Annotated in this window: 103 protein-coding genes, 2 tRNA genes and 4 pseudogenes (1 of these 109 cut by a window edge); 88 read left to right on the forward strand and 21 right to left on the reverse strand. The window is 42.3% G+C overall.

From position 1 onward, the window contains the following. Positions 1–125, reverse strand: the start of a protein-coding gene (locus ACERC6_RS03190; protein ID WP_373628675.1) for a ShlB/FhaC/HecB family hemolysin secretion/activation protein. 1,906 nt of this gene lie to the left of the window's left edge; only the first 125 of its 2,031 coding nucleotides appear in the window; its start codon is at positions 123–125; its stop codon lies beyond the left edge, outside the window. Positions 126–253: 128 nt separating this feature from the next. On the opposite strand from ACERC6_RS03190, the gene ACERC6_RS03195 reads away from it, so the two are divergent. The 18 genes and pseudogenes from ACERC6_RS03195 (at position 254) to ACERC6_RS03280 (ending at position 17,038) form a co-directional block, all read left to right on the forward strand. Further along, positions 254–4,666, forward strand: coding sequence for a DUF637 domain-containing protein (locus ACERC6_RS03195; RefSeq protein WP_373630501.1), 4,413 nt, complete (start codon positions 254–256; stop codon positions 4,664–4,666). Between the two features lie 24 nt (positions 4,667–4,690). After that, a complete protein-coding gene (locus ACERC6_RS03200) occupies positions 4,691–5,143 on the forward strand; it encodes a hypothetical protein (protein WP_373628672.1) in 453 nt (150 codons plus the stop codon). Further along, positions 5,140–5,601, forward strand: coding sequence for a hypothetical protein (locus tag ACERC6_RS03205; protein WP_373628671.1), 462 nt, complete (start codon positions 5,140–5,142; stop codon positions 5,599–5,601). Before ACERC6_RS03200 ends, ACERC6_RS03205 begins: the two co-directional genes overlap by 4 nt. Before the next feature lie 355 nt (positions 5,602–5,956). After that, positions 5,957–6,490 (forward strand): hypothetical protein, encoded by a 534-nt coding sequence (locus ACERC6_RS03210; RefSeq protein WP_373628953.1) that lies wholly within the window; start codon positions 5,957–5,959, stop codon positions 6,488–6,490. Then, a complete protein-coding gene (locus tag ACERC6_RS03215) occupies positions 6,487–6,927 on the forward strand; it encodes a hypothetical protein (RefSeq protein ID WP_373630502.1) in 441 nt (146 codons plus the stop codon). The genes ACERC6_RS03210 and ACERC6_RS03215 overlap by 4 nt, the downstream gene beginning before the upstream one ends. Before the next feature lie 175 nt (positions 6,928–7,102). Further along, entirely contained in the window at positions 7,103–7,537 is a 435-nt protein-coding gene (locus tag ACERC6_RS03220) for a hypothetical protein (protein ID WP_373628527.1), read from the forward strand. Positions 7,538–7,685: 148 nt separating this feature from the next. After that, positions 7,686–8,399 carry a hypothetical protein gene (locus ACERC6_RS03225; protein ID WP_373628528.1) on the forward strand — a complete coding sequence of 238 codons (714 nt, stop codon included), beginning with the start codon at positions 7,686–7,688 and terminating at the stop codon, positions 8,397–8,399. Between the two features lie 6 nt (positions 8,400–8,405). Continuing rightward, positions 8,406–8,777, forward strand: coding sequence for a hypothetical protein (locus ACERC6_RS03230; protein WP_373628529.1), 372 nt, complete (start codon positions 8,406–8,408; stop codon positions 8,775–8,777). Between the two features lie 102 nt (positions 8,778–8,879). Further along, on the forward strand, positions 8,880–9,383 hold the full coding sequence (locus tag ACERC6_RS03235) for a VENN motif pre-toxin domain-containing protein (protein ID WP_373628530.1): 504 nt from the start codon (positions 8,880–8,882) through the stop codon (positions 9,381–9,383). A 12-nt stretch (positions 9,384–9,395) separates the two neighbouring features. After that, complete coding sequence (locus ACERC6_RS03240) at positions 9,396–9,884, forward strand: hypothetical protein (RefSeq protein WP_373628531.1); 489 nt, start codon at positions 9,396–9,398, stop codon at positions 9,882–9,884. After that, positions 9,871–10,437: a hypothetical protein gene (locus ACERC6_RS03245; protein WP_373628532.1), complete on the forward strand. Its 567-nt coding sequence runs from the start codon at positions 9,871–9,873 to the stop codon at positions 10,435–10,437. Before ACERC6_RS03240 ends, ACERC6_RS03245 begins: the two co-directional genes overlap by 14 nt. A 354-nt stretch (positions 10,438–10,791) precedes the next feature. Then, positions 10,792–11,418 (forward strand): hypothetical protein, encoded by a 627-nt coding sequence (locus ACERC6_RS03250; RefSeq protein ID WP_373630503.1) that lies wholly within the window; start codon positions 10,792–10,794, stop codon positions 11,416–11,418. Positions 11,419–11,421: 3 nt separating this feature from the next. After that, positions 11,422–11,943 (forward strand): hypothetical protein, encoded by a 522-nt coding sequence (locus tag ACERC6_RS03255; protein WP_373628533.1) that lies wholly within the window; start codon positions 11,422–11,424, stop codon positions 11,941–11,943. 76 nt (positions 11,944–12,019) lie between these two features. After that, positions 12,020–12,145 (forward strand): annotated as a pseudogene (locus ACERC6_RS03260) (hypothetical protein); the annotation flags it as partial. A gap of 530 nt (positions 12,146–12,675) precedes the next feature. Next, complete coding sequence (locus tag ACERC6_RS03265) at positions 12,676–13,836, forward strand: M20 aminoacylase family protein (RefSeq protein ID WP_284672908.1); 1,161 nt, start codon at positions 12,676–12,678, stop codon at positions 13,834–13,836. 43 nt (positions 13,837–13,879) lie between these two features. After that, positions 13,880–15,178, forward strand: coding sequence for a DUF3100 domain-containing protein (locus ACERC6_RS03270; RefSeq protein WP_284672907.1), 1,299 nt, complete (start codon positions 13,880–13,882; stop codon positions 15,176–15,178). A gap of 204 nt (positions 15,179–15,382) precedes the next feature. Then, complete coding sequence (locus ACERC6_RS03275) at positions 15,383–16,204, forward strand: enoyl-ACP reductase (protein WP_373628534.1); 822 nt, start codon at positions 15,383–15,385, stop codon at positions 16,202–16,204. A 126-nt stretch (positions 16,205–16,330) separates the two neighbouring features. After that, on the forward strand, positions 16,331–17,038 hold the full coding sequence (locus ACERC6_RS03280; protein WP_284672905.1) for a YoaK family protein: 708 nt from the start codon (positions 16,331–16,333) through the stop codon (positions 17,036–17,038). A gap of 70 nt (positions 17,039–17,108) precedes the next feature. On the opposite strand, the gene ACERC6_RS03285 is transcribed toward ACERC6_RS03280, so the two are convergent. Both ACERC6_RS03285 and lipB read right to left on the reverse strand, forming a co-directional pair. Continuing rightward, a complete protein-coding gene (locus ACERC6_RS03285; protein WP_284672904.1) occupies positions 17,109–17,645 on the reverse strand; it encodes an inorganic diphosphatase in 537 nt (178 codons plus the stop codon). Between the two features lie 62 nt (positions 17,646–17,707). Continuing rightward, positions 17,708–18,430 (reverse strand): lipoyl(octanoyl) transferase LipB, encoded by a 723-nt coding sequence (lipB, locus tag ACERC6_RS03290; protein WP_373628536.1) that lies wholly within the window; start codon positions 18,428–18,430, stop codon positions 17,708–17,710. 277 nt (positions 18,431–18,707) lie between these two features. Between lipB and pncB the strand changes: the two genes are divergently transcribed. Further along, positions 18,708–19,913 carry a nicotinate phosphoribosyltransferase gene (gene pncB, locus ACERC6_RS03295; RefSeq protein ID WP_373628537.1) on the forward strand — a complete coding sequence of 402 codons (1,206 nt, stop codon included), beginning with the start codon at positions 18,708–18,710 and terminating at the stop codon, positions 19,911–19,913. An 86-nt stretch (positions 19,914–19,999) separates the two neighbouring features. Here pncB and xseB read toward each other — a convergent pair whose 3' ends face one another. Then, entirely contained in the window at positions 20,000–20,212 is a 213-nt protein-coding gene (xseB, locus tag ACERC6_RS03300; protein WP_284672901.1) for an exodeoxyribonuclease VII small subunit, read from the reverse strand. Positions 20,213–20,463: 251 nt separating this feature from the next. Here xseB and ACERC6_RS03305 point away from each other — a divergent pair, with 251 nt between their 5' ends. The 14 genes from ACERC6_RS03305 (at position 20,464) to ACERC6_RS03370 (ending at position 35,275) form a co-directional block, all read left to right on the forward strand. Further along, a complete protein-coding gene (locus ACERC6_RS03305) occupies positions 20,464–21,909 on the forward strand; it encodes a DASS family sodium-coupled anion symporter (protein ID WP_373628539.1) in 1,446 nt (481 codons plus the stop codon). Positions 21,910–22,260: 351 nt separating this feature from the next. Continuing rightward, entirely contained in the window at positions 22,261–22,986 is a 726-nt protein-coding gene (gene pyrH, locus ACERC6_RS03310; protein WP_373628540.1) for a UMP kinase, read from the forward strand. A gap of 59 nt (positions 22,987–23,045) precedes the next feature. Next, on the forward strand, positions 23,046–23,600 hold the full coding sequence (frr, locus tag ACERC6_RS03315) for a ribosome recycling factor (RefSeq protein WP_284672898.1): 555 nt from the start codon (positions 23,046–23,048) through the stop codon (positions 23,598–23,600). A 158-nt stretch (positions 23,601–23,758) separates the two neighbouring features. Then, positions 23,759–24,538 carry a polyprenyl diphosphate synthase gene (gene uppS / locus ACERC6_RS03320; protein ID WP_284672897.1) on the forward strand — a complete coding sequence of 260 codons (780 nt, stop codon included), beginning with the start codon at positions 23,759–23,761 and terminating at the stop codon, positions 24,536–24,538. Continuing rightward, positions 24,523–25,362: a phosphatidate cytidylyltransferase gene (locus ACERC6_RS03325; RefSeq protein ID WP_284672896.1), complete on the forward strand. Its 840-nt coding sequence runs from the start codon at positions 24,523–24,525 to the stop codon at positions 25,360–25,362. Before uppS ends, ACERC6_RS03325 begins: the two co-directional genes overlap by 16 nt. 76 nt (positions 25,363–25,438) lie before the next feature. Continuing rightward, a complete protein-coding gene (locus tag ACERC6_RS03330) occupies positions 25,439–25,645 on the forward strand; it encodes a hypothetical protein (RefSeq protein ID WP_373628541.1) in 207 nt (68 codons plus the stop codon). 5 nt (positions 25,646–25,650) lie between these two features. After that, positions 25,651–26,865, forward strand: a complete 1,215-nt coding sequence (gene dxr / locus ACERC6_RS03335) for a 1-deoxy-D-xylulose-5-phosphate reductoisomerase (RefSeq protein WP_373628600.1) — start codon at positions 25,651–25,653, stop codon at positions 26,863–26,865. Between the two features lie 30 nt (positions 26,866–26,895). Further along, on the forward strand, positions 26,896–28,260 hold the full coding sequence (rseP, locus tag ACERC6_RS03340; RefSeq protein WP_373628601.1) for an RIP metalloprotease RseP: 1,365 nt from the start codon (positions 26,896–26,898) through the stop codon (positions 28,258–28,260). A gap of 229 nt (positions 28,261–28,489) precedes the next feature. Beyond that, on the forward strand, positions 28,490–30,907 hold the full coding sequence (gene bamA, locus ACERC6_RS03345; RefSeq protein ID WP_373628542.1) for an outer membrane protein assembly factor BamA: 2,418 nt from the start codon (positions 28,490–28,492) through the stop codon (positions 30,905–30,907). Continuing rightward, positions 30,907–31,926 (forward strand): UDP-3-O-(3-hydroxymyristoyl)glucosamine N-acyltransferase, encoded by a 1,020-nt coding sequence (gene lpxD, locus ACERC6_RS03350; protein WP_373628543.1) that lies wholly within the window; start codon positions 30,907–30,909, stop codon positions 31,924–31,926. Before bamA ends, lpxD begins: the two co-directional genes overlap by 1 nt. A gap of 75 nt (positions 31,927–32,001) precedes the next feature. Further along, entirely contained in the window at positions 32,002–32,526 is a 525-nt protein-coding gene (fabZ, locus tag ACERC6_RS03355; RefSeq protein ID WP_373628544.1) for a 3-hydroxyacyl-ACP dehydratase FabZ, read from the forward strand. A gap of 137 nt (positions 32,527–32,663) precedes the next feature. After that, the gene (lpxA, locus tag ACERC6_RS03360) at positions 32,664–33,437 is read left to right on the forward strand and encodes an acyl-ACP--UDP-N-acetylglucosamine O-acyltransferase (protein WP_373628545.1); all 774 of its coding nucleotides are present in this window, start codon (positions 32,664–32,666) and stop codon (positions 33,435–33,437) included. A gap of 211 nt (positions 33,438–33,648) precedes the next feature. After that, the gene (locus tag ACERC6_RS03365) at positions 33,649–35,157 is read left to right on the forward strand and encodes a sodium-dependent transporter (protein WP_373628546.1); all 1,509 of its coding nucleotides are present in this window, start codon (positions 33,649–33,651) and stop codon (positions 35,155–35,157) included. After that, on the forward strand, positions 35,150–35,275 hold the full coding sequence (locus ACERC6_RS03370; protein WP_284672889.1) for a methionine/alanine import family NSS transporter small subunit: 126 nt from the start codon (positions 35,150–35,152) through the stop codon (positions 35,273–35,275). Before ACERC6_RS03365 ends, ACERC6_RS03370 begins: the two co-directional genes overlap by 8 nt. 103 nt (positions 35,276–35,378) lie before the next feature. On the opposite strand, the gene tgt is transcribed toward ACERC6_RS03370, so the two are convergent. After that, positions 35,379–36,512: a tRNA guanosine(34) transglycosylase Tgt gene (gene tgt, locus ACERC6_RS03375; RefSeq protein ID WP_373628547.1), complete on the reverse strand. Its 1,134-nt coding sequence runs from the start codon at positions 36,510–36,512 to the stop codon at positions 35,379–35,381. A 114-nt stretch (positions 36,513–36,626) separates the two neighbouring features. Further along, entirely contained in the window at positions 36,627–37,691 is a 1,065-nt protein-coding gene (gene queA, locus ACERC6_RS03380; RefSeq protein WP_373628548.1) for a tRNA preQ1(34) S-adenosylmethionine ribosyltransferase-isomerase QueA, read from the reverse strand. A 308-nt stretch (positions 37,692–37,999) separates the two neighbouring features. Between queA and ACERC6_RS03385 the strand changes: the two genes are divergently transcribed. The 3 genes from ACERC6_RS03385 (at position 38,000) to dacB (ending at position 41,813) form a co-directional block, all read left to right on the forward strand. Then, the gene (locus ACERC6_RS03385; protein WP_373628549.1) at positions 38,000–39,202 is read left to right on the forward strand and encodes a P-loop NTPase; all 1,203 of its coding nucleotides are present in this window, start codon (positions 38,000–38,002) and stop codon (positions 39,200–39,202) included. Positions 39,203–39,357: 155 nt separating this feature from the next. Further along, positions 39,358–39,927, forward strand: a complete 570-nt coding sequence (gene dcd, locus ACERC6_RS03390) for a dCTP deaminase (RefSeq protein WP_284672885.1) — start codon at positions 39,358–39,360, stop codon at positions 39,925–39,927. Positions 39,928–40,244: 317 nt separating this feature from the next. Then, on the forward strand, positions 40,245–41,813 hold the full coding sequence (gene dacB / locus ACERC6_RS03395; RefSeq protein ID WP_373628550.1) for a D-alanyl-D-alanine carboxypeptidase/D-alanyl-D-alanine-endopeptidase: 1,569 nt from the start codon (positions 40,245–40,247) through the stop codon (positions 41,811–41,813). A gap of 69 nt (positions 41,814–41,882) precedes the next feature. Here the strand turns inward: dacB and ACERC6_RS03400 are convergent, their stop codons facing one another. After that, positions 41,883–42,755: an inner membrane protein YpjD gene (locus ACERC6_RS03400; RefSeq protein ID WP_373628552.1), complete on the reverse strand. Its 873-nt coding sequence runs from the start codon at positions 42,753–42,755 to the stop codon at positions 41,883–41,885. Between the two features lie 69 nt (positions 42,756–42,824). On the opposite strand from ACERC6_RS03400, the gene ffh reads away from it, so the two are divergent. The 12 genes from ffh (at position 42,825) to radA (ending at position 53,502) form a co-directional block, all read left to right on the forward strand. Further along, positions 42,825–44,366 (forward strand): signal recognition particle protein, encoded by a 1,542-nt coding sequence (gene ffh / locus ACERC6_RS03405; protein ID WP_373628553.1) that lies wholly within the window; start codon positions 42,825–42,827, stop codon positions 44,364–44,366. Positions 44,367–44,519: 153 nt separating this feature from the next. Beyond that, entirely contained in the window at positions 44,520–45,188 is a 669-nt protein-coding gene (tsaB, locus tag ACERC6_RS03410) for a tRNA (adenosine(37)-N6)-threonylcarbamoyltransferase complex dimerization subunit type 1 TsaB (protein WP_373628554.1), read from the forward strand. 103 nt (positions 45,189–45,291) lie between these two features. Continuing rightward, on the forward strand, positions 45,292–46,134 hold the full coding sequence (locus ACERC6_RS03415) for an undecaprenyl-diphosphate phosphatase (protein WP_373628555.1): 843 nt from the start codon (positions 45,292–45,294) through the stop codon (positions 46,132–46,134). An 8-nt stretch (positions 46,135–46,142) separates the two neighbouring features. Next, entirely contained in the window at positions 46,143–46,955 is an 813-nt protein-coding gene (locus ACERC6_RS03420) for a class I SAM-dependent methyltransferase (RefSeq protein WP_373628556.1), read from the forward strand. 23 nt (positions 46,956–46,978) lie between these two features. After that, the gene (locus ACERC6_RS03425) at positions 46,979–47,248 is read left to right on the forward strand and encodes a hypothetical protein (protein WP_373628557.1); all 270 of its coding nucleotides are present in this window, start codon (positions 46,979–46,981) and stop codon (positions 47,246–47,248) included. Further along, positions 47,245–48,120 (forward strand): 4-hydroxybenzoate octaprenyltransferase, encoded by an 876-nt coding sequence (gene ubiA, locus ACERC6_RS03430; protein ID WP_373628558.1) that lies wholly within the window; start codon positions 47,245–47,247, stop codon positions 48,118–48,120. The genes ACERC6_RS03425 and ubiA overlap by 4 nt, the downstream gene beginning before the upstream one ends. 256 nt (positions 48,121–48,376) lie before the next feature. Then, on the forward strand, positions 48,377–49,384 hold the full coding sequence (locus tag ACERC6_RS03435; RefSeq protein WP_373628602.1) for an SIS domain-containing protein: 1,008 nt from the start codon (positions 48,377–48,379) through the stop codon (positions 49,382–49,384). Beyond that, positions 49,384–49,926, forward strand: a complete 543-nt coding sequence (locus ACERC6_RS03440) for a KdsC family phosphatase (RefSeq protein ID WP_373628559.1) — start codon at positions 49,384–49,386, stop codon at positions 49,924–49,926. The genes ACERC6_RS03435 and ACERC6_RS03440 overlap by 1 nt, the downstream gene beginning before the upstream one ends. Positions 49,927–49,988: 62 nt before the next feature. Beyond that, a complete protein-coding gene (gene lptC, locus ACERC6_RS03445; RefSeq protein ID WP_284672875.1) occupies positions 49,989–50,546 on the forward strand; it encodes an LPS export ABC transporter periplasmic protein LptC in 558 nt (185 codons plus the stop codon). Between the two features lie 131 nt (positions 50,547–50,677). Continuing rightward, positions 50,678–51,211 carry a lipopolysaccharide transport periplasmic protein LptA gene (lptA, locus tag ACERC6_RS03450; protein WP_284672874.1) on the forward strand — a complete coding sequence of 178 codons (534 nt, stop codon included), beginning with the start codon at positions 50,678–50,680 and terminating at the stop codon, positions 51,209–51,211. Between the two features lie 74 nt (positions 51,212–51,285). Then, positions 51,286–52,017, forward strand: coding sequence for an LPS export ABC transporter ATP-binding protein (gene lptB / locus ACERC6_RS03455; RefSeq protein WP_373628560.1), 732 nt, complete (start codon positions 51,286–51,288; stop codon positions 52,015–52,017). A 69-nt stretch (positions 52,018–52,086) separates the two neighbouring features. Beyond that, positions 52,087–53,502: a DNA repair protein RadA gene (gene radA, locus ACERC6_RS03460; protein WP_284672872.1), complete on the forward strand. Its 1,416-nt coding sequence runs from the start codon at positions 52,087–52,089 to the stop codon at positions 53,500–53,502. A 134-nt stretch (positions 53,503–53,636) separates the two neighbouring features. Here the strand turns inward: radA and ACERC6_RS03465 are convergent, their stop codons facing one another. Continuing rightward, entirely contained in the window at positions 53,637–54,218 is a 582-nt protein-coding gene (locus ACERC6_RS03465; RefSeq protein WP_373628561.1) for a septal ring lytic transglycosylase RlpA family protein, read from the reverse strand. Between the two features lie 809 nt (positions 54,219–55,027). Here ACERC6_RS03465 and ACERC6_RS03470 point away from each other — a divergent pair. Beyond that, positions 55,028–55,864: a D-Ala-D-Ala carboxypeptidase family metallohydrolase gene (locus ACERC6_RS03470; protein ID WP_373628562.1), complete on the forward strand. Its 837-nt coding sequence runs from the start codon at positions 55,028–55,030 to the stop codon at positions 55,862–55,864. Next, on the forward strand, positions 55,864–56,556 hold the full coding sequence (locus tag ACERC6_RS03475; RefSeq protein ID WP_373628563.1) for a hypothetical protein: 693 nt from the start codon (positions 55,864–55,866) through the stop codon (positions 56,554–56,556). The genes ACERC6_RS03470 and ACERC6_RS03475 overlap by 1 nt, the downstream gene beginning before the upstream one ends. Before the next feature lie 119 nt (positions 56,557–56,675). Here the strand turns inward: ACERC6_RS03475 and ACERC6_RS03480 are convergent. After that, positions 56,676–56,762: transfer RNA gene (locus ACERC6_RS03480), tRNA-Leu, on the reverse strand. Between the two features lie 61 nt (positions 56,763–56,823). Next, positions 56,824–56,897 (reverse strand) — tRNA-Cys (locus tag ACERC6_RS03485). A gap of 484 nt (positions 56,898–57,381) precedes the next feature. Between ACERC6_RS03485 and ACERC6_RS03490 the strand changes: the two genes are divergently transcribed. The 3 genes from ACERC6_RS03490 to ACERC6_RS03500 are packed head-to-tail and all read left to right on the forward strand — an operon-like array spanning position 57,382 to position 63,557. Beyond that, positions 57,382–58,797, forward strand: a complete 1,416-nt coding sequence (locus ACERC6_RS03490) for an efflux RND transporter periplasmic adaptor subunit (RefSeq protein ID WP_373628564.1) — start codon at positions 57,382–57,384, stop codon at positions 58,795–58,797. Between the two features lie 8 nt (positions 58,798–58,805). Further along, positions 58,806–61,940 carry an efflux RND transporter permease subunit gene (locus ACERC6_RS03495; protein WP_373628565.1) on the forward strand — a complete coding sequence of 1,045 codons (3,135 nt, stop codon included), beginning with the start codon at positions 58,806–58,808 and terminating at the stop codon, positions 61,938–61,940. Positions 61,941–61,958: 18 nt separating this feature from the next. After that, positions 61,959–63,557: an efflux transporter outer membrane subunit gene (locus ACERC6_RS03500; protein ID WP_373628566.1), complete on the forward strand. Its 1,599-nt coding sequence runs from the start codon at positions 61,959–61,961 to the stop codon at positions 63,555–63,557. 117 nt (positions 63,558–63,674) lie between these two features. On the opposite strand, the gene ACERC6_RS03505 is transcribed toward ACERC6_RS03500, so the two are convergent. Next, positions 63,675–64,127 (reverse strand): threonine/serine exporter family protein, encoded by a 453-nt coding sequence (locus ACERC6_RS03505; protein WP_284672866.1) that lies wholly within the window; start codon positions 64,125–64,127, stop codon positions 63,675–63,677. Further along, positions 64,127–64,966 carry a threonine/serine exporter ThrE family protein gene (locus ACERC6_RS03510; RefSeq protein WP_373628567.1) on the reverse strand — a complete coding sequence of 280 codons (840 nt, stop codon included), beginning with the start codon at positions 64,964–64,966 and terminating at the stop codon, positions 64,127–64,129. Before ACERC6_RS03510 ends, ACERC6_RS03505 begins: the two co-directional genes overlap by 1 nt. A 213-nt stretch (positions 64,967–65,179) precedes the next feature. Between ACERC6_RS03510 and ACERC6_RS03515 the strand changes: the two genes are divergently transcribed. The 5 genes from ACERC6_RS03515 to ACERC6_RS03535 all read left to right on the forward strand — a co-directional run bounded on the left by ACERC6_RS03515 (position 65,180) and on the right by ACERC6_RS03535 (position 70,235). Then, positions 65,180–66,112: a branched-chain amino acid transaminase gene (locus ACERC6_RS03515; protein ID WP_373628568.1), complete on the forward strand. Its 933-nt coding sequence runs from the start codon at positions 65,180–65,182 to the stop codon at positions 66,110–66,112. A 130-nt stretch (positions 66,113–66,242) separates the two neighbouring features. After that, on the forward strand, positions 66,243–67,493 hold the full coding sequence (locus ACERC6_RS03520; RefSeq protein WP_284672863.1) for an O-succinylhomoserine sulfhydrylase: 1,251 nt from the start codon (positions 66,243–66,245) through the stop codon (positions 67,491–67,493). A 72-nt stretch (positions 67,494–67,565) separates the two neighbouring features. Next, positions 67,566–68,459 (forward strand): tetratricopeptide repeat protein, encoded by an 894-nt coding sequence (locus ACERC6_RS03525; protein WP_373628569.1) that lies wholly within the window; start codon positions 67,566–67,568, stop codon positions 68,457–68,459. A gap of 239 nt (positions 68,460–68,698) precedes the next feature. After that, entirely contained in the window at positions 68,699–69,829 is a 1,131-nt protein-coding gene (nrdB, locus tag ACERC6_RS03530) for a class Ia ribonucleoside-diphosphate reductase subunit beta (RefSeq protein WP_373628570.1), read from the forward strand. A gap of 70 nt (positions 69,830–69,899) precedes the next feature. Continuing rightward, positions 69,900–70,235 (forward strand): 2Fe-2S iron-sulfur cluster-binding protein, encoded by a 336-nt coding sequence (locus ACERC6_RS03535; RefSeq protein WP_373628571.1) that lies wholly within the window; start codon positions 69,900–69,902, stop codon positions 70,233–70,235. A 162-nt stretch (positions 70,236–70,397) separates the two neighbouring features. On the opposite strand, the gene ppk2 is transcribed toward ACERC6_RS03535, so the two are convergent. The 6 genes from ppk2 to ACERC6_RS03565 form a co-directional block, all read right to left on the reverse strand. After that, a complete protein-coding gene (gene ppk2 / locus ACERC6_RS03540; protein ID WP_284672859.1) occupies positions 70,398–71,432 on the reverse strand; it encodes a polyphosphate kinase 2 in 1,035 nt (344 codons plus the stop codon). 150 nt (positions 71,433–71,582) lie between these two features. Next, the gene (locus tag ACERC6_RS03545; protein WP_373628572.1) at positions 71,583–72,950 is read right to left on the reverse strand and encodes an ABC1 kinase family protein; all 1,368 of its coding nucleotides are present in this window, start codon (positions 72,948–72,950) and stop codon (positions 71,583–71,585) included. Between the two features lie 155 nt (positions 72,951–73,105). Then, the gene (purD, locus tag ACERC6_RS03550; protein WP_373628573.1) at positions 73,106–74,377 is read right to left on the reverse strand and encodes a phosphoribosylamine--glycine ligase; all 1,272 of its coding nucleotides are present in this window, start codon (positions 74,375–74,377) and stop codon (positions 73,106–73,108) included. Between the two features lie 270 nt (positions 74,378–74,647). Further along, on the reverse strand, positions 74,648–75,313 hold the full coding sequence (locus tag ACERC6_RS03555) for a fumarylacetoacetate hydrolase family protein (protein WP_284672856.1): 666 nt from the start codon (positions 75,311–75,313) through the stop codon (positions 74,648–74,650). Between the two features lie 59 nt (positions 75,314–75,372). Continuing rightward, a complete protein-coding gene (locus ACERC6_RS03560; protein WP_284672855.1) occupies positions 75,373–76,377 on the reverse strand; it encodes an alpha/beta fold hydrolase in 1,005 nt (334 codons plus the stop codon). Continuing rightward, complete coding sequence (locus ACERC6_RS03565; RefSeq protein WP_284672854.1) at positions 76,377–76,541, reverse strand: rubredoxin; 165 nt, start codon at positions 76,539–76,541, stop codon at positions 76,377–76,379. Before ACERC6_RS03565 ends, ACERC6_RS03560 begins: the two co-directional genes overlap by 1 nt. 236 nt (positions 76,542–76,777) lie before the next feature. Here ACERC6_RS03565 and uvrB point away from each other — a divergent pair, with 236 nt between their 5' ends. The 5 genes from uvrB to ACERC6_RS03590 all read left to right on the forward strand — a co-directional run bounded on the left by uvrB (position 76,778) and on the right by ACERC6_RS03590 (position 83,892). Continuing rightward, positions 76,778–78,904, forward strand: coding sequence for an excinuclease ABC subunit UvrB (gene uvrB, locus ACERC6_RS03570; RefSeq protein ID WP_373628574.1), 2,127 nt, complete (start codon positions 76,778–76,780; stop codon positions 78,902–78,904). Between the two features lie 380 nt (positions 78,905–79,284). After that, entirely contained in the window at positions 79,285–79,905 is a 621-nt protein-coding gene (locus ACERC6_RS03575) for an OmpW family protein (RefSeq protein ID WP_373628575.1), read from the forward strand. A 222-nt stretch (positions 79,906–80,127) separates the two neighbouring features. Continuing rightward, positions 80,128–80,718, forward strand: coding sequence for a uracil-DNA glycosylase family protein (locus ACERC6_RS03580; protein ID WP_284672851.1), 591 nt, complete (start codon positions 80,128–80,130; stop codon positions 80,716–80,718). Between the two features lie 186 nt (positions 80,719–80,904). Beyond that, on the forward strand, positions 80,905–82,473 hold the full coding sequence (gene gpmI, locus ACERC6_RS03585; protein WP_373628576.1) for a 2,3-bisphosphoglycerate-independent phosphoglycerate mutase: 1,569 nt from the start codon (positions 80,905–80,907) through the stop codon (positions 82,471–82,473). 18 nt (positions 82,474–82,491) lie between these two features. Continuing rightward, positions 82,492–83,892 (forward strand): S41 family peptidase, encoded by a 1,401-nt coding sequence (locus ACERC6_RS03590; protein WP_284672849.1) that lies wholly within the window; start codon positions 82,492–82,494, stop codon positions 83,890–83,892. 118 nt (positions 83,893–84,010) lie between these two features. Here ACERC6_RS03590 and xseA read toward each other — a convergent pair whose 3' ends face one another. Continuing rightward, positions 84,011–85,528, reverse strand: a complete 1,518-nt coding sequence (gene xseA, locus ACERC6_RS03595) for an exodeoxyribonuclease VII large subunit (protein WP_373628577.1) — start codon at positions 85,526–85,528, stop codon at positions 84,011–84,013. A 309-nt stretch (positions 85,529–85,837) separates the two neighbouring features. Here xseA and ACERC6_RS03600 point away from each other — a divergent pair, with 309 nt between their 5' ends. The 3 genes from ACERC6_RS03600 (at position 85,838) to ACERC6_RS03610 (ending at position 93,491) form a co-directional block, all read left to right on the forward strand. Further along, entirely contained in the window at positions 85,838–90,244 is a 4,407-nt protein-coding gene (locus tag ACERC6_RS03600; RefSeq protein ID WP_373628578.1) for an NAD-glutamate dehydrogenase, read from the forward strand. Between the two features lie 196 nt (positions 90,245–90,440). After that, positions 90,441–92,324: a tRNA uridine-5-carboxymethylaminomethyl(34) synthesis enzyme MnmG gene (gene mnmG / locus ACERC6_RS03605; protein WP_373628579.1), complete on the forward strand. Its 1,884-nt coding sequence runs from the start codon at positions 90,441–90,443 to the stop codon at positions 92,322–92,324. Between the two features lie 213 nt (positions 92,325–92,537). Next, complete coding sequence (locus ACERC6_RS03610) at positions 92,538–93,491, forward strand: AEC family transporter (protein WP_373628603.1); 954 nt, start codon at positions 92,538–92,540, stop codon at positions 93,489–93,491. Positions 93,492–93,594: 103 nt separating this feature from the next. On the opposite strand, the gene ACERC6_RS03615 is transcribed toward ACERC6_RS03610, so the two are convergent. Next, on the reverse strand, positions 93,595–94,740 hold the full coding sequence (locus tag ACERC6_RS03615) for a JmjC domain-containing protein (RefSeq protein WP_373628580.1): 1,146 nt from the start codon (positions 94,738–94,740) through the stop codon (positions 93,595–93,597). Positions 94,741–94,919: 179 nt separating this feature from the next. Between ACERC6_RS03615 and prmB the strand changes: the two genes are divergently transcribed. The 7 genes and pseudogenes from prmB to ACERC6_RS03650 all read left to right on the forward strand — a co-directional run. Further along, positions 94,920–96,035 carry a 50S ribosomal protein L3 N(5)-glutamine methyltransferase gene (gene prmB / locus ACERC6_RS03620; protein WP_373628581.1) on the forward strand — a complete coding sequence of 372 codons (1,116 nt, stop codon included), beginning with the start codon at positions 94,920–94,922 and terminating at the stop codon, positions 96,033–96,035. A gap of 159 nt (positions 96,036–96,194) precedes the next feature. Beyond that, a complete protein-coding gene (aroC, locus tag ACERC6_RS03625; protein WP_284672841.1) occupies positions 96,195–97,283 on the forward strand; it encodes a chorismate synthase in 1,089 nt (362 codons plus the stop codon). A gap of 14 nt (positions 97,284–97,297) precedes the next feature. Continuing rightward, positions 97,298–97,849, forward strand: coding sequence for a hypothetical protein (locus ACERC6_RS03630; RefSeq protein ID WP_373628582.1), 552 nt, complete (start codon positions 97,298–97,300; stop codon positions 97,847–97,849). Positions 97,850–97,883: 34 nt separating this feature from the next. Beyond that, a complete protein-coding gene (locus ACERC6_RS03635) occupies positions 97,884–98,336 on the forward strand; it encodes an aminoacyl-tRNA deacylase (RefSeq protein WP_373628583.1) in 453 nt (150 codons plus the stop codon). A 69-nt stretch (positions 98,337–98,405) separates the two neighbouring features. Continuing rightward, entirely contained in the window at positions 98,406–98,990 is a 585-nt protein-coding gene (locus tag ACERC6_RS03640) for a hypothetical protein (protein ID WP_373628584.1), read from the forward strand. Between the two features lie 195 nt (positions 98,991–99,185). Then, entirely contained in the window at positions 99,186–99,362 is a 177-nt protein-coding gene (locus ACERC6_RS03645) for a hypothetical protein (protein WP_373628585.1), read from the forward strand. Positions 99,363–99,383: 21 nt separating this feature from the next. Next, positions 99,384–99,785: pseudogene (locus ACERC6_RS03650) on the forward strand (phage minor tail protein L); the annotation flags it as partial. A 2-nt stretch (positions 99,786–99,787) separates the two neighbouring features. Here ACERC6_RS03650 and ACERC6_RS03655 read toward each other — a convergent pair. Next, positions 99,788–99,991 (reverse strand): hypothetical protein, encoded by a 204-nt coding sequence (locus tag ACERC6_RS03655; RefSeq protein ID WP_249100407.1) that lies wholly within the window; start codon positions 99,989–99,991, stop codon positions 99,788–99,790. A 487-nt stretch (positions 99,992–100,478) separates the two neighbouring features. On the opposite strand from ACERC6_RS03655, the gene ACERC6_RS03660 reads away from it, so the two are divergent. The 15 genes and pseudogenes from ACERC6_RS03660 to ACERC6_RS03730 all read left to right on the forward strand — a co-directional run bounded on the left by ACERC6_RS03660 (position 100,479) and on the right by ACERC6_RS03730 (position 110,154). Further along, the gene (locus tag ACERC6_RS03660) at positions 100,479–100,994 is read left to right on the forward strand and encodes a hypothetical protein (RefSeq protein ID WP_373628586.1); all 516 of its coding nucleotides are present in this window, start codon (positions 100,479–100,481) and stop codon (positions 100,992–100,994) included. After that, positions 100,963–101,316 carry an HNH endonuclease gene (locus ACERC6_RS03665; protein WP_373628587.1) on the forward strand — a complete coding sequence of 118 codons (354 nt, stop codon included), beginning with the start codon at positions 100,963–100,965 and terminating at the stop codon, positions 101,314–101,316. Before ACERC6_RS03660 ends, ACERC6_RS03665 begins: the two co-directional genes overlap by 32 nt. An 86-nt stretch (positions 101,317–101,402) precedes the next feature. Next, positions 101,403–101,885, forward strand: coding sequence for a phage terminase small subunit P27 family (locus ACERC6_RS03670; RefSeq protein WP_373628588.1), 483 nt, complete (start codon positions 101,403–101,405; stop codon positions 101,883–101,885). An 88-nt stretch (positions 101,886–101,973) separates the two neighbouring features. Beyond that, a complete protein-coding gene (locus tag ACERC6_RS03675; RefSeq protein ID WP_373628589.1) occupies positions 101,974–102,762 on the forward strand; it encodes a terminase large subunit domain-containing protein in 789 nt (262 codons plus the stop codon). Further along, positions 102,717–103,598: a terminase TerL endonuclease subunit gene (locus tag ACERC6_RS03680; RefSeq protein WP_373628590.1), complete on the forward strand. Its 882-nt coding sequence runs from the start codon at positions 102,717–102,719 to the stop codon at positions 103,596–103,598. The genes ACERC6_RS03675 and ACERC6_RS03680 overlap by 46 nt, the downstream gene beginning before the upstream one ends. Before the next feature lie 7 nt (positions 103,599–103,605). Then, positions 103,606–104,832, forward strand: a complete 1,227-nt coding sequence (locus ACERC6_RS03685) for a phage portal protein (protein ID WP_284672829.1) — start codon at positions 103,606–103,608, stop codon at positions 104,830–104,832. Continuing rightward, positions 104,807–105,378: pseudogene (locus tag ACERC6_RS03690) on the forward strand (HK97 family phage prohead protease). The gene ACERC6_RS03685 and the pseudogene ACERC6_RS03690 overlap by 26 nt, the downstream one beginning before the upstream one ends. A gap of 44 nt (positions 105,379–105,422) precedes the next feature. Next, positions 105,423–106,604: pseudogene (locus tag ACERC6_RS03695) on the forward strand (phage major capsid protein). 80 nt (positions 106,605–106,684) lie between these two features. Beyond that, positions 106,685–106,891, forward strand: a complete 207-nt coding sequence (locus ACERC6_RS03700; RefSeq protein WP_373628592.1) for a head-tail connector protein — start codon at positions 106,685–106,687, stop codon at positions 106,889–106,891. A gap of 90 nt (positions 106,892–106,981) precedes the next feature. Further along, positions 106,982–107,305, forward strand: a complete 324-nt coding sequence (locus ACERC6_RS03705) for a phage head closure protein (protein WP_373628593.1) — start codon at positions 106,982–106,984, stop codon at positions 107,303–107,305. Then, the gene (locus ACERC6_RS03710; protein WP_373628595.1) at positions 107,302–107,769 is read left to right on the forward strand and encodes an HK97-gp10 family putative phage morphogenesis protein; all 468 of its coding nucleotides are present in this window, start codon (positions 107,302–107,304) and stop codon (positions 107,767–107,769) included. Before ACERC6_RS03705 ends, ACERC6_RS03710 begins: the two co-directional genes overlap by 4 nt. Before the next feature lie 77 nt (positions 107,770–107,846). After that, positions 107,847–108,008 (forward strand): hypothetical protein, encoded by a 162-nt coding sequence (locus ACERC6_RS03715; RefSeq protein WP_284672826.1) that lies wholly within the window; start codon positions 107,847–107,849, stop codon positions 108,006–108,008. Then, positions 107,999–108,382: a type II toxin-antitoxin system death-on-curing family toxin gene (locus tag ACERC6_RS03720; RefSeq protein WP_373628605.1), complete on the forward strand. Its 384-nt coding sequence runs from the start codon at positions 107,999–108,001 to the stop codon at positions 108,380–108,382. The genes ACERC6_RS03715 and ACERC6_RS03720 overlap by 10 nt, the downstream gene beginning before the upstream one ends. Before the next feature lie 680 nt (positions 108,383–109,062). Further along, a complete protein-coding gene (locus tag ACERC6_RS03725) occupies positions 109,063–109,851 on the forward strand; it encodes a KilA-N domain-containing protein (RefSeq protein WP_373628596.1) in 789 nt (262 codons plus the stop codon). Between the two features lie 18 nt (positions 109,852–109,869). Then, positions 109,870–110,154 (forward strand): hypothetical protein, encoded by a 285-nt coding sequence (locus ACERC6_RS03730; RefSeq protein ID WP_373628597.1) that lies wholly within the window; start codon positions 109,870–109,872, stop codon positions 110,152–110,154. Positions 110,155–110,376: the final 222 nt, after the last annotated feature.

A 110,376-nucleotide genomic window follows, 5' to 3' on the forward strand; every position in this document is an offset into this window, starting at 1 on the left:
TGACGCCGATCATCAGTGAGTGTGAAGATGCCTGATTTGATAACAGGAGTCTGTGCCCAGATGATATTGAATTGTGTTGCATGGATTGCTGTAAAAATGGTAAGTGCAAGGCTGGTTAATCGCATGGGTTGTTAATGCTCAGTTTGTTCAAGATGATACTAAATAGTTATAATAACATAAAATCAATTTGCAATCTTACAGTAGTTTGTCTATACTTTACAAAAAACACTTACAATCTACAAATGGATTTTGTATGCCATCTTCTGCCAAATTCTTTACCCACTCATCGCTATACACAAGCATCTTAATCGCTCTATCAGTAAGCAACACCGCCTTTGCCAACATCACCACAGACCCCAAAGCCCCCACCACACAAAAACCCATCATTGCAGTTGCTAAAAACACCAATCAACAAAACATACCGGTTATCCAAATCCAAACCCCTAATCATGGTATTTCTCATAATAAATACACACAGTTTGATGTCAGCACATCAGGGGCTATTTTGAATAACTCAAGACACACGACCCATACTCAGCTAGCAGGTGTGGTGAATGCCAATCCTTTTTTGCGACAAGGCGAGGCTCATACTATCATCAATGAAGTGCGTAGCAATAAACCCAGTCAATTAAGTGGGGTGATTGAGGTGGCAGGACAAAAAGCCAATCTTGTCATTGCCAATCCCTCGGGCATCAATGTTGCCGGTGCTGGCTTTATCAATGTTCATAAAGCTACTCTCTCGACAGGACGCCTACAAAGCGAGCAAGGACAAATCACTCATGCCATCACCGAAGGGGTAATCCAAATACAAACTCCTAAGGGTGTCAGCCATACCGATGTTGGCTTAGGTGGTGCCAATAAAAATGCCGATCTGGTCAATCTATACAGTAAAACTGCCAGCATCAATGCACACATTCAAGCAGAACACGCCATTACTGTGGTGACAGGAGCCAACCACATTTCAAACACCGGTCAGACAACCCCCACACACCGTGAGACAAACAACAACCCACAAAACACCTCCGCCACCATTGCCATCGATGTCAAAGCCTTAGGTGGTATGTCTGCAGGCAGCATCACTCTGATTGGCACAGATCAAGGTTTTGGTGTCAATCAAGCCGGTCGTCTAAATGCCAACAATCACATCATCATTACCGCTGATGGTAAAATCACTCACACAGGTCACAGTCGTGCTAATCAGGGAGTAGAGCTGGATGCCAAACAAATCAGCATTGACCGAGGATTCATTGACACCAACGGCAGTCTTTTACTTACCGCCAAACAAAAGCTTGCGACTGATGGTAGTACCCTAACGGCTAGCAGAAACATTCAAGCGGTGGTTACTGGCGATGGGACAACCCATCAACAATCATCAGCTGTATTTAAAAACACCACATTGACCGCCACAAACATCACCACCGCCAATCTTGCAGGCATCTTAACGCATCAAGACACCATCTTAAACGCCACAGGCAACATCAGTAGTTTTGCCCAGCATGATCAACGCTTAGACAATACCACAATGACGAGTGGTCAAAACAGCCAAATCCAAACCAATCATGACCTATCCATCAGCAACACTAGTATCAACACCAAACAACATATGGCGATTTATGCCAAAGGCAATCAAACAACCAACAACAGTTTATTAAATGCCAAAGGAGTGTTCAGTAATATCACTGATGGTCGTCATGCCATCAGTGGTGATGTCAGCCATACTGGCGGTGCGGTATTATTGCATAGCGATGACTTGGTTGTTCAAGATGATGGTCAATTAACCACTCGTGCCATAGGCAATACTTTGCTAGCGGACAATGACAGCATTAAGCAGCTTAATGGAGATTTATCCATCCAAACCAATCGGACACTCAATATCTCACCACAACATCACAGTATTCAAGCTGTAGGGGATTTATCTTTAAGAGCTGTTGCAGGAGATCTTCATCTGCAGGGGCAAGGTGGCAATCTGGGTAGTGGGTCGCAGCAAACACTTCGTTTGGATGCTACTTTGGGAGGTATTGAGCTTCAAGGTCAAAACATCCACCTGCAAGGCAGCAATCTTCATGCCAATCAAGACATTGGTTTATATGCCACCCAAGGTCATATTGTTATTGATGGCGTTAAAAACACCCTAAGTAATCAACAAGCAGCTTATGCCTTAGATTATGCTAAAAAACAGCTTGATGATACCAAGGCTAAGCTTGATGCCTTAAAAAAGCAGCCTAAATACATCGCTTATCATCAAGAAAAAGCCAGATTGGAGAACTTGAATGTACGGTATGAACAAGCAAAAATACCACCTGCTTTGCTTGATGAACCAGAACAGACCGTGACACTCCTAATGCCATCTCCACCCCGATTCGTATCATCATCAAACCCTCATCTCGTCGCTCCGATGATGGTCTATGACCCACCAGAGCGTGTCGTCATGCGTATACCAAACCCCAACAGACGCTCTAGACGATCTACCCCCGTCCTTGACCCAGAGTTACTAGATTTTGATCCAAAAAAAGCGTTCCAGCAGCTACGCCAAAACCACAAAGAGGTGATTGAACAAGAACAAAGCCTCACCAACCAGCAAGAACGCCTGGCATCTCGTGTGAGTTTCTTAACTCAAGCCGTCTTTGGTTATGAGCACAGCACCGCTTCACTCAATAGCAAGACAGGCGACATCACTTTGGCGGCCTCTTCGGATATTTTATTAAGCGGTGCTAGTCTTGATGCCAAAGCAGGTGATATCCATCTGTCTGCTCAAGGCATGATGCCAAATGCTTATACCAAAACTAAGTCAGACACCACCCAAACCCTAAACGGCAGTATTGTCTTAGATGGATTGCAAAATTACTATGAGAGAGGGCGTGAGAATAGCGATCATCATCGCATTCTTGCCTTTAGTACACCAACCAAGCTCACTGCTGGTAAAAACATACACTTATATGCTACCCACCAAAGTCCTAACACCCACCTTGTCATTCAAGGCGGTCAGCTACAAGCAGCACAAGACATCAACATCAATGCCAACCATGCTGTGTTATTAGATGCTGGTTTGGACTATGAATATGGCTATGACAAAAACACTCACCGACATGGCAAATGGTATAAGCGTAAATACACCACCACCATCTCAAGCAATGAATGGAAAGATGTCGCCCCTACCACACTCACCGCCTACCACATTCGTCTAAAGACGCATGGATCAAACCGTAAAAACAACCTTGCCTTGTATGGCACTAAGATGCACACCACAGGTGGAGACATCTCATTATGGTCATCAGGCAACATCGCTTTATACGCTGTGAATAGCACGCACAGTAATGAGTACAACAGTCATACCAAAAAAAGGTTTTTAGGTATTCGTTATAATGACACACACAAGCAAGGCAAAAAATACCTAAAGACCGCATTGCCTGCCACATTAACTGCCAATTACATCGGCAGTCATTCACAAGGCGACACCACTCTTGAAGGAACGCAGTTTAATTACTTATCAGGGGCAAGTATTACCGCAAACGGTCGCCTGTCACTGTTGTCTGCTACCAGTGAGTTGCAAGAACGCCACCAAAAAGACAGCAACTGGGTATTATGGCAAAGCCTCTCTGATCAAGGTCAAATCAAAGAAAGTGCAATCTTACCAAGCTTCACTGGCATTACCAAGCCTGTGCTTGATGCTAAAGGCGGTATCCATGTACAAATCCCCACCACAGAACAAGATGCTCAACAACACACCCTAAAAGCACAAATTCTACAGCTTGCCACACAGCCTCAATACAGCTATCTGACAGACTTAGTCCACCGAGAAGACATCGATTGGCAACACATCATTCTCACCCAAGAAGACTGGGACTATAAGCAACAAGGACTCACACCAGCAGGGGCGGCGATTGTTACCATCGCCCTTAGTGCAGCAACAGGGGATTTTAGTGGCAGCATCGCCACTGCTGCAACAACCGCCTTTCAAAGCCAAACCATCGGTGCCATGGCCAGTGCCGCCTTTAATACCCTAACCACCAAAGCCACCATCAGTCTAATTAATAACCAAGGCAACATCAAAGCCACCTTAAAAGAGCTTGGTTCTAAAGACAGCGTCAAGCAGCTCGCCTTCGCCTTAGCCAGTGCTGGCATGAGTCATAAGATTGACAAAGCTCTAAAGATAAAAAATACAGACATCACACAAACCACCCTTAATCAAAGAACCATCAAAGCCATCGCTGATGGCACCAGCAAAAGCCTATTAGAATCTGCCATCTATGGCACAAGCCTTGAAGAGAGTCTAAAAAACAACCTAAAAGCACAGCTGACCACAGTTGCCACCCAAGAAGTATTCAAAGGTCCTGTCAAAGACTTAGACGGCGACACCTTAAGTGAAAACCTCTCCCACAAACTTGCCGCTGCCCTCACAGGCTGCCTATCCGCTAAAGCCTCTGGTAATGATTGCAATGCAGGTATGATTGGTGCTACCATAGCAGAAACATGGGCAGACTACCAAGTCGATGACCCAAACAACCTAACCCAAACCCAAAAAAACACCCTCATCCACCAAGCCAAACTGTTAGCCGCCATCACCGCCGCTTATGCTGGGGAAGATGTCAACACAGCAGCAAGCATGGCAGAGGAGGCGGTGAGGTGGAATGCTTTTAATTCTGTACAACAAGGTAAGACACCCTAAGCGAATCAGAAAAAAGCAAACCAGATGTCTAAAGATATTAGTAGTAATAGAAATGCTGGATGGAGATTTCTAAGAAGCAAAAGGCAAGCTGATCTCTTATATCAACTAAATACCAACAAAGATTTGGAAGTTCAAGTTGATGTTAATGATTTAGATGAATTAAAAATAACTGGAAATTCGTGGGAAACTCTACCTGATGGTCGACAGAAAATTGTTGTCAGACCAACCACTTATAATGTATGGGCGGTCACAGGAAGTCTGTCATTGGTAAGAAGAACCGACGGAACCTATGGTGTATTTAATGATACCTATGATTTCGAAATGCATAATTCGGGCATTTTAGCAATCCCTAGAAACATTGAAACGACCATAGGTTCCCCAAATTGTGCAGCGACGAGTGGATGTACGGCGTATCAAATTAAATTCAATGGTAATTTTGATAAAAATAAAATAACAAATCTTAAGGATTTTCAATGAGAAAAATTATAGTGTTTTTTATATTTTTTCTGTTAATTGGTGCCATAATTATTTATTCTTATAAGCAAATCTTTTTTTTAAGAGAGATTCAGCTTAATGGCGATTATTATGTCATCGAGATGGATAATACATTTTTTGAGTACCTATCGTTGAAGAATGAAAAAGTAGTTGGAGCAATTATAAACCGCACAGAGTATAACAACATCCACTTGATAATTTATACTGAAGGCAAAATATGCGATGAATCACAGGGGAGTATGTTTGAGTACTTTCCAAATGATATCATGTATGCTGTTTTGGATAATACTGGAAATTTACTGGCGTTTAATAATATAGAGGACTATCACTCTTACATAGCCTTAAAAAATTTAAAGATTGGAAATTTACATATTAACATCAAGGATTTGTTTAAAATAGAACAGGCAAACAAAGCGGCTAGAGAGTTGGGCTGTCTTTAATAAATGACAACAGTGGAAATTTATCATTCATCAAAGATTGAATTGCTGAATAATACTAGGCATCACAAAGATAATATTTGTATTTGGCTAAAGTTAGTCTAAATGGACTAAGTCCACTCTTGTATCTGCTACCAAGAATTGCAAAGATGAGATACGGGTTGAATTTGGAATGAGAAAAAACCATGTTCAGCAAAAAGAAAAGTTTTTTGTTAGGGTGTCTTGGGCTGTTGATAACGAATGCCGCAAATACTGGTGGGGTGGTAAAAACCCTCGTGCATTACAGCAAAAGCCATAATCTAAACCCTTATCCATCACCGCCGCCTATGCCGAAGAAGATGTCAACACAGCAGCAAGCATGGCAGAGGAGGCGGTGAGGTGGAATGGGTTAATTCAGGGTGGCGGTGTTCTTGGTTTAAGTATTGACGAGAAAACAAGACGGATGTTTAGAGGTGTAAAAAAAGAAATATTTAGCGAAGGTTCAGCGATTGCTACCTTTGGAGATATGATAATCGCAAATGTATCTGGATCAATCTACGGATACACTGTAGTTGTTAACGCTAAAAATGGCAATGTGTATGCTACTGATATGTTTGAAATTTCAGCGTCATCATCTATACTTACTGGAGTGGCCACCTCAATTAATTTTGGCAATGTAATTGGCGGAACTTATTCGGCTGCTAAATTGGATGAAATTATTAAGGGATCATCTTTTAATATGCAAGCATGTTATGCTGCCTGTGCTGGTATATCAAAAACTAGAAAAAATACTATCATCACCTATGGTATGGGCACCCCTCAGGTTGGCATGTCTGGTGGGTCGTTAAAATACACTGGTTTGAGGCTTTCACAATCTGAGATTAAAAAATTGATCTTAAAGAGGGGTGTATGATGACTATCAAAGGATATCTGCACATCGTCATCGCTGGTGCTTTTATGTTTTATGCGATAACCGAAATTAAGCATTTTTACCAATCAAAACCTCATCATTATCGCAATCGCCAGCACTTGCTTGAAATTCAATTTCCACAATTGATGAATCAAATCACGCACGAACTACCACAGCCTGATCGACAGTGGCAGATCGACCGACAGGGTGGGGCCGTGGTGCTTATGTATTACTATTATAGACCCACTGAACACACCATGCAAATAATTCATCAAAATATAAAAAACAACCAATGGGTTCTAACCAAACAGAACTCAACCGAAACACTGTATTGTAAAGAAGATATTGCTTTATCATTTGGCACTAACACCACATCAGAAAACATTCCTTATGTATATTTAGATTTATCATGGCAATCAAGGCATTCTGAGTGTCTGTGATAAATAGCCAATCTTGCAGGATGTGTTAACTCACTTTGCCATTAAACAGGCTATTCAGCTGCCAAAGCCAGCAATCAGTTATGGCTATCAACTGGGTATCAAAAAAATAGAATGCAATATAAGTCATCCAACCCCCTTGAAGTGTGAAGGTAAATAATTGCAGGATTTTAATTAAATGGGTTTTGTTAAATATGAATGGCATGAAGTCATGAAAAAAATATATTTTGCCATAAAACTCTCTGTATTATTAAGCTTTGCTTTCGTTGCATACATCACCATCGTCTTACTGTCGTATGAAAGTTATTATTACTGCAATGAGAAAGGCTGCTTAACTTTTGTTGAAACACAAAAGGGCAGGGATATGGTTATTAAGGTTTATGACAAAAGAATTTATAGTAGGTTGCAGATGAAAAACGCTCCTTACATCGAACTTTATCCTGAATACCTTGCTTATTTTGAAGAAAGCGACACGGGGTTATTTATTGTGCGTAGTAGTGCTTATCCACAAGTTACAAAAGGCAAGATGAGTAATGTACAATTCGTCATTTCTGAGTATGAATGTTGCGGAACTTTATATAGCGACTTAAGCTTCTATATGATCGTATTTTGAACTTTGAATTATACCAATTAAAGCTAAAAAACTACCATAAACCTATATAAAAGAAAAGTAAAAAAACACCCTCATCCACCAAGCCAAACTCCTAGCTGCCATCACCGCCGCAAGCATGGCAGAGGAGGCGGTGAGGTGGAATGGGCTTTTGGTTATTGAGAATGATGCCAAAGATCCCAAAGCATCTAGTGACAGAATCATTGCTGAGAGAATGGCTTTTTGTCAAGACCCCTCTAATGATTGCCAAAAGTTCTATAAAGATGTTTTAAGTATTGCCGAATGGGTTGTGCCAACTTCAAAAGAAGAAGTTGTCATCAGCGTTGTTTCAGCAGGTTTTGGTAAGTTTGCTATTAAGATTCTTGATAAAGTCAGTGGTAAGGCAGTTAAAACAATTGATGGCTTTCAAACAAAAGCGGAGGCAGAAAAAGCGATACACGAGGCAAAGAGTGTTGCAAAAGGTGTTACCAATCCCAAAAATACCACATCATCAGTCGTATATATTGCAAGAGATCAAGAAGTTAGGGAGTTGTTTACAGCAGCAAATTCTAGAGCAGGCATTAGAATTGGTAATCGCACACTGTTGCCAGAACCAAACAGTCAAGGGCTGACAAGAGTATTTAATGGTGCTAGTGATGCTGAGGTTAAGCAATATTTTACAGAGTTGACGGGTAAGCCTTTGCCAAATCCTACAGAAATAGTAGGCAAAGGGGTTGTGTATTCTGTAACGGCAACTGATGGCAAAAAATACAATTTAAGAAATTTTGCAAGTTCAAGCAATATTACAGGCCCTGCTTGGACAATTGATATTCCGAAAGGCGTGGCCAATCCAAACAAAGCAACCGAAATCAAATTTATAAGGTGATTAAATATGGTTACACTAACCGAAGAAGATGAAAGACAAATGTTTGATGATGCCAAAAACCTATGGCTGTCAGCTTTATTTTATAATATTTCAGGTTACTACCCTAATATTTCTTTTGAACAACAAAAAGAAATATTTTTTCTACTGATTAAAGATGGACTAGATGATGCAATTATTAAATTTATACCACCAAATCATCTTTGGTATGAAGGATATGATATTTGGGATATATCATCAGATGAAATTGTTGCCTATCTTAAGGATAATTTCCCTAAAGATGCTACTGACGAACTTGATGAAGATGTTAATTTGTATTTTTATATCACAGCTCCGGCTGTCCTATGGCGTCAAGATGATGGTAATTATTACGGTAGTTGAATTCTTAGTAAGATAAGGTAATGATATGATAAACTGACTTTACCCTGTCACCTCACAGGCTGTCTGTCTGCCAAAGCCTCTGGTAATGATTGCAATGCAGGTATGATTGGTGCTACCATAGCAGAAACATGGGCAGACTACCAAGTCGATGACCCAAACAACCTAACCCAAACCCAAAAAAACACCCTCATCCACCAAGCCAAACTGTTAGCCGCCATCACCGCCGCTTATGCTGGGGAAGATGTCAACACAGCAGCAAGCATGGCAGAGGAGGCGGTGAGGTGGAATGGGCTGTCTCGAAGAATTTTAGGTTTTGGTAAAGATGAAGATTTAAAATTTCGGGAAGAGTACAAAATACATTGTGGTCAAAACCACAACCAAGCCAGCTGTCAAAACATTTTATCTAAATGGAAAAATATTAGTTATAAGAATAATGCTGGTTTATCAAATGCACAAATCATTGATTGGGAAAACAGGATTGATGGCATTTATAATAACCACGCTTCCCAGTGTGGCACTGACGATGCAAATTGTCAAAGAGTATTAAGAACTGCCAGAGATTATTACGCCATCTCTTATGGTGGCGATGAGATGTTCTTGCAGTAGATGGAAATAATCATGCATACTTATTTGCATGGCAGTTGGGATGCGATCAAGAATAAAGGCATTCCCTATATCGTTGCTGGCATGGCAGGTGTTGCGGATCTGGGGAGACTTGGGGTGCAAGGTCAAGGTAGAAAAATAGCTGGAAGTAATGATATCGATCGAACTGGCAATACAAGCTCTATTAATCGATCTCCGAGATTTCAAGGTGTCAGTCAAGCAACATTAACCAGAATTGATAAAATCTTGGAAACTTCACAAAATACATCTAAAGGTAGCGGTGTAACCAACTATACCCAGAAATCAGGACGGAGTAGAGATTTAGACTTTGCCTGGCTTAGTACTAATGGAACGGTCATTACTCAAAATAACAGAGTGACAGTAGTTCGGTTAAATGATGGCACGAAATTAATAAAGAGACCAAGTAGTACAGGTCCTATGACAATAGAGATACAAAAATCAAATGGTGATAAAGTTATGGAGATTAGATATGACACACCTTGATCATCCTTGGATTAATCATGATGACCCATTGAGGGATTGTTATGGAACAATAAATATTGCCACAATTCATAACATTGTTGATGCATTTCCAAAATTTCATCAGAAAGAGCAACTATTAAAAGATTTTACAGGGTATTACTATTTTGTAGATTTCTGCCAATACAATCAGTATCCAAACTTTGATTTGCTGCATTTATTATTCAATTCAATTCACCATAAAAATGAGTTATTTTGCTATCCTTGGGATTACTACGATTCAAAAAAAATTATTTTTGAGTATGATCCACCAATGATGATAAAGACTTATTTTGATATTAGTGTCTTGCAGCATATTTCTTCCTCTTTTATTCAGATGCAAAATGGATCTTATGCCTTAATGGATAAATGTAAAAATTTTTATTCAGTGATATTTGATGGGTATTACGCTATTTTTTTGATCAAAAAAACATTAATAAGCAACCCTGAACATTTCGATAAAAACTGGCATTTGGCAGAAAATAACCTAGATAAAATAACATATTTAAATTTCAAAAATATGTTCGAGTTGCACTAGAATAATCCTCATATTATTCAAACTCACGGACTGAGTTGGCGATAACACAACTCAGCTATGCCACTCATTGAATTTTTTGGTTTTATAAGCGTAGTTCAGAACATAGACTCACAGGCTGTCTGTCTGCCAAAGCCTCTGGTAATGATTGCAATGCAGGTATGATTGGTGCTACCATAGCAGAAACATGGGCAGACTACCAAGTCGATGACCCAAACAACCTAACCCAAACCCAAAAAAACACCCTCATCCACCAAGCCAAACTGTTAGCTGCCATCACCGCCGCNCCACCAAGCCAAACTGTTAGCTGCCATCACCGCCGCCTATGCCGAAGAAGATGTCAACACAGCAGCAAGCATGGCAGAGGAGGCGGTGAGGTGGAATAGCACTGCACAAGTTGCACTTATTACCGAGTGGGATGAGATTAATCACCCGGATTATCCAAAAGAAATGCTCGAAGCAATAAAGCGGATACCTGACAATATAGCTGCCATTCATAATTATTACAATGATATGACTATTGCAAGTTTTAGTGTTGGTGCGATAAGCTACACGGCGATCATGAATAACAAAAATGGTAATGTATGGATTTCTGGTGTGGAAAAAATAAACAATAATGGAAAATTTGATTATAAGCCCGTTCCAGAGATAGGCATCAATTTAAACATTAAAGAGCTTGCAAAGTCAATTAATTCATCTAATGGAAAAATTACTAGACCTCAAGGATTTGCCATCTCTGTGAATTTCGGAAGTGTTGTAGGTAAAAATATGTCGTCAGAACAAATTGATAATGTCATCAAAGGCAGTTCTGTTGGCATACAAGTATGTCATATTGGTTGTGGGGGCATGATAAGAACACAAGGTAGGCAAACTGTCATAACATACGGACTTGGAACATCACAGGTTAGTCTTAATGGTGGTAATATGGTAAAACTCACCAAAGAGAGAAAGCAAGATTTTTTAAAAATAATTAGGATGCAGTAAACCATGATATTAAATTCTAATAAGATTACAAAATATTTCAATATAACTGTATTGGCAGCTGTTTGGATATTCATTTTTTACTTGTACAGATTACAAATATTTTCTTATGACACAGGCATGCCACACCCAGATAATGACAGACCATCAATGAATGAAATTGAAGGCTTGATAGCACCAGTCGTAGAAGGCCTACCAAAAGAACGCAGAGTAGCACATTACAACAAAAAAGGGGTTGTCTCTATGCATATTTCCTATGAAAATATAGGCTTGCAACAAAAGTCGATGATTTTAAAAAATATAGAGAACCAGCAGAAATGGCAATGGATTGAAAATAATAAAAATGACTCAGTTTATTGCTATAATCAGTTTTCTCTAACTGTATATGAATACGGTAAATATCGTGATGACATAGACTTTTTATCCGTTTCCGTCGGGTGGTCTGATGACAGCATTTGTCGCAAGCACTACTATCGCCAACTTCTTTCGAGTAAGTCAAGTCTTGTGGATAGTGGTGCATTGGAGTAGCACAATAGACTTACCTTATATTTAATAATCTATCAGTAAGATGAAGAGACCATAACTAACAGCTCAAACCCAAAAAGACACCCTCATCCACCAAGCCAAACTGTTAGCCGCCATCACCGCCGTCTATGCCGAAGAAGATGTCAACACAGCAGCAAGCATGGCAGAGGAGGCGGTGAGGTGGAATGGGTTAAAGGGTAAGTAAATAAAGGATTACTGTGATTGATATAATCAGTGCTACTCTGATTGAGGTAATACTAAAAAGCATAGCTTTTGAACAAGATTTAAGAGAAGGGGTGATGAATATGTTGATGAACTGAGAATGAGAAGGTGGGTATTCATCAAAGGGCTACTGATGTTTTAAAATTAATTGAGCTAGGTGGCATTGAAACGAGTGTAAATGCTGATGGTAAATATGGATTGAAGTGAGCTTGTATCCAATAAAAACAACAAACCAGAAATGAAAACTAAGGCGAAATGTTGCTTGTGAAATGTTTTGGTGAATGCTATAATTGCATGGTTGGGGGGGGTAGCTTGGTTATATCATCAGTTTTGCTATCAATGACTTTATCGAGTTTTACAACATGAGATTATTATAGGAACTACCTTAACCAAAAAGGATGCGGATATATCGGGTTTGATGTCTCTTATGTTGTTACTTGGAATGTCGGGATGAGATATTTGGCTGCAACACACAATAAGGTTAAACTTTATATAAATGTGTAAGGTGGTTGTATGAATATCCTAAATAATATTACTAGTCAGGCTATTAAATGGAGACGATACCTGCATCAAAATCCAGAGCTGGGATTTGAGGAACATAATACCTCGGCTGTAGTGGCAGATATCTTGTCGGATTGTGGTGTCAAGGTTTATACAGGCTTGGGTGGCACAGGTGTGGTTGGTGTACTAACTAAGGGGGATAGTGGTCGTAGTATCGGTATTCGTGCTGATATGGATGCTTTGCCTATGCAAGAGTTGAATGACTTCGATCATGTATCGCAGCAGGCTGGAAAAATGCATGCCTGTGGCCATGACGGACATACTGCTATTTTACTTGGTGCAGCAAAGTATTTAGCGGAGCATGGTATCTTTAATGGCACGGTGTATTTCATCTTTCAGCCTGCTGAGGAGAATTTGGGTGGAGGTCTTGCTATGGTAAGCGAGGGTTTATTTGATAATTTTGCCATTGACGAGATTTATGGGTTGCATAATTGGCCAGGTAGGTCTCTTGGCGATATTTGTGTTAATGATGGTGCGATGATGGCATCTTTTGATATTTTTGACATCACGCTGCAGGGTGTAGGTACGCATGCTGCTATGCCAGAAAATGGCAAGGACCCTATCTTGGCGGCAGCCCAATTCATTGCCATTATTCAATCTATTGTTTCACGAGAGATATCCCCTTTAGATCCAGCTGTACTAAGCATCACGCAAATCTCAGGGGGAGATACCTACAATATCATTCCAGAATGTGTTACATTAAAAGGGACGGTTCGATCCTTTAATGAATATACTCGTTTAAAAATCAAACATCGCTTATGTGAATGTGTGGACAAGTTGTCTATTTTGTACGGAGTTAAAGGGAATATCAATTACCAAGAGCGTTATCCTGCAACCATTAATGATGCTAGTTGTGCCGCTCATGTTAGGGAGATTGCACGCTGTATATTTGGTGCGGACAAGGTAATAGATAATGTGCCACCAACTATGGCATCGGAGGATTTTTCTTTTATGTTGAATGCTAAAAAAGGTGCCTATATTTGGTTGGGTGTGGATGAACCAAATAGGCCCTCCGTTCCCTTACACAACCCCTATTATGATTTTAATGACAATGCAGTAGGTGTTGGTATAAAACTATGGGTAGGTTTGGTGGAGCAAACTCTAAAAATGTAGACTGTAGAGCTTTTTAAATATTTGATAACCAAAGGACTGTATTGTGAATCTTTCATTAAAAAACCTGCTTGATTGGCGACTGCATTTGATTGTGATTTCTTTAGCTTGTGTTTCTGAGTATATTGGTATTGTGAAGTTTGATATCGGTATCGGTACTATAATATTACTACCACTATTATATGCTTTTTTAATGGCAATATTTTTTAACAAAAACATTATTGGTATTGCGGGGCGAGTACTGGGTGATCAAAGTAATGCGGTAGCAAGCCAATGGATTTTAATTTGTCTTATGCCTTTTATTGCTAAGTTTGCCGTAGGTATCGGCCCCAAAGTCAATGAAATTATTGCTGCAGGACCCGCTCTTTTATTGCAGGAAATTGGCAATGTGGCGACGGTTTTATTTGCCTTGCCCATAGCTGTATTGGCGTTTGGTATGGGACGTGAAGCTATTGGGGCAACACATTCCATCGCAAGAGAGCCAAATATTGCCTTAATAGCGGACAGATTTGGTTTAAAGACTCCTGAGGGAATTGGTGTAATGGGCGTATATGTTATGGGTACGCTGTTTGGAGCGATTTATTTTTCGTTGATGGCAGGTGTGATAGCATCATGGGGTGTATTTGATGTGCGAGCATTGGCGATGGCCTGTGGTGTGGGGTCTGGTAGTATGATGGGAGCTTGTTCAACTGCGTTGGCTGAATTACTGCCTGAACACAAAGAGGATATCATTGCCTTTGCTGCCAGTAGTAATCTACTAACTTATGCAACTGGATTGTTTGTTTCAGTGTTTGTGGCGTTACCTTTTGCTGAATGGCTGTACAAGGTGATTGCAAAATTTAGAAAAACCCATGTGCTAAATGCTGAACATATTAATGATTGTGTGAGTATGGACGATGGTGAGGAGATTAAGGTTGCTACATCTGTACTCATTCAATCCCTTGCTTTTATTTGTGTGTTATTGCTCGTTGTAAATTGGGTTGGTACGAACAATGACCTATTTGTTGCCCTGCCTGGCATGATGATTTTGTTTGCGTGCTGTGTAGTAGGCATACTTATCAAAAAAGTAATTCCGCTGGGCGTACCAAGTATTGCATGGGTATCTATTGTGGCGATTCTTGTTGCTTTGCCAGCCATGCCAATGGCAGATTATGTCATAGCAGCTACTGATAAACTTGGATTACTGCCACTCATTACCCCTACGCTTGCTTATGCAGGGATTGCTATTTCTCAATCTGAAGTAGCCCTGTTTAAGAAATCTGGTGTTAAAATCGCTATTATTGCTTTATTGACCTTTACAGGTACTTATCTTGGTTCGGTTGCTATCGCAGACTGGATGTTGTAAATGTCTGAGTAGTTATAAACTATTGGAATGTTTATTTTTGATTTGGTATTAAAAAAGCTGCCGCCCTAATAAGATTGAGCTTGCTTTTATACCCCAACACCATAAAAAAGTTTACATTTGTACTAAATTTTAGCCATTTCTTTAAAATCATGCTATAATTTATAAAGATTATCAAAACTTTTACCATAACTGTTAGGGGTGATTATGCTATTAAAGGGTCAGCGTTTTGTTGTAACAGGTATCGCAAGCAAGCTATCTATCGCTTGGGCGATTGCTGAAAGTCTGCACCGTGAGGGTGCGGATCTAATTTTTACTTATCCTAATGATAAGATTAAAAAGCGTGTTGAGATGGCAGCAGAAGTATTCAGTGCGACAGCAGTCATTGAGTGTGATGTGGCATCTGATGAATCTATCCGTGCTTGCTTTGATAAGATTACCAAAATTTGGGGTCAGGGCGAAGATGGGGGTGTAAATGGTATTGTACACGCCATTGGCTTTGCTCCTGCTGACCAGCTAGATGGTGATTTTACCACAGCGACCACTCGTGAAGGCTCGAGCATCGCTCATGACATCTCAAGTTATAGCTTTGTGGCTCTAGCCAAGGCAGGGCGTGAGCTATTGACGGCTCGCAAAGGCTCGCTACTCACCCTAACTTACGAAGGTAGTATTTCTGTATTACCAAATTATAATGTGATGGGTATGGCAAAGGCAAGCCTTGAGGCGTCAGTGCGTTATCTTGCTAGCTCATTAGGTGCTCAAGGCATCCGTGTTAATGCCATCAGTGCTGGTCCAATTCGCACATTGGCAGCAAGCGGTATTAAATCATTTCGCCGTATGCTCGATGTCAGTGAAAAAATCGCTCCACTGCAACGCAATGTCAGTCAGCAAGAGGTGGGTAATGCCGCACTATTTTTATTGTCGCCTTGGGCAAGTGGCATAACAGGTGAAATCTTATTTGTGGACGCAGGTTTTAATACAGTTGCCATTAGCGAGCAAATCATGGCGATGACAGGTGATGATGAATAAATCATTTCACTGAATTGACCATTTTTTTGGTAATGATAAAAGCACAAGACCAATGATGAGTTTTGTGCTTTTATTTTTATTAAAAAATGATTAAAATGATACATTGTTTTTGTTGTTACTGTTTTAATGATGGATAAAATTCCAAGTTGGGTACTCTGTGGTGCGGTGGTGCTGGCGTTTTGTGCAGGGGTACTAAACACCACTGCACTCATGGGCTTTACGCACATTTCGGCATCGCATGTGACGGGTAATGTCAGTGCTTTGGCGGTGGCAGCTTTGTCTGCCGATTGGCCAAACATGAAGCTGTTTTTGATTTCAATTGCGTCATTTTGGGCAGGCTCTGTACTAAGCGGTTTTATCGTTGGTGGTAGTGAGTTGCACATCAATCGTAACTATGGTTTGGCAATGTACCTTGAGGTTGCTTTGTTGGCATTAAGTTTGGCATTGTACATGAATGACAGTGATTTTGGACAAATGATGATTGCAATGGCGTGCGGATTACAAAATTCTATGGTAACAACCTATCATGGCACGGTAATTCGCACCACACATCTGACCGGTACGACTTCAGATTTGGGGGCGATGGTCGGTCATTGGCTGGCTGATCGCAAGGTAAAGTTTAGCCGAGTGATTGTGCTAAGTGCCTTGTGGTGGAGTTTTGTTGTGGGTGGTTTTATGGCGGTGGTGCTGTATCGTAAGGTTGGGTATTTTTCTATGCTACTACCGATGGTCATTATCTTTGTGGCAGCGGTGAGCTATCGGCATATGGAAAAGTGGTACGACTGTGTGATGGTTTATCTAACAAGAGTGTTTCAATCAAAAAACAACCCCTAAATACAGCCAATAAAAATAGTCCAAAAGTGGACTATTTTTATATGCATCATCAATGAGTGATGATTATTTTTTATTGAGTACTGTCTATCCAGCGTTTTTGACTTTCTTTAATGACCGCTTTGGCTTCATCAATACCAAAGAAACCTTCCACTTTAGTAGTGCCAGCTTTTTTTAGGTCCTTGTAGTGGTTAAAATGGAATTCTAGCTGTTTGATGAGTTGGTTTGGTAGGTCTTCTAGGCTGTTATAAGCGTTGCCGTTGTTGCGGTCGTCTGCTGGTACAACAATAATTTTGTCGTCCACTTCGCCATCATCAACGAATTTCATCACACCAATGACTTTAGCCTTTAAGAAAATACCAGTTGTTAATGGTTGTTCGGTTAAAATCAGTGCGTCTAACTCATCTCCGTCTTCATCTAAGGTTTGCGGAATAAAACCATAATTGCAAGGTTTGGCAAAGGAAATGGGCTCAACACGGTCAAGCTCAAAGCAGGCTAATTCACGGTTCCACTCGATTTTGTGGTTAGAGCCTGTTGGGATTTCCACCACGACATTGATTTTGCCACCATCAACATCGCCTGCGTCTAGAATTTTGTTAAAATCTACCATTGATATTCTCCAATTGGGTTTACTAAGTGAAAAGTAATATAAAAAACGAAGCCATTGTAATATTAAATGGCTCTAAGTGCAATCTCGCCTTCATGCCTTTTTTGTAGATTGTGTATGAATTTGAGAATAAGTTCGTGCGTTTGATTACTGTTAAATTGACCAAACTGCTCAAGTTTAACCATCGTCATGCCAGCATAGCCACAAGGATTGATGGCATTAAAGGCGGATAAATCGTTTGTTAGGTTGATGGCGATGCCATGATAGCTGTGTCCGTGCTTAATTTTAAAGCCCAAACTTGCGATTTTACCTAACATATCGCCATTAGAATTATAAATATATACTCCAGGAGCATCTCGTCTGGCACGAGCAACCAGAGCATTGGGCAGATAGTCGTTGACGATGTCTTCAATGGCTTGTTCGGCATGACTGACCAAATCTCGCACGCTAAAGCCAATGGCGTGCAAATCCCACAAGAAATAGACGGTAAGCTGACCTGTTCCATGCCAAGTTACCTGACCGCCACGGTCGGTATGAATGATGGGTGTGCCGTTATCATAAAGAATGTGTTCTTTTTTGCCTGCCTGCCCAAGTGTATAGACATCATCATGTTCCACCAGCCACAGTTCATCACAGATAGGCGTGCTTTGTTTTTTGGCATCAATCTTCACAAGGGTTCGCTCAAGCATTGCTGTATGTATGTCGGTATACTCGGTGTTGGATAGGGTTTTGATTAGAAATTCAGGGACTTCTGGTGGCGAAAAATCGTTAAGTTTAAGACTGGTCATTATTTTTTTCCGATGCACTACCAATTTTATTATTATAGCACAAAAGAGCAAAATGATGGATAAAACCATGATTTAAACCATCGCAAGGACTTAATAAATCCAACTTTGGATTAAAAAATGGGCTGAAGAAAGTGCCAATATACACAAAGATTGATGCAGTGCTTGAAAAGTTTGGTAAATTTCTGTAAGATTTTATGCAACTATCTCAAAAATAAGACGACTTTTTGGTGAAAATGGGGTATGATGAATCATTTTCTTTCATTATTTTATAACACTCATGAAGCCAATTATCACCTCTTTACTGGATAATGACTTATACAAATTCACCATGCTTCAAGCAATGCTGCATCAGTTCCCTCAGACGCATGGTGTATATCAGTTCCGCTGTCGTAATAATGACGATACAGCCTATCCTGTGGCAGACATTAAAGACGACCTAGAAGCTCAGCTTGATGCATTATGCGAATTAAAATTCAAGCAAGATGAATTGGATTATCTTAGAGATTTACGCTTTATCAAGCCTGATTTTGTTGATTATCTAGAATTATTTCAATTAAAACGCCGTTTTATCACAGTGTCTACTGATGATGATAATCATCTGCATATTAAGATAGAAGGGGCGATGATTCAAGCGATGTTCTTTGAGATTTTTGTGCTATCGATTGTTAATGAGCTGTATTATCAAAGACTTGATAATGAACATGTTCGAAACGAAGGACAAAGACGCCTTGATGAAAAAGTGAGCATGATTAAACATTATGAAATGTTGCAACGCTCAGACATACACAATCCTGAATTTGCCGTGGTGGATTTTGGCACAAGACGGCGTTATTCAAAGGAGTGGCAATACCATGTGGTTCGTACGCTTGCCAAAGCTTCTCCGAGTATTTTTAAAGGCACTTCCAATGTGTACCTTGCCAAAGAGCTGAACCTAACCCCAATCGGTACGATGGCTCATGAATTCATGCAGGCATTTCAAGCCTTAGATGTTCGCCTGCGAGACAGTCAAAAGGCGGCACTTGAGTCGTGGGTGCGTGAGTATCGAGGGGATTTGGGCATTGCTTTAACTGATGTGGTGGGCATGGATGCGTTCTTGCGTGATTTTGATTTGTATTTTGCTAAGCTGTTTGATGGGCTGCGTCATGATTCAGGCGATCCGTATGAATGGGGTGATAAGGCGATTGCTCATTACGAAAGTCTAAAAATTGACCCAAAAACCAAAACTTTAACTTTTAGTGATGGACTGACACTACAAAAAGCGTGGGAGCTTCACGAGTATTTTAAAACTCGCATTAAGACAGGTTTTGGTATCGGCACTAATCTGACCAATGACATGGGTCTAACCCAGCTTAATATCGTGTTAAAACTTGTTGAGTGTAACGGTCAGCCTGTCGCCAAGCTCTCTGATAGCCCTGGCAAAACAATGATTGATGATGATACTTATTTGGCGTATCTAAAGAAAGTTTTTGGTGTGCAGTCATAAACCCAACCATCAATCTATAATCTTAAAAACCCTAGCAAGTGGTCTGCTTTGCTAGGGTTTTTTGATGAGTTGGGCGGTTAAAGGAGCTATTCGTCTGCAATACCTAGCTCATCATCAAAGGCTTGTGCTAATGCTTGCTCTACCGCCTGTATTCGCTCTTGACAGACTTTATAGGCGACAATGGATTCTTCTATGGTGGTTATTAGATTGTCGATGTCTAGCTCATCTGCCTGCTCAAGGTTTTTGGCATTGGTCTTTAGGGTTTGATAAGCGTCTTTAAAAGTAGTTGGGCTTGTCATGGGTTGCTCTGCTGTTCGCTGTTCGTTAAATGGTTATTGTAAAGGATATTGTATGATTTGTTAAGAGTTGGTTTTGCGAAAATAACGCAAGTTGTGGTAAATTCTTTTGCTAATTATAAACGGTGTGTTATTATGTTGTTGATAAGTGTCTTTGTCATGACAGTCATATTGCATGATGACAAAGATGGTAAACAAAGCCATAGATGTGCCGGCAATAGTGTGTCTGTGGCCATTTTCCAAAGGTGTATTCTATGGTTCAATCAACCCAAGAAAAAGAGACCGATTTTTCTCTTAGAACAGATTATCAGCACAATGATGACCAAACTCCGCCATCAGGTGCGGTGCGTCCTGATGTGGTCAAAGGGCTTGTTATTACTGTGATTGCGGCAATCATCGCTTATTTTTCAGCAACCAGCTGGCTACCTTTTGAGCCTTTGACAAACAAGGGCTTAGGGCTTGCCATCTTTGTTGGTATTCTTTGGTTGACTGAAGCCATTCACATCACAGCAACAGCAATTTTGGTTCCGCTTTTGGCATTGTTTATAGGCATTCCAGAGTTTGATACCAAAGCGGCTTTAATCAGTTTTGCTGATCCGATTATTTTTGTGTTTTTTGGTGGTTTTGCTTTAGCAGCAGCCCTTCATGTGCAGAAGCTGGACCGTAAGATTGCTTTTAGTATTGTAAACTTAGCTCAGGGTCATCTAGGCTGGGCGATTACATTGATTTTTGCTGCCACTGGTCTTTTGTCTATGTGGATTAGTAATACTGCCACAGCAGCAATGATGCTACCTTTGGCGATTGGTTTATTAAGCCATGTTGATGCTAAAAAAGATAGAAATACCTTTATTTTTGTACTTTTGGGCATTGCTTATTCAGCATCTATCGGCGGTATCGGTACTTTTATTGGCTCACCACCAAATGGCATCGCTGCCAAAGAATTAGGTCTGGATTTTATTGGCTGGATGAAATTTGGCTTGCCTGTGATGATGGTTATGCTACCAGTGCTACTTGTTGCCATGTATTTTGTTCTTCGCCCAAATTTAAGTCAAAAGGTCAGCATGGAACATGAAGACATTCCTTGGACGACATCTCGGATTTTGACGATTGTTGTATTTTTAATTACCGCAGTGTGCTGGATTTTTGGTAAACAACTTGGCACTGCTTTTGGCTTTAAATCACCTGATACCGTGATTGCACTATTTGCAGCTGTGGCGGTATTGATGTTGGGTTTGGTGAATTGGAAACAGGTATCTGACAACACCGACTGGGGCGTACTCATGCTGTTTGGTGGTGGTATTGCTTTGTCTAATATTATGAAAAATACAGGTGCTTCAGCGGCATTGGCGGAGCAGATTTCAGGTGTGTTAGCGGGTGCTCCCGCCTTGGTGGTTATTTTGGTGGTGGCTACATTCATCATTTTTTTGACAGAGTTTACCAGCAATACTGCATCAGCTGCACTGCTTGTGCCATTATTTGCACCGATTGGTGCAGTACTTGGATTGCCCAAAGAGGTGTTGGTGATGGTGATTGGCATTGGTGCATCATGTGCCTTTATGATGCCTGTTGCAACACCGCCGAATGCCATTGTCATGGGTACAGGTCATGTTAAGCAGGGCGATATGATGAAGGTTGGGTTTATATTAAACCTTGTTGCGGTCGTCATTGTTACCGTTATGGCATATCTACTTTGGATGTAACTTTTTGTTTATCAGTTGTTTTGAACAAAAAACACTCTGTAGCAGGAGTGTTTTTTGTTTTATTATTGGGTAGTGTTTTTAGATGGTGGTATGATTTGTGCAGTCAAGTGGGTTCATTTGCACTTAAAAGTGTTCAAGTGTGCTAGCAAAATGCCGTTCAGTGATTGATGGATTTGTCAGGTTGACTTTTAAGATGGTCAGTTTAATGACGGTCTGTTCATTGTTTGTGAAAGAAAATTATCAAATCCAATAAAAAATGTGATAAAATTATAAAAATTTATCCATGACTTTTAAGAGACAGACATTCTTGTCTTATTCATGCTAAATCAATATTCATCAAGGTTGGTTGTTATGTCTGATAAAAATCCAAAGTTTTCTCGTATTCTATTAAAGCTCTCTGGCGAAGCGTTGGCGGGCGGTCGTGATATGGGTATTGATGCTGATATTCTTGATAAGATGAGCCTTTCTATCGCTCATTTGCGTGGCTTGGGTGTGCAAGTGGGCATCGTTGTTGGTGGCGGTAACTTGTATCGTGGTAGCACCCTACAAAAACAAGGCTTGGTTGGTCGTGTTACAGGCGACCAAATGGGTATGTTGGCTACCGTGATGAATGGTCTTGCCATGCGTGATGCTTTAGTGCGTCGTAATATCAAGACACGCTTGATGTCAGCCCTAACCATCTCAACGATTGGTGAGCCGTATTCTAGTCGTGAGGCGATTCGCCATCTTAATAATGGTGAGGTGTGTATCTTCGTTGCTGGTACAGGCAATCCATTTTTTACCACCGATACGGCTGCTTGCTTGCGTGGTATTGAGATTGAAGCAGGTCTTATCCTAAAGGCGACCAAAGTTGATGGTGTATATGACAAAGATCCAAGCATTCATGAGGACGCTGTAAAATATGACAGCTTGTCTTTTGATGAGGTGCTTGAAAGAAAACTTGGTGTGATGGATTTGACTGCTATTGCTTTATGTCGTGAACATAATGTGCCATTGCAAGTCTTTGATATGAATAAATCAAACGCACTGTTAAATGTGGTGATGGGCGAAAAAGAAGGTACTCGTGTCTATCACTGATTGGTTGTATAAATAACTTTTTAGGTTTTACTTATTTGAGTAATAATTAAGGAATATATATGATTAACGATATTAAAAAAGACGGCGAAAGCCGTATGCAAAAATCACTAGAAGCACTAGAGAATGCCTTTGCTAAGTTGCGTACAGGTCGTGCTCACCCTGGTGTATTATCAGGTGTGATGGTTAGCTACTATGGCTCTGATATGCCATTAAACCAAGTTGCTAGCATCAATGTTGAAGACAGTCGCACGCTATTGGTGCAGCCATTTGATCGCTCTATGGTGCAGGCAGTGGATAAGGCGATTCGTGAGGCGGATTTGGGTCTAAACCCAATGACTGCTGATGTGATTCGTGTACCAATGCCTGCTTTAACTGAAGAAACTCGCCGTGATATGCAAAAAATCGCTCGTGCTGATGCTGAGTCGGCTCGTGTGTCAGTGCGTAATATCCGCCGTGATATGCTTGGCGACATAAAAAATTTGGTCAAAGATAAAGAAATCTCAGAAGATGATGAGCGTCGTGCTGCTGACGACATTCAAAAACTTACCGATGAGTTCATTAAAACCATTGATGCTCGCCTGTCAAAAAAAGAAAACGAACTGATGGAAGTGTGATTGTTCGGTCATGCCCTAGACTGGCTTTATTCTGATGAATAGACTTTAGGTCAAAAAAAGACTTACGCAAGTTTCAAAATTTGAGTAATTTTGAGATTATGTTGTAAGTCTTTGTTATTATTAAGTTTTTGATAATTTTTCTCGAAGATTAAGACATTATGACAAACACCGCTTTGCCACCACTTGCCACCATACCAAAGCACATTGCCATCATCATGGACGGTAATAATCGCTATGGCAAATCTCATCAGCTTGCCACAGGACAAGGGCATATCAAGGGTAAAGATGCACTTGATCCCATTGTTGAGCATTGCTTGGCTCGTGGTGTGCAAGTCTTAACGGTGTTTGCTTTTTCATCGGAAAACTGGGCAAGACCAAAAGACGAAGTGGATTTGCTGATGAATCTATTGACAACAACCATTCATGAGCAGATGCCTAGAATGCACAAATACCGCATTCGTTTAAGATTTATTGGCGACCGCACACAACTTAGAGATGACCTACAGAGACTTATGGCAGATGCGGAGCGTCAAACGGCTCATTTTGAAGCGATGACATTGGTGATTGCCATTAGCTATGGTGGTCGTTGGGATATTACCCATGCCACCAAAGAACTCGTTAAAGAAGCGATGATGGGAGAGATAAGTGCTGATGATATTGATGAGGTGAGTTTGGCACGCCATATTCAGTTGTCGGATTGCCCGCCTGTAGATATGCTGATTCGCACAGGCGGTGATTATCGCATTTCTAATTTTCTATTGTGGCAGGCTGCTTATGCGGAGCTGTTTTTTACACCAACGCTATGGCCGGAGTTTGAGCCACAGGAACTAGACGAGATGATGGCGATGTTTGCAGGTCGTGAACGCCGTTTTGGTAAAACCAGTGAACAAATCCAGAGTCAAACTAATATGGAGTATTCATCATGTGGCAACGCATAAGAACCGCCATCGTACTGGTCATCATTGTTGGCTTTGCACTGTTTGCAAGCTCTATGCCTATTTTTGTCCTTCCGCTACTAGCGGTGGGGGTGGTTATCGCTTCGCATGAATGGACAAAACTGATGCCTAAGTGGAATAAGCCCATCTTGTTTGTCCTGATTACGCTCATCATTACCATCATCTCTATATTTTTTCCAAAAACATGGGTGTTTTGGTGGTCAGCATCACTTGTTATTTGGGCGATGGCATTGTTGTGGGTTAAGCAGTATCCCAATAAAGAAAAGTGGTATGGTCGCCGTTTGGTGTACATGGGTGGTGTGATTTTGACGGCTGCTATTACCGCCATGTATGGGCTGTGGCAGATGTCGCCTTGGTGGCTGATGTATGTCTTTTTGTTGGTTTGGTGTGCTGATAGCGGTGCATATTTTGTTGGTCGCAAACTGGGTAAGACCAAACTTTCTCCTAATGTCTCGCCCAACAAATCGGTTGAGGGACTTGTCGGTGGTCTATTGACTGCAGGCGTGGTGGCTGCGGTCGTAGGTTATTATTTGCAGTTGTCTGGGGTGGCGTTGTTTTGGTTTTTGGCACTATCGGCATTGACGGTGGGAGCGAGCGTATTGGGTGATTTGTTTGAGTCCATGCTTAAACGCCGTGCAGGTATTAAGGATTCGGGCAGTATTTTACCTGGTCATGGCGGTGTGCTTGACCGCATTGATTCGTTATTATCTGCCACACCTATCTTTGCGTTGGGGTTTTGGCTGTTACTTGAAATGGGTATTTTTACAAAAGTATGGATAAAAATGAATTTGGCAAATCTGCTGTAGATTTCATGATGATTGGGTTAAATCATCTGAATATTGAGCGACTTTTGTGCCGAATGGATTTTAGGGTTGGTATGTGATGAAATTTTTAGTTATTTTTGTTGGCAGCTTGTTTTTGAGTGCTTGTGCCAGTCATTTGGCGGTAGAAGAACCTACCCAACAGTCTTTTGATAAACATTGTCAAAGACAATTTGCCACACCCAGTCTTGATGACGCTGACTACCAACAAAAAATCAGTGAGTATCACACCAATACCAGTCTTTGCCAAACAATGAACTCTTTTTAATGACAATGAAGCATTCTGTTTTAAACATTAGCCTGCTCGGAGCGACAGGTTCTATTGGTGATAGCACCCTTGATGTCATCGAACAGCATCAAGGGGATTATCATTTATTTGCCGTCTCTGGATTTGCTAATTGGCAAAAGTTGCTTGAGATTTGTGTGAGATTTAACCCCAAATTTGCAGTGGTTGGCGATGAATTTTTTGTGCAATTTCAAGACGAGCTTGATAAGCTGTCATTAAGAACCACTGCCTTACCACAAAGTCTGAGATTAGATTGGATTGCCAGTCATGATGATGTAGATGTGGTTGTGTGTGCCATCGTTGGTGGGGCAGGGCTTTCATCGACCTTATCTGCTGTGCAAGCGGGCAAAAAAGTCTTGCTCGCCAATAAAGAAAGTCTGGTGATGGCAGGTGATTTGGTCATGAATACCGCCAAGCAGACTGGGGCTGTCATCCTGCCTATTGATAGTGAGCATAATGCAATTTTTCAGTGCTTACCACAGGCGGTGCAAACTGATAAGTCATTGCTCAATCATGATAATTTTGGTATAAAAAAACTATGGCTGACGGCAAGCGGTGGGGCATTTTTGCATAAATCTTATGAAGAGATGCAATCGGCAAGCATAACAGATGCGGTCAATCATCCTAACTGGTCTATGGGTTCAAAAATCACGGTAGATTCTAATACGATGATGAATAAAGGGCTTGAATTCATTGAAGCCTGCCATCTATTTGGTGTGGGTGTAGATGATGTAGAGGTCGCCATTCATCCACAGAGCATCGTCCATTCTATGGTGGAATATGTAGACGGTTCGTGGCTAGCACAAATGGGCAATCCAGACATGAGAGTGCCTATTGGTTATGCTTTGGCGTATCCTAACCGCCTTACAACAGGTACTAAGCCACTTAATCTTTTTGATATGGCAAAACTAGAATTTATTGCTCCTGATGAGAAAAAATTTGCCTGTCTGGCACTTGCCAAAAAAGCGATGAAGCTAGGAAATGGGGCGTGTATTGTACTAAATGCCAGTAATGAAGTGGCGGTGAATGCGTTTTTGCATGGTAAAATACGCCTGACCGATATTGCTGTATTGGTTGAAAAATGTCTGGACAATCCGCTATTTCATAACATTTTAAGTAAATCTTATGATGATTTGGCGGATATTTTAGCACTTGATGAGCAGGTGAGAGTGACCGCTTGGGCATTACTACAAGAATTTTAGAAATTAAAGAGCTAAAGATTGATTATGGCTATGAATGGATTATTGATGTTTTTGGCGGCGGTCTGTGTGCTTGGACCGCTTGTGGCATTGCATGAATGGGGTCATTATATCGTTGCACGATTGTGCGGGGTGAAGGTTTTGACCTACTCTATTGGCTTTGGACCCAAACTGTTTGGCTGGACGAGTAAAAAATCTGGCATTGATTATCGTATTTCTGCCATTCCTTTGGGTGGGTATGTCAAAATGCTTGATGAGCGAGAGGTTGAGGTGGTGCAACACGAGCGACATTTAGCCTTTAATAATCAACATCCATTAAAGAAAATTGCCATCGTAGCAGCAGGTCCTTTGATGAATTTTATCATTGCCATCGGATTGTTTTTTGTGCTGTTCATGCAGCCGTCCGAACAGCTAAACACTCGCATTGGCAAGGTGCTAGATGGAACGCCAGCTGCAGGTGTATTGTCGGTTGGAGAAAAAATCACAGGCATTGATGGTAGGTCCATCAATACTTGGGAAGAGCTAAATTATGCCTTAGCACATCGCATGGGCGAGACGGGCAGTCTTGAGGTTGTGGTTGAACAGGGCGGTAAATTTTCACAAAAGATGGTGCCAATCACGACATTCATGCAAGGTGAGCAACAAGGTCAAGATGCCATTTCAAGCCTTGGGGTATTGCCTTATCAGCCTGTGATAGAGCCTGTGTTGTCGGAGGTTGTGCCTGATGGTGCAGCAGCCTTGATGGGGCTAAAGGTGGGTGATAGAGTTACTGCCATTAATGACACGCCCATCAAAAATTGGATAGACGCCACGCCCATCATCCGCCAAAATCCTGAAAAAATGTTGGATTTTCACATCATAAGAGACGGTCAGCTGATGGTGGTTAAGGTTATGCCAAAAGGCATTAAACAGCGTAATCAGGTGGTTGGTCAAATTGGCGTTAGAGTGAGTCATCAAGGAATAATGTCCATTCCTGCAGAGTATCGCATGATGGTGGAGTATAGCCCAGCACAGGCAATCGCTAAAGCATTCACCAAGACTTATGATTTATCAGCAATGACCGTTGACGCCATTGGCAAGATGATTACAGGGCTGATAGGCATTGAGAATATCTCAGGTCCTATTACTATCGCTGAAGTGTCAAAGACGAGTTTTGAGATTGGTTGGGAGCAAGTATTATCGACCGCCGCCATCATTAGTTTATCTCTTGCTGTGATGAACCTGCTACCCATCCCTGTGCTTGATGGCGGTCATTTGGTATTTTATACCTATGAATTGATTCGTGGCAAGCCAATGAGTGAGTCGGTTCAAGTGATTGGATTGCGTTTGGGTATGTCCTTACTGCTGTGTTTCATGTTGCTTGCAATCAGTAACGATATCATGCGATTGTTTGGCTAATGGCTCAAAATTTAACAATTTAACCATTTATTTTAAAAAAATTGCCAAAAATTGCGAATAAATCTCTTTTGGGGCTTGCCAAAATCGCTTTTTTGGCTTAATTTAGCACGGTTAATGTTGTGTCTTTCTGCTCATTGCTTCTTTTGGATTATTTTTCAATTTGGGCGATGATATGGATATGGCACACATCTTTAAAATTGATAATAATTGTGGATATGATTTTATGTGTATGCCTAAGTTTTCAGGTTTTGTAACTACTTCAATTTCTACCGCCATCATCATGGCGATGACAACATCTGCCCACGCACAGGCCTTTATTGCTAATGATATTGCGATCAATGGTTTACAGCGTGTTACCATTGAAAGTTTACAAACAACCTTGCCCATTCGCTTGGGTCAAAGCGTGAGCGAGGAACAGCTTGCTCAGAGTATCCGTGCATTGTATGCAACAGGGCACTTTTCAAATGTGCAAGCTGAAGTTAAAGACGGTGGGGTGTTGTTTCATGTAACAGAACGACCTGTGATTGCAGAAATTAACTTTAAGGATAATAAACTCATTCCAAAGCAAGGTCTTGAAGAAGGCTTAAAAATGGCAGGTCTGACCGTTGGGGGTGTGCTAAAGCAATCCACTGTAAATGCCATTGAAAATGAGCTAAAAAACCAGTATATCTCGCAAGGCTACTACAACAGCGACATTAAGGTTAATCAAACCGAACTAGATGGCAACCGAGTTAAGCTAGATGTTGAGTTCATTGAAGGTAAGGCGGCAAAAGTTGTTGATGTCAATATTATTGGCAATAAATATTTTAGCGATGAAGACATCAAAGATGAGCTGACTTTAAAAGATAGAGTGATAAACCCGCTTTCAAAAGCCAACCGTTATAGTCAGGAGCGATTAAATGCCAGCCTTGAAGCTTTGCAGGTAAAATACCTAAATAAAGGCTTTGTGCGTTTTAAGGTAGAAAATTCTAGCCTATCCATTGATGAAGAAAAGGATAAGGTATTTGTTGAGATTGCCGTTAGTGAGGGCGAGAGATATAATTTTGGTAAGACGCAATTTTTGGGTGATGTTACCTATGAGATTGATGAACTACAAAAGTTCGTAAACTTTCAAGAGGGCGACAATTATTCACAAGCCAAACTTGACGAGGTTACCACCAAGCTTGCTGGTAAATTCGGTGATGATGGCTATTATTATGCCCAAATTCGCCCAATTACACGAATCAATGATGAGACTCGCACGGTAGATATTGATTATTATATTGATCCTGTACGCCCTGTGTATGTACGCCGTATTAACTTTGCAGGTAACTCAAAGACCAAAGATGAAGTGCTACGCCGTGAAATGCGTCAGCTAGAAGGGGCATTGGCATCAAACTCTCAAATTCAGCTGTCTCGTATACGCCTAATGCGTACAGGTTTCTTTAAAGATGTGCAGGCTGAAGTTATCCCTGTCCCAAACACTCCTGACCAAGTGGACATCAGATTTACTGTACAAGAACAGCCATCGGGTTCATCAACCATCGCTGCAGGTTATAGTCAGTCTGGTGGTTTGACTTTCCAGTTGGAATTATCGCAGTCAAACTTTATGGGTACTGGTAATCGTGTTAATACATCATTTTCTCGTTCAGAGACTCGTGATGTGTATAACTTTGGTATGACCAATCCATTCTTTACTGAAAATGGTGTTTCACAAAGTGTGAATGCTTACTATCGTAAAACCAAGTATGACAATAGGAGTATCAGTAATTATGTGCTAGATTCCTATGGCGGTACGCTAAGTTATGGTTATCCTATCAATGAAAATCAGCGTATTAGTGCAGGTTTTAATATTGATAATACCAAGATTCAAGGTGGTCGTGGCATGGCGGTTAGCAATGTCAAGCGATTACTTGAAGATGGCGGTAAAATTACGATATTTGATGGGAATAAAGCAGGCTTTAGCCATAATTACACCTCGTATAATGCCACATTGGGCTGGAGCTATTCAAGTTTGGATAAACCAGTGTTCCCAACTAAGGGTATGAGCCATAATGTTGATCTTACCTTAGGCTTTGGCGATAAGACATATCAAAAAGCCGTGTACACTGGTAATATTTATTATCCTTTATGGAAGGGTAGTATCCTGCGTGGCTACACCAGACTGGGCTATGGCAATGACTTGCCATTTTATGAAAACTTCTATGCAGGTGGTTATGGCTCGGTGCGTGGCTATAATGCTTCAAGTTTAGGTCCTCGTTCACAAAGATATGATGTTGCCAGTCAGCAGGAGCGACATCGATTGGGGGAAAATGTCGGTGGTAATGCCTTGGCTACCTTTGGTGCAGAACTGATTTTACCATTACCATTTAAAGGTGATTGGGTTGACCAAGTCCGTCCTGTACTATTCTTTGAAGGCGGTCAAGTGTTTGATACCACAGGTATGGATAAGCAAAAAGTGAATCTAAAGCAAATCACCAATGGTAATGCCCAATCAACAAGCTACACTGTGCTAGAGCAGGATAAAGAGCTTCGCTATAGTGCAGGTATTGGTGCAACATGGTACACGCCAATTGGACCATTATCTATCAGCTATTCAAGGCCGATTAACAGCAAAGCTAATGATGAGACTGAAAAAGTCCAATTCCAAATCGGTAGCGTGTTCTGATGGCAACGCTCCTACAGCTGATTGAAGTGATTGAAAAAGTACAGCCTGTTTTAAACAAGGCTGTACTTGGCATATCTGACACCCAAAAAACTGTACTGCGTGTGGCGAATTTATCAGATGCCGATGCTGATGCTGTGGCATTCATCGCTCACACCAAGTATGGCGATGACTTGATGAGTAGCCAAGCAGGTGTCATCATTGCAAGCGAGTCGTTCACGCAATCCATTCCTAATACAGCGGTCGCCATCATCGTCAAAGATGCGTACTTGGCATATGCTTGTGTTAGTCCACTATTTGCTTATGAGCCCAAACAGGTATCAAACATACACCCAACCGCCATTATCTCACCAACAGCCGTGCTGGCAGAGGGTGTGAGTATCGGTGCTTATAGCGTGATTGGTGAAAATGCACAGATTGGGGCGAACTCTGTCATTGGGTCAAATGTAACGATTGATGATTTTGCGGTGCTTGGGGAGCGTTGTCAGATTTCTTTTCATGTCAGCATCGCTCATCACAGTCAGCTTGGTGATGAAGTAAGCATTCATGCCCATGCTAGTATTGGGGCAGAAGGCTTTGGTTTTGCCCCAAATCCGACCAAAGAGGGGCTTCGTTGGCAGCGTATCGCACAGTTGGGGCGAGTGGTCATTGGTAGCCGAGTGCGTATTGGTAGCAATACCTGTATTGACCGTGGGGCGGTTGGTGATACGGTCATTGGTAATGATGTCATTATTGATAATCTGGTGCAGATTGCCCATAATGTGCATATTGGCGATGGCACAGCGATTGCTGCAAAAGTTGGCATTGCAGGCAGTACGCATATTGGTCGTCATTGCATCATTGGCGGGGCAGCTGGCATCACAGGGCATATCACGATTGCTGATGGAGTTACCATTACCGCCATGACAATGGTAACCAACCATATCAAAGAAGCAGGTAGCTACTCATCAGGTACAATCGCCATGCCGACAGCCAAATGGCGTCGTGCCACCATCAAGTTTCGTCAGTCTGGTGAAAAATAATCAAAAGCCTGTTTGGATTTATTTTATAAAATATAAATAAAGTACTATTTACTGTTCTTATACTAAGGATACACCATGTCAAATACCACCATCGATATTGATCTACTCACCCAAGAGGATTTGGACGCACTAAATGAGCGAGGGGTTACCTTGCCTTTAAAATACGACCAAATCAAGCACTATCTGCCACATCGTTATCCGTTCATGCTAATTGACCGTGTAACTGCTTGCTCGCCTAATCATTGGATTACTGGCTACAAGAACATTACAATCAATGAAGAGCTGTTCAATGGGCATTTTCCTGACAATCCCATCATGCCAGGCGTACTGATGGTTGAAGCGATGGCTCAGTTGTCGGGTATTTTGGGTTTTATTAGTGCAGGTCAGACTTCTAAAAGTGGCTACTTGTATCTGTTTGCAGGTGTGGATAAGGTACGCTTTAAAAAGATGGTTAGTACAGGCGATACTTTGGTGATTCGTTCAAAGGCGACCAGAAGTGTGCGTGATATTTACAAGTTTGAGTGTACTGCTCATGTTGATGGTGAGTTGGCGTGTAGTGCTGAGATTATGATTGCTCGTCAAAAAGTTGCTGATTTGTGATTGATGAATGTAGTGAGATGTATTAAACTAGGTAATAAATTTCAAGCTAAGACTTGGTTGGTTATACTAAATAGTATGACAATCATGTTAACTATAAAAATCATGGATAATACCATGTGGGAGTTTTTGGGGTAGGTATGAGCATTCACCCAACCGCCATCATTGATGAATTCGCCATCATTGATGAAACAGCTGTTATTGGTCCTTATTGTATTGTTGGTAAGAATAGTAAAATTGGTGCACACACGATACTAAAAAATCATGTCATTGTGGGTGAGAATACCACGATTGGTGAGCATAATGAGATTTATCAGTTTGCTAGTATTGGTGAAAATCCGCAAGATTTAAAATATGCAGGCGAGACGACTTATCTGGAAATCGGAGATTATAATTGTATCAGAGAGTCTTGCACCTTTCATCGTGGTACGGTTCAAGATCGTGGCTTAACTAAGATTGGTAGCCATAATCTATTTATGGTCAATACGCACATCGCTCATGATTGTGTGGTGGGTGATCATAATGTGCTTGCTAATAATGTTGGTGTGGCAGGGCATAGCCATATTGGTCATTATGTGATTATCGGTGGTCAGTCAGGTATCCATCAGTTTTGCCGTATCGATGATTATAGTATGATTGGTGGTGCAAGTCTCGTCTTAAAAGATGTGGCGGCATTTACGATGGTTTTGGGCAATCCTGCTAAGACGCATGGCATCAATAAAGAGGGTATGCGTAGAAAAGGCTGGAGTGCCGAGACGATTAAAATACTAGACGATGCTTATCGGGTGGTATTTCGCTCCGGTCTGATTCGTGGGCAGGCATTAGATGAATTACAAAAGCTGGTCGTTCATGAACCTAAGGTTCAGCTGTTCATCAACTCTCTACAAAATAGTCAGCGAGGCTTAACTCGCTAATTTAATCCGTTAATACAAAAACCCATAACTTTTAGCTAGGGGTTTTTGTATTTTATTTTATTTGACTTTTGTTTATTAATAAATCAAACTATTATAGCAACAATACTGCAAGATATATTTGTAAGGTTGTTAATTAATAGGTAAGTAATCAGTGATCGTTGGGCTGATTGTGCCATGACGATGAAAAATGATAAACAGATAAGGAGAGTTTATGTCTGTGCAACGAGAAAGTTGGTCGGCACGCTCTGGATTTATTTTGGCTGCCATTGGTTCGGCAGTCGGCCTAGGGAATATTTGGCGTTTTCCGTATGTTTCTTATGAAAATGGCGGTGGTGCGTTTTTTATTCCGTATTTGATTGCCTTAGCGACAGCAGGTTTCCCACTATTGTTTTTGGATTATGTGGTTGGGCAAAAGTACCGTGGTGCACCGCCAACCGCTTATGGACGCATGGTAAAATCTGCCGAAGGCGTGGGTTGGTGGCAAGTATTGGTCTGCTCTGTCATTGGTATTTATTATGCTAGCGTGCTTAGCTGGGCAGGTCAATATACCCTGTACTCATTTAGCCAAGCGTGGGGCGAAGATACAGAAAGTTTCTTTTTTGATCACTATCTACAAAACGGCTCAGGGTTAGATTTTACCTTTGTGCCAAGCCTATTCATTGGCGTTGTGGTGGTGTGGGCAATTGTGCTATTCATCATGTATGGTGGTATCAGAAAAGGCGTTGAGCTGGTTAATAAGATTTTTATTCCATTGCTTGTTGTTATGTTTGCCATTATGGTGATTCAAGCGGTGCGTCTGCCAGGTGCAGTTGAGGGTCTTAATACCTTCTTTACACCAAACTGGGCGGCGATGGCAAACCCAAAAGTATGGCTTGCGGCTTATGGTCATGTGTTCTTTTCAATGTCTATCGGCTTTGGTATTATGGTAACTTACTCATCATACCTAAAAAAGAACGCCAACCTGACAGGTTCTGGACTGATGGTTGGTTTTGCCAACTCATCATTTGAAATCTTAGCGGGTATTGGTATTTTCTCGGTGCTTGGCTTTATGGCGACGGCATCAGGCAAGCCTGTGGCAGAAGTTGTCTCTGGCGGTATTGGCTTGGCTTTCGTGGCTTTCCCAAAAATCATCTCAAGCATGGGTGATGCTGGCACGATTATCGGCGTGTTGTTCTTTGCTTCGCTATTTGTAGCAGGTCTGACCTCGATGGCAAGTATCATTCAAGTGCCAATCTCTGCGGTTGAAGATAAATTTGGTTGGTCGCACAAAAAAGCCGTTACCATCGTTGGTGGCATTTCGGCAATCATTTCTATTGTACTGTTTTCAACTAAGACGGCGATTACCTTTGTTGATATCATCGATCATTTTGCCAATAATATTGGCGTGGTGTTTGGTGCGATTTTGTCAATCATCTGGGTAACTTGGCTAAACCGTGGTTTGCTTGATAAACTTATCCGCCATATCAATGGTATTTCAAGTGTCAAAGTGGGTGTAGGTTGGTCGTTTGTATTAACTGTAATTACGCCAATCTCCTTGATTGCTGCGTTGGTACTTAGCCTAAAATCACTACTGACCGAAGGTTATGATAGCTATGACTTCATCACGCAACTTATCTTTGGTTGGGGTGTGGTAGCAATCTTTGCTATCGGAGCAATGTTACTAACAAAAGCTCGTGGACATAGTTCTCATGGCGAACAAAAGGGGGGTTATTATGAATAGCACAGCTTTAATTATCATGATAATAGCATTGGCTGCTATTTGGGGTGGCTTGATTTTATCCGCCATCCATTTGATAAAAAACCCTGATATTGATATGGATGAAGTACCAAGTGAGTAATTTGCCAAATTGGTGAGTGGCTCACTCAGTTAAAAAACACACGCTTTATTGGGCGTGTGTTTTTATTTGGTTTTAAGAAGTTGAGTTTGCCGATGTTTTGTAATCAGCTAAGCTCTAATGCAGGCACTTCCAACCCTTGTTTGGTATAAAATTGTGCCACAAATACCCCAAAACGGTCTTCTTCAATACTGGCTCTAATGCCTGCCATGAGATTTTGATAAAAGCGTAGGTTGTGAATGGTGTTTAATTGAGCAGATAGCATTTCATTGCATTTGTGCAGATGATGTAAATAGGCACGGCTAAAATTCTGGCAAGTATAGCAGTCGCATTCACTATCTAAGGGTGATGTGTCATGACGATGGACAGCATTTTTGATTTTTATCGCCCCTGTTGATGTGAACAGATGACCGTTTCTTGCGTTGCGAGTTGGCATGACACAGTCAAACATATCCACACCACGACGCACCGCCTCAATAATATCAACAGGAGTGCCTACGCCCATCAAGTAGCGTGGCTTATCAGACGGCATAAGATTGGGTAGATAATTGAGTACGCCCATCATTTCATCTTTTGGTTCGCCCACCGAAAGACCGCCAATGGCATAGCCATCAAAAGGCATCTTTAACAGTCCTGATAGCGATTTTTCACGCAAATCTTGATACATAGAACCTTGAACGATGCCAAACAGAGCATTTTTATTGCCTAGCTTTTGATGTTCATCAATGCACCGTTGCCCCCAGCGAAGTGAAAGCTCTAAAGATTTATCTGCCTCAAGATGGGTGGCAGGGTAAGGTGTGCATTCATCGAACTGCATGACGATATCGGAGTTTAGCGATTTTTGGATTTGCATTGAAATCTCAGGCGACAAAAATACTTTAGCTCCGTCAATCGGCGAGCGAAAATACACGCCTTCCTCTTTGATTTTACGCATTGCTCCAAGACTAAATACCTGAAAACCACCAGAATCCGTCAAAATTGGTTTATCCCAACCGATAAAGTCATGCAGTCCGCCAAACTGATCAATAACAGCAGTGGTAGGGCGAAGCCATAGATGAAAGGTATTGCCCAAAATGATGTCTGCACCGATGGCATGGATGTCTTTAGGTAGCATCCCTTTGACAGTGCCATAAGTTCCCACAGGCATAAAAGCAGGGGTCTGTACTTGTCCGTGTGCTAAATGAACCGTGCCTCTTCTGGCACGAGTGGTAGAGCAGGTGTTATGTAGAGTAAATTTCATATGATTGGTCTTAATTGGTAATGTGGGTGAATTTTTTAACAGTGCTATTTTTACAAGGTTATTTTGATAAAGTCATCATAATAAAAACCTGTTATTTTGCCTATCGGTCTTGTGTTAGTTTTTATCCAGTAACATTGCATCGCCATAGCTAAAAAAGCGATAACGCTCACTGATGGCATGAGCATAAGCTTGTTTGATGTTGTCAGTGCCAGCAAAGGCAGACACAAGCATCAGCAGGGTGGATTTGGGTAGGTGAAAATTGGTAATCAATCTATCCACCACACCAAAGTGATAAGGTGGATAAATAAAAATTTGTGTATCACCACTAAACTCAGTCAGTTTGCCATCTACACGATGTAGATGGGCGGTCTCTAGCGTACGAGCAACGGTCGTGCCTGCAGCGATGATTTTCCCACCATTTGACTTGGTTTCATTGATTTGATTGGCGGTTGCTTGTGGCAAGTGAGCGTATTCAGCGTGCATGATATGCTCTGATAGATTCTCTGCTTTAACAGGAGTAAAAGTACCTGCACCAACTTGAAGCGTTACAAAGGCAATCTTAACACCTTTATTTTTTAATTCATTTAGCACTTTTTCATCAAAATGTAGGCTTGCGGTTGGTGCAGCAACACTGGCCTCTTTGGCAGGGTCATAAAATACCGTTTGATAACGAGTGTCATCATCTTGGTCGGCTTTGCGTTCAAAATAAGGCGGAATAGGCATCTGCCCATAGCGTTCTAAGTCTGGTAAAATCGGTGCATCAAATTGCAAGATGAATAAGTTTTTGTCTCGTCCACACATGGTGGCTGTTATGTTGCCGTCCGCCAAACTAACTGTCTGCCCAAGTTTTAGGGCACGACTAGAGCGAACATGACAGTGAGCGATGCGTTGCTCATGATTGGTGATGCGTTCAATAAGCACCTCCACCGCACCACCTGTATCCTTAATGCCAAATAGCCGAGCCTTCATCACTTTAGTGTCGTTTAACACAAGCAAGTCGCCTTTATTTAATAGGCTGGGCAAATCGGTGAATGCCAAATCCGTGCGTCTGTTGCCTTGCACATGAAGCAGGCGAGAAGCTGAACGCATAGCGAGCGGATAACGAGCGATGAGTTCGTCAGGTAAATGGTAATCAAAATCGGCGGTCAGTAGTGGCGTGGTCATGAGTTTTGTTTTCATAAAAAGCCTATTCTATCAAATTTTTGGCAAAAATTGGATGTTCTGCTGATTTTTTCTTATAAAATTAAACGATATCTTTGTTGGGCTGTTCGTAAATCGCTTAGATGGTTTCAGTCATGCTTGTTTGGATGTTTTATATGGCGACATAGACCAAAGCTTAGGGCTGATGGGTTATTTGGTTGATTTTGATAAAAGCAATGTATGACCTAATAAAATCATGCTACAATAAAGTAAGTCTATCATATGGCGGTTTTGCCAAAAACATACGCTAACTAACATTGATACCAATCCATAACCAATAAGATACCATGTTTAATCCCTTTAAAAAGAAAACAACCATCAGCATGACTGATATTAATAAAGTGATGAGTGAATTTACTTTATATGAGCAGTCGTTGGCGACTTATATAGATGGTCATGAGCTAAGTGGCGATACACTAAACCTAACCCTAAAAGTGCATAAAAATGCCAACCAAGCCGAGCTTGAAAAGGTGTATCACGACCTAAGGAGCAGACTGCATCTAATTGGTGTTGGGGAGGTGAATCTTAATGTTGTTTTGTCTGATAAAGTTGCCCCAACTGGCACAAAAATAGATATCAGTGGTCAGCAAAAGACGGGTGTGCAGAATTTTAATCCCAATAACAGTGTTCAAGATGGCAGTGATGCCATGTCAGAGCAATCTACACCCACCAAATCCGTCTCTAGGCAGTCTGATATCGCTGTGCATCCACGCATTCGCCATATCATTGTTGTGGCATCTGGCAAGGGGGGTGTGGGTAAATCTACCACCACTGTGAATATCGCCCTTGCTTTACAGAAGCTTGGTAAGAGAGTAGGTATCTTAGATGCCGACATCTATGGGCCATCTGTGCCTGATATGCTTGGTGTGGTAGGGGTAAAACCTGCTGTTGAAAACGATCAATTTGTACCAATAGATGCTCATGGGCTTGCTATGCTCTCTATTGGTAGCTTGCTAGAGAGTGATAATACCCCAGTGGCATGGCGTGGCATCAAGGCGACAGGTGCTTTGATGCAACTATACAATCAGACTAACTGGCCACATCTTGACTATCTGGTTATTGATATGCCGCCTGGTACGGGCGATATTCAGTTAACCCTTGCTCAGCGTATTCCGATTACAGGAGCGGTGATTGTTACTACGCCACAGCACATCGCTTTACTTGATGCTCAAAAAGGCATGGAAATGTTTTTTAAGACTGATATCCCTGTTATTGGTGTGGTGGAGAATATGGCACTACACACTTGCACGAATTGTGGTCATGTAGATGCTATTTTTGGGGAAAATGGCGGCAAGGGTCTAGCCAAGCGTTATCAAGTGCCATTATTGGGACAGCTTCCGCTTGCCACAGGCATCCGTGAGAATATGGATAAAGGCAGTCCAAGCGTGCTATTGGGTGATGACTTTTCGGTGTATTATGAGCATATCGCTAACAATATTGATGGTCAAATTGGTAAGTTTGATAAAGGAGAAAGTGGGCGGATATTTTAATTGGCTTGATAAAAAGTCTAATGCAATATCGGTACTTTAAATTGCCTAAGTCATCATTATCCTTTATAATGCAAAAATTTTTAGTAGCGTATTGTTTGTGGTTTTAGCCATAAGGCAAAGAATTTTACAATAAATATTTTAAGTGAGAAATCATTATGTCCATCAAGTCAGACCGCTGGATTCGTCAAATGGCGACAGAGCATCAGATGATTGCTCCGTTTGAGCCAAACCAAATCCGCCATAATGAACAAGGCGATAAAATCGTCAGTTACGGCACATCAAGCTATGGCTATGATGTTCGCTGTGCCAATGAGTTTAAGGTGTTTACTAATGTGCATTCCGCCATTGTTGACCCTAAAAACTTTGATGAAAAAAGTTTTATTGATATTGTCGGTGATGAATGTATCATTCCGCCAAACTCATTTGCATTGGCTCGTACGGTAGAGTATTTTAAGATTCCACGAGATGTGCTGACCATCTGTTTGGGCAAATCTACTTATGCACGCTGTGGAATCATCGTTAATGTTACACCCTTAGAGCCTGAATGGGAAGGTCATGTTACTTTGGAATTTAGTAATACCACTAATCTACCTGCACGCATCTATGCAGGCGAGGGCGTGGCACAGATGCTATTTTTTCAATCTGATGAGGTGTGTCAAACTTCCTATAAAGACCGTGGTGGTAAATATCAGGGACAGACAGGCGTTACATTACCGAAAACTTGATGTCATTGAGTGATACTTGGTTACATAAGTTAAACCGCAATTTTCAAAAGATTGTTCTACAATGAGCAATCTTTTGTTTTTTATGACTATTTTGGTTTAAGGTTTGGCAGGTTGGATATTGGCGAAAAATCACCAGTTTGATGCTAAAATGGCACGCCAACGAGCAAGAAAATAGCCCAAAAGCTAAATCATTTTGAGCTAGAAGAAACCATTAAATGGAATGATTATTTGTCATCAGTGATTAAGGCATGGGTCTTGGCATTAACAGGATGCGTGGGCTGTGTTTTGTGGAAATAGACTAAAAAGATGGAGCGAGTATGTACCGTCAATGTTTGGTGGCAGCGTTTGGGCTGATGGCTCAAGTTGGGCTGGCAAATTCATCGGAGATTTCTAATACATCAATACAGAGCATTCATGATGATATCCATGAGCAGGCACTACCCCATGTCATCAAAGCTAAGATGATGGCGGTAGGGCTGTCTGACGAAGAGATAAGTCTGTGGATTGAGCCATTAGACGGCATTAGTATTGCAAAAACACCCACTCAAGCCATTAGACGACATACTCCAATCGTTCGCCACCGTGCCGATAAGCTGCGTACACCTGCATCCACCCAAAAGCTCATCACAACCTTGATTGCTCTGCACACTTTGGGGGAGAACCACCGTTGGTTTACTCGTATCTATCCTAAGGGTGTGATATTAAATGGGGTGCTGTATGGCGATTTGGTCATCAAAGGCTCTGGCGATCCTTCTATGACGCATGATAGACTTGTTGCCATGCTTGAGCAAGTACAAAAGCAAGGCATACGCCATATTCATGGTGATATCATCATTGATAACTCAGCTTTTACCAATGTTAAATACGACATTCAGGCTTTTGACGGACAGGGGTTTCGTGCTTATAATGCTGCACCGAATGCTTTTTTGGTTAATTTTGGCACAGTGGAAGTTGATGTTTTACCATCAGGGCATGATAAGTTGGTACAGATTGGCAATAAAAAAGCCATTGCTTTTACCCCGACAGACGCACAAAGTGCTGCTGTGCGAGTATTGCCACCACTTGATGATTTTGATGCACCAACTCAAATCGCTGCCAATCATGCCAGTTGCTTAAACGACACCAAATTTCATCTGACGGATACAAAGCTGACCATCTTAAGTGGTACACGGGCTTCTTGTGGTAGGCGGTCTTATTGGCTAACTTTTGCTGATTCGGATACTTTAGCACTCAAGGCGGTAAAGGGTGTTTGGCGGTCACTAGATGCTAAATTTTCAGGTCATGTTCGCATACAGACGGATGTTGATAGCCCGACTATTGCATGGCTTAGCTATCCATCTAGACCGCTATCAGAGCAGATTTATCTTATTAACCAATACTCTAATAATGTCATGACCGAACAGGTGGCATTATCGTTGCCATTATCCATACCGATGTCAGGACAGTCTAAGATGAGCGACTACTCTCGTGCGTTTAACTTCATTAATAAATGGTGGCAGACACACTTAACCACGCAACCGCCCATCATGAGCAGGGCATCTGGATTGTGCAGGGATTGTGGCATTACAACAAGTGCGATGGCGGATTTGTTGATATTTGCTTATCATCAGCCAAATTTTGAGGTGTTCAAGGAGTCATTACCGATTGCAGGGCAGACAGGGACAATGCTGTCTTTGGCAGAGCGTGATGCTAGCCATCCTGCCATCGGTCGTGCTTATGTCAAGACAGGCACGCTCAACAATGTCAAAAGTTTGGCTGGATATGTGATGGATACACAAGGCAGATGGTATGTGTTGGTTGCCATCATCAATGCCCCTAATGTGGGGCATGATAGCCGTGCCACCGCTGTGCTTGATGAGACTTTGAGCTATATTGCCACACGCTGACGGTAGATTGGGCTAAAATAAAAACAGCCCTTAGCTGGGCTGTTGTGTGAATGATGGGTTTTAATGATTTTATATCAACAACTCAAGCACTGCCTTTGAGCCAACAAAACCAACAGCAAGTAAAATAAAGCCATAGATGGTAAAATTAGCAGCACGCTTGCTACGCCAGCCAAAGCGGTAATGTCCGATGATAAAAATACCAAAGATAAGCCATGACAGCACGCTAAAAAACAGCTTGTGAGCGATGTGCTGTGCCATGATATCATAAGTTGAGACAAAGCCAAGACCTAAGGCGATACTTAAAATCACAAAGCCAACTAAAATCATGTCAAAAAGCAAGTTTTCCATGCTCTGCAAACTTGGTAGCTTACTTACCCAAAAACGATGAATGGTCTGATGTTTTAGCTCTCGGATTTGTAGTTTTAGAATGATTGCTTGTACAGTCGCCATCAGTAGTACACAATAAGCAGCAAAAGACAGTAAAATATGGGCTTGTAGTATTGATGTCAGCTCACCTAAAGGTTCGTACGGTGCTCGCCCAAAAAACCCCACACTAAGACCAGCTAAAGCAGTTGGGACGGCAAGTATGCCCAAACTCATGATGGGGCGATATAAACAAAACAACACAAAAAACACCAAAAAAAACAGACTGATTAGGCTGATGGTGTTAAAAATGTGTAGATTAAGACCGTAGGCAGTGATGATTTGCGGAAATAATAAAAACGCATGCAGTCCTGCACCGATCAATAAGGCGGTGATAAAAATTTGTTTGTTAATGGGTTGTTGTTTGGCGAGTTTTTGATACAAAAAACCAACAACTGTTGCATAAATTATCGCAGTGATGACATAGATACTAAGCACAAGAACCCCTAATTTGGATAAAAATTGCAAAAAACGAGCATTTTTTATCACACCTTTTAATTTAAATTGGTATAATTGCATAATTTATCATAAAATAGACGGTATTTGTAGTTTTCGCATTGTTTGATTTTAGATTAATTTGGAAAAATTATGTTTGATACGCTAACCGAACGACTTTCTGGCAGCCTTCGCAACATCGCTGGTACAGGACAGCTGGCTGAAGATAACATTAAAGATACACTGCGTGAAGTGCGTATGGCACTTTTAGAGGCGGATGTGGCACTACCTGTAGCTCGTGAATTTGTCGCTAAGGTCAAAGAAAAGGCATTGGGTCAAGAGGTGCTCAAAGAGCTTGCTCCAGGTCAGGCTTTTGTTAAAATCGTTTATGATGAACTTACCGAGATGATGGGTTCTGCCAATCAGTCTTTGGAGATGACAGGAAAATCGCCTGTTGTCTATCTGTTGGCAGGTCTGCAGGGTGCAGGTAAAACCACGACTGCAGGTAAACTTGCCAAATACATTCAAGATAAACAAAAGAAAAAAGTCATGCTTGTGTCGGCTGATGTATACCGTCCTGCTGCCATTAATCAGCTTGAATTTGTCGCAGGGCAAGTTGGGGCGATGTTCGTGCCATCAAGTGTGAGCGAAAACCCTATTGATATTGCCCGCCGTGCTATTGAAGAAGCAAAAATCAAGTATGCCGATATCCTAATTATTGATACTGCAGGTCGCTTGGCGATTGATGAGGAGATGATGGATGAGATTAAGGCATTAACAGCAGCGGTCAACCCAACCGAGACTTTGTTTGTTGTGGATAGCATGACAGGTCAGGATGCGGCTAATACCGCCAAAGCCTTTAATGACGCATTGCCGTTGACGGGTGTCATTTTGACCAAAACTGATGGCGATGCTCGAGGTGGGGCGGCGTTGTCGGTGCGTGCCATCACAGGCAAGCCGATTAAGTTTTTGGGTCGTGGTGAGAAACTAGAAGCACTGGAGTTATTCCACCCAGAACGAATCGCACAAAGAATCTTGGGTATGGGTGATGTGTTAAGTTTGGTTGAGGAGGTTGAGAATAAGATCGACCGTGAGCAAGCTGAACGCATGGCAAAAAAACTCCAAAAAGGTGGTGAGTTTGACCTAGAGGACTTACTCAATCAGTTCCAGCAAATGAAAAACCTAGGCGGTATGGCAGGCTTTTTGGATAAAATGCCAGGCATGGGTGGTGCCGATTTACAAAAAGCGATGGAAGAAGCAAAACCTGAAGAGAAGGTTAAAGAGATGGAGGCACTCATTCACTCAATGACGCCATTTGAACGCCAAAACCCTGATAAGATTACCCCTAGCCGAAAACGCCGTATTGCTGCAGGCTCAGGCAAACAAATCCAAGATGTCAATCGCTTGCTTAAACAACACAAGCAGATGGCAAAAATGATGAAGATGATTAGCCGTCCTGATGGCATTGGCAAGATGATAAAAGCGGTGCAAGGTTTAACCAAAGGTATGTCGGGTGGCGGTGGGCCATTGTTTGGTGGTGCAGGTAAAGCTCAGGCAGGTATGAGTGAAGCACAGATGAAACAATCAATGGCTGAGTTGGGGCTTAATCCAAATAATATGCCAAGCATGGAGGAGATGCAAAAACGAATGCAAGCGATGGAAGGGCAATTTCCAAACTTTAAAAAGCGTTTTTGATGCGTCATGGCAAAAAACACTCAAGACCTAACTGAGTGTTTTTTGTCTTTCATTATTGAAAAATTAAAATTACCCAAACAATTACCGAAATTAAGCCGTCTGTATTTCTGTATTAAAGTGGTGGCAGAAGATTAAGCGAGTGTGTGAGCTGTTATGTTAGTTGCATTTGATACTATTTTTGATCAATGTGCCATTGCTGTGATGACTGCTGATGGGCAGATGATTTATGATAAGTCGGTGGCAGGTTCTCGTGGTCAGACAGAGATTATCCTGCCGATGCTTGATGAGGCTTTGAATGAGCTTGGTATTGATGTCAAAGAGGTTTTGGCATGGGCGTTCAATCGAGGGCCTGGTGCATTTAGTGGTATCCGCATCAATACAGCGGTGGTACAGGCATTATCGGTGGCAAATGATGCCCCATGTGTCGGTATTTCAAGCCTTAAGGCATTGGCACATGCGTTAATATCCAAAAAAAATCTACCCAATAACAGCCGTATTACCAGTGTGATAGATGCCAGACAAAACCAAGTTTATGCAGGTGATTTTGTGTTAGCTGATGGTGCTTTGGTAGTCAAAGATGAATACCTGTTAGATTATGACAGCGTGGTTGTTTCTGATGTCATTGTGGGCAATGGTGCTGATTTAATACAAAGCACGGCACAAAAATTAAACTTAGAGCCTACCGCTTATCACATCGCACAGCTTGCTTATCCGATATGGCAAGCAGGTGGTGCGATCAGTGCTAAGCAGGCTTTGCCAGTGTATCTACGCCATAATGCCTGGAAAACACTTGCCGAACAAGGTAAAAAACAAGCGAATTGATGACTTTTTGTTTGTGAGAGCGTTTTAAAATATCGTCTCAATCACCATGGTCATAAGAACGGTAATAAAACAGCTAATTTAAATCACTGATTAAGCCAATATTATGGATATTTTACTTTTCTTAAAAGCTATTGTCATGGGCATCGTTGAAGGTGTGACGGAATTTTTGCCCATATCAAGTACAGGCTACATGATTTTATCTGCCGATATCATGGAGTTTTGGGATAAGGACAAACGAAATTTGTTTATCGTTTTTGTTCAACTTGGGGCGATTTTGGCGGTGATTTATGACTATTGGGGACGGCTATGGACAGCGTTGATGGGGCTATTGACGGGTAAGTCGAGCAACATGAGTAACCCTAGATTGCTAGGCATGGCACTTATTGTTGCCACACTGTCTGTCATGGTGGCGGGTTTTACGCTAAAAGATTTTATTACAGATGTGTTGTTTCATCCACTCATTGTGGCGATGATGCTGATCATTGGGGCGATACTTATTATTTATGTTGAAAAACACCCAAAGGCAGTTCAGGCACAAGAAGCTGAACACATTGATGTTAAAATGGCATTAAAGATTGGCTTGGTGCAGTGTTTGGCACTCATACCTGGCACAAGCCGTTCGGGTTCGACCATCATTGGTGCATTATGGTTTGGGGCATCTCGCAAGGCAGCGACCGAGTTTTCGTTCTTTTTGGGTATTCCTGTGATTATCGGTGCGGCACTTTTGGATTTATTAAGTAATAAAGATGTGCTACAGATGGGTCAGGATTGGGCGGTTTTGGCAGTAGGAACGGCAGTTTCGTTCATCGTGGCATTGCTGTGCATTCGTTTGATGGTGGCATGGGTGTCCAAAAAAGACTTTATGATTTTTGCGTATTTGCGTATTATTACAGGGTTGGCGGTGCTAGTGGTTTATTTTCTTTTTGACTATCAGATTCAAGGCTGATGTGCTGCATGGATATTTTGGTTGTTGGTACAGATGCTGATGCTAGGATTTTTGATGAGCTTGTCTTGTTGAGTGCTCAATATGATTTGCCACTGACTTTATCCTTTAAACTACTATCAAAGGTGAATGATAAGTTTATCTTGACAACCACCTTGGATTATCCGGATAGTACCATCATTGCCATCATAAAAAACAGTCCTGCCATCATTTGGGCAAGCGATAATGGCATCATGAAATCATCACTTCACTGGCAAGCATTGACCAAACGAATCGTTAATGCAGGGCGAAAGTCTGAGTTGATTTTGCAGGCGTGTAAATTGAACGCTCAGATGACAGTGATTGATGGTATGGCAGGTTTTGGGCATGATGGGTTGATTTTGGCGAGTACGGGCGTGCAGTTGCACATGATGGAGCGACAGCCACTCATGGCGTTGTTGCTATTTTATGAGCATGGACTGATGAGTGGCAATCAAAACTGGCAAAAATTACTGTCTTGCATTCATATTCATTATGGGGATTTTTTACTAAGTGAGCTTGGGTTACCAAAGGTGGATTTGGTGTATCTTGACCCCATGTTTCCTGCTGACAGCTACACCGCCAAAGTGGGCAAGAATATGCAGGTGCTACATGAGCTAGCACCGCCACCAAGTAGTGATGATGAACGACTGCTTTTGACGCAGGCAATGCGTACGGCGATCTGCGGTGGTAGGGTGGTTGTCAAGCGTCCAATATCTGCCCCTTATCTGTCTGGTCAAATACCGGCACAAAGCATCGCCAATGATGCGATTCGCTTTGATAGATATCAAGTAACAACATCTTGAACTGTGTGATATAAGGAGTGATGATGCAATACGAATATGTGATCATGTTGGTGGTTTTGATTATGGCGTGGCAGAATTTTTCTTTAAGACGCAAAATAAAACAACTGTGGCAAACGATGGATAAGACCAAATACATCGATTATTATGCAAAGATTGTACATCAAACCAAAGACCAGACAGTAGCTGTTAAGAAACTGCGTCAGGCATTTCCTGAACTTAACTTATTGCAAGCGGTGGAGATTAGTCAAATCGCCCATCAGCAGTCTGCTGTTCAAAAAGAGTCAGGGGTATGAATTTTTTGGATAAACTCATCGCTTGGCTTGAGCTGACTCGATTTGATAAACCTGTTGGTACAGAGTTGTTGCTATATCCGACTTTATGGGCAGTATTTTTGGCGAATGCAAAACTTGGGCAACTGCCTAGTGTGCGGTATGTGTTGATTTTTGCACTTGGGGCGATTCTTATGCGGGCGGCAGGCTGTGCCATCAATGATTTTGCGGATCGCAAGGTTGATGGGCAAGTCAAGCGAACCAAAAATCGCCCATTGGCAGATGGTAGACTGTCTGCTCGTACGGCGGTGCTAAGTTTTGTGGTACTGGTTTTATTATCGGCAAGTTTGTTGTTTTTTTTGCCTGTGCAGGTGTTTTATTGGTCGCTTGTGGCGGTCGCTCTTGCCTTTATTTATCCGTTTATGAAGCGATATACGCATCTGCCACAAGTGGTACTGGCGGCGGCATTTGGCTGGGCAATACCGATGGCGTATGTTGCTAGTACTGGCAATGTTGATTTTTGGGGCTGGTTGTTGTTTGTTGCGTATATGTGCTGGACGGTGGCTTATGACACCCAGTATGCCATGTGTGATAGAGACGATGACCTAAAAGTGGGCGTAAAATCGACCGCTATTTTATTTGGTCGCTACGATGTGATGATTGTTTGTGTGCTAAATGCTGTATTTTTGGGGTTGATGACATGGGTATTTCATCATTATTTTACAGCATGGACAAAATGGCTTTTGTTGCCTGTGGTGGGGTTATTTGTCTATCAATACACTTTGATTGCTCATCGTGAACGCCTGTCTTGCTTTAAATCATTTCGCCATAATGTATGGGTGGGTCGTTATGTCTTTTTAGTGACGGTAGTTGCGTGTGTGTGGCACTTTGGTTAATAGGGGTGTTAAATGCGTGGATTATTTGTGTATTTTATTGTTTTTCTTGTTATTTATACCCAAAAATACCATGAAATCAGCGTAAATTAACCTCAAATATGATATCATGACAAGAATCCACCACTCAAATACAAGTCATTAAGACAGTGTAGTATTTAAACACTATTATTATGGGGTTTTGATGGGTAGCGGGTTTTCATTCATGGATTTAAAACTTGATATGAGCTCAATGCAGGTTAAAATGGCTGTCGGTAAGATGATAAGTACTCAAATAAACGAATCAAATCAGTACTCACACAGGGCTTACAGTACAGATTTTATCCAAGAAGCAATCAACGCCATCCGCACAGAACAGCAAGCTCTTGATTTGCTGATTGATGAGCTTGATGAACGCTTTAGTCAGGCGTGCGAGCTGATTTTGTCATGCCAAAGGCGAGTGGTTGTAACAGGCATGGGAAAATCAGGGCATATTGGACGCAAGATTGCAGCGACTTTGGCGTCAACAGGCACGCCTGCCTTTTTTGTGCATCCTGGTGAAGCAGGGCATGGCGATTTGGGTATGCTAGTCAAAGGCGATGTATTGATTGCCATTTCTAATTCTGGCGAGTCCGATGAGATTCGTATGCTGATTCCTGTGGTAAAGCAACTTGATATCCCACTTATCAGTATCAGTCGTGATGGTCGTGGTTTTTTGCCACAGTTGGCGGACATTGCTTTGACTTTGGGCAAATCAGAAGAAGCATGCCCATTGGGTCTGGCTCCTACATCAAGCACAACGGCAACACTGGCATTGGGCGATGCATTGGCGGTAGCACTATTGCACGCACGAGGCTTTACTAGCAATGACTTTGCTCTTTCACACCCAGCAGGGGCTTTGGGGCGTAAGTTGCTTACTCGAGTGCAAGATTTGATGCACACAGAAAACTTGCCTGTAGTCAATCATGATGCCAGTTTGCACGAGACATTGCTTGTGATGACCAGCGGTCGTTTGGGGCTTGCGGTGGTGATGAATGATATTGATGAGGTAGTGGGTGTCTTTACCGATGGCGATTTACGCCGAAAATTGGCAGGGTCTACCAAATTGACCGTTAAGATTGGCGACATCATGACCAATAGTCCCAAACATACTACCAAAGAAGTCCGAGCATCGGATGCACTTAGCATGATGAATGAATACAGCATCAGTCAGTTGCTTGTTTTGGATGAGGGAAAACTGGTGGGTGTGCTAAGCATTCATGATGTGATACAAGCTGGAGTAAGCTAATGAATGACATTACCAACCCAAGCTCAAAAATTCTAGAAAAAGCAAGCAAGATTCAGCTTTTAGCCATGGATGTTGATGGAATTTTATCTGATGGTAAAATCATCTATAATTCCTACGATGTTGAGACAAAAGCTTTTTATGTACAAGATGGTGTGGGCATCGTAGCCCTAAGGCAAGCAGGCATCATCTTGGCAATCATCACAGGGCGTAGCTCACCGATGGTGGTACGCCGTGCAACTGAACTTGGCATTCATCATGTCGTGCAAGGAAGAGATGATAAATACACAGCATTGTCCGCTCTTGCCGACAAGCTGGGTTTGCCATTAGAAGCGTGTGCTTATATGGGCGACGACCTACCTGATTTAAAGGCAATTCGTGAGGCAGGACTTGGTATTAGCGTGCCAAATGGTGTGCTGATTGTACAAGAGTATGCCGATGTCATTACCACTAGCAGGGGTGGCGAAGGAGCTGTCAGACAAGTATGCGAACTGATACTAAAAGCTCAAAATCAGTATGATGCGTTTATTGATAGGTTCTTATGATGACCATGATGGCTTATTGTATCTTTTGTCAAATTTTGTCTAGATGAATTGGTGTTGTGCGAATGAATGTTAGGATTTTAAGCGTATTTGGGATTATGGCAATCATGGTGGCAGCTTGGTTCTTTTATCAAGAAGAGGCCCAAATCAAACCTGCCACCCCATCAACTCCTGATATGTTTTATGAGGTTACCAAGCTTACAGCGACCCAAACCAACGAACATACAGGCGAGGCTGAATACACACTGACGGCAGACTCGCTGACTCAAAATGCCGCAGGCGAAGATGAAATGCTTGACGCAACCATGTATTGGCAACCATCAAAATCGGAAAAATACACCATCATCGCTAAGCGAGCCGTTCTTGACCAGATGACTGGAGAGATGAAGTTATCTGATGGTTTTAGTTTGACTCGTGAAGCGACTGATAACAAACCAAAACTTGTGATTGAGGGCGGTCAGCTAAATGGCAATACAAAGACTCGCCTACTGTCTAGCGATCAGCCTTTAAAGATTACCAATGAGCAAGATAGCTTTAAGGCAAAAGGCATGAGTGCAAATCTTGAGTTGGGTGAGTATGAATTTTATCAGATTGAAATGCTGTATCATGCCGCCAGTAGGTAAGATAAATCCTTATTTTAGGATTTCTAAATTGATTGATAAGTCTGATGATTTGTTGATTGACGGTTGCTTTAAATAAGCCCAATCAGCCATCTGAAGTTTACTCTTATTTTAAGACCATTTGAGAATAGTTTATGTCCATTGTTTCTACTCTTTTAAAATCAGCCTTATTTGTTGGCGTGTTTGGTTTACCTGTCCTTATTACAGGAGCGAATGCACTGCCTTCTGATGCCAATCAACCCATTCGCCTTTTGGCGGACCGTGCGACTTATGTGGGTAGAACGGGGGTTACGACTTATTCGGGTAATGTTACTATTGAGCAGGGGACTTTAAAAATCGCTGCCGACAATCTTACTTTAAACCTAAGTGGTGATCGCAAAATAACTTCAGCGGTTGCGTCAGGAAAGCCAGCAACATTTCAGCAAATCGTTACCAAAGAGAAGGGGGCTGCTAAAGGACAAGCAAACCGTATTGATTATAATGCCGTAACAGGCATTGTCACTCTAACGGGTAATGCCAAGCTAACTCAAGCAGCCTCAAGTTTTTCAGGCAATACCATTCGCTATAGTCTAAAAGCAGGTGATGTAGAAGCTACTGCAGGTGCTGGTCGCCGTGTAGAACTGGTCTTTCCGCCAAGTGATAACGGCTCGCATCAAGGCTTGCGTTGATTCGCTGATTAAAATGGGGCGATTTGCCCTATTTTGATGATTAGACTACACTCATTAAACAAAAAAGGAAAATCATGTCAAATACGATATTGAGCATGCGTCATCTGGGCAAGCGTTATGGCCAGCGTTGGGTGGTCAAAGATGTTTCATTTGAAGTTGAGCAAGGTCAGGTGGTTGGTATTCTAGGGCCGAATGGTGCAGGCAAGACGACCAGTTTTTATATGGTGATTGGGCTAGTGCCAATGGATCGTGGTCAAGTAATGCTTTTTGATGTGGATTTGTCCAAAAAATCCATGCATGAGCGTGCTGCTCAAGGTATTGGCTATCTGCCACAAGAAGCGTCTATCTTTCGCAAACTAACCATTGAGCAAAATATCATGGCTATTTTACAGATGCGAAAAGATTTGGATAATAAGGCCAAAAAGCACGAGCTTGAAAAGCTAATGGAAGAGTTTCACTTAGAGCATGTGCGTCATTCTTTAGGCATGAGCGTCTCAGGTGGCGAGCGTCGCCGTTGTGAGATTGCCAGAGCACTAGCAAGCAACCCCAAGTTTATCTTACTTGATGAGCCTTTTGCAGGGGTTGACCCCATCTCGGTGGGTGATATTAAAGATGTCATCAGCACCCTAAAGGCTCGTGGTATTGGTGTACTTATTACCGACCATAATGTCCGAGAGACTCTTTCTATCTGCGAAAAGGCGTATATTGTCTCAGAAGGTGCTATTATTGCTGAAGGCACTCCCAATGATATCTTGGTGAATGAGTTGGTACAAAAAGTGTATTTGGGCAAAGATTTTTCAGTGTAATGGGTAGATTGGTTAATGCTTAGTTAATCAATGAAAATAAAGCAAGGCGATAACAATAAGATAATCATCATGGCAAAAAAATCATCCTCTTATGTTTGCCAATCCTGTGGGGTAAATTTTGGTAAATGGTCGGGGCAATGTGCCGATTGTGGCGAATGGAATAGCTTGGTTGAAGCACCTGATGTCAGTATGCCACACCATAAAATTCCTAAAAAAAGCACAATTTCCACCACGAAGAATGCAAACTATGCAGGGGCAACATCTGGTGTAATGAGCCTAGATGATGTGGGTGTTACGCTTGAGACTCGTATGCCAACAGGCATAGGAGAGTTTGACCGTGTGCTTGGTGGGGGGTTGGTGGCAGGCTCGGTGGTGCTGATTGGTGGCGACCCTGGTATTGGTAAATCAACTATCTTGTTACAGACTGCCACCAACATGGCAGTCAGTGATTCTTTAGCAGGTTCAGCACTATATATCACAGGCGAAGAAAGCCTGTCGCAGGTTGCCATGCGTGCTAAGCGACTAGGCTTACCAACCGATAGATTGCGTGTGCTTGCCGAGACCAATGTTGATACCATCTGTTTGGCATTATCAGTAGAACAGCCTGCAGTAGCAGTGATTGACTCAATACAGACGCTATTTACTGATGCAATACAGTCTGCACCAGGCGGTGTGGCTCAGATTCGAGAGTCGGCGGCAATTTTGACACGCTATGCCAAGCAGACAGGAACGGCATTATTTTTGGTGGGTCATGTAACCAAAGAAGGGGCACTGGCAGGACCTCGTGTGCTTGAGCATATGGTGGATACGGTGCTGTACTTTGAAGGAGAGTCCGACAGTCGTTTTCGCATGATTCGAGCAGTAAAAAATCGTTTTGGGGCGGTTAATGAGCTGGGTATTTTTGGCATGACGGATGTAGGGTTAAAAGAAGTTGCCAATCCATCGGCGATTTTTTTAAGTCGCTACGAAAAGCCCATCGCAGGCTCTGTGGTGATGGTCAGTAGAGAAGGCACTAGACCGCTACTTGTTGAAGTTCAGGCACTGGTTGATGATGCACACGCACAGCCAAGACGCATGGCTCTTGGCTTGGACTATCAAAGACTGTCTATGCTACTTGCGGTCATGCATCGTCATGGCGGCATTCACACCAGTGGGCAGGATGTGTATGTCAATGTCGTTGGTGGTGTTAAGGTTATGGAGACTGGCTCAGATCTGGCGGTACTCTTGGCTTGTGCTTCTAGCCTTAGAGAAAAGGCCTTACCACCTCGTTTGGCGGTTTTTGGTGAAGTGGGCTTATCAGGTGAGATTCGCCCTGTGCCAAATGGCCAAGAGCGATTGCGTGAAGCGATGAAGCATGGATTTACGCACGCCATTATCCCTAAGGCGAATGCACCTAAGGCGGATAATGATCAGTTTCGTGGCATTCAGGTGATTGCAGTAGATAGGCTAGATCATGCCATTAACTGTGCATTTGAACTGGTATAGACTTGCTGATTATTATATTTATTAACTGACAATAAATTATTACGACATGACTAAAAAAACAGTCTGTTATTAAGGCTGTTTTTTATTTATCCAAGTTGTGAAACGAGTGGGTGTATGAGTTGTTGATTTGTGGATTATTCAGGTCCATCAACACGCTCAATGATGACATTGCCTGTACTACGCTGGGTCAAGCCAATGACTTTGGCAGCACCGTAGGATAAATCAAGTACACGGTCGCCTTGAAACGGACCACGATCATTGACTTTAACAACGACAGATTTGCCATTATCCTTGTTGGTAACCTTGATGTAGCAGTTTAGTGGTAGTGAGCGATGAGCAGCGGTCAATGCGTTCATGTTGAAAGTTTCGCCACTGGCAGTTTTGCGACCATGAAACTGGCGGCCATACCAAGAAGCTATGCCAGTTTGTTTAAATTTATTCATGGTATTTGATGCGGCGGCTGTCAATTTTTCTAGGACAGGCTCATCTTTGGTTTGTGATTTGCTTGGTTGGGTTAGTAATGGACTATTAAAAGTCAGTGAGACAGGTTGTCTGGCTGATTTTACTAGGCTTGATGCTCCGTTATGCTGACGAGTTAGTTCGTCAAGCACCTGCTCGATGTTGGCACCTTTATTATCTGTAGCAATCGCTGGGTTGCCTAAAGTTGCTGCTAATGCGATGCTGGTAGTAAGTACATATTTATTCATGTGTTTCATGAAAAGAACCTCTTTGGTGTTTGATGCATTTGCTATAGAAAGGTTCATCTGATGCACCAAGCCATTTGATGAATTTATTTCATTGCATTGCATATGGTAAATACATTCATCAAAGGCAAATCATGGTTATCTTATTGTGCGTCATCATGATAATAATAACGCATGATAATAGCATGAGAGTAAGTACCTAAAATCAAGGTTTTTTGCGTGGTTTATCATGATTAAGTGGTGGATAAACACTGCGTTTGAGCTTAAACAGATGGCTGTTGAATTTAGGTTTTAAAGAAAGTGTTATGTACTTTAACTAAAAGATACATCTAAACATTCATCATCTATCAAAAGCTGAATTATGACGCTTGATAAAAACTACTATTGCAATTTGGTCTTGTTTATATAGTAACACTATTTTGATAAATCACAAGTATATTAATTCTATAAAAATCATTAGGTTAAATGATAATTGTCAGCCAATAGCATTTGGTTTTCTTAGAATTTAACTGGTTGATGGCGTTGTGTGGCGTGGATAATTTGCAATTGCAAAGTTAACCGTGTTTGATGGTTAGCGAGTGGTTTTTGGTATATTAAGTAAATAATAGTTTAGAAAATCTAAATAAAAGAAAAAAATGATATTTTAAATTATTGGGCTAGATAATGGATGTTTTTCATTTGATGAATTTGGTAGTATAATGACATTTTTGGCGTGCGTCATTGAAGCTAGATATTTTATTTGTGCGGTATTGGTGTCTTAAATCTGTTATGATATGACAGATATTGTTGTTTATTATAATGGGTTGTATGGGGTCTTATTTATGATTTTGGATATAAACAATCAGCATAAAAAACTGCCATCTTGGGCGGTTGTGCTGGGTGTATGCACCGCCTTTGGGCTAAGTGCTTGTGCTGGCACACCTTTAGAGTCAAATCCGCAGACCATCAAAGTGGTAAAAAAATACACCCAAATTCCATCAAGCAAACCCATTTTATCCCAACCATCAACCGAACCTAGAACGCTTTTGGTTATCAATCATGATGATCACCAGCACAGTCATGAACTCCCAAGAAAGGTGGGTACTAAGGAAGATTTTGAGACTTGGCTAAGAACGCACCCACATCATCAATCTCAAGTTTTTGCTTATGAGCAGTATCTTGCTGCGGCACTTGGTGGACGACTACCACCCATGCATGAGCTTTTGACGACAGCACGCTCTTGGCAATCGTGTGGTTATGAGCCTTATGAAGTGCCACCCCAAGAGCTATGGTCATCGATGGTGCCTACATTAAGATTGTATGACGAACTTCTAACTTTAGGGATTCTACCTGCTGACACACAGATACGCTCGGTGTATCGCAATCCTGAGTTGAACCGTTGTGCAGGCGGAGCACCCAGCAGTAAGCACATGAGTAATGGGGCGATAGATATTTGGGTGCCTAGCTTTGAGATGGGTAGCAGCCAACTATATCAGTTGCAAGAAGGGTTGTGCGAATATTGGCTATATCAAGGCTTGGAGCATAATTTTGGTCTGGGGCTGTACGCCACAGGAGCAATCCATCTAGACACGCAAGGTTATCGTAAGTGGGGAGCTCAGTTTTCTCAAAGTCATTCACTCTGCCGTTACACTCCACCAAAGAACAGTGAGTCAAATTGATGATGAATGAGCAAAATGCACATTGTCGTCATGTACTAGATTTGCTTGGGGTCAATCTTTGGGCAAAGACGACCACGACCATCCATAGCCTGCCTGCCGTAGTGTTTGATCGCTTTAATCAAAAGTCATCAGTTAGTTTAGATGGTTTGGTGGCATCAGTCAATCAGTCATCACAGCCATCTGATGTGGTTGGCGATGTCATGGATGGTGTCAATGAAGCTGATCAGTCCGATAAAATGGAAGTGTTGGATTGGCAAGAGGTGGCTACAAATATAAGCACAAAACACGATGCTGATATCAGCTACGAGGTTGAGGGTATTCGTGCAGGCAAGTGGGTGCTAATAGCTGATGTTAGCACCAGTAGTCGTGAGGAACGATTGGTTTGGATGTCGCTAAAGTCTGCCCTATCTTGTTGGGCGAAGGATTGTGGATGTTTTTTTGATTTTCATCGTATCAGCTATCCTATGAGTGATGAACTCTCAAGTACACCAACCCTAGCCCAGATATGTTTTGATGGCTTTGTACTGCGTTTGCAGATGCTAGAGGAATTTTCTGAACAGGTCATTTTGCTTAATGATCTAAATGAATACATCACGCATCAAAACAAGATAGATAAAGAGATACCAACTTTGGCAGTAATGACAAAAGACGCAAGCAGAAAAAAACAATTATGGCAGCTAATCACGACTTAGGTGGTGTGGTTATTTAACGGCTTTATCTGTTTAATTGGTGGGTTGAATAGATGGGGTGTTTGAATTGACCAAAAAATAAAACCCTTGAAATATCAAAAATATTTCAAGGGTCTTGAAGATGGTGCCCGGGGCCGGACTCGAACCGGCACGCTCGTGAGAGCGAGGGATTTTAAATCCCTTGTGTCTACCAATTTCACCACCCGGGCGAGAGTATTTTTTTAAATCATCAATCTATAACGATTAAAAAAACTTAAAAATAATCTAAAATGGAGGCTGGAGTCGGAATCGAACCGGCGTACACGGAGTTGCAGTCCGCTGCATGACCACTCTGCCATCCAGCCTTATTAAGTTGGACGCTATGATAACAAAATTTTGTAAAAATGCAAGAACTTTTTTGCAAAATTTTTTATTTTTATAAAAATTCTGCTTTTTTAATGATTATGATACATAGTTGTACATACTTTTTATAAAAAAGCAATCTAATTTTTTGACAAACTGTGTAGAAAAACCCAAGTTTATCAACGCTTTTTTGGGTATAATAAAAGCCTTTTTGCATGAATGCAACAAGAGAAAATAGATAGTATGGTTTTTAATGAGCGGTATTGCTATTTTTTTTGTTTATTCGGCGTTGCTAACTTTTGTCTGGCATACAGTTTGCCGGACTTGGGGCGGTTTTAGGGGTTTGCTTTCTTGGGTGCTTGCTTAATGCTTATTGGTGTGTTGTAACCAACTAAAAAATCAAAGCCGTAAAACTTATTGTTTTAATTATTCTAAGTATTTTAATCATTTAAAAAACTTTTTGAGTTCAAAAATTAAAAGGTTCTTATGAAACTAAGTGTAAGAGCAGTGATGATTGCTGCGGTATTTTCAAGTATGGCGTTGGTGACTGCTTGCAATAAGTCCGACCAAGCCAAACAGGCATCAGCCCAACAGCAGATGCCACCTGTAGTGGTTGATGTGCAGACCATTAACCTAACCTCAATACCAATGACCAAGACTTTCTCAGGTCGTGTGGCGGCGGTTGAAACCTCAGAGGTGCGTCCACAAGTAACAGGTATTATTGATGAGATTTTATTTCATGAAGGCGGTTTTGTGCGTGCAGGTCAGCCACTATATCGCATCAATACAGATAATTACGCCAGTGCCATCAATTCAGGCAAAGCGTCGGTAGCTAGTGCAGAAGCTGCCGCCCAAAATGCTCGTGCTGTCCATGCACAAGCACAAGCCAATCTGACCGCACAGCAAGCAATGTTGACACAGGCACAAGCTGATTTGGCCAGACTAAAAGATTTGGTGGAAGTGGATGCGGTATCCAAGCAGGTCTATGACCAAGCCATCACTGCCGTGCGTACTGCTGAGGCAAATGTTGGGGCAGCACAAGCGACCGTTGCACAGGCTAGAGCAAGCATTGGCAGTGCTGATGCGGCGATTAATAGTGCCAAAGCTAGCTTAAACGCCAGTGAACTGGATTATAGTCGTACCATAGTCAGAGCTCCTATTAGTGGTAAAATTGGTATCTCGGCGGTTACCAATGGAGCATTGGTTGCTGCCAATCAGGCTAATGCACTGGCCACCATCGCACGCACAGATTATGTGTATGTGGATATCAGTCAATCATCTTCAGAGATGTTGCGTTTGCGTCAGCAGATTGCAGAAGGTAAGGCATCGTATGGCGGTCCTGAAGTGCAAATCGTGCTTGAAGATGGTGAGGCTTATCCGCTGATGGGTCAGCTTATCTTAGCAGATGCTAGAGTTGATGAGTCAACAGGCTCTGTTACTATTCGTGCGGTATTTGCCAATCCAGATGGCGTGCTAATCCCTGGTATGTATGTTAATGCCAAGTTAATGCAATCTATCGTCAATAATGCTGTGGCTTTGCCACAAAGTGCAATCACTCGCACGCCAAAAGGTGAGACCCAAGTTTATGTGGTCAATCAAGATAAAAAAATAGAAGCTCGTATTGTGAAGACTGCAGGGACTTTTCAAGGTCAATGGGTAATCACTGAGGGACTAGTAGATGGTGATCAAGTGGTCATGGTTGGTGCTGCTAAAGTCAAACCCGATCAATTGGTTGAGACTCGTCCTTATACATCAAGCCAACCAAAGCAGGCAGGCGTGTCTGGTATGGCAGGTCAAAATACTGTCATGGCACCGCAAGCTGACAATAGCAACAGCAAGCCGAATGTTCAGAATGCTCAGCGACAAAATGAAGATGCCAAAGAAGCATCTGTGGCACAATAGGAGCGTTTATGTCAGAGTTTTTTATTAAAAGACCCATCTTTGCATGGGTAATTGCCATTTTAATTATGCTGGTGGGCGTGATTTCTGTATTTAAAATGCCTGTCGCTCAGTATCCAGAAATCGCACCACCGACAGTAACAATTAGTGCTGTTTATCCAGGTGCGGATGCTCAGACGGTAGAAAATTCGGTAACGCAAGTCATCGAGAGACAGATGAAAGGCTTAGATGGCATGATGTATATGTCATCAAGCTCATCAGCACAAGGTATGGCATCGGTTGAGCTAACCTTTAAAAACGGCACCGATCCAGATACCGCCCAAGTGCAAGTACAAAACAAACTCCAAGCAGCGACATCGTCTTTACCAGAAGCGGTGCAAAGACAGGGATTGACTGTGAACAAATCATCATCGTCATTTTTGATGGTGGTTGGCTTTATTTCTGAAGATGGCAGTATGGATAAGACCGATATTGCCGATTATCTCAATTCAAGCATTGTTGATCAGATCAGCCGTGTACAAGGCGTGGGCAATGTCAATGTTTTTGGTTCTGAATATGCCATGCGTATTTGGTTAGATCCTGAAAAACTTCGTGCTTATTCGCTCATGCCATCAGACATTGCCACTGCCGTCAATGCCCAAAATGCCCAAGTGTCAGCCGGTCAGCTTGCTGCTGCACCATCTAATGAAGAAGCACAGGTAATTAACGCCACCGTTACCGTGCAAAGTTATCTACAGACTGCTGAGGAGTTTGGTAATATTTTGCTAAAAGCAGATGCTCAGGGGGCACAAGTTCGCCTAAAAGATGTGGCAAAAGTAGAAATCGGCTCGGAAAACTATGGCTACAACTCTTTATACAATGGTAAAGAGGCGGCGGGTATTGGCATTATGTTGGCTTCGGGTTCAAACGCTCTAGAAGTGCGTGAAGCAGTCCAACAAAAGCTTGATCAACTTGCTAAAAGCCATCCTAAAGGATTGACTGCGGTCGTGCCTTATGATACCACGCCATTTGTTCGCTTATCAATCGAGCAGGTGGTACATACGCTGATTGAGGCGATTGTGTTGGTGTTTTTGGTCATGTTTTTGTTTTTACAAAACTGGCGTGCCACCATCATTCCAACTCTTGCGGTGCCTGTGATCATCTTAGGTACATTTGCAGTACTGCTTGTTGCTGGTTTTAGTATCAATATTCTCACTATGTTTGCCTTAGTGCTTGCCATCGGTTTGCTTGTTGATGACGCCATTGTTGTGGTGGAGAATGTTGAGCGTATCTTGGAGGAAAACCCAACCATCTTAGTTAAAGACGCTACCATCCAGTCAATGAGAGAAATCAGCAAAGTACTGATTGGTATTGCTCTGATTTTATCGGCGGTATTTGTGCCGATGGCGTTTTTTGGTGGTTCAACAGGGGTAATTTATCGTCAGTTTGCCATCACGCTGATTGCAGCGATGTCATTGTCGGCGGTTGTTGCTTTGATTTTTACACCCGCACTTTGTGTTACTATCTTAAAGCGTAAAGCTCATCAAGATATCGAGCATCAAAAAGGATTTTTTGGTTGGTTTAATCGTCTATTTCGTGATGCCAGCTTAAAATATGAAAAAATTGTTGGCAAGAGCTTTAATCTTAAGTGGTTATATGGCATTGGCTATGCACTCATTATTCTTGTGCTTGGTGTGCTGTTTACTAGACTGCCTCATTCTTTTGTTCCAGAAGAAGATCAAGGCGTGCTGTTTACGATGGTGCAGACTCCAGTCGGCTCAACAACCAAAGACACCCAAGCGGTGCTTGATGATGTGAGTGCGTATTTTAACAATCAAGAAAAAGATAATATTGAGTCCATCTTTACCGTAACAGGCTTTAGCTTTATGGGAGGTGGTCAGAACAACGGTATTGCTTTTATTCGCCTAAAAGATTGGGATGAGCGTACTGCCCCTGGCACCGATGCAGCGAGTATCGCAGGCAAGGCGATGGGGTATTTTATGACGCAATATAATAAAGCAAATGTCTATACTTTAGCACCACCATCGATACAAGGTCTAGGTAGCTCTAGCGGTTTTGATTTTGTCTTGCAAGATACAGGTGGCGTGGGTCATGTAGCTCTACTTGAGGCACGCAATATGCTACTGGGTATGGCAGCTCAAAAGCCAGATGTGCTGTCAGGTGTGCGTCCTAATGGACAAGAAGACTCGCCACAGCTAAAAGTGAATGTCAATCATGACCAAGCTGCTGCCTACGGTTTATCCATTAGCGACATCAACCGCACCATCTCAATGGGTTGGGGTTCGGCGAAACTTGGTGATTTTGTTGACCGTGGTCGCATTAAGTCTGTTTATATTCAAGGTGATCCCATGTCTCGCACAACGCCTGAAGATATCGGCAAATGGTATGTGCGTAACTCTGGTGGCAATATGATTGGTTTTGATACCTTTGCAACAAGTGAGTGGACTTATGGTTCGCCACGACTAACCCGATATAACAGCTTGCCAAGCATCAGCATTCAAGGAGCATCTGCACCTGGAAAATCAAATGGGGAAGCGGTGGCCGCAATGGAAGCAATCGCCAGTCAGTTGCCTGATGGCATTGGTTTTGAGTGGACTGGTTTAACCTTGCAAGAACAACAATCGGGTTCGCAAGCACCTTGGCTGTATGCGATTTCCATTCTTGTGGTCTTCTTATGTCTAGCGGCATTGTATGAAAGCTGGTTGATTCCGTTTTCGGTGATGATGGTTGTGCCACTTGGTGTCTTAGGTGCGATTACTTTTACTTGGTTGCGTGGCTTTGATAATGATGTGTATCTGCAAGTTGGTCTATTGACAGTGATTGGTCTATCAGCCAAAAACGCCATTTTGATTATTGAGGTTGCAAAGGAGCTTCAAGAAAAAGGTTGGGCATTAAAAGATGCGGTCATGCGAGCTGCTCGCCAGCGTTTGCGTCCAATCATCATGACTTCGCTTGCCTTTGGTATCGGTGTTGTGCCGTTGTATGTTGCAACTGGTGCAGGTTCTGGCAGTCAAAATGCAGTTGGTACAAGTGTGTTTGGTGGTGTGATTATGGCGACTTTCTTGGGCGTGTTCTTTATTCCAATGTTCTACATCTGGGTTCGCTCAATCTTTCCGCACAAACCTGCCAAAACTGACGCACAGTAGCAATCATAAGGAGAATTTATGAAAACTAATAACACAATTCGTCTGTCTGCACTATCTGCATTAGCACTTGCCATGACGGCGTGTAGCACCATTCCAAAGCAGGCGGATACGATGGTTGCTAAGCATAATTTGGCGATTGATAAGTCTTATCAAGTGCTAGACGCACAAACCACCAGTTTGGCAGAAGCACCAAGCGTAGCCGCCATGCGTTGGCAGGATTTTTATGCAGATGATAAACTAAAATCGTTAATTGAGATGGGTCTAAATAACAACAAAGACCTTCAAAAAGCCTTGCTAGCCATTCAAAGCTCTCGTGCTCAGTATCAAATCACCACCGCCGATGGTGTGCCCAAGCTGGGGGTGTCAGGTGGGGTGAATCGTTCGGCAAATGCTGCCGACCGCAATGCCAGTAGTGGCTATAATGTCAATCTTGCCATGCCAGGTTATGAGATTGACCTGTGGGGCAAGATTGCCAATGCTAAAGATGCGGCACTACATAATTATCTGGCGACCAATTCTGCCAAAGATGCGGTGCAGATTTCTTTGATTTCTAGTATTGCCCAAAGCTATGTTAATCTAAGTTATGCCTTAGCTCAGCGTCATCTTGCCCTAGAGACGCTAAAAACTCGTGAGCATTCACTAGATATTACTAATAAACGCTTTGCTGCAGGGATTGACGCTCGGTCCCCAAGCTTGCAAGCAGAGGCATCGCTAGAGGCAGCCAAACTTGCCATCTACCAAGCAGATACCGGCATTTTGCAAGCACGCAACGCCTTGCAGCTACTTTTGGGGGCACCGATTCCTGATGAGTTGATGCCTGACATGGCGGTGGATAACATCACAACTCAATCGCTCTTTAGTGCAGGTCTGCCAAGCGAGCTTTTGTATTATCGTCCCGATGTGGTGCAAGCAGAGCATCTCCTAAAGGCAGCGGGAGCTAACATTAATGTCGCTCGTGCTGCTTATTTTCCTTCAATTAGTCTGACGGGCAATTTGGGATTTAGCTCAGCAAGCCTAAGTGATTTATTAAAATCAACTGCCTTTGGTTGGTCGGTTGGTCCATCAATCAACTTGCCGATTTTTGATGCAGGAATACGCCGTGTTAACTACCAGATGGCGGAAGTTGCCCAAAAAAGTGCATTGGTGTCTTATGAAAAAGCCATTCAGACTGCCTTTAAGGAGGTGGGCGATGTATTGGCAGCTCGTGCAACTTTAGGTAGGCAGTTAGAGTCGCAATATAAGCTACAAAGCAATTACCAACAAACTTACAAAATTGCTCATGCACGCTTTCGCTCGGGACTAGATGATTATCTAAGTGTGTTAGATGCTGAGCGTTCACTGTTTGCCAATCAGCAAAATATCTTAAACCTAGAATTGCAAAAAATTCTAAGTCAGATTCAGCTGTATCAAGCCTTAGGTGGTGGTGCAACCTTGACAGCCGAACAGATTGCTGGCATTGAAAAACAGCGTCAAATCATGCGTGCAATGGCATCGACCGCAAGTGTCGAACAACCACAAGACGAGCCTGTCAAGGTAACTAAAATCATACAAGTGGTACAACCTGCACCAAACAATGATAAGGTTAAGCCTGTTACACAACAGGTGGATACGCCTTAGTGTGCCAAGCTCCCACTTTTTGTTATTTTGACAAAACATTGACAATAAAAAACGCTCATTGCTTGATGAGCGTTTTTTATTTTTTGATTAAAATGAATTAAGTACATTGTAGGGCAGCTAAACAATGGGTTTTCTGCGATAAAATAAAATGCCAGGAATGGACAATCCAAGCACTAAGGCTGAGATGATAAAAATTGCTTCAAAAAAATACTGCATCATGGTAATAAATAGCGTCATATCAAAACCAAAATAACCGATTTGTACCATGCTTACCATCGCTTTATAAGCGGCAATACCAGGCATTAAACAAATCACACTTGGCACAATCAATGCCTTTGGCGGTAGGCGAAATCGTTGAGCAAACCACACGCCTGCAAAACTGGCAAACATTGAACCAAAGAAAGTTGCCACCGCCAAATGAATGCCAAAATCCACCATTAGGCTTTTTGTGCCAAAACCTAGGACAGTCATGAACAGGCAATAAACAATATAACGACTGGGCAAGGTAAGCATCAAGCACCAGCCAAGCGTGATAACACATGATAACAAAATATCGGAAATGAGCCACATCATAGCCCCCAATGTGGAATTTGTAATAAAATTAAAGCAATCACTATGCCAACGCACGCTGATAAGGTCAACATACTGGCAAACATCCACCTGCCTACACCCATATTAATGTAGCCTTTTAGAATATCCGACAAGGCATTAATGATGGGGAAACTTGGTACGAGCAAAAGCACGCTGGCAGCAACAGCAATATCAGCCTTATCGCCAAGACTTACCAAACCATTTAAATCTAAAAAGTACGCCGACGCTCCCAATAGCGTGGCAACAAAAGCGGTGATGATGACCACAACAAAAGGGTTGAAATGATGAGCGGATAAGTATAAGCGTATTCGCATGGCACAAAATCCAGCCACCAAAGTAATGGTAGCAATCACCAGATTGCCACCATTTAGATAAGCAAAGCACGCACAAGAAAAACCTACAAAAAGCGACATCAGGGCATTGGGGTAGGTGGTTCGGTCAATGCTGTTTAGCTGTTTTTCAACTTCGTCAATCAAAGTTTCGTTTTTGGTGGCGGATTCGGCATACATGACAATCTGCTGAATCTGCACCAAGATGCTAACATTGATGCCTTGATGAATGGTGTTTCTAGCGGTGGTGATACAGCGACCATTGTATAGCGTGGTTAAGGTTACGGCATTAAAAGACAAAGCACATTCCACGCCACCCACACCCAAAGACACGCCGAGTCGTTTTGTTAAGTCAACCACCACCGCCGATTCTCCACCGTATTGCATGAATAGCAATGCACATCGTACGCATAATCTGGTGATGCGTTGTTGTTCTTCATAGCTGATATAGGGTAGTCTGCGGGGCTTGCTTTCGCTAACGATAGGCATGAGTGTGATGGATTTGTTGGTTATGTTTTGGTTGTATTTGTCGGTGTATTGTAAAGCTAAACGACAAAAAAAGCATCATGATGGCACAATTTTTAAGAAAATTTTTCAAAAACGCTGTAGAAAATATTGCAAAAGCCCTAAAGGGTGCTATAATCACTAAACACTCCCTTTTTTATTTGTAATTTTTACGATCAAAAACTCTAAGGAATACTCATGAATATGGCAACCAACCCAGGTAAATTATGGATAGATGGTACGATTGTCGAGCAACCAGATGCGAAAGTCCATGTTTTGACGCACAGCCTGCATTATGGTTTGGCGGTGTTTGAAGGTGTGCGTGCTTATCAGACACCTGATGGGCGTACTGCGATTTTTCGCCTACATGAGCATACCGAAAGACTACTAAACTCCGCCAAAATCTTTCAGCTAAATGTGCCCTATGACCATGATACGCTAGTACAAGCCCAAAAAGATGTGGTTCGTGAAAGCGGTTTATCAGCAGCGTATATCCGTCCGTTGATTTGGGTGGGTTCTGAAAAATTGGGCATCGCAGCCAAAGACAATACCATTCATGCCGCTGTTGCTGCTTGGCATTGGGGTGCGTATTTGGGCGAAGATGGTATCAAAAATGGTATCCGTGCTAAAACTTCAAGTTATACGCATCATCATCCAAATGTTACCATGTGTAAAGCAAAAGCTGCCGCTAACTATCCTGTATCTATTTTAGCCAATCAAGAGGCGACCAAAGCTGGCTATGATGAAGCCATCTTGATGGACCCATTGGGCTATGTATGTCAAGGTTCTGGTGAAAATCTATTCTTAGTAAAAAATGGTGAGTTACACACACCTGATTTAGCAGGTGGTGCATTAGACGGTATTACTCGCCGTACGATTATCCATTTTGCCAATGATTTGGGTATTAAGGTAATAGAAAGACGCATTACTCGTGATGAGTTTTATTTAGCCGATGAAATTTTCATGACAGGCACGGCTGCTGAAGTTACGCCGATTCGTGAATATGATGACCGAGTGATTGGTAATGGCTCTCGTGGTGAAATCACCGAAAAACTACAAACGCTTTATTTTGATGTTGTGCAAGGTCGCAACGAGCAATACAAGCATTGGCTGTCATTTGTTGATGAATAATCGGTTGAATATCAATAAAAGAGGCGGGCTTCATACCGTCTTTTTTATTTGTATTAGCATGAAAACGAGTGATGAAAATTGTGTTATCATAGAGATATGTTGATTTGATGATTGATAAAAAGGTGTAAGTATGACAATTTTGGATGATAATTGGCAGTCTGATGCCCTAGACCCATCTTTAGGATTTTTTGAACAAACTTTGGCGGTAAGAGGTGGTTATCACCGTACGGACGAAGGTGAACATAGTGAGGCGATTTTTGCTACCAGTAGCTATGTCTATGCGTCTGCCAAAGATGCCGCCGACCATTTTAACGGTAACAAAAAGGGCAATGTGTATTCTCGCCATACCAACCCAACTGTGCGAGCCTTTGAACGCAGACTTGCTTTGTTAGAAAATGGCGAACGGTGTGTTGCGACTGCCAGTGGCATGGGGGCGATTTTGACAATGTGCCTTGCTTATCTTCAAGCAGGCGACCATTTATTGTGTGCCAAGCAATTGTTCGGTTCATCGGTGGCTTTGTTTGACACTTATTTTAAAGGCTTTGGTGTAGAGGTATCTTATGTGGATTGCTTTGATACTGACGCTTGGAAAGGTGCCATACAGCCTAATACTAAGGTTTGTTATCTTGAAAGCCCAAGCAATCCTTTGGCTCAGATTGCTGATATTACTAAGATTGCTAAAATCGCCCATGAAAATGGGGCATTGCTCATCGTGGATAACTGTTTTGGCACCCCAGTCATTCAAAAGCCTTTGGAGCTAGGGGCGGATATCGTCATTCATTCGGCATCTAAATACATAGATGGTCAAGGACGGGTTTTGGGAGGTGCATTGGTTGGTTCTGAGACACTCATGGAAAAAGCCTTTGGTGTGGTGCGTACTGGTGGCATAAGTTTATCTCCCTTTAATGCGTGGGTGTTACTAAAAGGTCTAGAAACCTTGTCCATTCGCATGAAAACCCACTGCGAGAATGCAAACCGTGTGGCGGAGTTTTTAAATCAACACCCAAAAGTAGCCAAGGTGCATTTTTCAGGACTTTCTAATCATCCTTCGCATGAAGTTGCCAAACGCCAGCATACGGCTTTAAGTGGCGTTGGAGGTGGCGAAATACAAGGAGCGTTTGGAGCGATTATTGGTTTTGAGGTGGCAGGTCAGCATGAAGCATGGCATATCATTGATAGCACAAGAATGATTAGTATCACCAATAACTTAGGCGATGCTAAGACCACCATTACCCATCCTGCCACCACTACTCATTTTCGCATGACTCCCGAGCAACGGCTGGAAGCAGGCGTGAATGATGGGCTGATACGCTTATCGGTAGGGCTTGAAAGTGTAGAGGATATTATCAAGGATTTGGCACGAGGATTAGACAGCCTGTAATATGGCCAAAATTTGATGTTAAAATTGATGTTTTTAGGTAATTTTTCGTTTATTGGATAAAAGAAGTCGGCAATGAGTTTTCTTAATAAGTTATTTAAAAGAAATAATCATAATGATTCCATCGCTAATGTCAGAAAGTCAATCAACCATGACACACAAGCAGAGCATGACAAGGCGGTGGCATTGTATGATAAAGCAACTATGCATTATCAGCAGGGCAGCCATGAGCAGGCGGCGGAACTGCTCATGGCTGCGGCGGCATTAGGCTTGGCGGACGCACAGCGTAGCTTGGGTGTCATGCACTGTCAGGGTATGGGTGTACGGCAGGACTATGAAAAGGGGCATGAGTTGTTCATGAAGTCTGCCGAACAGGGCAATATCAAGGCTTATCATAATTTGGGTGTGATGTATTATCATGGTTTTGGGGTAACGCAAAATTATCAAACAGCATTTTCTTGGTATGAAAAAGCTGCTAGCAGCGATTATGCTGAATCTTGTCATAATATCGCACTCATGTATGAGTATGGCGTTGGCGTACCAACCAATGATGATGAAGCGGTTAAGTGGCACAAAAAAGCAGGCGAACTTGGTATGGTGCTGTCTTATTTAAACTTGGGTAATTTGTACTGCGTGGGTCGTGGCGTTCCCCAAGATTATGCAGAAGCCATGGAGTGTTTTAAAAAATCAGCGATGGGCGGTATTCCAGAAGCCAGCTACAATTTGGCAGTACATTATCAGCGAGGCGAGGGTATTACTCAGGATTTGGCGGCAGCTTTTGATCATTTTAAAGAGGCGGCCGAGTCTGACTTTGCCCCTGCCATGCACCAATTGGCACTGTGTTACCTAGATGGTCAGGGTATAAAAAAAGATGAGCAAAAAGGAAAAGAATGGCTACAAAAGGCGGCGACCCAAGACCATGAACCATCCATTAGCTTATTAAACAGACTGTCTGCCGATGGTAAATAGCTAGTCTGATGAATGGTAAAGATTAGCCGATTGCTTTTTTGGGCGATTGGGGTGATTGCTAATATTTGTGATTAAAAAACCATGCGAACTCAGGTTTTTTATGTTAAAATTATCGGCAGATTTTTACTACATAATGTGTTTTTTATAAAAAATAATACTATATATTGATTTAAGTCCTATTAATTCAATAAGTTAACGAATTTTAAGACTCTTATTTGATTTATTTTGGAAAAAATATCATGCAATATTCTATTTTTTGTCAAACGAAAAACGATGTTTTAACCGAGCCAATGTTTTTTGGGCAACCGGTGAATGTCGCCAGATATGACCAACAAAAACATCCAATTTTTGAACAGCTGATTGAAAAACAGTTGTCATTCTTTTGGCGACCAGAAGAGATTGATGTCAGCCGAGATCGCATTGATTTTGCTAATTTATCTGTACATGAACAACACATTTTCCTATCAAATCTAAAATACCAGACTTTGCTTGACAGCATACAGGGTCGCAGTCCTAATGTGGTGCTATTGCCTTTGGTGTCCATCCCTGAGCTTGAGACTTGGATTGAAACATGGTCATTTAGTGAGACAATTCACAGTCGCAGTTATACACACATCATTCGCAATGTGGTTAATGACCCATCAGTGATTTTTGATGACATCATGGATAATGAGCATATTCTTGCTCGTGCTGAAGATATTGCCAAATATTATGATGAGCTGTATGAGCTATCAAATTATTACAATATGTTTGGTATGGGTACGCACATCATCAATGGCAAGCAGGTAACGGTGGATTTTAAAGACCTTAAAAAGAAACTTTATCTGTGTTTGATGGCGGTAAATGTGTTAGAAGCCATTCGTTTCTATGTGTCTTTTGCTTGTTCATTTGCCTTTGCAGAGCGAAAACTGATGGAGGGCAATGCTAAGATTATCAAGATGATTGCTCGTGATGAAGCACTACATCTAAATGGTACTCAGCACATGATTAACCTAATGCAGATGGGTCGTGATGACCCTGAGATGGTAGAGATTGCTCAAGAGTGTAAAGATGAAGCGATTGCTATTTTCCGTACTGCTGCCGAACAAGAAAAAGGCTGGGCGGACTATTTATTCAAAGACGGTTCGATGATTGGTCTGAATAAAGACATTCTATGCCAGTATATTGAGTTTATCACCAATACACGCATGGCATCAATCGGACTGCCTGCCATCTTTGAAGTCAAGTCCAACCCAATTCCTTGGATTAACGCATGGCTATCATCAGATAATGTACAGGTTGCTCCGCAAGAGACTGAAATCACTACTTATTTGGTGGGTCAGATTGATTCGGATTTAGATGATGTTGATTTGGATGACTTTGAGCTATGATGCTCATCGGTTAATGATTGCCAATCAAGAAATAATATCGCTTTAACTTTTGGGTAAGACAAGGTATAACATGGGCTGGGTATTCACCGATGAAATGCGATTTTATCTGCACGAGAACGAAACCTTGTTAGAAGGCATGAAACGAACAGGGCATCAGACGGTGCGGTTTGAATGTCAGCGTGGCTATTGTGGTTCTTGTAAGATGCGTATCACGGCAAAGACAGGGGATATTAAGACCATTGGAAAACCCATCGCCATGCTTGATGATGATGAGGTGCTCGCCTGTTGCTGTCAAGCGACAGGCAGTATTTGTGTTACTTATGCCCAAAAATCCGATCAAGAACAACTAAGTTTATTTGAGGATAAGCAGACAAATAGTCGTACAAATGTATGGCTTGTGATTTGATAGATGCTAGGTTAGCCAAGATGGGCTAAAATACTCAAATGGTATATTTACAAATCCATATCTGCGTTCACAATAAAAACACCCCAAAGGTTGTCTAACTTTTGGGGTGTGGTTCAAAAAGGGCGGTATTTTTATTTTACAGATGGTTATTTTTTGGTATTTCTAGCAGAGCTTTACCGAAAGGTCGGTATGCTCATCCATCTCATAAGGTGCCCCTGCACGACCAACAATCAGTGGGTCAATATTGCCAATTTGTGCAGCGTCTTTATTTTCGTAATTTAGTTTGTTTAGGACATAACGCATGGCATTGAGGCGAGCACGCTTTTTGCAGTCAGATTTGATGACAATCCAAGGCGACTCTGCAGTGTCAGTATTAAAGAACATGGCTTCTTTTGCAAGGGTATAATCATCCCACTTGTTTAAAGATGCTTTGTCCACAGGTGAAAGTTTCCATTGTTTTAATGGGTCATTTTCACGACTGGCAAAGCGTGCTTTTTGCTCTTCACGAGAAACTGAGAACCAAAATTTCACAAGCTGAACGCCAGATTCAATCAAATGTTTTTCAAATTCAGGCACTTGACGCATGAAAGTTTGGTATTCATGGTCTGTACAAAAACCCATCACACGCTCAACCACAGCACGGTTATACCAAGAACGGTCAAATAATACAATCTCTCCTGCGGTTGGTAGGTGCTGTACATAACGCTGGAAGTACCATTGTCCTTTTTCTTGCTCGGTTGGTTTTTCTAGGGCGACCACACGAGCACCACGAGGATTTAGATGTTCCATGAATCGCTTGATGGTACCACCTTTACCTGCTGCATCACGACCTTCAAACAAGATAATCAGTCTTTGTCCTGTGGCTTTGACATGGTGTTGTAGCTTTAATAGTTCAATTTGTAGTTTGTACTTTTGGGATTCGTAGTTTTTACGGCTCAAACGATGCTTGTAAGGGTAACCGCCTTCACGCCAGTTGTCTGATAGCTGGGTGTCTTTGGATTTGTCTGTGCGTACCTGTTGAACAACTTGTGTAGCAGGTAGATAGTCGCTCAAAAGTTGCCCAAGCTCTGCCAAATCATCAGGTGATGCGTGAGTTAGTAGCTCTTCTAGCTGTGCGGCGGTGCTTGGCATGGTTTGTGTTTTTGGGGTAGTGCGACGAGTTTTGGGTTGTTGAGTGGCTTTGCTATCGCTTGTCATGGCATACTCCTAAGATAATTGTGGAATTATGTTTGTATCTTATCATGTTATGATGGCGGTAACAATTTATTTCATCTGATGAATATACGCAAAATCCTAATAAATACCATGAATGTATTTTGTAAGTTCATGGTATTTATATTTTTAGGTTTAAGTGATGTTGTTATTCTTGAGATATGGGGTGATGAGTGTCTGGCTGTTAGTGCGTGCATCTAACGAGACCAGTAGGGTGTAGGCACCGATAAATTTTCGACTGATGAACATCATCTCTTTGGGCGGCAGGCTAAACTCTAGTGAGGTCATGCCATCTTTGGCACAACTCATCACTCGATGATATAGCTGACTATTCGCCCATAGATAACAGCCTTTGTTATCTAGAAACTGAGCTGAGAGGTGCTTGGCATCAGAAAAAGGTTCGCACGCTAACAAGAAAACCTTTGCCATGTCTTCTTTGGGTTTGTCTTTTAGTTTGTCAAAAAAATCATAGCCTTGCATGGCATTCATCATCATATCTTTATTCTGATGGTATCCTGCAGTCATTAGATTTTTGGCAAGATGTAATAAATGCTCATCAAACTGCTTGACCGCCCCAAAGTCAAGCAAGACAAGTTTATCAGCCCCATCGTCATCAATTTTTACCAAATAGTTGCCAAAATTGGGGTCGGTTTGCATTTCTCCCCATTCAAACAGCTCACGCATGACGATATCAAGTGCTACACCACCCAAAGCATCTTTGCGAGCCTGAGGCAGTGCATTGACCAACTTATGATTGAGTGGTACGCCAGTCTCAAAACTCATGCAAATAAGCCGTTTGGTGCTATAGTTATCATAGATGGTTGGAACGATATAGCGTGCGTCATCGGATAGATGATTGGCAAATCGCTTGGTGGTGGTAGCTTCAGTATGATAATCAACTTCGGTTTGTAGTAGCTCTTTGATTTCTAAGAACCAATCATCTAACGCTTTGGTTTGTGGGACGGCATTGGTAATTTTTAGTAGTTGCTTAAAGATGGCAAGGTCGGAGTCAATTGCACCCGCGACATTAGGATACTGCACTTTTAAAGCGACGGTGCGACCACTGTATTTGTGTACGGCTTTGTGTACTTGAGCTAGGCTTGCTGTGCCAATTGGTGTGCGTTCAATCTCAAAATCATGCACTCGTTCGCCAAGTTCTGCTTTTAGGGCATCATAAATGATGTGCCATGACAACGGGGTGGTATTGGCATCTAAGGTATGTAGGGCATCGATGACTTCTTTGGGTAAAAAATGTTCGCCGTACAAAGCAAGCATCTGCCCAATTTTAACCACCGAGCCTTTTAACTTGCCAAGCTCGCTAACCAGATAGTTAGCCTGTTCTTTTAATAGGGTGTGTTTTTGTATTTCTTTGGCTTCTTTACTCAAGAACAGCCCTGAAACACCGCTTTTTGCCCAGTTTGCACCAATATTCAAAGAAGTTTTAGCGATGGATAGGCGGCGTTGCATGAGTGTGGTTTTTAGCTGATTGATTGGCTTGGTCATGGTATTAAAATTGCTTTTGTTTGAGATTTTATGGTAAAAAATTGCCCATATTATATCAAAAATTCAAGCACAAAAGAGACTTTATGTGCAATTCGTACAGCCATTTTGTCTAATCTTGGTACAAAAAACCCTTTGATTACTCAAAGGGCTAAAAATTAGCGACTGATGGCTCGCCAACCAATATCACGGCGGTATTGCTTGCCACTAAAGTCAATCTCTTTACAGCCTTGTAGGGCTTTGGTTTGAGCATCTTTGATGGTGTCTGCAAGGGCGGTTACGCACAGCACACGCCCACCGTCAGTTACGATTTGGTCACCATCTTGTTTTGTGCCCGCATGAAATACTTTGACATCATCAATGCAAACATCTAGACCGGTAATAACATCACCCTTTGAGCTGGATTCTGGATACCCTTGACTTGCCAAAACCACGCCTAAGGCGACTTTGTCCGACCATTTAGCCTCGCTTGGTAAATTACCCTCAATTCCTGCCATAATCAGCTCAACCAATGAGCTTTCAAGGCGTGCCATGATGGGCTGTGTCTCAGGGTCGCCAAAGCGACAGTTAAACTCAATCACATAAGGGTCGCTATTCTCATCAATCATGAGACCTGCGTATAAAAAACCTGTATAAGGAGTGCCATTTGCTTTCATGGCGTTCACGATAGGGCAAATGACACGGGCGATGACCTTGTCATGCACTTCTTTTGTAACGATAGAGGCAGGACTGTATGCACCCATGCCACCTGTATTTGCTCCCGTATCGCCTTCAAAGATGCGTTTATGGTCTTGGCTGGTTGCCATGGGCAGGATATTATCCCCATCAATCATACAGATAAAAGAAGCCTCTTCACCTTTTAAAAATTCTTCAATCACCACACGACTGCCCGCCTCACCAAACTTATTGCCTGACAGCATATCATCAATGGCATCAAACGCCTCTTGTTCGCTCATGGCGACAATAACACCTTTGCCTGCAGCCAGTCCGTCTGCTTTAATGACAATCGGTGCACCTTTGGCACGAACAAAATCTTTGGCGGCGGAGATTTGGGTAAATACCTCATAAAAAGCGGTTGGAATTCCAACCTTTTTCATAAAATCCTTAGCAAAGGCTTTTGAACCTTCTAGTTGAGCACAATATTGAGTAGGGCCCCAAACTTTAATGTTTGCTTGGCGTAGCTCATCAACAATCCCTGCCACAAGTGGTGCTTCAGGACCAACAAGTACAAATGCCACTTCATGTGTGCGACAAAAATCAATCACGGCGGTATGATTGCTGACATCTAAATCAACATTTTCAATTTTGTTCTCAAGAGCGGTGCCAGCATTGCCTTTGGCAACAAAAACTTTGGCGACTTTTGCATCTTTGGCACATGCCCATGCCAATGCGTGTTCACGACCGCCTGTACCGAGTACAAGAATGTTCATAAGGTTTTCCTAAATCAATAAAAAGGCTAAAACTGAAAAATCACACTAATGAAAATATCAAAACTTTTAATAAAATGGCTTTCTGTAACTTTAAGAATTTAACATAAATCACGCCGACAATCAAACAAATAACAGCAATCACACAAAGAATAAGTCAATTTAAAAGTAATGATTTAGATGGCGTGAATAAAAATAAAGGTGGATTAGGACTGTTTTTTGGTATTGCTAATGAATGCTCTAATTACCCAAACCAAACACTTTTACAAACTGTTATTTGACTAATATTTCAAATGCCAAGCCATCAAGACTGGCGATAACTTTATCGCCTGTTTTAAGCTGACTTACGCCCTTTGGTGTACCTGTCATGATTATATCGCCTGCGTTCAAGCCATACAGTGTATCAAGATAATCCACCAGATACTCAAAAGAATACATCATTTTATTGGTGTCATCATCTTGGCGAATCTCATCATTGACGGTCAGTGATAGGTGGTAGGTTTTGTTGATGAATGGCTGAAAATCGCTGAGCCAACAGGCATTTTTAAAGCCTTTGGCTTTGGTCCAAGGTAGCCCCTTTTCTTTGCAGATTGCCTGCACATCTCGTGCGGTCAAATCAAGACCGACCGCCACGCCGATAATTTGTTTATCATCGCCGATTAGGAGTACTAACTCAACTTCATGATGAATGCTATTAGAAAAATCAGGCAAGCTTAGGGTGTTACCCGCCACGATGCTACTGGTCGGCTTTAAAAAGACAACGGGTTCATCAGGCATGGCATTGCCAAGCTCGTGAATGTGTTCGACATAGCTACGACCGATGCAGTAGATATTGTTGATGGTGTGGGTTTGGTTATTTAAAGTGATGGTGGGCATGGGTTTGGTCTTGGTCTTTTGTGTGTTGATGGTGGTTTGTTCAGCTGGTGCGTTTACCTGCATGATTGGGATATCGGCATTATAAAGTTCGTTATTAAAAATATCAATCCTACTTGTCTTATTTATTCATCATCTTGACAATGATGGCTAATAACACTGACCAAATAAGGGTGGTAATAAGGTGGGATATCATGCCCCATGCCATCAATGAGCTTGAAGGTGGCGTTTGGAATAACCTTTGCCAAAAATCTACCATGACTTGGAGTGAGCAGTCCGTCCTTACTACCGTGGAGAATGAGCGTTTTGGCACGGATTTGCTTACTAAAACGCAGTATTGAGCCTGATGCCAAGATGGCGTTGAGTTGTTGGGCGACACCCAATGGATGAAAATTTCTTTGATAGCGTTTTTCGGCAATGGCTCTAGTGCCTTTAATGTCAAGATGACCGGGGCTGCCGACAGCAGTCATGAACCAGACGCTATGACGCACCATATCACGCTCAGAATGACTCTCAGGGCGACGCACAAAAGTCATGAATTGCTTGGGATTGGGCGGTCTAAAAAAAGCTTTGTTGCTGGTGCTAAACATCAAGATAAGATTGTTGATATATTTTGGGTAGCGTGCGGCGACAATTTGGGCAATCATGCCACCCATTGACGCACCTACCAAATTGACTTTATCAAATTTTAAGGTCTTGATGAGTCTGGCGACATCTTCTGCCATGTCGGTTAAAGTATAGGCAACAGGCTCTTGACGGTTTGATAATCCTACTTGGACTTTTAGCATCATTTTTAAGGGATTTACCTTAGGTAGTCCGTCAATGCGAATTTTGCTAGACAGGCCTGTATCACGATTGTCAAAGCGAATGACAAAAAAACCTGCATCAATGAACTGTTTTAATAGCTTATCTGACCAAAACATCATCTGCGAGCCAAGCCCTGCAATAAAAATCATTGCAGGGTGCTTAGGGTTGCCCCCAGCTTCTACACACAGTTTCATGCCCTCACCAATATCAACGATGCCTTGATATAAATAAGGCGATAAATCAGACGGTTGCCAGTCTATCGCCCCAAACTTCTGCCACGATTCTGGCACTGGCATGGACTGTGTGCAAGGTGAGAGATTCATTAGATTTCTACCATCTCAAAGTCGGCTTTAGTAACGCCACACTCTGGGCAAGTCCAGTCATCTGGAATGTCTTCCCAGCGAGTACCAGGTGCAAGACCTTCTTCGGGGCAACCAAGCTCTTCATCATAAATCCAGCCACAGACTATACATTGATATTTTTTCATAAATTACCTTCAATCATGTTTGCCCATCAGATTTTACCGATTGGTCATCAATGTGGGCGAAAATCAGTTTAAAAAACTGTGCTTAGTTTACATATGTATCTATTTTTTGCAAGTTAAATTTGTAAAAAGTTGTGATGAACTGTTAATAATAGGGCTTTAATTTTCCCAAAACAGCCTTACTATACTATAATATCTCATCTTAACCATCACAATAAGCCAACTGACAATCATACATTATGCGAATTCCAGACATCAAAAATACCAACAGACAAGAACGCCACTTAAATCAACTTGCCAAACAACTACAAGAGAACGCTGAATTGACAGGTGTGAATGTCTCTGGCACACAGATTAGTAGCCAAGCGTTTGACTTGGTGAGTGAGTATGAGCCGGCAGGCGACCAACCAAATGCCATTAAAAGTTTGGTTGATGGTATACGAGAGAATAAAAAAGAACAGCTTTTGTTGGGCGTAACAGGTTCGGGCAAAACCTATACGATGGCAAAAGTCATTGCCGAGCTTGGGCGACCTGCCATTATCATGGCACACAATAAGACGCTGGCAGCTCAGCTGTACGGTGAGTTTAAGGCATTTTTTCCGCATAATGCGGTGGAATATTTTGTGAGTTATTATGACTATTATCAGCCTGAAGCTTATGTGCCTGCGTCCAATACTTTTATTGAGAAAGATTCAGCAATCAATGACCATATTGACCAGATGCGGTTGTCTGCCACTCGTGCGTTACTTGAACGCCGTGATGCCATTATTGTAGCATCTGTGTCTGCCATCTATGGATTGGGCGATCCAGAAAGCTATTTAAAAATGCTACTGCACATTGTGGTAGGAGACATGGTTGATCGCACCGCACTCATTAAACGATTGGTTGAGCTACAATATGAACGCAACGAACTTGATTTTGGGCGAGGCACTTATCGCATTCGTGGTGAGACGCTTGATATTTATCCTGCCGAGAGTGAAAGTTTGGCGGTACGCATTGAGATGTTTGATGATGAGGTGGAAAAAATCGTTTGGTTTGACCCTTTGACAGGTAAAAATGTCCGCACCGCACCACGCATCACCATTTATCCAAAGTCGCACTATGTTACGCCACGAGAAAAGCTAGAAGCGGCTAGTGAGACCATCAAGGCTGAACTTGCTGATCGGTTGGAATATTTTCGAGCTAATGATAAGCTGATTGAAGCACAACGCATCAAAGAACGCACACAGTACGACCTAGAGATGATTCAACAGTTAGGCTACTGTAATGGCATTGAAAACTATTCACGCCACTTATCAGGACGACCAGCAGGACTGGCACCGCCAACCTTATTTGATTATGTGCCTGATGATGCACTGCTTTTCATTGATGAAAGCCATGTTACTGTACCGCAGATTGGGGCAATGTACAAAGGTGATCGCAGTCGAAAAGAGACACTGGTGAATTACGGTTTTCGTCTGCCATCAGCGATGGATAATCGCCCGATGAAATTTGAAGAATGGGAGCGATTAAAGCCCTATACCATCTATGTGTCTGCCACGCCTGCCGCCTATGAATTGGAGCGAAGCGAGCAGGTGGTTGAGCAAGTGGTGCGTCCAACAGGACTGATTGACCCTGTGCTTGAGATTTGTCCTGTGCTGACTCAAGTGGATGATGTGCTTGGTGAGATTAATCTGCGTAAACCGCTTAATGAAAGGGTGCTTATTACAACCTTAACCAAACGCATGGCAGAGGACTTGACCAGTTACCTAAAAGAGTATGGCATTAAAGTTGCTTATTTGCATTCGGATATAGACACCGTTGAACGCATGAAGATTATCCATGAATTGCGTACTGGTGTGCATGATGTGCTGGTTGGGATTAACCTGCTTCGTGAAGGTTTGGATATGCCTGAGGTGAGTTTGGTGGCGATATTTGATGCAGACAAAGAGGGTTTTTTGCGTTCGGAGCGTTCTTTAATTCAGACCATTGGTCGTGCAGCACGCCACATTAACGGCAAGGCGATTTTATATGCAGACAGCATTACGCCAAGTATGCAAAAGGCCATTGAGGAAACCGAACGCCGTAGAGCCAAGCAAATCGCCTTTAACGAAGCACATGGCATCATACCAAAATCTGCCCATCGTGCCATCACCGATAAAATTGATACAGGTGAAGAAGAGATAGCAGGTAGTGTCATCATCAATAAAGCAGTGATTGCAGGTGTGGATGAAGAGATTTTAAGGCGACCAGAGCTGATTGCTAAAGAAATATCCCGCCTTGAAAAACAGATGAAGGCATTATCTGGTGAGTTAAAATTTGAAGAGGCGGCACGAGTGCGTGATCAAGTGTTGGCATTAAAGGATTTTTTGGTCAAACAAGGATGATGACTGCTTATTTGAATAAAAGTTTGGTTCATAAAAAAATACAAGAACTTTAATGGGTGTAAAGCCAGTAACTTACGCCATTTTATAAAGCTCAACAAATCAATCAATACTAAAAAATAGGCTGTATGTTCGTTTGCATTGATTAAGCAATGCTTTTGTATAAAAAAGCTTTAAAAATAGAGCTGTAACACCCATAAAATGCATCAAAAGTGTGATAAATCCATCAAAAATTTATTGATTGTTTCTACCAATTAAGATACAATAAAAGTGAAAAGTTTAGAACCGTTACGAAAGATGCGTAATGAGAAACTTGGCAAAAGGGCTTGCAACATTTGCGAGCCTTTTTATATTTTTAACCACATTCTAGTTGGAGATGAGCCATGAAATTACAACACATCGCACTTGCTTTGTTATCTGCCATGACAACTGTCGCTGTCGCTGCCCCTGCTGGTACTTGGACTATCGGTGCAGGTGTTGCCCATGTTGATCCTAAAAGCAATCCTGATCCTAAAAGCAATCCTGATGATAAATTTGATATCAGGGGCTTGACGGTTGATAAAGACATTCGCCCAAGCGTTACTTTTGAATACTTTCCTGTAAAAAATGTAGGTGTTGAGTTATTGGCTGCTGCACCGTTTCATCATGACATCAATATCAACAACCAATATGCAGGCAAAACTCAGCAACTACCTCCAACATTGTCATTGCAATACCACTTTGATAATGGAGGTAAGGTTGTGCCATTTATCGGTGCAGGCGTGAACTACACTACTTTCTTTAAAGAGCGTCTACACAATCCACAAGCTGATTTGAAAATTGGCGATAGTTGGGGTGCGGCAGGTCATGTAGGTGTTGATTTTAAATTTACCGACCGTGATGCTGTGCGTCTAGATGCTCGCTATATCGACCTAAAAACCAATGTTAAGGTTAATGGCAATAGCGTTGGTGAGCTTAACCTAAGCCCATGGGTGTATGGCGTTTCATTTGTCAAAACATTCTAATGCTTTAGAATTAAAAGCTAATAAAAAACAAAAAAAGCTGATAATGTAAATTATCAGCTTTTTTTGGCTAAATATCAGATAATGCTCACCGAGCTTGTGTTGTAATTTGGCAGATTGGGCATAATATGCTACATTAGCTCACGCAATCACTAACATCTTAGTGATGACATCACTACATGACTTATTGTCAATATACACCAATAGTAGCCCTTAGATATAATCATGAACCTTGAAACTCATCCCTTATCGCCATTTTTACCGCCTAATGCCAAAGTATTGATGTTGGGTAGTTTTCCACCACCACGCATCCGCTGGAAGATGGATTTTTATTATCCGAATTTTAATAATGATATGTGGCGAATTATGGGGCTTGTATTTTTTAATGATAAGGATTTTTTTATTGATGTGGTCAATAAATCATTTCATCAGGAGGTGATTGAGCGGTTTTTGATGGATAAAGGGATTGCTATTTTTGATGTGGCAAGGACGATAGTGCGATTAAAGGATAATGCGTCCGATGCGTTCTTAAAAGTGGTGGAAAAAGTTGATGTGGCAGAGCTACTTAAGCAAATGCCAGCTTGTACGCACATCATTACTACAGGTGAGAGGTCAAGTGAAGTTTTATTGTCCGATTTTGGTATCAAGCCACCTAAAATCGGACAATCGGTACAATTAACCATCGCAAAAAGAACGGTGTATTTACATCGCTTACCATCATCATCACGAGCCTATCCGTTGGCACTCACCAAAAAAGCAGCTTATTATCAAGCGGTCTTTGCTGGTATCTTTTATGATGAATATGAATTGGCGTAGCTATTGATTTAAAGGGGGTTGGCGGCGGTCATGAGTGCGATATCAAGCGAGGGTGGCTTGGTTTGAATTTTTCTTGTGTTTTGTCATCAATGCCAGTGAGAATATGCTACAATAGATAAGATAAAAGATAGCATATGTTTGCCAAATTTGTGGCTATCAATATTTTACAATTATTTGGAGTAAGTCATGACCCAAGCAAGTGCAAAAAAACCGCATGTATTGATGATTTTAGATGGTGTTGGACACCGCACTGACCCACGAGATAACGCTGTAGCTGCTGCAAATACGCCAAATCTTGATGAGCTGATGGCAACTTGTCCGACAGGTTTTATCTCAGGTTCAGGTCTTGATGTGGGGTTGCCTGATGGTCAGTTTGGCAATTCAGAAGTGGGGCATATGAATTTGGGTGCAGGTCGCATCTTATTTCAAGACTCAACTCGTATCATGAATGACATCAATACAGGTGATTTTTTTAAGAACGAAGTGCTGGTGAATGCTGTCAAGGCAGCCAATGATGCTGAAGGTGCGGTGCATATCTTGGGTCTGCTGTCTGATGGTGGTGTGCACGCACACATTGAGCATATGCAAGCAGCGGTGCGTATGGCATTGGAGCAAGGGGCGTTGCAGGTTTTCGTACATGGCTTTACTGATGGCAGGGATACGCCGCCAAAGTCTGCTGATACATATGTAGCAAGTTTTGAGCAGTTTTTGAGCAAAGTTAATGATGAGTTTGAAGGTGAGGCAAAAATCGCCAGCTTGATTGGTCGTTTCTACTCTATGGATAGAGATAAGCGTTGGGATAGAGTGCAAGCAGCATATGAGCTATTGACCCAAGCAGCGGCAGTTCGTGAAGCTCAGTCAGCATCTCAAGCGATTGAGCTTGCCTATGCTGCTGATGAGACAGATGAATTTATCCAAGCGACCATGATTGATGACAATGGCGTGATTTGTGATAATGATGCTATTATCTTTATGAATTTTCGTGCTGACCGTGCCAGAGAGATTTCTCAAGCGTTTTTGAATGCAGATTTTGATGGTTTTGCTCGTAAAGTTGCTCCAGAATTATCTGCCTATGTCATGCTGACCAAATATTCTGATGAATTGGAAAATAATCAAAAAACCACCATCGCCTATTATCCAGCCAGTCTTGCAAACACCATGGGCGAATATCTACAAAATCAAGGCAAAACTCAGTTGCGTATCGCTGAAACAGAAAAATATCCCCATGTTAGCTTCTTTTTTAGCGGTGGTCGTGAAGAGCTGTACAAGGGCGAACAGCGTATTTTGGTCAATAGCCCAAATGTCAAGACTTATGATTTAAAGCCAGAAATGAGTGCGTATGAAATCACTGACAAGCTAAAAGCCGCCATAGAATCTGGCGATTTTGATGTGATTGTTATCAACTATGCCAATGGCGATATGGTTGGGCATACAGGTGTTTTTGAGGCGGCAGTTAAGGCAGTTGAGGCGGTTGATGAGTGTATTGGTATCATTACCCAAAGTGTTCGTGATGTTGGCGGTGAGATGCTGATTACCGCTGATCATGGTAACTGTGAGCAGATGCAAGACTATGAAAGTGGTCAAGTGCATACTCAGCATACCACAGAGCTTGTGCCGTTCATTTATGTGGGCAATCAATCCATGCGTGTGCGTGAGGGTGGTAGACTGTGCGATGTGTCGCCAACCATTTTGCATTTGATGGGATTGCCAAAGCCTGTTGAGATGACAGGCGAGAGTCTTTTGATTGCAGTTTAAAGAAAAAAGATGGTGAATATGCAAGATTTCGCTATGAATAAACTTGTGGCTGCGATGGCACTTTTTCTAATGGTAGCGTCGCCCGCATCAGCAGAAGTGCAGTGGAATAAGCCTATCGCTAAGATGGCAAGTCTATTGGGCATTAATAAGCCATCGGACAGCATACCGACCGACCCTAACTCTTTGCCAAACACACCAGTCCAAGATAATCTTGATGGTGTGCAAGACGCAGTTGAGCTTGACGCATTAGACAGTAAGCCCAATGTACTGCATGGTATTGATGGTCTGCATCAAGGGAGAGTGCCACTGAATGCGATTTTACCTAAGACCTTAAAGACTTTTGTGTCAGTGGTGGATTTAATTCGCCGTGAATATCCTGAGGCAACGACAGATGACGAGCTATTTTATCACGCCATCAATGGCATGCTGACGAAAATTGATAGCCATGCTGAGTTTTTGGATGCCAAAGCGTTTGGTAGTTTGCAATCATTCACAACAGGTAAGGTAGCGGATATTGGCATTGAAGTATCTTGGCAGGAGTCAGTAGGGCATTGGGTGATTACGCAAGTTGCATCAGGGTCAAGTGCTGACCAAGCTAATATGGCGGTAGGCGATTATCTGCACAAAATTGGCGAGGTGCGTCTGTCTGGTAGTCAAAGCCAAAACGATGTTGCACAACTATTAAATGGCATTCAAGGAACGAAAGTAGATGTTACTTTCTCTAAGTCAGGTCGTTCTAAACTGACCAAAACCATAGAGCGGACGCACAGTACTGAGTCGAATATTGAAACGCTAGTAAAAGATGGTGTGGTGATTGTCAAACTGCCTGTTTTTCAGAGCAACACTCGTGAACAGATTTTAAATGGTGTAGCAGCGGTCAATGTGCCTGTTCAAGGCATGATTATTGATGTGCGAAACAATCCAGGTGGTGTACTTGAATCAGCAGTTGATGTGGCATCCTTATTCATGCGTAATCAAATCGTTACTCAAGTTGAAGGTAGAGAAGGTATTGAGCGAGTCATGCACACCACAGGTGCTCCACTGCTTGATGAAATACCGCTTATCATTCTGCAAAATCGCTATTCGGCTTCGGCTGCTGAAGTGCTTGCCAGTAGTCTAAAAACCCAAAAGCGAGCATTGATTGTTGGTGAGACCAGTTATGGTAAAGGTTCGGTTCAGTCGGTCGTGCCTATTGGCGATAACCAAGCGGTAAAAATTACCACCGCTCATTACCTGACTGCAAATGGTGAGAAGATTGACAAAGTGGGTGTAAAAGCTGATGTTGGCTTTGATGTCAATACCAGTCAAAGCCAAAATGTGCATTCATCAACTGATGAGTGGATGGACAGGGCGTTATCTCTCATGCAAGAGGGTAAACTTGATAGCGGAGTGGAATTTTCCCCTGTAGGTGGGTTCTAAGCCCCTAAATCATAAAACAAAGCGTTACCCCAAAAAAACTGTATTTGGTTTGGGTGGGGTTGAGTGATTATAAAAGCCATTAAAAACCATCTGATGTATAGGCTTTGTTAGCGTATCATCAGACTTTTTTGTTGGGGTAGGCTTGTATTTTGCCATCATGTAGCTCAATGGTGAGTGCTTGTTCTTGATTGAGCTGTGCGACAGATGAGAGAATTTTGCCGCTTTGATGAATGAGGGCATAACCCTTAGTCAGCGTCTTGGCAGGGTGTTGAATCAAAATCAAACTTTGTAGATGACGGCAATGCTCACGCAACAATGCCAATTTGGGCAAGATGTTTTGATGTTGACCAACAAAATGGGTCAGTTGTCTTTTGGTGGTATTTAAATGAGCATAAGACTGAACCCTGCTTTGGTAAAGCAAATGCTCTACAGATGCCTTTTGGTTACCAAGCTGATGCATGGTGAGTAACTTGGTTCTTTGTAGGCTATGTGTTGCATCTTTTTTGGTGAGCTGTACTAATTTTAGGGCGAGATTTTGGCTGTGTGCCATGAGTGTCTCGCTTTTATTTTTGGCATTTGACAACAGTGCTTGGCTAGTATTTTTGATATCTTGTATGGCAAGTTTGGCATCTTGAGTGATGGTAATAAGATGTCTCTCAATCGCTCCAATCACCTTTGATGGTGTGTCAAAGCGAGTGTGTGCCACTTCATCTATTAGTACTCTATCTCGTTCATGTCCAATCCCCACCCATACAGGCACAGGCTGTTCAGCGATGAGTGCAGCAAGCTCAAAGTCGTTGAGATACGCCAAATCCCCCACCGCACCACCACCACGAATGATGACAAGCAGATCGGGCAAAGTGCCATAAGTTTGGCGAAACTGCTCTATACCCTGTGTGATAGCAACTCTGATCTCATCTGGAGCATGATTACCTTGAAAAGTAGCATGATGATAATGAAACTGGCACGCATTAAAATGCTGTAACCTATCGGCTTCACGGCGAAAATCACCCAAGCCTGCGGCATTTTGTGGGGAGATGACGATGACATGACGAATGTCAAATGGAGCGACTAGGGATTTATTCAACCGAGTCAATCCTTCATCGTGAAGGCGTTTTTTCATGGCATGATAAGCGGCAGCAAGCTCACCGATGGTGTAGGTTGGGTCGATGTCGCTGATGTTGATGCTAAAGCCATACTGGGCATGAAAGGTTGCTGATGCCTTAATTAGAATGCTTGTACCTGCCCCCAATGCTCTGCCTGTAGCGGCATGAAACTTCGCCAGAACAGGCTGTGCACGATAACGCCATAGCGTCCCACGACAACTAGCAACAATTTGGTCGTTGTCATCTTTTTCTGCCAATTCAAAATAATAATGCCCGCCTTTAGATGACAAGGCACGCACTTCAGCACGCACCCATACTTCATGATCAAAGGTGTCGCTGATGACCATCTTGACCGCTGTTAAATAGTCGCTTAAAGACAGCTGTGTGCCATCAAGTTGGCTGTGTGTGTCTTGGATTTCATTTAGTTCATCTAATTCGGCGGCGATTTTGGCGTGTAGCTCATCGATGTCTTTATTGGGTGTTGATAGATTTTGGGCAAGACGAACGATATGGTTGGTGTTTTTATTCATTTTTTACTGATTGGTGTTTAGATTGGTTTTGTTAAAATTTTGGTAAATAACACCAACACTATAACACACCTAACGCATGAATAAAACTGATTGTCCGATTGATGATGAGTTTGATTGATGACTGATGAATATTTATCAGAAAAATTTTTATAAAAATCATTATTTATAGGTTTTTTTAATAACTAATTAAAAAAAACCCATTTGATTTTGTACTTGTGTTCGGTTAAGGTATTCACGCTAAGTGTATGTGTGTACTGCTGTATACTTACACTGATGATTTTTATCCAACCAACAAAAATGGAATCAACAATGAAAGAACTGATGATCGATGCAGGCCGTATCGCCAACATTACTCGCATCGCCATTGACAAAAGTAGCGAAAATGCTGCACTTTTGACTAAATTTATTGATATTTATTATAAAAAGTTGCATCATGATGTGGCGGCTGATTTTAACGATAATGACCTTGCAGGCATGGCATTGCACCATTTTAGCCAATTAAAACACCACAATGGTACCAGTCCAAGACTGGCAGTCATCAATCCTGTTAGTGATGAACATTATTTCACCAGCAAAAGTAGCGTCATTCAAATGGCGGTATTTGATCGCCCATTTTTGACAGACACCATGCTAATGATGCTTGAGAAAAAAGGCGTTTCGGTCAAACGCATTCATAACAGTTTGGTAAAAGTAGTGCGTGATGAGCTAGGACACATCATTGATGTGGTGGAGACGGATGAAAGTGATGCTGGCATCGCTCAGCAGTATTCTTTGTTCCATGCTGAGATTGCTCGTCAAGATGAGGCGGTTTTGGGTGAGATTTATGAGGCACTACTTGGCAAGATTAACACGCTTGATGTCATCGTCTCAGACTGGTCGCAGATGCGTGATAAGTTAAAAAGCATTCGTCAAGAGATGCAAAATGCACCAATTCCAACCGTACATCATTCCAAAGATGAGGTGCTAAGTTTTCTGGACTGGGTGGCGGATAATAACTTTATTTTCATGGGTTTTCGTGAATATCGCTTTGATGAGCTTGGTGATAACGCAGAGTTACACTCAGTAGGTGGTAGTGGCTTGGGTGTGCTAAGAGGTTCATCTGAAGATGCTTTATCACAAAGTTTTCATCGTTTACCCAATGAGCTAAAGCACCTATTAAGCCTACCTCGTGTGCTTTTATTGTCCAAATCTCGCCATGAGTCGCCTGTGCATCGCCCTGTGTACATGGATTTTTTGGGCATTCATAAATATGACGAAAACGGCAGGTTGGTTGGCGAATATCGCTTTGTGGGTTTACTTACCTCACTTGCTTATCAAACCCGTGTCAACAATATTCCGCTGTTGCGTGAAAAGGCGGATCAAATCCTTAAAATGTCAGGCTTGCCAAAAAATAGCCACAGTTATCTAAAACTGGTGCATATTATTAATACGCTCCCTCGTGATGACTTGTTTCAGGCCAACATTGATGAGTTGTATCCGATGGTGCTTTCCATCAGTCAGCTACAAGACAAAAATCGCCTGCGTCTGTTTACTCGTATTGACCATTATCAACGGTTTGTGTCATGTTTGGTGTATATACCACGCTATAAATTTGACACCAAACTTAGAATGAAAATTCAAGAAGTGCTAACCCAAGCGTATGGTGGCGAATCATCGAATTTTACAACAGAGTTTAATGAACTGCACCATGCTCGTGTACACATTCATGTTAGAACCATTCCTGGTCAAGTTAAAACGGTGGACACCAAGGCATTGGAAAGTCAGTTGACTGCACTCATGCAAGATTGGTCTGATGAATATGCACGCATCTTGAGTGATGAGATGGGCGAAAGCAAGGCAAATCAGCTGGCCCATCTATATGGTGAGGCAATTCCTGCCGCCTACAAAGAACGCTATGATGCTAGCACAGCAGTGGCAGATACCAAGCGTCTTTTGGCAATCAATACAGACAATCCAATGTCATGGCGACTATATCAGCCTGTCGGAAAAGGTCTTGATAGATTAACCTTGAAGCTATACGGACAAGGCGAGCCGACCATTTTGTCGCACATTTTGCCAATTCTTGAGAATTTTGGGGTGCTTGTACTAAATGCTCAAACCTTTAAGTTCGGTAATGATGTGGGTGCTTGGCTACAAGAATATGAATTAAAATTGCGTGATGGCATGAGCATTGATCTTGATGTGGTGCGTACGCAGTTTGAAGATAGCTTGCGTGAAATCTGGTTGGGTAATATTGAGTCGGACAGATTAAATGAGCTGATTTTGGTAAGTGGTCTGGATGCTTATGATGTACTTATTTTGCGTGCATTATCTCGTTACATGGTACAGGCAAGAGCTCCATTCTCTAATGACTACATTCACACGGCTTTGGTAAATAATGCTGCGATTGGTGAGCAGTTGGTTCAACTGTTTCATGCTAAGATGTCGCCTGATGTGGTAGAGCGTGACAAGGTGATTTGTGCGGTAAAAGCCCGTATCAAAGAACAGCTTGCTTTGGTGAGTAGTCTTGATGAAGATCGCATCATTCATTGGTTTTTGGACTTGATTGATGCACTGCTTCGCACGAATTATTATCAAGTTGATGAGATGGGTAAGCGTAAAGATAGATTGTCCTTTAAGTTTGCTGCTAGCCAAATCCCACATCTACCCAAGCCTAAGCCAATGTTTGAGATTTATGTGTATTCGCCACGCATTGAGGGTGTGCACTTGCGTGGTGGAAAGGTTGCTCGTGGTGGTCTAAGATGGTCTGATCGTATGGAAGACTATCGCACCGAAGTGCTTGGGCTAGTCAAAGCTCAGATGGTCAAAAATTCGGTGATTGTACCTGTGGGTTCAAAAGGTGGTTTTGTTTGCAAGGATAGAACCAAAGCGACAAACCGTGAACTGTGGCAGGCAGAAGGTGTGGCGTGCTATCAGACCTTCATTCGTGGCTTGCTTGATTTGACGGATAATTTGGTTGATGGTCAAGTTGTGCCGCCAAGCAATACAGTGCGTCATGATGAGGACGACCCATACTTGGTTGTGGCAGCAGACAAAGGTACGGCAACTTTTTCAGACATTGCCAATGCTTTGTCGGCAGAATATGGCTTTTGGCTACAAGATGCTTTCGCTTCTGGTGGTTCAGCAGGCTACGACCATAAAGGCATGGGCATTACCGCAAGGGGTGCTTGGGAGAGTGTCAAACGCCATTTTAGATTGATGGATAAAGACATTCAAAACCGTGACGAGTTGACCGTTGTGGGCATTGGTGATATGTCAGGCGATGTGTTTGGTAATGGTATGTTATTGTCAGATAATATTCGTCTGCAGGCTGCCTTTAACCATCTGCATATCTTTATTGATCCAAATCCAGATGCCAAAGCGTCCTTTGTTGAACGCCAGCGTTTATTTGAAATGTCTCGTTCGGCATGGACGGATTATGATGCCAGTCTCATCAGTGAGGGTGGTGGTGTGTTTAACCGCACGGATAAAGCCATTGCCATTACGCCACAGATGAAAGAAGCCTTTGATATTAGCGAAGACAGGCTAACACCAAATGAGCTACTTAATAAACTATTAAAAGCTCCTGTGGATTTGATTTGGAATGGTGGTATTGGTACTTATATTAAAGCGACAGATGAAGAAAATGCTGATGTTGGCGACCGTGCGAATGATGCCATTCGTGTTAATGGTGGTGAAGTGCGTGCCAAAGTGGTTGGCGAGGGTGGCAATTTGGGTTGTACCCAAAAAGGTCGTATTGAATACGCCCAAAATGGCGGTCGTATCTATACGGATGCCATTGATAACTCAGCAGGTGTGAACTGTTCTGATCATGAAGTGAATATTAAGATTCTACTAGGTTCAGTGGTGCAACAAGACGACATGACCATCACACAGCGTAATGTCTTGCTTGAGAGCATGACCGATGAAGTGGCGAAATTGGTACTTCGTCAAAACTACCTGCAACCACAAGCCATTGAGCTATCGGCTCGAGAATCGGCACAAAGATTACCTGAACACCATAGCTTTATGCAATTTTTGGAGCATTTAGGACGCTTGGATCGTAGTATTGAGTATCTACCAACTGATGAGACGGTTGCTGTGCTGAAACAGCAGTCAAAAGGTCTTACTAATCCAGAATTTGCCGTTTTACTTGCTTATGGCAAAATGTGGGTTTATGATGAAATGCTATCAAGCGATTTGACCGATGATATGTATTTTCTAAATGAACTACAAAAATACTTCCCAAATGCACTAAGTAAACCGTACTTTGATGAGATGGTAAAACATCGTTTGCACCGTGAAATCATTTGTACTTATTTGACCAATGGTTTGGTCAACCGATTGGGCATTGAAGCGGTGTATGACATCTATAGTCAGACTAAGCGTAGCATTGCTGACATTACCCGTGCGTATGCCGTGGTGCGTGATGTTTTTGAGGTACAGTCGCTATGGCAATCGCTTGAAAAGCTAGATAATCAAATATCAGCACAGTTACAACTAGACATGGAGCTTGATCTTCGTAAGTCTTTAAAAGACGCAATGATAACGCTACTTAATGCTCATGCGTCGCTTGATGTGGCACAGCTGACTGGTAAGATTAGTATCAATCGTGATGCCATTGATGCCGCCTATCAAGCAAGGCTAGAACAGCAGGGCGTACCCAGCCAGATAGCTACCATTTTTGCTAGACTGCCTGCGTGGTGCAACGCATTTAAGCCTGATTTGTTGGGTTGATAATAATAAAAAAATCAGAGTCAATTTGGCTCTGATTTTTTATTGCTTTAAAAATCGTCCAAAAACACAAAAGCGGTAAAATATTGCACAGCTTACAACCATTTTATGATAAAAATTGACTGGCTTGATATTACAGTCTAGTAAAAATATGCTAGAATAATAAGTTTTTAAATTAAACAAACAATAAAGATTTATTATGAGCTTTTTAACCAAAACATTTGATGTCATCGTTATTGGTGGTGGGCATGCAGGTACAGAGGCGAGTCTTGCAGCTGCTCGTATGGGGGCAGATACACTGCTGATTACGCATAATATTGAGACGCTTGGGCAGATGAGTTGCAACCCTGCTATCGGCGGTATTGGCAAATCACATTTGGTGCGAGAAGTGGACGCATTGGGCGGGGTGATGGCACTGGCAACCGACCATTCAGGCATTCAGTTTCGAGTGCTAAATAGCCGAAAAGGGGCGGCGGTTCGAGCCACACGAGCTCAAGCAGACCGTTTGTTATATAAGGCATTTGTCCGTCACATTCTTGAAAACCAGCAAAACCTTACGATTTTTCAGCAACCTGTTGATGACATCATTGTGGAAAATGGGCGTGCCGTGGCAGTGGTTACAGCCACAGGCATTCGCCTAAACACCCGCTCGGTAGTACTGACATCAGGGACTTTTTTAGGTGGTGTGATTCATGTTGGATTGGATCATCAAAGTGGCGGTCGGGCAGGTGATATGCCATCTGTTCGTTTGGCGGACCGTTTGCGTGAGTTAAAATTACCTGTTGGACGACTAAAAACAGGCACGCCAGCTAGGATTGATGCACGCACGGTGGATTTTTCTGTGATGACCATACAGGAGGGAGATACGCCTTTGCCTGTGATGAGTTATATGGGTGATGTGTCTATGCACCCACGCCAAATCCCTTGCTATATCACGCATACCAACGCAAAAACCCATGATATTATCCGCAACAATCTTGATAGAAGTCCGATGTTTAGCGGTAAGATTGAAGGTGTTGGTCCTAGATATTGCCCAAGTATTGAGGATAAGATTCATCGTTTTGCTGACAAAGACAGTCATCAAATTTTCATTGAGCCTGAGGGCTTGACCACGCATGAATTGTACCCCAATGGCATTTCCACAAGTTTACCTTTTGATGTACAGGTTGAATTTATTCATACAATGCGTGGGCTTGAAAATGCTCATATCACACGCCCCGGCTATGCCATTGAGTATGATTATTTTGACCCACAAGCCCTAAAGCCCACACTAGAAACCAAAGCCATTGAGCATCTGTATTTTGCAGGACAAATTAACGGAACAACAGGCTATGAAGAAGCAGCGGCTCAGGGGCTTTTGGCTGGCTTGAATGCTGCTTTGCAGGCACAAGAGCGTAAGGCTTGGACACCACAACGCCATGAGTCTTATTTGGGTGTATTGGTGGACGACCTAATTACGCACGGTACTAAAGAGCCATACCGTATGTTTACTAGCCGTGCCGAACACCGATTGCTTTTGCGTGAGGATAATGCAGACGCTCGTTTGACCGCCATTGGGCGAGAATTAGGCTTGGTGGATGATGAACGCTGGGCTAAATTTAATCAAAAAATGGAAATGATAGCAAGCGAAACCGCACGCCTAAAAGACATTTGGGCGACGCCAAACAATGCCATTGGCAAAGCGTTTATGGATAATACAGGCGAGATTTTAACCAAAGAAAACAATCTGCTTGATTTATTAAAACGCCCTAATGTGAGTTTTGCTGACATCGCCCAAGTAGCGGACAGCCAAGTTAGTAGCGAAGCTGGTGAACAGATTGAAATTAGTGTGAAATATCAAGGCTATATTGATCGCCAAAATGAGGAAATTGAGCAGATGAAACGCCTTGAAAATACGCCACTATCTCTTGATTTTGATTATACCCAAGTTTCTGGTTTATCCAACGAAATTGTACAAAAACTCTCACATGTACGCCCATCTACCTTAGGGCAGGCAAGCCGAATCAGTGGTGTTACGCCTGCAGCGGTGAGTTTACTTGCGATGACGGTTAAGAAGTTAAAAAAGGCGGAGAAGTTGGTGTAGTAGAAGGTTTGATGAATAAAATACGCACTACTTAGGCTTGCCATAAAAAGTATGTGATATGCCTGTAGAGTTTAGCCGTCCCATAAAAGAAAAATCAGCGATGATTGAGTTGATAATTTTAATATCTTTTTTAAAAGCGGTTTTTAAAAAACAACGGCAGGATTTTAAATATTCTGCCTAACCAAAAAGTAAACAGCGATGAATGTTCAAGAAATCTTCCAAGCCATAAGTTTTGCCTTTATGATTGTCTTTCCAAACCTAGTCTTGATGGGGCTGGGTTTTTATATGAAAAAGACGGATAAAATCAATCCTAATTTTATTGATACTGCTTCCAACATCGTTTTTAAGTTTGGCTTGCCGTGCTTGCTATTTTTTAGCGTGATTAAAAGTGAAGTTAATTATGCCGAGCAATTGCCACTTATTATCGCAGGGTTTATCACAACCTTTGTGTTATTTTTTGGGTCGGAAATCTACGCCAAATTTTTTGTCAGCGATGTTCGTGATAAAGGCGTGTTTGTACAGGGGGTGTTTCGCTCTAATATGGCGATTATCGCCCTGTCGGTGGCGACCAATGCTTATGGCGTGGTGGGAACGAGTGTGGGGGCGATGTATATGGGGATTCTTACGATTCTTTATAATATATTATCGGTCATCACTTTATCACGCACAAGCCAAAATACCAACTTTAAATCACAAAGCATCAATGTCATCAAAAAAATCTTTACCAATCCGCTCATCATTGCGTTGGTGTCCGCTTTTGTTTATAAAATAGCCAATCTGCCCTTACCACCTACACCCATTACTAAAACAGGTGAGCTACTTTCAAACATTGCTCTGCCACTTGCCCTTATCTGTGCAGGGGCGACTTTAGAGATTAAATCCATGTTAGGTTTGTCTGGCTTATCTATGCAGGCGAGTATTGGTCGGATTATCATTGCTCCATTGTTGGCAGTGTTGGTGGGTATTTTATTAAAATTGTCTCCTGTGCAATTTGGTGTGCTGTTTGTCATGGTGGCAAGTCCTGCGGCAGCGGCAAGCTATGTGATGGCAAAAGCAATGGGTGGTAATGATGTCTTGGCGGCGAATATTTTGGCGTTTACTACTGTGGTTAGCATGGTAGGCATGGCAGTGGGTATGGCGTGGCTTCGGATTTTGGCTTTGGCATAGTGATGAGTGGGAGTATAAAAAATGAGCCGAAGTTGGCTCATTTTTGTTGGATATGGACTTATAAACATACTTGCAAAAGTACTTGCCATGCCATTGTCAAACTTTAAATCAAAATCAGCCAATTGTCATTTAGCCAATTTGTACAGCTTGTCAACAGTTGATCATTCAAATCATCAAAGATGATTGCTTCATTATTGGTAAACCGCTCAATGAGTATTAACTCTTGGTCATTAAAACAGATATGCTCGCCGTTGATGTACCAGTCATTATTTTGTAATACAAAACGGCACGCAGGATTGATCATCAAGCACTCGCCATTGTGTAGTCGCTTAGCAAGTTCATTAGGGCCTAATTCATCATCAAAAGAAATCAGATCGTACCCTCGCTTACTAACCAGCTCACTGATTGCTTGAGTTAAGATGGCGTTGCCTTGATCGGAATTTAGTAGGTTAATCAGCTCATCTTTGATGGCGTTGATGCTATCATTGGATAATTCATGAGGGCTGTTTTGCACATTTTGGGGCAAAACCAGCGGAGAAAACAGGGCGTGTTCACCAGTGGCGATATCAGCGATTTCATCTAGGATTTGCACCATGTTTGGGCGGCGAAAACCAAACGAAAAAGTCAGGCAGTCATCAATCGCAACACCATAATGACTAAGGCGTGGCGGCACATATAAAACATCGCCAGCTTCTAAGATTTCATCAAAAATGATTTCTCCCATGTCATCAAGCAGGCGAATGGGTTGACCTTCGATGAATGGTGTGTCGCTATCACACATTTTACCCAGTTGCCAACGGCGTTTGCCGTAGCCTTGTGCCAAAAACACATCATATTCGTCATAATGCTCGCCTACGCTACCGCCAGCTTGAGCAACTGATACCATGATGTCATCTTGTTGCCATCTTGGAATAAAATCAAAGGCCTGCCAAAGTTCACCAAGCTCAGGCGACCATTGTTCTAGGTTTTGTACCAAGACCGTCCAGAGTTTGGGTGTGTTTTGCAAATCCTGCTCGTTTAGGGGCGAATTTTTGAGTGTCCATACTGTTGGGTTGTTGTCTTGCTGGGTGATGAGACGAGCTGATACACCGTCTTCTGTTGCCAAGTCTAGTACATCGGTTGGCTCAAACATACCGACTAACGCAGGTAGACCGTTTTTAATCAGCAAAGGTTTTTTTTGCCAGTATTCTTGCAGGAAAATCTCTGGCGTGATATCGGTAGGCAGGCAAAAGGGTAGTTTATCGCTCATAATGTCATTTCTTTGGTTAAAACAATGGGCTATTTTAGCAATTTTTAACCAAAAAAACCATGTAAATGGCTAAAAACTTATTGATTGATTTTTTAGGTGATGTACAAAAACTGGTTTAAAAAAAATAAAATTTTCTTTATAATGGCAATTTAGTTTCTACCTATTAAAAAGGCAATAGCATGTCGGATACCACCTATAAACACGATGAATTTTATGACGAATACGAGCAAGAGTTTGACTTGGAAGATGGTAAATTAAACCAAGCACAGATAGATGCGTTGTATGCGAAACTTGATGAAGCAGGACGTAATCTGCGTAGCATTCGTGATTTTATCCGTTTTTGTGTGAGCAAACTGCGTGAATATGATGTGGTGGTGGCACAGGGGACAACTGATGAATTTGCTGAAAGTTCTGCGATTGTGCTACATACTCTTAATCTGGATTGGGAGGCAAACCCTGAAATTCTTGATTGCCGACTAACTGACGGTGAAAAACAGGCAATACTAGAGTTGTTGGGTCGCCGTATTACTGAGCGTAAACCCTTGTCTTATCTCATCAATTTGGCGTACTTTTGCAATTTGCCTTTTTATGTGGACGAGAGAGTGCTTATTCCTCGTTCACCCATTGCAGAGCTGATCAGTCAGCAGTTTTATCCTTATTTTGATGTGGACAATGTGGGCAAAAGCAAGTTTTTCTTACACGGATTACAAGAGTTGCAGTTATCACCCCCTGAGCGAATTTTAGATTTGTGTACAGGTTCTGGTTGTATTGCCATTGCTTTGGCAGTAGCTTTTCCTGATGCGAATGTCGATGGGGCAGACATTGATAAAGACGCATTGGAAGTGGCATGGACGAATGTGGAGCATCATAATCTAGAGCATCAGGTGAATTTACTCCAAAGCGATTTATTTGAAAAAATCCCTGCTGAGAATCAATACGAACTGATTGTTACCAACCCACCTTATGTTGATGCTGAGGATATGGCAGAATTACCGCCAGAGTTTCTACATGAGCCAGAACACGCTTTGGCAGCAGGACAAGATGGCTTGGATTTGGTGCATCAAATTCTCTATCATGCCCCAGACTACTTAACCCGTGATGGACTGCTGGTTTGTGAGGTGGGCAATAGTGAATGGCATCTACGACAGGCTTATCCTGAGATTCAGTTTGATTGGTTGACTTTCCAAAAAGGTGGTAATGGGGTATTTGCGATTACTTGTGAGGAGCTTTTGGAGTATCGAGAGGAATTTGCAAGACAGGTTGAGAGAGTAAAAGGCGAATCGTGGCTGAAATAACACAGGTAGCCATCATTTAGCAACTTAGCAACCAAATTTTTATGAGATAAAAGGTAAGTCTGTTTAGCGATACGCCTTTTATAAATAACAGCGTAATGAAAATAACAAAGATAGGTGGTTATCTTGCCACTTTGTTTTAAATCATTTAGAGGGGGTAATATGTCAGGTAATACCATAGGGCAACTTTTTAGTGTAACCACTTGTGGCGAGTCGCATGGTGTGGGACTTATGGCAATCGTGGACGGTGTACCGCCTAATTTACCCTTGTGTGAAGAAGATTTGCAAGCCGAGCTTGATCGCCGAAAACCTGGCACATCTAAATTCGCCACCCAACGAAAAGAAGACGATAAAGTAGAGATTATCTCTGGGGTATTTGAGGGGCGAACCACAGGCACACCGATTGGACTGTTAATCCGCAATACCGACCAAAAATCCAAAGATTATGGCAATATCGCCAAGACCTTTCGTCCTAATCATGCCGATTACACCTACACGATGAAATACGGTTTTCGGGATTATCGAGGTGGTGGTCGTTCTTCCGCTCGTGAAACCGCCATGCGTGTGGCAGCAGGAGCGATTGCTAAAAAGTATTTAAAAGAGCGTTTGGGTATTATTATTCGTGGTCATGTTACGCAGATTGGCACCGAAAAAGCAGAAAAGCTAGATTGGGATATTGTCAACCAAAACCCGTTTTTTTGTGGAGATAGTGATGCTATACCCAGATTTGAAAAACTGATTATCTCACTTCGTGAGCAAGGCACAAGCTGTGGGGCGAGGCTAGAGATTCTTGCTCATAATGTTCCTGTTGGTTTGGGAGAGCCAATCTTTGATCGTTTAGATGCCGATATTGCCCATGCAATGATGTCTATCAATGCTGTTAAGGGTGTGGAAATTGGTGATGGCTTTGGTGTGATTGAGCAGTTTGGCCATGACAGTCGAGATGAACTCACCCCTGATGGCTTTTGTGCCAATCACGCAGGCGGGATTTTAGGCGGTATTAGTAGTGGGCAGACCATCCGTGTCGCCATTGCTCTAAAACCAACCGCCAGTATCACAACCGCAGGCAGGACGATTGACCTAGACGGTCAGGCAACTGATGTCATTACTAAAGGTCGTCATGACCCTTGCGTGGGTGTGCGAGCAACTCCTATTGCTGAAGCCATGCTTGCCATTGTTCTGCTTGATCATTACCTGCGTCATCGTGGCCAAAATGCCGATGTTGCTTATCCATTAAGACCGATTGAGTGAGTGCTTGGTGTGATATGTTTTTTGACATAAAACTGATTTTTAAAGCCTTGAGTTTGCCACTACTGTTTGTTGGTCAGTTAAGTATTGCCAACGAATCAATGTTGATGGACTGGTACAAAATGATTACCCCTAATTATGCTCAATTCCAACAATTGTATGGTTCGGATTTGGACAATATGGTGTTTTCACAGACTTTTCGCCCCAGTAGCGAGCAACAATTTTCAGATGAACGACTTAGTTCACAAAAAATACAGCTTGGGGCGAAATTGTCCGAAGGGGTCTATTATCATTGTATGGTTTGGGGATATCATCGATTAAGCCTAATGTATGATGACCTAGATGATATTTCTGATCATATTTTACAATTATGCCAAGATCACGAAGATGTTTATGGTATTTATAATATCTTATTGGCTTCAGACCATTACGGCTTTTTCATGACTGAGAAAAAAGCATGGCAACGCATCATAGAAAATCGAGCAAACGGTACTCATGATAATAGCGACTTTCACAAAGCTGTACGCCAAAGAATTCATCAGCTCAACCAAGATTCACCCACTCATTAACCCTAACTATCCTTATTAGCAAGCGATATAAGCAATGACACCTGCCATAACTTTATTAAAAAGGGCTAAAGCTGAGTTTAGTATTCATGAATACGACCACGACCCAAGCAATACTAATTTTGGGCAAGAGGCGTGCGAAAAACTAGGTTTGGCTGATATCGAAGTTTTTAAAACTTTGTTGGCAACAGATGGCAAGAGTTATTTTGTGGCATATCAGCTAAATCTGGGAAAATTTGCCAAAGCAGTGGGTGTTAAGAAACTAAGAATGGCGGATATTGCCAGTGCTGAGCGTATCACAGGCTATCTGGTTGGCGGTATCAGTCCTATCGCTCAAAAGAAACGACTGCCTAGTGTGATAGACCGCACCGCCCAAAGCCTAGATAAAATGTATGTTAGTGGTGGACGGCGTGGGCTTGATGTGGGAATGATTCCTGCTCATCTTGCTAAGGTGCTTGGAGCAAGTTTTGTGGATATTATTGATGACTGATAAGGTCTTGGTTTGGATAAAAAGTCTATCATAAAGTATGTTATAATGCTATTGTATGGCATTTGACTGATGCACCAAGTTCTTGTGGGTTGTCAGACATTATGGTCAATGGACGCAAGTAGGGTTTATGATGGTATGGTATTTGTGAACATGAAAAAAAGATGGGTGAAACAGCCGACCGCATGGATCTTTGCGTTATCGGCATTGCTGTATGGGTGTAAGCTAGACGAACAGCCACTTGAAATTACCCCAAGTCATACAGATCAAGACGCTAGCGAAAGGGTGAGTGTTGGCATAAAGCAGTTGCCAAGTGCCACTCCGCTAAATAGGCGTACAAAAGCACAAGATGAATGCCCAAGATTGGTGCAAAAACGCATTGATAATACGGTTATTTCTCGCAAAGACAGTATTTTGAGTAGTACTTGCGATTATTTTATTTATCCTGCTATTGGTGATGTGGTCAGTGTGGCGGTGTCTGATCGTCGTTTGAAGCCGTATCTAAATACCCCTTATTATCACGATTTTGCCAATGGCGATTATCAAGTGGTGGCGAACGGTCGCCATGTCATTCGTTTGGAATATGACGCATTTGAGCGTCAGCCTGCGGTGATGGATTATGTCATCACGGTTGAGGTCAAACCATCAGAGCATTAAACCGAACAAGGGTTGCAACAGTCTTTGTCTGGTTTTATAATCTAGTCATGATATGCAACCATTTGTGGATGGCATGATTACCGTCAGTCAGTCGCAAGATTTTAAAGAAAAAAATACCTGCAAGTTTTTCCAATCACAAATATGATGATGCCCTGTATTTTTTACTACCAAAAGAAGGTGGTATTTTGGTAGGTCATGAAAAGATTTATTTTACTCTCTACAAACCAGTCCTACGATTGCTTGATGAGACGGAACAATTTTGCTTCTTTAACAGGCATTGCACACGGTGCCGGCACTGCGATTACAGCAGGTATTTTAGGTGGTGTAGGTGGCATGGCAATGGGCTGGAGGCATTGGCACTTGGAGCAGTAACCGCACCCAAAAAAGATGAGCTTATGCCTAAAGTTTAGTGATTTTGTAGGGGCTAAATTAAAAGTCATTCACACATTAGCAGAATATCTGACCAGTGCTGATGAACAAAACTTTAAAATCCAAAACTGGTACATCGAACAAAAAACAAGCGAAACCAACGCCACCACCACTTTTGAGCTGTCAAACCCTGTGGACTTTGAAGGATTAACAATCCCTGTTCGCAACATTACCAGCTACTGCCATTGGGCGGTGTGTGGTCGTTATCGTGGCGAAGAGTGCGGTTATATTGGCATAAACCGCTTTACGACAGACGGCAAGCCCACCGACAATCCAGAGCTGGACAGGTGTGGTGGGCGATTGACTGACTGCCAACTAAGAGACAATGAACAACGATTTGGCGGATTTCCTGCCAGTAGTTTGGTGGGTCAGTCAAGCGTTTTGGCGTACTCAACCAAAGCGGTTTTGATTGCCATTGCCTTTGAGCAGCCCTTGCGTGCTACAATGCTCTCAAGGGCTGCTAGGACTTCTGGCTCGGTATGACTGATGACAAGTCCGATGCGTGCCAATGACTTATCAAAATAGTTAGCGGTTGCTTTTTTGCGTGCTTGTGGGCTTGCTTTATCTGCCATAAAAAATCCTTGATTTTTATAAAAATGGTGCTATGATAATGGGTAAGGAATGTGCTAAGTAGGACGGCTATCCCACTTAGCACCCAGTTTGTTAGTTGGTAGCTAACTCACTGGCTTATTGCTTACCAAGCATTTATGCTAATAAGTAGTAAGACAATAAGGACAATGATTTGGATTAACTTGTACATCGTTCTTTTCCTTATTTATCACTAGGCTTGTCCTAGCCCAATCAACACCCCTTGTGTTGATGGAATGTATTGTATTACAATATACAAATAAAGCCAAGTAATTTCTGCGTTTTTTCGCAAAATTATTTGGCTTTTTTATTTTATAAGCCATTGAATTATAAACACATATTCAGCCGTCCAAGTGCAACTTGGGCGGTTTTTTATGGGTGCAAAATGAGACAACTAAAATAAAAACTGCTTAGTTGGGCGGTTTTTTTAATGATTGGATTTCGGTTAGGATTTGGGTTAGTTTTTGCTCAATGCTATTAGGTGGAGCAATCCCTATCGGAGTAATGATTTGGCTTTTGGCTTTTGATTTTTTAAACCACTTTTTAGACACACCAAACAAGGTTGTTGTAACCATTGGTATTGATGATGATAAGGCAAGAAGCCTTGCTCAAAACCGCCTTTACTGGAAATGGTTGCACCAGTTAAAACAGCAAACAGGGCAAGATTTGCATTTGTATTTTAAACGGCTATTTTTGAGTAAGATTTATGCACGAGATGACGGCGATTTTGCCCAAATGGTAGGGAGTGTCGCACAGTGCAAAGGCTTACTTGACGATTGGCAGTATGAGAATTTAGCAAACAATGTCATTAAAAACATCAGTACAACAAAAGCGAGTGTAAAACAAATGAGTGAGTATCTAAACAAAATTGAGATTTGGGCGTTTGGCCAAGGGCTAACTTTAACCGTGCCTAGTGAGTTGGATTGGGTGTGGCTGCCAAACACTCAATGGCAAATTGCACAGTATAAGGCATGGGGCGGTAATTAGGGTCATCGGTCTTGACAAGATAATAACGCATTGTGATGAACACGCCCATCAAAGGTATGGCTGGCACAAGAGTCAGAAAGGTCGCACCGCATCCGAGCGTGGCTATGGGCAGGCGTGGAGAAAACTTCGCAAGCAAGTCATGCAACAAGATGGTTATATCTGCCAAGTTTGCCAGCATTCAGGCAGGTACACAACTGCCACCGAAGTGGACCATATTGTCAGTAAGGCACAAGGCGGTACAGACGACTTAACAAACCTACAAGCCATCTGCCATGCCTGTCACCAAATAAAAACGAAGGCAGAGAGATATGGGGGTGGGTAAAAAGTTCACGGCATCAAGCGGTATGACCGACCCCCTGCTAAAATTTTTACAACCGCAAAATTAAAAGTTTAGGGGGTAGGGCAAGAATGGGCGGAATTGCGACAGTTGCAGGGCGTGGGCGAAAACCTAAGCCCGCCAAGCTAAAAGAGCTGAATGGCAACGCTGGCAAGAGAGCCATCAATAAAAATGAACCCAAGTTCAGTAGCATCACCAACATTGAGCCGCCTGAGTGGTTGCCACCGTTGGCATTTGAGATATGGCGACTTGTCATGCCAGAGCTATTGAGCAATAAGGTTTTGACGATTGCAGATGTACACAATATTGAGTGCTTTTGTGTTGCTTATGCAAGATGGCGAGAAGCACAAGAGCACATAAAATACAACGGCATTGTCATCACGAATGAAGAAACTGGCTCGATGGCAAAAAACCCTGCGGTTACTGTGATGAATGAGACAGCTCGTCAATTGGTGCAGTTCGGTTCGCTATTAGGGCTTGATCCGAGTAGTAGAGCAAGATTAACAGGTGGGGCAAAGCAAGAAAATGTAAGCAATCCATTTGCGGATTTGTGATTTGGTTATTACTAACTAAATTTTCTTAAAATCTTAAATACCCTGCAAGCGTGCTTGTAGGGTATTTGGCGTATCAAAAATTTAACTCATGATCTATCACAATGTAAAAAAAGCCGAAAAGTACGCTCGTGATGTCATCAATGGGAAAATCATCACAAACAAATGGATAAAATTAGCGTGCCAAAGGCATTTTAGCGATAAAGAATTAAGTAAAAATAAGGATTATCCTTATCAATTTGACACCGCCAAAGCCGAGCGAGTGGCGAGGTTCATTCAGCTGTTACCCCATACTAAGGGCGAGTGGGCGAGGCGTGGCAAGAAAATCCACCTCGAACCATGGCAGGTATTCGCCTGCTGTATCCCATTTGGTTGGGTGAAGAAGTCCGATAATCTTAGAAGATATCGCACGATTTTTATTTTTGTGTGCCGTAAAAATGGCAAATCTGCCATCGCTGCAGGCATCGCTAACTATATGTTCTGTGCTGATGGTGAATATGGTGCAGAGGTGTACAGCGGTGCAACCACCGAAAAGCAAGCGTGGGAAGTGTTCCGTCCTGCTAAGATGATGGTGGAGAAGACGCCACAATTAAAAGAGTATTTTGGTATTGAGGTCAATGCTTCTAACATGAACCGAGTGTCGGACGGCTCTCGTTTTGAGCCAGTCATTGGTAAGCCTGGCGATGGTGCCAGCCCCAGCTGTGCCATCATCGATGAATACCACGAGCATAAAGATGACACGCTGTATGACACGATGGAGACAGGCATGGGGGCAAGGGAACAGCCTGTGATGCTTGTCATTACCACCGCCTTGATATTCCTGATTTGTGGGCGGTGCTATACGGCAAAGACAAAGACGATGAATGGACAATCGACATAGCACTGATGAAAGCCAATCCAAACTACGATATCTCTGTGTCGGGTGAGTTTTTAAAGGCAAGGCAACGAGATGCCATCGCATCGTCAGCCAAGCAAACGATTTTTAGAACAAAGCATTTAAATGAATGGGTTGGTGCAAAAAACGCATGGATGAATATGGCAAAATGGGCAGATGCACCGCCAAGAAAGCCGCTTTGCGAACTTGAAAACCGTGCGTGTTATATTGGTCTTGACCTTGCAACCAAGATTGACATGGTGGGTTTGGTATTGTTGTTCGTACCAACGGCTGATGACCCAAATTATCATGTACACGCACGCTATTATCTGCCTGATATGCGAGTCTTAGAAGATGTTGATGTTAATAGCGAGCGATATCGAGCGTGGGATAACGCAGGCTTGATTACGCTAACGATGGGTGAGGTGATTGATTTTGATGTAATCAAAGATGACCTAAGAGAATTTTTTGGTAGATTTGATGTCAAGCAAGTGGCATATGACCCTTGGCAGGCAACACAGTTTGCTCAAGAAATGGAAAAAGAGGGCATGACCATGGTTGAGCTTCGGCACACCGTTCAAAACATGAGTGAACCAATGAAGGAGCTTGAGGCTGTCGTATTACAAAAACGCTTAGCCCATGGTGACGACCCAGTAATGACTTGGATGATGAGTAATGTTGTTGCACAAGTTGACAAAAAAGATAACATTTATCCAAACAAAGAGCGAGCCGAGAATAAGATTGATGGCGTGGTTGCACTGATTATGGCGATGAGCCGAGCAATCACGCATCAAGATAAGGGTAATATCAATGACTTTTTAGACAATCCAATTATTTTTTGAGGAGACTATGACAACAAATGATAAAAACTGGTGGCAACGCTTTTATAGCAAGTGGCTTGGCGGTGGTAAACGACTGTCAAAAGGTAGTACCGCTCAGCCATTTGACAGTGTGTATATGCCATCAGGCACAGCGGTTACTGCTGATACCGCCTTAAAGTTGTCTGCAGTTTGGGCTTGTGTGAGGCTAAGGTCGCAAATCATATCAAGCCTACCTTTGCATTTGCGTAGCATTGATAACACATCAGCAAGTAAACATCCTTTGCATCGAATTTTACATGATGCACCCAATGCAGATATGACAGCATCAGAGTTTTGGGAGGCGAGGATTGTGTCGCTGGATTTGTGGGGCAATGCGTACACACTCATTAGCAGAAACAAACAGGGGCAAATCGTCAGTCTTGAAATATTAGACTCTTCTATCACAACGGTTAAGCGAGACGAAGCAGGCGAGATAAGTTACTTGGTTGGCAATGACACTCATCATGCTGATGAAGTGCTACATATCAAGGGCTTTACGCTTGATGGTTTGGTTGGTTTATCGCCCATACGCTATCAAGCAAGTGTGATGGGTAGCCAAATTGATGCAAACAACGCAGCTGGTCATACATTTAGTAATAACCTAAAAGCTGGTGGTTTTTTGCAGACAGGTCAAGAGGTGCTGACAACCGAGCAAAGAGACAAACTAAGACAAAATCTTGAATTTTTTGCTCAGCCAGAAAATGCAGGTAAGTACATGGTGCTAGAAGCTGGTATGACCGTATCAAACAACGCAGTTAAGATGAACCCTGCCGATGCTCAGTTGTTAGAAAGCCGATATTTTGGTATTGAGGAAATTTGCCGAGCTTTTGGTGTTCCGCCACAGTTGGTTTATCACACTGACAAGGCATCTAGCTGGGCATCTAGCTTGGAGGGCATGAATTTGGGCTTTTTGATGTACTCGTTGCGTCCAAATCTGGTGCGTATTGAGCAAGCCATCACCAAAAAGCTACTTACAGCATCCGAGCGTGAAAAGTACAAGCCAAAATTTAGCGTTGAAGGCTTGTTGCGTGCTGACAGCCAAGGTCGCTCACAGTTTTATATGTCAGCCCTACAAAATGGTTGGATGACAAGAAACGAAGTGCGTGTGTTAGAAGATTTGCCACCGATTGCTGGTGGTGATGGTCTGACTGTACAGTTGAACTTAACAACAATAGAAAATGTGGGTAAAGATGAAGACAAAATCAATAGAGTTTAAAGCCAAAGCCGTTCAAGATGACGGCTTTTTTAGCGGTTATGCTAGCGTGTTTGATGTAAAAGACAGTTATGGCGACATCGTGAAAAAAGGTGCTTTTTTAGAGTCAATCAATGAATTGTCCGTAAAGTCTAAGAAGTTGCCAATTTTGTGGCAACACAAGACGGCGTATGGCATAAGCTGTATGAAGACGAAAATGGCTTGTATGGCGAAGGTCAGCTGTTTATTGATGACATCAGTAAAGCAAAAGAGACTTACGCACTGCTAAAAAACAACGCAATTGATGGGTTATCAATCGGCTATCAACTTAATCGTTGGCAATACAACGAAGAGCAAAAAGCACATGAGCTGATCGATATTGACCTAAAAGAAATATCGATCGTTACGATGCCAGCCAACCAAGAAAGCCGTATCAATTCAATCAAAAGTACGCTACATAAAGGAGCGTTGCCAAGCCTGCAAGACTTTGAAGCATTTTTGGTCGATGCAGGCTTTAATCAAGAGCAGGCTGCCAAAATTGCCGATGGCGGACTAAAAAATACTAAATGATGATGACATGGCATTAGAAATCTTAAAATCAATCAAGGTGTAATATGACACAATCAAGTAAAGAGCTTGCTTTAGAACTACAAAAAGCAACAGAAAAAGTCAAGGGCTTGGGCGAAGAGCTAAAAGGTCGCATGAGCTTGGGTGAACAAAAACTAGACAACATCAAAGGCGATGTTGATGCCGTACTGCAAAGTATCAACGAGGTAACCACACGCTTGGCTGATGTTGAACAAAAACAAGCTCGTCGTAGCAGTGCGTCTGTACCAGATCAACCGTTAGGACGAAAGCTGTTTGAATCTGAATCGTTCAAACAATTTGCCCAAAATCCAGTAAAAGGCAACCGTGCGTCTTTGTAGGTAAAAGCAACAATCACATCGGCGACAACAGACACAGATGGTGCAGCAGGTGCGTTGGTGCAAACGCAAAGACTACAAGGCATCATCGCACCACCAAACCAAAAGTTGCGTGTGCGTGATTTGTTGATGGCAGGCACGACTGATAGCAATGCTGTTGAGTATGTCAAAGAGACTGGTTTTACAAACTCGGCGGCAGCACAAGAAAACGAAGGCGATAAAAAAGCTCAGTCGCACATCAAATTTGGCACAGAGACTGTGTCAGTGCGTACGCTTGCTCACTTTGTCAAAGCAAGCCGACAAATTCTTGATGACGCATCAATGTTATCAAGCTATATCAACGGTCGCTTGATGTACGGTTTAAAACTGGTTGAAGATAGACAATTGCTCAATGGCGATGGCGAAAATGGCAATCTAAAAGGCATTATTCCACAAGCCACGGCTTTTTCTGACAAGGCATCGATGGCAAATTATAGCATCATTGATCAGATCCGCTTGGCAGTCTTGCAGGCTTATTTGGCGGAATATCCAGCATCTGGTTTGGTGCTAAATCCAATTGATTGAGCGAAGATTGAGCTAGAAAAAGACAAAGATGGCAGACACATTATCGGCTTGCCTCAAGGTTCAGCCAACCGCACTTTGTGGGGGTTGCCTGTCGTTGAGACGACCGCCATGGAGGCGGGTAAATTTTTAACTGGTGCGTTTAATTTGGGTGCACAAATCTTTGATAGACAACTGTCTTCTGTCGCTGTTGCAACGGAAAATGAAGATGATTTTGTTAAAAACTTAGTAACCGTGCTGTGTGAAGAGCGATTAGCTTTAGCAGTGTATAGACCAGAAGCATTTATTTACGGCACTTTGCAAGCAAAATAACATAAAAGCCCCAAGCAAGGCTTGGGGTGTATGGGGGAAAATAGCAGATATTGAGAAAAAACAAAAGGTAAAGCAAAAGAATGATTGCCCTTGAACAAGTCAAGCATCAGTGTCGCATTGAGCATGACGATGAAGATGAGCTGTTGCGTAGCTATATTAGTGCTGCTTATGACTATGTCAGCAATTTTACTAGCCGAGAGTTTGAAGATAATGGCGGTGATTTAGAGTACACGCCATCAATCAATCAAGCCTGCTTGATGCTTATTGCTCATTGGTATGAGAATTGAGAAGCAACAAAAACAAACATGGTAACAATCACTCAAGTGCCATTTGGCGTACAGTACCTGCTTACCCCTTATCGTGTGATGGGGGTGTGAATGCAGGCAGGTCAATTACGCCACCGCTTAAAAATCCACCGTCCTGCCACCGAACGCTCCGCCACAGGAGCGGTCAGATCTAAACGATGGGAGTATATTTTGACGATTTGGGGGCAGTTTACGCCCCTATCGGTCAAAGACATCATCGCAGGGCAGGCACAAGATAGCCAAATTACAGCAAGAGCCAAAATCCGTTATCGCACGGATATTGATAACACAATGCGAGTAGAACACATAGGGCGAATGTATGAGATTGTGGGCGAACCACTGGCAGACAATGCAAGTGGGCGAGAGTATCTGACTTTAGTGTTAAAAAACATATGAAAGCCACAGTAAAAGTTGAAGGATTAAAAGAGCTGGATAAGGCACTGGGCGAATTAAAAGAAGATATGCGTGGCAAGGCGTTATATTCTGCATTGCATTTTGCAGCTAATCCTATGCTTAAAGAAGCTAAAGCTCGTGCCGAACAAGCACCCGAACCGCATCAAATGCAGTACGGTGGTAATACAGTAACGGTCAAGCCAGGTCTGCTTAAGTCATCGCTTAAAAAACGCAGGCTAACCAAAAAAGAACACGCACAAGGGATGTATTCTGCCGCTATTGGCATTGTCATCAGCAAGAAAAACCCCCAAAAGCTCTATCCTAGGTATTGGCACTTCTTAGAAAGGGGTACTGCAAAAATGCCAGCTGTGCCATTTTTGCGACCTGCTTTTGATCATAACAAAGACGAAGCGGTGGAGCGATTTAAAAAGAAATTGGGCGAGCGGATTGATAAATTGAAGGGTTAGATGGCGATGATTGCAAAACTATTGTTTTTTGGCTAAAATAGTTCAATTGATTCACAATAACTTAAAAGGAGTCACTAATGCTTAAAAAATTGGCAACCGAACCCATCAAACGCCCAACCACACCGATTGTCCCAATGCAATTAAGCGACGACGAAGCAACTCGCCGACTGGTTGCTCATGCAACTCAGCGTGTGATCAAAGCCCATAAAGAAGAGCTGCAAAAACTGGCATATCGATGATTAGCACAGCTTTTGTCATCACGGTTCACGATGAAATCCTTGCCCAAACAGGCGTGGGGCGTGCAGGCGTTCATCTTGACAGACTTGAAAGTGTACTTGGTCGCATAGACCAACAAATGCACTACAATTGCATTGATGATGCTTTTGAGATTGCTGCTTGGTATGGCGTTGCTATTGCCAAAGGACACGCTTTTGTCGATGCCAATAAACGCACAGGCTTATCCGTGATGCTGGCATTCCTAGAAGTGCAAGGCATTTCCATTCCTGCCAATGTCGGCTTGGATGATTTGATGGTGGAGATTGTAGAAAATGACGAGCCACACGAGATGCTTGCTAGGACTATCGCTGACTGTCTGTATCAACTGGCACAATGACAGTATTGCTGCTTATTTACCACCGCTCCATCGTGAGCGGTTTTTATTACCCAAAGGAAATCTATGAATGCTTCTGAACTGATTTTTAATGATTTGGATTGACAAAGGCTGTGGGTTGGGGTATGATGTGCGTAAGGTGTCAGAACCTTAGTAACTAGCGGATAACTGCACCCGAAAGCCCAAGCGGTTTTTTATTGTCAAAAATTCCCTTTCATGACATACGCAAATTTGCGTATCGCTCAAAAAATAACCGTTGGCGGATTTCCACCATCGCTAAAATTATGTTAGGGGGGCGATGAAATAAGGTAGCTTGCTACACGAATAAATCCAACCGTTCTTGTTTTCGGTTTCTGAACCCCCTAGCCCCCTTAATTGGGGAAATTTCAGAAAATTATTTTTAAATGCTCAAATTTGAGCATTTAAAAATAATCAAAAAATATCTTGACAATAAATTTTGATTTTTATAGAATAACCACACGAAGCCTGAAAAACTTCTTTTGTACTCGCCAATCACAAGCGAAATCTGTGATTTTTTTGTGCCCACAAAAATTGCCAATCCTTACGATTACCTTTTTTATGGGTAGGAAGGTGTGGAAATACCCAATACCACACGCCGTTAGTACAGCGGTTTTTCAGCTTCCTATCCGCCCTTTTGGGCTTTCTACCAACTGAAAAAGGTAATGTACTATGTCAATCTTATTGTTGCAAACACTTCAATTAGCCAACATAACGGCTTATTTTCCCTAAACGATCTGCATAAAATTTCTGGCGGTGCAAGCAAACACCAACCATCAAACTTTATGCGTAATGCTGAAACACAAGAGCTTATCAAAGAAATTGAGCTTGAAAAATCAAACTCATCAAATTTGATGAGTATCGCATATACAACAACAGAAGGCAAAAAAGGTGGTACATTCGTTTGCCGTGAACTGGTAATCCGTTACGGTATGTGGATAAGTGCAAAATTCAGCCTAATGGTTATCCGAGCATTTGACAATCTAAACACAGGGGCGATACCTTGCTTGCCCAAACTGTCATCAGACGATACGCTACCGCTCCGTAACGCTGTCAGTCTAGCCACTGGGGTGTTGAGATTGGACTATGCCACGATTTATAAAATGGTGCATCAAAGATTTGGTATTGATGAAATCAAAGAGCTGTCAGAAGAACAAGTGGGGCAGGCGGTAGAGTATGTGCATGGTCTGATGGTAAAATCAAAAGGTGGTATGGATGAGAGCCTATCCATCAATGCCCAGAACTTGGCATGGCATACGCAGTTTATTTATTCTTGGTATAAAGCCATTGAAGAGCCGTTTCGTGCCTTGTTGCCACGCTTATCAGGACAAATCCATGACCATATCATTCATGCGGCAATAGAAGCCAACACCATCGGCAAACATTTGGGCTATGATGGCATGAACCCTGACATGATTACCAATAAACATTGGGATGTTGGTCGTTATTATTAATTAACTAAACTTTTCATTATGAAACCCTGCAAGCACGCTTGTGGGGCTTTCGTGCTGACCGCCTTTTGGCGGACGGTGGGCTTGATGGAGTATGACCGAGTTACCACAGAAATCAGGGAGCTACAAGGATGTCTTGATGTACTGAGTCAAAAATTCTTTAAGCTATCCAAAAGCACAGGGCTAATCTTTGATGCATTAAACGAACAGGCGACAGGTAGTCTCATGCCTTTTGCTGAAAGGCGTAAGCAAGCCCAAGATTTCCTTGATAAGCATCGTGCCAAAAAACAGCATTATTTGCATTAGGCATTTGCTTGCCATTGCTTGAATTCTAGGATAATTTGAGGTATGGTATGAAGTGTATTTGTTTGAGGTGGTCGCCATGCGATTAGACTTTATTGCTTCTGATGATTTTGACAAAAAACAACCTTTATATTATATGCTGGGTGGTTTTTCCTTAAAGTGTATTCACACTGGCAAAAATATCGTACTGCGTCAAGAAAACCTTGCTCATGTCAATGAAATCAT

Origin of the sequence: Moraxella sp. E33BD (genome assembly GCF_041807865.1) — a bacterium.
Classification (GTDB): Bacteria; Pseudomonadota; Gammaproteobacteria; order Pseudomonadales; family Moraxellaceae; genus Moraxella; species Moraxella haemolytica.

What these genes read in the sequence shown, in the direction of transcription:
- pncB (WP_373628537.1), top strand. Translation starts at nt 18,708, where the DNA reads ATGAAGCCAATTATCACCTCTTTACTGGATAATGACTTATACAAATTC.
- dacB (WP_373628550.1), top strand. Translation starts at nt 40,245, where the DNA reads ATGTACCGTCAATGTTTGGTGGCAGCGTTTGGGCTGATGGCTCAAGTT.
- ACERC6_RS03615 (WP_373628580.1), bottom strand. Translation starts at nt 94,740, where the DNA reads ATGAGCGATAAACTACCCTTTTGCCTGCCTACCGATATCACGCCAGAG.
- ACERC6_RS03370 (WP_284672889.1), top strand. Translation starts at nt 35,150, where the DNA reads ATGAATAGCACAGCTTTAATTATCATGATAATAGCATTGGCTGCTATT.
- uppS (WP_284672897.1), top strand. Translation starts at nt 23,759, where the DNA reads ATGACAAACACCGCTTTGCCACCACTTGCCACCATACCAAAGCACATT.
- lptB (WP_373628560.1), top strand. Translation starts at nt 51,286, where the DNA reads ATGTCAAATACGATATTGAGCATGCGTCATCTGGGCAAGCGTTATGGC.
- ACERC6_RS03545 (WP_373628572.1), bottom strand. Translation starts at nt 72,950, where the DNA reads ATGACCAAGCCAATCAATCAGCTAAAAACCACACTCATGCAACGCCGC.
- lipB (WP_373628536.1), bottom strand. Translation starts at nt 18,430, where the DNA reads ATGACCAGTCTTAAACTTAACGATTTTTCGCCACCAGAAGTCCCTGAA.
- ACERC6_RS03725 (WP_373628596.1), top strand. Translation starts at nt 109,063, where the DNA reads ATGTACTATGTCAATCTTATTGTTGCAAACACTTCAATTAGCCAACAT.
- ACERC6_RS03670 (WP_373628588.1), top strand. Translation starts at nt 101,403, where the DNA reads ATGGGCGGAATTGCGACAGTTGCAGGGCGTGGGCGAAAACCTAAGCCC.
- ACERC6_RS03560 (WP_284672855.1), bottom strand. Translation starts at nt 76,377, where the DNA reads ATGAATCTCTCACCTTGCACACAGTCCATGCCAGTGCCAGAATCGTGG.
- purD (WP_373628573.1), bottom strand. Translation starts at nt 74,377, where the DNA reads ATGAACATTCTTGTACTCGGTACAGGCGGTCGTGAACACGCATTGGCA.
- radA (WP_284672872.1), top strand. Translation starts at nt 52,087, where the DNA reads ATGGCAAAAAAATCATCCTCTTATGTTTGCCAATCCTGTGGGGTAAAT.
- ppk2 (WP_284672859.1), bottom strand. Translation starts at nt 71,432, where the DNA reads ATGACAAGCGATAGCAAAGCCACTCAACAACCCAAAACTCGTCGCACT.
- lptA (WP_284672874.1), top strand. Translation starts at nt 50,678, where the DNA reads ATGTCCATTGTTTCTACTCTTTTAAAATCAGCCTTATTTGTTGGCGTG.
- ACERC6_RS03200 (WP_373628672.1), top strand. Translation starts at nt 4,691, where the DNA reads ATGTCTAAAGATATTAGTAGTAATAGAAATGCTGGATGGAGATTTCTA.
- gpmI (WP_373628576.1), top strand. Translation starts at nt 80,905, where the DNA reads ATGACCCAAGCAAGTGCAAAAAAACCGCATGTATTGATGATTTTAGAT.
- ACERC6_RS03490 (WP_373628564.1), top strand. Translation starts at nt 57,382, where the DNA reads ATGAAACTAAGTGTAAGAGCAGTGATGATTGCTGCGGTATTTTCAAGT.
- ubiA (WP_373628558.1), top strand. Translation starts at nt 47,245, where the DNA reads ATGAATTTTTTGGATAAACTCATCGCTTGGCTTGAGCTGACTCGATTT.
- ACERC6_RS03330 (WP_373628541.1), top strand. Translation starts at nt 25,439, where the DNA reads ATGAAATTTTTAGTTATTTTTGTTGGCAGCTTGTTTTTGAGTGCTTGT.
- aroC (WP_284672841.1), top strand. Translation starts at nt 96,195, where the DNA reads ATGTCAGGTAATACCATAGGGCAACTTTTTAGTGTAACCACTTGTGGC.
- queA (WP_373628548.1), bottom strand. Translation starts at nt 37,691, where the DNA reads ATGAAAACAAAACTCATGACCACGCCACTACTGACCGCCGATTTTGAT.
- ACERC6_RS03730 (WP_373628597.1), top strand. Translation starts at nt 109,870, where the DNA reads ATGAAACCCTGCAAGCACGCTTGTGGGGCTTTCGTGCTGACCGCCTTT.
- ACERC6_RS03250 (WP_373630503.1), top strand. Translation starts at nt 10,792, where the DNA reads ATGGCAGAGGAGGCGGTGAGGTGGAATAGCACTGCACAAGTTGCACTT.
- fabZ (WP_373628544.1), top strand. Translation starts at nt 32,002, where the DNA reads ATGTCAAATACCACCATCGATATTGATCTACTCACCCAAGAGGATTTG.
- ffh (WP_373628553.1), top strand. Translation starts at nt 42,825, where the DNA reads ATGTTTGATACGCTAACCGAACGACTTTCTGGCAGCCTTCGCAACATC.
- ACERC6_RS03285 (WP_284672904.1), bottom strand. Translation starts at nt 17,645, where the DNA reads ATGGTAGATTTTAACAAAATTCTAGACGCAGGCGATGTTGATGGTGGC.
- ACERC6_RS03640 (WP_373628584.1), top strand. Translation starts at nt 98,406, where the DNA reads ATGCACCAAGTTCTTGTGGGTTGTCAGACATTATGGTCAATGGACGCA.
- ACERC6_RS03435 (WP_373628602.1), top strand. Translation starts at nt 48,377, where the DNA reads ATGATAAGTACTCAAATAAACGAATCAAATCAGTACTCACACAGGGCT.
- ACERC6_RS03645 (WP_373628585.1), top strand. Translation starts at nt 99,186, where the DNA reads ATGAAAAGATTTATTTTACTCTCTACAAACCAGTCCTACGATTGCTTG.
- ACERC6_RS03565 (WP_284672854.1), bottom strand. Translation starts at nt 76,541, where the DNA reads ATGAAAAAATATCAATGTATAGTCTGTGGCTGGATTTATGATGAAGAG.
- bamA (WP_373628542.1), top strand. Translation starts at nt 28,490, where the DNA reads ATGCCTAAGTTTTCAGGTTTTGTAACTACTTCAATTTCTACCGCCATC.
- dcd (WP_284672885.1), top strand. Translation starts at nt 39,358, where the DNA reads ATGTCCATCAAGTCAGACCGCTGGATTCGTCAAATGGCGACAGAGCAT.
- ACERC6_RS03630 (WP_373628582.1), top strand. Translation starts at nt 97,298, where the DNA reads ATGTTTTTTGACATAAAACTGATTTTTAAAGCCTTGAGTTTGCCACTA.
- ACERC6_RS03420 (WP_373628556.1), top strand. Translation starts at nt 46,143, where the DNA reads ATGGATATTTTGGTTGTTGGTACAGATGCTGATGCTAGGATTTTTGAT.
- ACERC6_RS03240 (WP_373628531.1), top strand. Translation starts at nt 9,396, where the DNA reads ATGCATACTTATTTGCATGGCAGTTGGGATGCGATCAAGAATAAAGGC.
- ACERC6_RS03255 (WP_373628533.1), top strand. Translation starts at nt 11,422, where the DNA reads ATGATATTAAATTCTAATAAGATTACAAAATATTTCAATATAACTGTA.
- ACERC6_RS03365 (WP_373628546.1), top strand. Translation starts at nt 33,649, where the DNA reads ATGTCTGTGCAACGAGAAAGTTGGTCGGCACGCTCTGGATTTATTTTG.
- ACERC6_RS03535 (WP_373628571.1), top strand. Translation starts at nt 69,900, where the DNA reads ATGGGCTGGGTATTCACCGATGAAATGCGATTTTATCTGCACGAGAAC.
- uvrB (WP_373628574.1), top strand. Translation starts at nt 76,778, where the DNA reads ATGCGAATTCCAGACATCAAAAATACCAACAGACAAGAACGCCACTTA.
- ACERC6_RS03280 (WP_284672905.1), top strand. Translation starts at nt 16,331, where the DNA reads ATGATGGATAAAATTCCAAGTTGGGTACTCTGTGGTGCGGTGGTGCTG.
- tsaB (WP_373628554.1), top strand. Translation starts at nt 44,520, where the DNA reads ATGTTAGTTGCATTTGATACTATTTTTGATCAATGTGCCATTGCTGTG.
- ACERC6_RS03235 (WP_373628530.1), top strand. Translation starts at nt 8,880, where the DNA reads ATGATTGGTGCTACCATAGCAGAAACATGGGCAGACTACCAAGTCGAT.
- nrdB (WP_373628570.1), top strand. Translation starts at nt 68,699, where the DNA reads ATGCAATATTCTATTTTTTGTCAAACGAAAAACGATGTTTTAACCGAG.
- ACERC6_RS03325 (WP_284672896.1), top strand. Translation starts at nt 24,523, where the DNA reads ATGTGGCAACGCATAAGAACCGCCATCGTACTGGTCATCATTGTTGGC.
- ACERC6_RS03275 (WP_373628534.1), top strand. Translation starts at nt 15,383, where the DNA reads ATGCTATTAAAGGGTCAGCGTTTTGTTGTAACAGGTATCGCAAGCAAG.
- ACERC6_RS03385 (WP_373628549.1), top strand. Translation starts at nt 38,000, where the DNA reads ATGTTTAATCCCTTTAAAAAGAAAACAACCATCAGCATGACTGATATT.
- tgt (WP_373628547.1), bottom strand. Translation starts at nt 36,512, where the DNA reads ATGAAATTTACTCTACATAACACCTGCTCTACCACTCGTGCCAGAAGA.
- ACERC6_RS03715 (WP_284672826.1), top strand. Translation starts at nt 107,847, where the DNA reads ATGCTTAAAAAATTGGCAACCGAACCCATCAAACGCCCAACCACACCG.
- ACERC6_RS03705 (WP_373628593.1), top strand. Translation starts at nt 106,982, where the DNA reads ATGCAGGCAGGTCAATTACGCCACCGCTTAAAAATCCACCGTCCTGCC.
- ACERC6_RS03205 (WP_373628671.1), top strand. Translation starts at nt 5,140, where the DNA reads ATGAGAAAAATTATAGTGTTTTTTATATTTTTTCTGTTAATTGGTGCC.
- frr (WP_284672898.1), top strand. Translation starts at nt 23,046, where the DNA reads ATGATTAACGATATTAAAAAAGACGGCGAAAGCCGTATGCAAAAATCA.
- ACERC6_RS03195 (WP_373630501.1), top strand. Translation starts at nt 254, where the DNA reads ATGCCATCTTCTGCCAAATTCTTTACCCACTCATCGCTATACACAAGC.
- ACERC6_RS03510 (WP_373628567.1), bottom strand. Translation starts at nt 64,966, where the DNA reads ATGCCTATCGTTAGCGAAAGCAAGCCCCGCAGACTACCCTATATCAGC.
- ACERC6_RS03525 (WP_373628569.1), top strand. Translation starts at nt 67,566, where the DNA reads ATGAGTTTTCTTAATAAGTTATTTAAAAGAAATAATCATAATGATTCC.
- ACERC6_RS03230 (WP_373628529.1), top strand. Translation starts at nt 8,406, where the DNA reads ATGGTTACACTAACCGAAGAAGATGAAAGACAAATGTTTGATGATGCC.
- ACERC6_RS03425 (WP_373628557.1), top strand. Translation starts at nt 46,979, where the DNA reads ATGCAATACGAATATGTGATCATGTTGGTGGTTTTGATTATGGCGTGG.
- xseB (WP_284672901.1), bottom strand. Translation starts at nt 20,212, where the DNA reads ATGACAAGCCCAACTACTTTTAAAGACGCTTATCAAACCCTAAAGACC.
- ACERC6_RS03710 (WP_373628595.1), top strand. Translation starts at nt 107,302, where the DNA reads ATGAAAGCCACAGTAAAAGTTGAAGGATTAAAAGAGCTGGATAAGGCA.
- ACERC6_RS03590 (WP_284672849.1), top strand. Translation starts at nt 82,492, where the DNA reads ATGCAAGATTTCGCTATGAATAAACTTGTGGCTGCGATGGCACTTTTT.
- ACERC6_RS03700 (WP_373628592.1), top strand. Translation starts at nt 106,685, where the DNA reads ATGATTGCCCTTGAACAAGTCAAGCATCAGTGTCGCATTGAGCATGAC.
- ACERC6_RS03655 (WP_249100407.1), bottom strand. Translation starts at nt 99,991, where the DNA reads ATGGCAGATAAAGCAAGCCCACAAGCACGCAAAAAAGCAACCGCTAAC.
- ACERC6_RS03400 (WP_373628552.1), bottom strand. Translation starts at nt 42,755, where the DNA reads ATGCAATTATACCAATTTAAATTAAAAGGTGTGATAAAAAATGCTCGT.
- ACERC6_RS03660 (WP_373628586.1), top strand. Translation starts at nt 100,479, where the DNA reads ATGCTATTAGGTGGAGCAATCCCTATCGGAGTAATGATTTGGCTTTTG.
- ACERC6_RS03470 (WP_373628562.1), top strand. Translation starts at nt 55,028, where the DNA reads ATGATTTTGGATATAAACAATCAGCATAAAAAACTGCCATCTTGGGCG.
- ACERC6_RS03245 (WP_373628532.1), top strand. Translation starts at nt 9,871, where the DNA reads ATGACACACCTTGATCATCCTTGGATTAATCATGATGACCCATTGAGG.
- ACERC6_RS03575 (WP_373628575.1), top strand. Translation starts at nt 79,285, where the DNA reads ATGAAATTACAACACATCGCACTTGCTTTGTTATCTGCCATGACAACT.
- ACERC6_RS03495 (WP_373628565.1), top strand. Translation starts at nt 58,806, where the DNA reads ATGTCAGAGTTTTTTATTAAAAGACCCATCTTTGCATGGGTAATTGCC.
- ACERC6_RS03210 (WP_373628953.1), top strand. Translation starts at nt 5,957, where the DNA reads ATGGCAGAGGAGGCGGTGAGGTGGAATGGGTTAATTCAGGGTGGCGGT.
- ACERC6_RS03215 (WP_373630502.1), top strand. Translation starts at nt 6,487, where the DNA reads ATGATGACTATCAAAGGATATCTGCACATCGTCATCGCTGGTGCTTTT.
- lpxA (WP_373628545.1), top strand. Translation starts at nt 32,664, where the DNA reads ATGAGCATTCACCCAACCGCCATCATTGATGAATTCGCCATCATTGAT.
- mnmG (WP_373628579.1), top strand. Translation starts at nt 90,441, where the DNA reads ATGAGCTTTTTAACCAAAACATTTGATGTCATCGTTATTGGTGGTGGG.
- lptC (WP_284672875.1), top strand. Translation starts at nt 49,989, where the DNA reads ATGAATGTTAGGATTTTAAGCGTATTTGGGATTATGGCAATCATGGTG.
- ACERC6_RS03520 (WP_284672863.1), top strand. Translation starts at nt 66,243, where the DNA reads ATGACAATTTTGGATGATAATTGGCAGTCTGATGCCCTAGACCCATCT.
- ACERC6_RS03600 (WP_373628578.1), top strand. Translation starts at nt 85,838, where the DNA reads ATGAAAGAACTGATGATCGATGCAGGCCGTATCGCCAACATTACTCGC.
- ACERC6_RS03265 (WP_284672908.1), top strand. Translation starts at nt 12,676, where the DNA reads ATGAATATCCTAAATAATATTACTAGTCAGGCTATTAAATGGAGACGA.
- ACERC6_RS03555 (WP_284672856.1), bottom strand. Translation starts at nt 75,313, where the DNA reads ATGCAGGTAAACGCACCAGCTGAACAAACCACCATCAACACACAAAAG.
- ACERC6_RS03305 (WP_373628539.1), top strand. Translation starts at nt 20,464, where the DNA reads ATGGTTCAATCAACCCAAGAAAAAGAGACCGATTTTTCTCTTAGAACA.
- pyrH (WP_373628540.1), top strand. Translation starts at nt 22,261, where the DNA reads ATGTCTGATAAAAATCCAAAGTTTTCTCGTATTCTATTAAAGCTCTCT.
- ACERC6_RS03415 (WP_373628555.1), top strand. Translation starts at nt 45,292, where the DNA reads ATGGATATTTTACTTTTCTTAAAAGCTATTGTCATGGGCATCGTTGAA.
- prmB (WP_373628581.1), top strand. Translation starts at nt 94,920, where the DNA reads ATGTCGGATACCACCTATAAACACGATGAATTTTATGACGAATACGAG.
- ACERC6_RS03675 (WP_373628589.1), top strand. Translation starts at nt 101,974, where the DNA reads ATGATCTATCACAATGTAAAAAAAGCCGAAAAGTACGCTCGTGATGTC.
- ACERC6_RS03500 (WP_373628566.1), top strand. Translation starts at nt 61,959, where the DNA reads ATGAAAACTAATAACACAATTCGTCTGTCTGCACTATCTGCATTAGCA.
- ACERC6_RS03685 (WP_284672829.1), top strand. Translation starts at nt 103,606, where the DNA reads ATGACAACAAATGATAAAAACTGGTGGCAACGCTTTTATAGCAAGTGG.
- ACERC6_RS03475 (WP_373628563.1), top strand. Translation starts at nt 55,864, where the DNA reads ATGATGAATGAGCAAAATGCACATTGTCGTCATGTACTAGATTTGCTT.
- ACERC6_RS03515 (WP_373628568.1), top strand. Translation starts at nt 65,180, where the DNA reads ATGAATATGGCAACCAACCCAGGTAAATTATGGATAGATGGTACGATT.
- ACERC6_RS03505 (WP_284672866.1), bottom strand. Translation starts at nt 64,127, where the DNA reads ATGTGGCTCATTTCCGATATTTTGTTATCATGTGTTATCACGCTTGGC.
- xseA (WP_373628577.1), bottom strand. Translation starts at nt 85,528, where the DNA reads ATGAATAAAAACACCAACCATATCGTTCGTCTTGCCCAAAATCTATCA.
- ACERC6_RS03440 (WP_373628559.1), top strand. Translation starts at nt 49,384, where the DNA reads ATGAATGACATTACCAACCCAAGCTCAAAAATTCTAGAAAAAGCAAGC.
- dxr (WP_373628600.1), top strand. Translation starts at nt 25,651, where the DNA reads ATGAAGCATTCTGTTTTAAACATTAGCCTGCTCGGAGCGACAGGTTCT.
- lpxD (WP_373628543.1), top strand. Translation starts at nt 30,907, where the DNA reads ATGGCAACGCTCCTACAGCTGATTGAAGTGATTGAAAAAGTACAGCCT.
- ACERC6_RS03635 (WP_373628583.1), top strand. Translation starts at nt 97,884, where the DNA reads ATGACACCTGCCATAACTTTATTAAAAAGGGCTAAAGCTGAGTTTAGT.
- ACERC6_RS03465 (WP_373628561.1), bottom strand. Translation starts at nt 54,218, where the DNA reads ATGAAACACATGAATAAATATGTACTTACTACCAGCATCGCATTAGCA.
- ACERC6_RS03580 (WP_284672851.1), top strand. Translation starts at nt 80,128, where the DNA reads ATGAACCTTGAAACTCATCCCTTATCGCCATTTTTACCGCCTAATGCC.
- rseP (WP_373628601.1), top strand. Translation starts at nt 26,896, where the DNA reads ATGAATGGATTATTGATGTTTTTGGCGGCGGTCTGTGTGCTTGGACCG.
- ACERC6_RS03220 (WP_373628527.1), top strand. Translation starts at nt 7,103, where the DNA reads ATGGGTTTTGTTAAATATGAATGGCATGAAGTCATGAAAAAAATATAT.